General features: G+C 45.6%; 98 protein-coding genes and 1 other annotated feature (2 of these 99 running past the window's edge). Of the genes, 44 read left to right on the forward strand and 54 right to left on the reverse strand.

Translation table 11 applies throughout. The annotated features are described in order from the left end of the window. On the reverse strand, positions 1-490 hold the 5' portion of the coding sequence (locus BM210_RS20080; protein ID WP_371263509.1) for an ABC transporter permease. Its footprint begins 476 nt before the window's first position; only the first 490 of its 966 coding nucleotides appear in the window; the start codon lies at positions 488-490; its stop codon lies beyond the left edge, outside the window. A 127-nt stretch (positions 491-617) separates the two neighbouring features. Next, positions 618-2,174 (reverse strand): extracellular solute-binding protein, encoded by a 1,557-nt coding sequence (locus tag BM210_RS20085; protein WP_091172674.1) that lies wholly within the window; start codon positions 2,172-2,174, stop codon positions 618-620. A gap of 273 nt (positions 2,175-2,447) precedes the next feature. Between BM210_RS20085 and BM210_RS20090 the strand changes: the two genes are divergently transcribed. Further along, on the forward strand, positions 2,448-4,727 hold the full coding sequence (locus tag BM210_RS20090) for a helix-turn-helix domain-containing protein (RefSeq protein ID WP_091172676.1): 2,280 nt from the start codon (positions 2,448-2,450) through the stop codon (positions 4,725-4,727). Between the two features lie 312 nt (positions 4,728-5,039). Here the strand turns inward: BM210_RS20090 and BM210_RS20095 are convergent, their stop codons facing one another. The 4 genes from BM210_RS20095 to BM210_RS20110 form a co-directional block, all read right to left on the reverse strand. Further along, positions 5,040-5,339: an NUDIX hydrolase gene (locus BM210_RS20095; RefSeq protein WP_177237914.1), complete on the reverse strand. Its 300-nt coding sequence runs from the start codon at positions 5,337-5,339 to the stop codon at positions 5,040-5,042. 22 nt (positions 5,340-5,361) lie between these two features. After that, the gene (locus BM210_RS20100) at positions 5,362-5,844 is read right to left on the reverse strand and encodes a GNAT family N-acetyltransferase (protein ID WP_091172679.1); all 483 of its coding nucleotides are present in this window, start codon (positions 5,842-5,844) and stop codon (positions 5,362-5,364) included. Between the two features lie 514 nt (positions 5,845-6,358). Continuing rightward, entirely contained in the window at positions 6,359-11,749 is a 5,391-nt protein-coding gene (locus BM210_RS20105; protein ID WP_091172682.1) for an alginate lyase family protein, read from the reverse strand. Positions 11,750-12,011: 262 nt separating this feature from the next. Continuing rightward, the gene (locus BM210_RS20110; RefSeq protein ID WP_091172685.1) at positions 12,012-13,088 is read right to left on the reverse strand and encodes an NAD(P)H-dependent flavin oxidoreductase; all 1,077 of its coding nucleotides are present in this window, start codon (positions 13,086-13,088) and stop codon (positions 12,012-12,014) included. Positions 13,089-13,579: 491 nt separating this feature from the next. On the opposite strand from BM210_RS20110, the gene BM210_RS20115 reads away from it, so the two are divergent. The 5 genes from BM210_RS20115 to BM210_RS20135 all read left to right on the forward strand — a co-directional run bounded on the left by BM210_RS20115 (position 13,580) and on the right by BM210_RS20135 (position 17,597). Beyond that, entirely contained in the window at positions 13,580-15,004 is a 1,425-nt protein-coding gene (locus BM210_RS20115; RefSeq protein WP_091172688.1) for an N-acetylmuramoyl-L-alanine amidase family protein, read from the forward strand. 37 nt (positions 15,005-15,041) lie between these two features. Beyond that, a complete protein-coding gene (locus BM210_RS20120; RefSeq protein WP_091172691.1) occupies positions 15,042-15,635 on the forward strand; it encodes a GerMN domain-containing protein in 594 nt (197 codons plus the stop codon). Positions 15,636-15,922: 287 nt separating this feature from the next. Next, positions 15,923-16,474, forward strand: coding sequence for a TasA family protein (locus BM210_RS20125; RefSeq protein WP_091172696.1), 552 nt, complete (start codon positions 15,923-15,925; stop codon positions 16,472-16,474). A gap of 27 nt (positions 16,475-16,501) precedes the next feature. After that, positions 16,502-17,053, forward strand: coding sequence for a signal peptidase I (locus BM210_RS20130; RefSeq protein WP_177237915.1), 552 nt, complete (start codon positions 16,502-16,504; stop codon positions 17,051-17,053). Next, positions 17,040-17,597 (forward strand): hypothetical protein, encoded by a 558-nt coding sequence (locus BM210_RS20135; RefSeq protein WP_091172701.1) that lies wholly within the window; start codon positions 17,040-17,042, stop codon positions 17,595-17,597. Before BM210_RS20130 ends, BM210_RS20135 begins: the two co-directional genes overlap by 14 nt. A gap of 30 nt (positions 17,598-17,627) precedes the next feature. On the opposite strand, the gene BM210_RS20140 is transcribed toward BM210_RS20135, so the two are convergent. Further along, positions 17,628-18,389 (reverse strand): SDR family oxidoreductase, encoded by a 762-nt coding sequence (locus tag BM210_RS20140; protein ID WP_091172703.1) that lies wholly within the window; start codon positions 18,387-18,389, stop codon positions 17,628-17,630. Positions 18,390-18,672: 283 nt separating this feature from the next. On the opposite strand from BM210_RS20140, the gene BM210_RS20145 reads away from it, so the two are divergent. The 6 genes from BM210_RS20145 to BM210_RS20170 all read left to right on the forward strand — a co-directional run bounded on the left by BM210_RS20145 (position 18,673) and on the right by BM210_RS20170 (position 23,685). Then, positions 18,673-18,900, forward strand: a complete 228-nt coding sequence (locus BM210_RS20145; RefSeq protein WP_091172706.1) for a hypothetical protein — start codon at positions 18,673-18,675, stop codon at positions 18,898-18,900. Between the two features lie 261 nt (positions 18,901-19,161). Further along, a complete protein-coding gene (locus BM210_RS20150) occupies positions 19,162-19,692 on the forward strand; it encodes a YceI family protein (RefSeq protein WP_091172709.1) in 531 nt (176 codons plus the stop codon). 93 nt (positions 19,693-19,785) lie between these two features. Beyond that, positions 19,786-20,047 (forward strand) — a binding site (T-box leader). A gap of 46 nt (positions 20,048-20,093) precedes the next feature. After that, positions 20,094-21,710, forward strand: a complete 1,617-nt coding sequence (metG, locus tag BM210_RS20155) for a methionine--tRNA ligase (protein ID WP_256223853.1) — start codon at positions 20,094-20,096, stop codon at positions 21,708-21,710. Positions 21,711-21,805: 95 nt separating this feature from the next. Next, complete coding sequence (locus tag BM210_RS20160; protein WP_256223878.1) at positions 21,806-22,591, forward strand: MBL fold metallo-hydrolase; 786 nt, start codon at positions 21,806-21,808, stop codon at positions 22,589-22,591. Between the two features lie 239 nt (positions 22,592-22,830). Further along, positions 22,831-23,214, forward strand: coding sequence for a hypothetical protein (locus tag BM210_RS36295; protein WP_218184952.1), 384 nt, complete (start codon positions 22,831-22,833; stop codon positions 23,212-23,214). A 168-nt stretch (positions 23,215-23,382) separates the two neighbouring features. Further along, a complete protein-coding gene (locus BM210_RS20170) occupies positions 23,383-23,685 on the forward strand; it encodes a hypothetical protein (protein WP_091172715.1) in 303 nt (100 codons plus the stop codon). Between the two features lie 29 nt (positions 23,686-23,714). On the opposite strand, the gene BM210_RS20175 is transcribed toward BM210_RS20170, so the two are convergent. The 3 genes from BM210_RS20175 to BM210_RS35770 form a co-directional block, all read right to left on the reverse strand. Next, the gene (locus BM210_RS20175; RefSeq protein WP_091172718.1) at positions 23,715-24,224 is read right to left on the reverse strand and encodes a metallophosphoesterase; all 510 of its coding nucleotides are present in this window, start codon (positions 24,222-24,224) and stop codon (positions 23,715-23,717) included. 150 nt (positions 24,225-24,374) lie between these two features. Next, entirely contained in the window at positions 24,375-24,755 is a 381-nt protein-coding gene (locus tag BM210_RS20180; protein WP_091172719.1) for a VOC family protein, read from the reverse strand. A gap of 26 nt (positions 24,756-24,781) precedes the next feature. Beyond that, complete coding sequence (locus BM210_RS35770) at positions 24,782-26,095, reverse strand: alpha/beta fold hydrolase (protein ID WP_256223857.1); 1,314 nt, start codon at positions 26,093-26,095, stop codon at positions 24,782-24,784. A gap of 387 nt (positions 26,096-26,482) precedes the next feature. On the opposite strand from BM210_RS35770, the gene katA reads away from it, so the two are divergent. Then, positions 26,483-27,940 (forward strand): catalase KatA, encoded by a 1,458-nt coding sequence (katA, locus tag BM210_RS20195; RefSeq protein ID WP_091172722.1) that lies wholly within the window; start codon positions 26,483-26,485, stop codon positions 27,938-27,940. Between the two features lie 111 nt (positions 27,941-28,051). After that, positions 28,052-28,549: a hypothetical protein gene (locus tag BM210_RS20200; RefSeq protein WP_091172723.1), complete on the forward strand. Its 498-nt coding sequence runs from the start codon at positions 28,052-28,054 to the stop codon at positions 28,547-28,549. Between the two features lie 166 nt (positions 28,550-28,715). Here the strand turns inward: BM210_RS20200 and BM210_RS20205 are convergent, their stop codons facing one another. The 3 genes from BM210_RS20205 to BM210_RS20215 form a co-directional block, all read right to left on the reverse strand. Continuing rightward, on the reverse strand, positions 28,716-29,444 hold the full coding sequence (locus BM210_RS20205) for a polysaccharide deacetylase family protein (RefSeq protein ID WP_143101073.1): 729 nt from the start codon (positions 29,442-29,444) through the stop codon (positions 28,716-28,718). A gap of 336 nt (positions 29,445-29,780) precedes the next feature. Next, positions 29,781-30,794 carry a zinc-binding alcohol dehydrogenase family protein gene (locus BM210_RS20210; RefSeq protein WP_091172729.1) on the reverse strand — a complete coding sequence of 338 codons (1,014 nt, stop codon included), beginning with the start codon at positions 30,792-30,794 and terminating at the stop codon, positions 29,781-29,783. A gap of 222 nt (positions 30,795-31,016) precedes the next feature. After that, positions 31,017-32,246, reverse strand: a complete 1,230-nt coding sequence (locus BM210_RS20215; protein ID WP_091172731.1) for an MFS transporter — start codon at positions 32,244-32,246, stop codon at positions 31,017-31,019. Between the two features lie 314 nt (positions 32,247-32,560). Between BM210_RS20215 and BM210_RS20220 the strand changes: the two genes are divergently transcribed. The 9 genes from BM210_RS20220 to BM210_RS20260 all read left to right on the forward strand — a co-directional run bounded on the left by BM210_RS20220 (position 32,561) and on the right by BM210_RS20260 (position 42,047). Beyond that, positions 32,561-33,442 (forward strand): SMP-30/gluconolactonase/LRE family protein, encoded by an 882-nt coding sequence (locus BM210_RS20220; protein WP_091172733.1) that lies wholly within the window; start codon positions 32,561-32,563, stop codon positions 33,440-33,442. A gap of 257 nt (positions 33,443-33,699) precedes the next feature. Then, positions 33,700-34,857 (forward strand): aminoglycoside phosphotransferase family protein, encoded by a 1,158-nt coding sequence (locus tag BM210_RS20225; protein WP_091172736.1) that lies wholly within the window; start codon positions 33,700-33,702, stop codon positions 34,855-34,857. A gap of 38 nt (positions 34,858-34,895) precedes the next feature. Continuing rightward, a complete protein-coding gene (locus BM210_RS20230) occupies positions 34,896-35,384 on the forward strand; it encodes a VOC family protein (RefSeq protein WP_091172738.1) in 489 nt (162 codons plus the stop codon). Positions 35,385-35,427: 43 nt separating this feature from the next. Further along, entirely contained in the window at positions 35,428-36,903 is a 1,476-nt protein-coding gene (locus BM210_RS20235) for an amidase family protein (protein ID WP_091172740.1), read from the forward strand. A 36-nt stretch (positions 36,904-36,939) separates the two neighbouring features. Next, positions 36,940-37,698, forward strand: coding sequence for a creatininase family protein (locus BM210_RS20240; protein WP_091172743.1), 759 nt, complete (start codon positions 36,940-36,942; stop codon positions 37,696-37,698). A 91-nt stretch (positions 37,699-37,789) separates the two neighbouring features. After that, on the forward strand, positions 37,790-38,302 hold the full coding sequence (locus BM210_RS20245; RefSeq protein ID WP_256223858.1) for a GNAT family N-acetyltransferase: 513 nt from the start codon (positions 37,790-37,792) through the stop codon (positions 38,300-38,302). 175 nt (positions 38,303-38,477) lie between these two features. After that, the gene (locus tag BM210_RS20250) at positions 38,478-39,026 is read left to right on the forward strand and encodes an RNA polymerase sigma factor (RefSeq protein ID WP_256223859.1); all 549 of its coding nucleotides are present in this window, start codon (positions 38,478-38,480) and stop codon (positions 39,024-39,026) included. A 2-nt stretch (positions 39,027-39,028) separates the two neighbouring features. Continuing rightward, positions 39,029-40,048 (forward strand): DUF4871 domain-containing protein, encoded by a 1,020-nt coding sequence (locus BM210_RS20255; RefSeq protein WP_091172744.1) that lies wholly within the window; start codon positions 39,029-39,031, stop codon positions 40,046-40,048. A gap of 253 nt (positions 40,049-40,301) precedes the next feature. Then, entirely contained in the window at positions 40,302-42,047 is a 1,746-nt protein-coding gene (locus BM210_RS20260) for a methyl-accepting chemotaxis protein (protein ID WP_091172745.1), read from the forward strand. Here BM210_RS20260 and BM210_RS35775 read toward each other — a convergent pair. Next, complete coding sequence (locus BM210_RS35775) at positions 42,037-42,171, reverse strand: hypothetical protein (protein ID WP_256223861.1); 135 nt, start codon at positions 42,169-42,171, stop codon at positions 42,037-42,039. The genes BM210_RS20260 and BM210_RS35775 overlap by 11 nt on opposite strands. Before the next feature lie 234 nt (positions 42,172-42,405). Between BM210_RS35775 and BM210_RS20265 the strand changes: the two genes are divergently transcribed. The 3 genes from BM210_RS20265 to BM210_RS20275 all read left to right on the forward strand — a co-directional run bounded on the left by BM210_RS20265 (position 42,406) and on the right by BM210_RS20275 (position 45,664). Then, a complete protein-coding gene (locus tag BM210_RS20265; protein ID WP_091172748.1) occupies positions 42,406-43,365 on the forward strand; it encodes a carbohydrate ABC transporter permease in 960 nt (319 codons plus the stop codon). Further along, positions 43,362-44,183: a carbohydrate ABC transporter permease gene (locus tag BM210_RS20270; protein ID WP_091172750.1), complete on the forward strand. Its 822-nt coding sequence runs from the start codon at positions 43,362-43,364 to the stop codon at positions 44,181-44,183. The genes BM210_RS20265 and BM210_RS20270 overlap by 4 nt, the downstream gene beginning before the upstream one ends. A gap of 98 nt (positions 44,184-44,281) precedes the next feature. Beyond that, a complete protein-coding gene (locus BM210_RS20275) occupies positions 44,282-45,664 on the forward strand; it encodes an ABC transporter substrate-binding protein (RefSeq protein WP_091172752.1) in 1,383 nt (460 codons plus the stop codon). Positions 45,665-45,820: 156 nt separating this feature from the next. On the opposite strand, the gene BM210_RS20280 is transcribed toward BM210_RS20275, so the two are convergent. The 6 genes from BM210_RS20280 to BM210_RS20305 form a co-directional block, all read right to left on the reverse strand. Next, positions 45,821-46,786 (reverse strand): Gfo/Idh/MocA family protein, encoded by a 966-nt coding sequence (locus BM210_RS20280; protein WP_091172754.1) that lies wholly within the window; start codon positions 46,784-46,786, stop codon positions 45,821-45,823. Positions 46,787-46,893: 107 nt separating this feature from the next. Continuing rightward, positions 46,894-47,799: an alpha/beta fold hydrolase gene (locus tag BM210_RS20285; RefSeq protein ID WP_177237916.1), complete on the reverse strand. Its 906-nt coding sequence runs from the start codon at positions 47,797-47,799 to the stop codon at positions 46,894-46,896. 139 nt (positions 47,800-47,938) lie between these two features. Continuing rightward, the gene (locus BM210_RS20290; protein ID WP_091172760.1) at positions 47,939-48,418 is read right to left on the reverse strand and encodes a NanQ anomerase/TabA/YiaL family protein; all 480 of its coding nucleotides are present in this window, start codon (positions 48,416-48,418) and stop codon (positions 47,939-47,941) included. A gap of 215 nt (positions 48,419-48,633) precedes the next feature. Beyond that, positions 48,634-49,500 (reverse strand): SDR family oxidoreductase, encoded by an 867-nt coding sequence (locus BM210_RS20295; protein WP_091172761.1) that lies wholly within the window; start codon positions 49,498-49,500, stop codon positions 48,634-48,636. A gap of 126 nt (positions 49,501-49,626) precedes the next feature. Continuing rightward, on the reverse strand, positions 49,627-50,070 hold the full coding sequence (locus BM210_RS20300; protein WP_091172764.1) for a DUF2188 domain-containing protein: 444 nt from the start codon (positions 50,068-50,070) through the stop codon (positions 49,627-49,629). A gap of 484 nt (positions 50,071-50,554) precedes the next feature. Continuing rightward, a complete protein-coding gene (locus tag BM210_RS20305; RefSeq protein WP_218184953.1) occupies positions 50,555-51,169 on the reverse strand; it encodes a nitroreductase family protein in 615 nt (204 codons plus the stop codon). Between the two features lie 358 nt (positions 51,170-51,527). On the opposite strand from BM210_RS20305, the gene BM210_RS20310 reads away from it, so the two are divergent. After that, the gene (locus BM210_RS20310; RefSeq protein WP_091172770.1) at positions 51,528-51,677 is read left to right on the forward strand and encodes an S-layer homology domain-containing protein; all 150 of its coding nucleotides are present in this window, start codon (positions 51,528-51,530) and stop codon (positions 51,675-51,677) included. Positions 51,678-52,051: 374 nt separating this feature from the next. On the opposite strand, the gene BM210_RS20315 is transcribed toward BM210_RS20310, so the two are convergent. The 5 genes from BM210_RS20315 to BM210_RS20335 all read right to left on the reverse strand — a co-directional run bounded on the left by BM210_RS20315 (position 52,052) and on the right by BM210_RS20335 (position 58,136). Then, entirely contained in the window at positions 52,052-54,001 is a 1,950-nt protein-coding gene (locus tag BM210_RS20315) for an ATP-dependent DNA helicase (protein WP_091172773.1), read from the reverse strand. A gap of 220 nt (positions 54,002-54,221) precedes the next feature. Further along, positions 54,222-55,028 carry a flagellar motor protein MotB gene (locus tag BM210_RS20320; RefSeq protein ID WP_091172777.1) on the reverse strand — a complete coding sequence of 269 codons (807 nt, stop codon included), beginning with the start codon at positions 55,026-55,028 and terminating at the stop codon, positions 54,222-54,224. Next, positions 55,025-55,810 (reverse strand): flagellar motor stator protein MotA, encoded by a 786-nt coding sequence (gene motA, locus BM210_RS20325; RefSeq protein WP_091172780.1) that lies wholly within the window; start codon positions 55,808-55,810, stop codon positions 55,025-55,027. The genes BM210_RS20320 and motA overlap by 4 nt, the downstream gene beginning before the upstream one ends. A 311-nt stretch (positions 55,811-56,121) precedes the next feature. Further along, positions 56,122-57,132, reverse strand: coding sequence for an inositol 2-dehydrogenase (iolG, locus tag BM210_RS20330; protein WP_091172782.1), 1,011 nt, complete (start codon positions 57,130-57,132; stop codon positions 56,122-56,124). A 230-nt stretch (positions 57,133-57,362) separates the two neighbouring features. Continuing rightward, on the reverse strand, positions 57,363-58,136 hold the full coding sequence (locus BM210_RS20335) for a hypothetical protein (RefSeq protein ID WP_091172784.1): 774 nt from the start codon (positions 58,134-58,136) through the stop codon (positions 57,363-57,365). Positions 58,137-58,476: 340 nt separating this feature from the next. Here BM210_RS20335 and BM210_RS20340 point away from each other — a divergent pair, with 340 nt between their 5' ends. Together BM210_RS20340 and BM210_RS20345 are read left to right on the forward strand one after the other, a co-directional pair. Continuing rightward, positions 58,477-59,361, forward strand: a complete 885-nt coding sequence (locus BM210_RS20340; RefSeq protein WP_091172787.1) for a M15 family metallopeptidase — start codon at positions 58,477-58,479, stop codon at positions 59,359-59,361. A gap of 34 nt (positions 59,362-59,395) precedes the next feature. Further along, the gene (locus tag BM210_RS20345) at positions 59,396-59,803 is read left to right on the forward strand and encodes a DUF6855 family protein (RefSeq protein ID WP_091172788.1); all 408 of its coding nucleotides are present in this window, start codon (positions 59,396-59,398) and stop codon (positions 59,801-59,803) included. A 115-nt stretch (positions 59,804-59,918) separates the two neighbouring features. On the opposite strand, the gene BM210_RS20350 is transcribed toward BM210_RS20345, so the two are convergent. Together BM210_RS20350 and BM210_RS20355 are read right to left on the reverse strand one after the other, a co-directional pair. Further along, positions 59,919-61,469, reverse strand: coding sequence for an FAD-dependent oxidoreductase (locus BM210_RS20350; protein ID WP_091172791.1), 1,551 nt, complete (start codon positions 61,467-61,469; stop codon positions 59,919-59,921). Positions 61,470-61,764: 295 nt separating this feature from the next. After that, positions 61,765-62,973 carry an MFS transporter gene (locus BM210_RS20355; protein WP_256223866.1) on the reverse strand — a complete coding sequence of 403 codons (1,209 nt, stop codon included), beginning with the start codon at positions 62,971-62,973 and terminating at the stop codon, positions 61,765-61,767. A 410-nt stretch (positions 62,974-63,383) separates the two neighbouring features. On the opposite strand from BM210_RS20355, the gene BM210_RS20365 reads away from it, so the two are divergent. Continuing rightward, complete coding sequence (locus BM210_RS20365) at positions 63,384-64,250, forward strand: phytanoyl-CoA dioxygenase family protein (protein WP_091172795.1); 867 nt, start codon at positions 63,384-63,386, stop codon at positions 64,248-64,250. 219 nt (positions 64,251-64,469) lie between these two features. Next, complete coding sequence (locus BM210_RS20370; RefSeq protein WP_177237917.1) at positions 64,470-65,315, forward strand: AraC family transcriptional regulator; 846 nt, start codon at positions 64,470-64,472, stop codon at positions 65,313-65,315. Between the two features lie 346 nt (positions 65,316-65,661). Here BM210_RS20370 and BM210_RS20375 read toward each other — a convergent pair whose 3' ends face one another. The 7 genes from BM210_RS20375 to BM210_RS20405 form a co-directional block, all read right to left on the reverse strand. Then, on the reverse strand, positions 65,662-66,381 hold the full coding sequence (locus BM210_RS20375; protein WP_371263510.1) for a metallophosphoesterase family protein: 720 nt from the start codon (positions 66,379-66,381) through the stop codon (positions 65,662-65,664). Between the two features lie 55 nt (positions 66,382-66,436). Continuing rightward, complete coding sequence (locus BM210_RS20380; RefSeq protein WP_091172799.1) at positions 66,437-67,423, reverse strand: FecCD family ABC transporter permease; 987 nt, start codon at positions 67,421-67,423, stop codon at positions 66,437-66,439. Next, entirely contained in the window at positions 67,424-68,443 is a 1,020-nt protein-coding gene (locus BM210_RS20385; protein WP_256223868.1) for a FecCD family ABC transporter permease, read from the reverse strand. Positions 68,444-68,462: 19 nt separating this feature from the next. Beyond that, positions 68,463-69,470, reverse strand: a complete 1,008-nt coding sequence (locus tag BM210_RS20390) for an ABC transporter substrate-binding protein (protein ID WP_256223879.1) — start codon at positions 69,468-69,470, stop codon at positions 68,463-68,465. Between the two features lie 173 nt (positions 69,471-69,643). Then, a complete protein-coding gene (locus tag BM210_RS20395; protein ID WP_218184954.1) occupies positions 69,644-71,311 on the reverse strand; it encodes an AraC family transcriptional regulator in 1,668 nt (555 codons plus the stop codon). Beyond that, positions 71,281-71,784 (reverse strand): nucleotidyltransferase family protein, encoded by a 504-nt coding sequence (locus BM210_RS20400; RefSeq protein WP_256223880.1) that lies wholly within the window; start codon positions 71,782-71,784, stop codon positions 71,281-71,283. Before BM210_RS20400 ends, BM210_RS20395 begins: the two co-directional genes overlap by 31 nt. 323 nt (positions 71,785-72,107) lie before the next feature. Beyond that, complete coding sequence (locus BM210_RS20405; RefSeq protein ID WP_091172808.1) at positions 72,108-72,422, reverse strand: antibiotic biosynthesis monooxygenase family protein; 315 nt, start codon at positions 72,420-72,422, stop codon at positions 72,108-72,110. 355 nt (positions 72,423-72,777) lie between these two features. Here BM210_RS20405 and BM210_RS20410 point away from each other — a divergent pair, with 355 nt between their 5' ends. Further along, on the forward strand, positions 72,778-73,035 hold the full coding sequence (locus tag BM210_RS20410; RefSeq protein ID WP_091172809.1) for a GlsB/YeaQ/YmgE family stress response membrane protein: 258 nt from the start codon (positions 72,778-72,780) through the stop codon (positions 73,033-73,035). Between the two features lie 128 nt (positions 73,036-73,163). On the opposite strand, the gene yicI is transcribed toward BM210_RS20410, so the two are convergent. Continuing rightward, positions 73,164-75,521 (reverse strand): alpha-xylosidase, encoded by a 2,358-nt coding sequence (gene yicI, locus BM210_RS20415; RefSeq protein ID WP_091172812.1) that lies wholly within the window; start codon positions 75,519-75,521, stop codon positions 73,164-73,166. Between the two features lie 135 nt (positions 75,522-75,656). Here yicI and BM210_RS20420 point away from each other — a divergent pair, with 135 nt between their 5' ends. The 4 genes from BM210_RS20420 to BM210_RS20435 all read left to right on the forward strand — a co-directional run bounded on the left by BM210_RS20420 (position 75,657) and on the right by BM210_RS20435 (position 78,382). After that, complete coding sequence (locus tag BM210_RS20420; protein ID WP_091172815.1) at positions 75,657-76,544, forward strand: AraC family transcriptional regulator; 888 nt, start codon at positions 75,657-75,659, stop codon at positions 76,542-76,544. A gap of 50 nt (positions 76,545-76,594) precedes the next feature. Beyond that, a complete protein-coding gene (locus BM210_RS20425; RefSeq protein WP_091172817.1) occupies positions 76,595-77,257 on the forward strand; it encodes a pentapeptide repeat-containing protein in 663 nt (220 codons plus the stop codon). Between the two features lie 163 nt (positions 77,258-77,420). Further along, a complete protein-coding gene (locus BM210_RS20430) occupies positions 77,421-77,900 on the forward strand; it encodes a DinB family protein (RefSeq protein WP_091172819.1) in 480 nt (159 codons plus the stop codon). A gap of 44 nt (positions 77,901-77,944) precedes the next feature. Continuing rightward, entirely contained in the window at positions 77,945-78,382 is a 438-nt protein-coding gene (locus BM210_RS20435; RefSeq protein ID WP_091172822.1) for an NUDIX domain-containing protein, read from the forward strand. A 203-nt stretch (positions 78,383-78,585) separates the two neighbouring features. Here the strand turns inward: BM210_RS20435 and BM210_RS20440 are convergent, their stop codons facing one another. The 6 genes from BM210_RS20440 to BM210_RS20465 all read right to left on the reverse strand — a co-directional run bounded on the left by BM210_RS20440 (position 78,586) and on the right by BM210_RS20465 (position 86,542). Beyond that, positions 78,586-80,580, reverse strand: a complete 1,995-nt coding sequence (locus BM210_RS20440) for a glycoside hydrolase family 125 protein (protein ID WP_091172824.1) — start codon at positions 80,578-80,580, stop codon at positions 78,586-78,588. 42 nt (positions 80,581-80,622) lie between these two features. Then, positions 80,623-81,465: a carbohydrate ABC transporter permease gene (locus BM210_RS20445; protein ID WP_091172827.1), complete on the reverse strand. Its 843-nt coding sequence runs from the start codon at positions 81,463-81,465 to the stop codon at positions 80,623-80,625. An 11-nt stretch (positions 81,466-81,476) separates the two neighbouring features. Beyond that, positions 81,477-82,421: a carbohydrate ABC transporter permease gene (locus BM210_RS20450; RefSeq protein WP_091172829.1), complete on the reverse strand. Its 945-nt coding sequence runs from the start codon at positions 82,419-82,421 to the stop codon at positions 81,477-81,479. A 14-nt stretch (positions 82,422-82,435) separates the two neighbouring features. Then, positions 82,436-83,764, reverse strand: a complete 1,329-nt coding sequence (locus tag BM210_RS20455; protein WP_091172831.1) for an extracellular solute-binding protein — start codon at positions 83,762-83,764, stop codon at positions 82,436-82,438. Positions 83,765-83,874: 110 nt separating this feature from the next. Continuing rightward, positions 83,875-84,903 (reverse strand): LacI family DNA-binding transcriptional regulator, encoded by a 1,029-nt coding sequence (locus tag BM210_RS20460; RefSeq protein WP_177237918.1) that lies wholly within the window; start codon positions 84,901-84,903, stop codon positions 83,875-83,877. 139 nt (positions 84,904-85,042) lie between these two features. Further along, positions 85,043-86,542: an IMP dehydrogenase gene (locus BM210_RS20465; RefSeq protein WP_091172836.1), complete on the reverse strand. Its 1,500-nt coding sequence runs from the start codon at positions 86,540-86,542 to the stop codon at positions 85,043-85,045. A 234-nt stretch (positions 86,543-86,776) separates the two neighbouring features. Between BM210_RS20465 and BM210_RS20470 the strand changes: the two genes are divergently transcribed. Next, positions 86,777-87,589, forward strand: a complete 813-nt coding sequence (locus BM210_RS20470) for a DUF2935 domain-containing protein (RefSeq protein WP_091172839.1) — start codon at positions 86,777-86,779, stop codon at positions 87,587-87,589. A gap of 115 nt (positions 87,590-87,704) precedes the next feature. Here BM210_RS20470 and tenA read toward each other — a convergent pair whose 3' ends face one another. From tenA to BM210_RS20490, 4 genes are all read right to left on the reverse strand, one after another. Next, positions 87,705-88,376 (reverse strand): thiaminase II, encoded by a 672-nt coding sequence (gene tenA / locus BM210_RS20475; RefSeq protein WP_091172842.1) that lies wholly within the window; start codon positions 88,374-88,376, stop codon positions 87,705-87,707. 115 nt (positions 88,377-88,491) lie between these two features. After that, positions 88,492-89,766: an acetylornithine deacetylase gene (locus BM210_RS20480; RefSeq protein WP_091172843.1), complete on the reverse strand. Its 1,275-nt coding sequence runs from the start codon at positions 89,764-89,766 to the stop codon at positions 88,492-88,494. Between the two features lie 207 nt (positions 89,767-89,973). Beyond that, a complete protein-coding gene (locus tag BM210_RS20485; protein WP_177237919.1) occupies positions 89,974-98,325 on the reverse strand; it encodes an S-layer homology domain-containing protein in 8,352 nt (2,783 codons plus the stop codon). Between the two features lie 375 nt (positions 98,326-98,700). Continuing rightward, positions 98,701-99,864 (reverse strand): response regulator, encoded by a 1,164-nt coding sequence (locus tag BM210_RS20490; RefSeq protein WP_091172847.1) that lies wholly within the window; start codon positions 99,862-99,864, stop codon positions 98,701-98,703. A gap of 116 nt (positions 99,865-99,980) precedes the next feature. Here BM210_RS20490 and BM210_RS20495 point away from each other — a divergent pair, with 116 nt between their 5' ends. After that, positions 99,981-100,547: a GNAT family N-acetyltransferase gene (locus tag BM210_RS20495; protein ID WP_177237920.1), complete on the forward strand. Its 567-nt coding sequence runs from the start codon at positions 99,981-99,983 to the stop codon at positions 100,545-100,547. A gap of 40 nt (positions 100,548-100,587) precedes the next feature. On the opposite strand, the gene BM210_RS20500 is transcribed toward BM210_RS20495, so the two are convergent. After that, the gene (locus BM210_RS20500) at positions 100,588-100,884 is read right to left on the reverse strand and encodes a DUF6509 family protein (protein ID WP_091172852.1); all 297 of its coding nucleotides are present in this window, start codon (positions 100,882-100,884) and stop codon (positions 100,588-100,590) included. A gap of 129 nt (positions 100,885-101,013) precedes the next feature. Here BM210_RS20500 and BM210_RS20505 point away from each other — a divergent pair, with 129 nt between their 5' ends. Further along, complete coding sequence (locus tag BM210_RS20505) at positions 101,014-102,051, forward strand: CapA family protein (RefSeq protein WP_091172854.1); 1,038 nt, start codon at positions 101,014-101,016, stop codon at positions 102,049-102,051. 146 nt (positions 102,052-102,197) lie between these two features. On the opposite strand, the gene BM210_RS20510 is transcribed toward BM210_RS20505, so the two are convergent. From BM210_RS20510 to BM210_RS20520, 3 genes are all read right to left on the reverse strand, one after another. Beyond that, positions 102,198-102,767 carry a 50S ribosomal protein L25 gene (locus tag BM210_RS20510; RefSeq protein ID WP_091172857.1) on the reverse strand — a complete coding sequence of 190 codons (570 nt, stop codon included), beginning with the start codon at positions 102,765-102,767 and terminating at the stop codon, positions 102,198-102,200. A gap of 86 nt (positions 102,768-102,853) precedes the next feature. Then, positions 102,854-103,798, reverse strand: coding sequence for a DUF1861 family protein (locus BM210_RS20515; RefSeq protein ID WP_256223869.1), 945 nt, complete (start codon positions 103,796-103,798; stop codon positions 102,854-102,856). Next, positions 103,764-104,063 (reverse strand): helix-turn-helix domain-containing protein, encoded by a 300-nt coding sequence (locus BM210_RS20520; protein WP_091172861.1) that lies wholly within the window; start codon positions 104,061-104,063, stop codon positions 103,764-103,766. Before BM210_RS20520 ends, BM210_RS20515 begins: the two co-directional genes overlap by 35 nt. 206 nt (positions 104,064-104,269) lie before the next feature. Here BM210_RS20520 and BM210_RS20525 point away from each other — a divergent pair, with 206 nt between their 5' ends. The 4 genes from BM210_RS20525 to BM210_RS20540 all read left to right on the forward strand — a co-directional run bounded on the left by BM210_RS20525 (position 104,270) and on the right by BM210_RS20540 (position 108,541). Beyond that, the gene (locus tag BM210_RS20525; RefSeq protein ID WP_256223870.1) at positions 104,270-105,451 is read left to right on the forward strand and encodes a glycosyltransferase family 4 protein; all 1,182 of its coding nucleotides are present in this window, start codon (positions 104,270-104,272) and stop codon (positions 105,449-105,451) included. Next, positions 105,451-106,557 (forward strand): glycosyltransferase, encoded by a 1,107-nt coding sequence (locus tag BM210_RS20530; RefSeq protein ID WP_091172865.1) that lies wholly within the window; start codon positions 105,451-105,453, stop codon positions 106,555-106,557. The genes BM210_RS20525 and BM210_RS20530 overlap by 1 nt, the downstream gene beginning before the upstream one ends. Continuing rightward, positions 106,550-107,629 (forward strand): mannose-1-phosphate guanylyltransferase, encoded by a 1,080-nt coding sequence (locus tag BM210_RS20535; protein ID WP_091172867.1) that lies wholly within the window; start codon positions 106,550-106,552, stop codon positions 107,627-107,629. Before BM210_RS20530 ends, BM210_RS20535 begins: the two co-directional genes overlap by 8 nt. A 174-nt stretch (positions 107,630-107,803) precedes the next feature. Continuing rightward, complete coding sequence (locus tag BM210_RS20540; protein ID WP_091172870.1) at positions 107,804-108,541, forward strand: metallophosphoesterase family protein; 738 nt, start codon at positions 107,804-107,806, stop codon at positions 108,539-108,541. Between the two features lie 85 nt (positions 108,542-108,626). Here the strand turns inward: BM210_RS20540 and BM210_RS20545 are convergent, their stop codons facing one another. The 3 genes from BM210_RS20545 to BM210_RS20555 all read right to left on the reverse strand — a co-directional run bounded on the left by BM210_RS20545 (position 108,627) and on the right by BM210_RS20555 (position 111,976). Beyond that, complete coding sequence (locus BM210_RS20545; protein WP_091172872.1) at positions 108,627-109,991, reverse strand: MATE family efflux transporter; 1,365 nt, start codon at positions 109,989-109,991, stop codon at positions 108,627-108,629. Between the two features lie 266 nt (positions 109,992-110,257). Beyond that, complete coding sequence (locus tag BM210_RS20550; protein ID WP_091172873.1) at positions 110,258-111,235, reverse strand: aldo/keto reductase; 978 nt, start codon at positions 111,233-111,235, stop codon at positions 110,258-110,260. Positions 111,236-111,361: 126 nt separating this feature from the next. Next, positions 111,362-111,976, reverse strand: coding sequence for a DJ-1/PfpI family protein (locus BM210_RS20555; RefSeq protein ID WP_091173050.1), 615 nt, complete (start codon positions 111,974-111,976; stop codon positions 111,362-111,364). A gap of 164 nt (positions 111,977-112,140) precedes the next feature. Here BM210_RS20555 and BM210_RS20560 point away from each other — a divergent pair, with 164 nt between their 5' ends. Then, positions 112,141-113,601, forward strand: a complete 1,461-nt coding sequence (locus BM210_RS20560) for an aminotransferase-like domain-containing protein (protein WP_091172876.1) — start codon at positions 112,141-112,143, stop codon at positions 113,599-113,601. Between the two features lie 152 nt (positions 113,602-113,753). On the opposite strand, the gene BM210_RS20565 is transcribed toward BM210_RS20560, so the two are convergent. After that, positions 113,754-114,632, reverse strand: coding sequence for a CHAD domain-containing protein (locus tag BM210_RS20565; protein WP_091172878.1), 879 nt, complete (start codon positions 114,630-114,632; stop codon positions 113,754-113,756). Positions 114,633-114,656: 24 nt separating this feature from the next. Beyond that, positions 114,657-115,343, reverse strand: partial view of a response regulator gene (locus BM210_RS20570; protein WP_091172880.1) — the 3' portion only. It continues 927 nt past the right edge of the window; 687 of the gene's 1,614 nt are visible here — the last part of the coding sequence; its start codon lies off the right edge, out of view; the stop codon is at positions 114,657-114,659.

Raw genomic sequence — 115,343 nt, forward strand, 5'->3', positions numbered from 1 at the left:
CCAGCTGGGTAACGAGTCCCTCCGAGTTCATCAGCGTTATCGTCAGTGAGCAGATCACGACCCATGATACAAAATGCGGTAAATACACAATCGTTTGCACCGTCCGTTGAAACCAACGGGAACGCACCTCATTCAGCAATAAGGCAAGCACGATCGGTGTAGGGAAAAACAGCACCAGATTGAGTAGGCTAATCACCAGCGTATTGCGCAGCACCAGCCAAAAATCGGGATGCTTAAACAATCTTGCAAAATGCGCAAATCCAACCCAATCACTATGAAGGATACCCCCGAATGGGTTATAATCCTGAAAAGCCAGTACAATCCCATACATCGGGACGTAGTCAAACAGTAAAATAAAGGCCATACCGGGCAAAGCCAGCAAATACATGTAGCGGTCCGACCATAATTTCTTCCTTAGCTTGCTGCCGGAACGGACTGCTGCTTGGGGGCTCCTGGCGGTATGAACCAATTCCGTTCTCATTGACATCATTCATCACTCCCTGTAGAAAGCTCGGGTACGTCCGATAATCCCGAACGTACCCGTTTGTCATCTTGCTATTTCAGTCCAACGAATTCTCTAAACGCTAACTTCTGGCGCGCAGACCCTGTGAATCTGTCTATTTGCCATCCGTCGCAGCAATTTCCTCAATCCACTTTGCACCTTCGAAACGGTCATACCACTGCTTCACGATTCCATCCCATTCCGATACGTTGATGTTGCCCATAATCACCTTGACAATGCTTGTGTTGATAAAAGCCTCTGCTTCCGCATTGTACTTCGCACCCGTCGGTGAGAAAGCAAAATCAAGCGGTTTAGGAATTTTCAAAAACTTCTCCAGCATTTTGTTGCCATCAGCAACAATTTTTTGTGCTTCTTCGGAGTTTTTCTTGCTCACGAACACTTCTTCTGTCGGCTGCAACGGCAGCGTCGCAATGAAAGTACCCGGCATATCCCGGGATAACAGATCACTCTTGACTTCAATCTTGCCGTCTTTCTTCACAGAGTGAATGCCATCGACACCGTATAAGTTGAAGTTTTGTCCTTCAGGGCTGGCTCCAAAATCAAACCATTCCATCAGCTTTTGCATTTTGGCTGGATCTTGACCCGCTTTTTTGGAAACGAACATTCCGCCATAATTCACACGACCTGTAGCTCCTTGCAGACCTGAAGCTCCTTTGACAGGTTCAAATGGCACCAGCTTTGCGGTAGGGTTCGCTTTTTTGAAGTTATCCTCAAAATCATTAACACGAGACATATAATGGAAGAAAATGCCCGCCTGTCCTTTGCCGACTACCTTCGATTCGGCTGTTCTGCCATCGGTTACGGCGAAGTCGGGATCAATCAAACCGTCTTTAAACGCTTTGTTCATCCATGTCAAATATTCCTTAAAAGCCGGTGTCGCAAAGTTCGGCACATATTTGCCATCAGGCTGCTTTACCCATTTATCCTGAATGCCAAAGGGCTTCTGCAAGCCGCCTATTCCGACAAAAGCATTGTTCGCATAGCCAAGCTGAATGCCGTAGGTATCTTTTTTACCGTTTTTATCAGGATCGTTTAACGAAAAAGCTTTGGCTACATTATAGAGATCATCCAGTGTTTTGGGAGCCTGCAAGCCCAGATTATCGAGCCAATCCTGACGAATCAACGGTGCATCCCCTGAAGCGACAGGGTTACGAACATTCGTAATGGCCCAGATCTTATTTTGATATCTCGTGATATCAAGCTCCTTTTGCTTTTTCAGGTTCGGGTATTTATCAATGTAATCATCCAAAGGTACAATTTCACCAGCTTTGATCATACCGACAATAAAATCATCCATCGTCCGCCAAGCAAACGCATCGGGAATATCACCTGAGGCGATTTGCACACGGATTTTTTCCTTATAAATCTCGTACGCATTGACGTTGAATTCAAACTGGACGCCCAACTTGTCTTGCAAATATTTCATTGCTTCATTGCTGTCCGCAGAGGTGCTTGGAATGGCATTGCCGACGTCATACGCAAGCTTCAGCTTTACAGGACCGCTTGGTGCTTTGGCCGCTGCATCTCCACTAGAAGCTGGAGTGGATGGATTGCTGCCGCAGGCTGCCGTTACCCCTACTAATGCCGTTACGAGCATTGTGCTTGCTGTACGTTTCCAAATACGATTATTCATTTTGATCCCTTTATTCATCGTGGTTATTCCCCTTTTCGTTAACTATTCGATTCGTTGTGTGCTTTGGTGCTGCTTCGTAAACAATGTACATCTGCGTGGATTCCGCAAGCAATGATCATTAACATCAAATCGACACATTTGAGGCAAATGACCATTACAACGCTGTTGCATCCGTGTTTTTCTGCTTATGCTTGGCGGGTATCTTTATGATCAAATCCGCTTTTTACGCGAAATGACACTTTCCATGCTCGTATTTTACGGTTATATTTTTAATAGAAAGGGGAGATCCCTATGCAGCTGCAACGCTCCAAGAAGGTACAAACGCTGATCATCATGCTGCTGTTGGCCTCCCTCTGCATCACCGCAATGGGTTACACGGTGTACCTTGTCGCCACTACCACGTTAACACAAGAGGTGCAGAGTGCCTATCACGTTTCTTTACAGCGCACGCAGGATCGGGTCGAAAGCTATTTTCGGCAGATTGATCAATCCGTACTCCAATTTGAAAAACAACCTGCTCTGGAATCGCTCATTACACCGGGGAAGGAAGAAAATAATCTTGAAATTTTAACCCTTCTCGAAACGATGCTCCGTATACAAACATCGATTGACGATGTCGATAATATTGCACTCTACCGTCTCAGCAATAAAAGGATGTACAGCACCAATCATCAGGTTACCGCCTTTCAAAATGATTACGAAGCCGTAATCGGCAAGTTTGAAGCGATGAAAAAGGACTCTGCCTTTTTCAATATAACGGTCAAGAAAGCACCTACGGCTATCTATATCCGCAAGCTCCCGATCTTTCAGGCCTCGAAGCCTCTTTATATGATCCTTCATCTGAATCAGCAGTTTTTTGATCATATTCTGGGTTCCACAGACGAAGTGAAGGGCAATTATTTTATTCTCGATGAATCGGGTCAGATGCTGCAAAACCGGGGCACGCTGGACAGCGCAAGTCTGATGATGAATGTGGTGCCGGAGATTACACAGGGCAAGTCCTCCTCCAGAGAGCTGTTCGTTGCTCATTTACCTCCCTCCTATAAGGGCTGGACCTTTGGCTTTGCGATCCCGAGTGATGAGCTGTTCACCAAAATCAATGGGATTCGTAATGTCGTGTTTATTATCGCAGGTATTTTGCTCGCCATGGCTGCCCTTGTGACTATTCTTTCTACCAATCGGCTGTGGCGGGGCTGGAGTGACATTGTGACTTTGCTCGATGATGCAACCGTTCAATCAGATAAAGAAGTCAAGGCGAGCAAGCGCGCACCTAGGGATGACGAATTCCAGTCTATTTATGATAAAATGCAGCACATTAAAGAAACACGCGATGAACTCAAAGAGCAGGTCAAGGTGCTGACACCGGAAATCCGCGAAGCCTTTATTCGCAATATGCTGCAGAAGGGACTTCGTTCCCAAGAAGATCTGGACAAATGTGAACGGTATCAAATTCCACTTCTGACGGGCGGCTATGGCTGCTTTTGCGTGGAGATTGATCAATATAAAAGTATGACCGGCCTCTATTCGGAGGTGGATCTGTACTACTTCGGCTACGGGCTATCCATGGTGATTCAGGAGGTTATTGACGGAAAAGGCAAAGGAGTTGTCAGCAGCGGCAGCGAGGGGCGGTTTCTTGCGTTAATTTCTTTGGAGGAGCAGGACGTTGAACCAAGTGAGATGAAAGCTGTCGTGCAGGAAGCTGCAGGTACGATACGAGATTTTATCGAACAATATTTCCCGTTCACGGTTTCTATCGGGGTCAGCCTCCTGCGTAAGGATTACGCATATTTGAGCTTGTCGTCGCAGGAAGCCGAGGACGCGCTCAAACATAAGCTCATCGCCGGCATGAATGAGGTCATCCCCATCGATGAGTTTCAACAGGTAGATAACGAGGGCCAAACTACCGTATTGCCCGTATCATTCCGCGAGCTGGAAAATGACGTCATCTACGCCATCCGATCACTCGATCCGCAGCTTGCCTACCGTTATATGGATCAGTTGAGCACACTTCAGGGCCTTCGAACCCTTAACTATCAATGGCTGCAAAGCCAGCTGACGGAGATGGTGTTCTCCATCTACAGGACGATAGGCAGCTCGCTGCGCAAACCGCCTGTCGAGCCGTTAATGGCTGAGCTGATGCAGCTCGCGACGTTGGAAGAATGGATCGGCTGGCTCAAGGCGAACGGCATCGACCTCCTCTGCGCCGATCTACAGCAGGAGCATATGGAGCATATGCATAAGGTGGCAAGGCAGCTCTCTGTCTACATTCACGAGCATAATGAAACGGATTTGCGGCTGGAAAGCTGCTGCAAATCGCTTAATATACCTACCTCTATTGGCAAGCAAGCATTGAAGGAGGTTCATGATACGACATTCTCGGATTACCTGCTGCATAGCCGCATTGTCAAAGCGCAGAATTGGCTGCTCCACAGCGACATGAGCGTGGATGAAATGGCTTCTCGGCTGCAGTACAGCAACGCGCAAAATTTTTCGCGTACCTTTAAGAAAACCGTTGGCGTCCCACCGGGACAGTATCGTAAGGATATTAGGGAGCAGTCAAACGAGGCTTAGAAGTTTTACAAGCGGTACGAATCATTCGAGTGGTAATGGGACTCATCTGGGAGCATCTGCTGACTGGCCTGTCCGCTGCCTTTAATCAAACTGATGACGAAAACAGCGCAAATGCGGCCGCATCGGTGCTTCAGTCTCAAATTTCCGCGCTCGTCAAATGGGTCCCTACTATTCGATAATAAGTAGACTCCGTGCATTTATTGCACGGAGAAGCACGTTATGATCCCGCGCTTTTCCTTTTTGAGTTTTCGTAAGTGATATCTTATCAAATGCTTCTGCTGTACTAAACCACTTTATTTCCTGGGTTTTTTATCAAAAATCTTTTGTCAGTTCAATTGGTTCCATGAGAAAATACCTCGTTACGCAAGTATCAGATGCAAATTCTCCAGAAATGGGAGCTACAATTCGGCATGAATAGCCCATTTCTTCGAACACCTCGCGAAGAGCTGTTGCTTCAGGATGAAGATCGGTTGGGTCGGCTCCACCTTTGGCAAATGTCCATTGATAGCCGCCGCAGTAACCACTTGGACTACGCATCAGTACTTTTCCTTTATGATCAAAAACAATACCGCCATAAGCAAATGAGCGCGGCCTGCTTGATTGTCTGCCCAATTGTTACTTGTATAGGGGTTATTCATGTTTCCACCGTAATTAAGTCACGCAGAGCATATTCAAACTCAATCTCGTGCCGAACAGGAATATGATCGTATCCGTGCAAGGGGATGGAAGGCTTAAGTTTTCTTGCTTCCGTTATAGCATCATAATGGATAGCTCTCAAATCGAAACCTCTCCTTTGATAAAACCGGATAGCTCGCGTATTGTCGTTGGAAGTTATGAGCCACACCCGCTTACTTCCTTGCCCTTCTGCCTTTTGAATGACCAGCTCGATTAATTTGCTGCCAATTCCTTGCCCTTTAGTTTTGCTGTCGAGAGATACAATCTCACACTCACTCTGACTGAAGCTATAGGTAATGACTCCCCGTATGTCGCCGTCGGCCATCGCCACGAACCCTGCACATCTTTCAATATGATGAACCCGACCTCTAGATACGATTATTGAGCCCACAATATCCGTGACTGCATCTTGAATATCCGGAGTGATTTCCCTATATTCCATCCTGCTCCCCCCCAATTCGTTAGTAATGGAGTCTTGCTGTTCCAGCTTATACTATAATTTCTTAGATCGTCTTTAAAAGGGTTATGGGATCATTCCGATAAATTGTTCAATGGCTCCATCAAACGGAAACTGCTTCTTGCGGATCCGTTCCTGGAGGCCTTCCAGCATATTTCAATGCTTGGATCGTTATTATTTTATTTTCCATAAGTTCATTAATCCTCATCTAGATTCGATTTTTCCGTACTCAATTATTGCGTTTAAACAGCCCATAAATCCACCACCTCATACCTCTTAAAATGGTTTATGCTAATGTTCCGTCTAATTCGGAATGTGTTGTGGGAAAAATAAAATGGATGCACCCATTCAGGCAGCATCCCTGCTCATATGTCTATAAAGATTATAGGACAAAATGTATAACATTGGAATATAATTACTTTTGGGTATCTGAAAGAGGCTATCCCGCTGTCATTTGGAATGACTTTGGAATAGCCTATCTTCAAGAGGATTTCATGATTTATTGATTATAGAGACGATACATGAACACTGCTGTTTCAGCTCGAGTGGCATTAGCCTCTGGATACAGTCGATTATCTGCTCCCTCCACCAAACCTTGTTTAATCATCGATGCAATGCTATCCACAGCAAATGATGCGATCTTACCGGTATCTTCAAATGGGATCAAATCTTTGGACGATCCACTGAGTTTCATTTTACCGCTAAGATTCATAGCTCTTGCCGTGAGCGTCATCATTTCCTGTCTTGTAATGTGGGCTTGCGGATTGAACTTGTTGTTCCCCACTCCGTCCGTTATTCCCATTTTCTTAGCTTTTGCAGCAGCATCATAGTAATAATCCGATGGAAGAACATCATCGAAATTTTCTAGCGCTGTTCCGTTTATTCCTAACGTATTAACAAGAAGGACAAGGAAGTCAGCTCTGGTGATATGTACACCCGGTTGAAATGCTGCATCTGAGGTCCCATTGATGATCCCTTTGGATGCGAGTACTTCTATCTGTTTCTTCGCCCAGCCATAAGATTGAATGTCACTAAACGTTTTTTGCACAAAACTAATGGCATATTTGCTGAAATGATTCGTTGTGAATGTAACTTTACCTGTTTCAGCGTTATAGCGTGAATTAGAAACAGGAGTCACTTCTCCAGAATTCGCAATATACCAAATGACAATATGCTCTGGATCTAACATTTCTTCTGTTGTCGGTTTGTAAGGTATGCTTACTGTCACCGGCGCATCTACATTGTTCCAATCCATTTCAGCGCCATTTACGATAAGCTTAAATTCATATACAGGTCTGTCACCAATACTTACTGCGTTCTTGTCTTGGATACTTGCCGGATCGGCTTTCCCGATTGACAATTGAATAACCGGAGCCACTTTCCAATCTGCCGGTTGCAGCATATTAGCCGGAATCATGATGCTGCCCAACTCCGTGACAATGGTTGTCCGATCGGTTGAGCGATTGTTGGATGCAATAAAGTCACTTGGAATTTGGACAGTATAGGTTTTAGCGTCCTTGACCTCAGGGATGTTCAATTCAACCGACTTCGTGCCATCCGAGTTTATCGTCGCCGCTGCAAATGCTTTTGTCATGCTGTTTTCATCGATTCGGGCGGATGCCGTATTGTTCCTGCTGTCCGCTTCGATAACAGCTGAAAGCTGCCCTTTGGTATCGGTATCTGAAGCCTTACCGTTGGTGCCGCTGCTTGAAGTATTGCTGGAGTTGCTATTGGTGCCGCCAGAACTGCTGTCACTGCTATCTGATGACGAATCTCCACTGTTGCCTGGTGTTTCCCCACCGTTGCCTGGTGCTTCTCCACCGTTGCCTGGTGCTTCTCCACCCTTGCCTGGTGCTTCTCCACCGTTGCCTGGTGTTTCTCCACCGTTGCCTGGCATTTCTCCACCGCTACCTGGTGCTTCCCCACCAGTGCCTGGCGTTTCTCCACCGCTACCTGGTGTTTCCCCACCGTTGCCTGGTGCTTCTCCACCGTTGCCTGGTGCTTCTCCACCGTTGCCTGGTGCTTCTCCACCGTTGCCTGGCGTTTCCCCGCCGTTGCCTGGCGTTTCTCCACCGCTACCTGGCGTTTCCCCGCCGTTGCCTGGCGTTTCCCCGCCATTACCTGGGGTTTCTCCACCATTACCTGGGGTTTCTTCACCGTTTCCTGGTGTTTCTCCACCACTACCTGGTGTTTCTCCACCAGTGCCAGGAATAGATACTGTAGTAACTTTGACTGTATAGTTCCTCCAGGAACCGTCAGCCGCTTCTACACTGTAAACAACCGGAGAAGTAAAATTGTTAGGCGTTACACCGCTTACTTGGCCCACCGCCCCAACTCTCACTTTGATGCCCGTAGTTTTGAAGGAGGCGATCACTGCAGATAAATCGATTCCCTCAGGTAAAGCAAAATCTATATTAGTTCCATTCACCGTTCCGGTCACAGGTGGATTGATTCCTTGAAATGCAAAAGAAAGCAGTTCTTTTGGTGTCAAATCGTAGAGTGGCTCGCCCATAATTTTGAAGTCATCCACATTGACATAACCTACGCTGGATTTGTCTAATCTCAGTCTGAACAAGAACGCAGAGCTGTTGTTAACCCTTTGATCGTTAATCGAAAAAGTAACCGGATTGTTGCCATAGGTTTCCGTGAATAACGAATTCAAGCTGTCCCTTTTCAACGAGTGTGCGACATTCCAGGTTGCTCCACCATCCACGGACCATTCGGAATATACCGTATAACCGACCGATGTATTTTGAGTTCTTGCCGCAAACGAAACCGAAATATTCTTAAAGTCTTTCGTGCTGCTTTTAAGCGTCACAACCGAACCGTTATTTGTATCCTTAAGTAAACGGAGAGCAGCCGGCATTGATCTTGTATGTGAAGAGTTTCCGTCCTTGGCGAAAATGTTTGCCGGAGCCTTCAGATTACCATTATCAAGGTATCCGTTATACCATTTCCCAAGCTCCATAAGGGCCGCATTGACCGGCATAGGTGTGATGACATCATACAAATTGTTGCTGCTGTTTAGTGCGAGACCTTCATCAACCACCGGGTTGTTTCGGTACTCCGTAAATGCAGTTTCATAAATGGCAACTGGAAGCCTATTCGACAGCACGTTCACCCTCACTATATAATTACGGGCTGCTCCATCCGGCGAAATGACCGTATACGTTACCGGATTTCTAAAATCGTTAGCCGTAACACCGTTAATCTGCGTTACCGAACCCACCTTTACACTAGAGCCGGTAGTTTTAAATCTGGCAACCAATGCAGTTAGATCGGTATCCTTCGGGACATTTACTTCGATCAGGCTGTTTTGAATCGTGCCCGAAACAGGAACATACAAGCCTTGGAATTGAAAATCGACAATTTCCTTACGTGGAGCTACCCCGTTAAGACCCGGTGCTATTAAGTTGGCACGGTGCGTGTTTACTTGATCGTCCAGCATCATATCAGCAGCACTCCACAACGAGTCATCTCCGAACCTGACGGCTGCTTCCCGCAAATATCTGGAGAATGCACGCTCATCTTCGTCTCGCAGCTCGTCATAGGGCCATTGCGAGAAATCAGCAATATAAGGCGTTATAAATTGATACGCTTTGCGTATGCCCCCTTCACCAGCATTCCAGAAATCAACGCCAACATGATCGCCTACCATCCCTATCATGGAAAAAGGGATCAAATTAAATAAGAAATAATGAAAGGGACGCGTTCTTCTCAGTTCCTCCGGCATCGTTCCGTCCGGGAGAATTTGTGAGTTGATACGTGCAATCGATGTATCCTGCAAATACTTCTTTGCCTCTTCTCGCTGCCCTAAGTACATGATATAAGCAGCGTACTGTGCGTCATACCAGGTGCCATGATTATTGATGGTTGCTTTTTCAGCCAACGCAAGTGGACTGGTCTTAAGCCAATTCGTATATTCAGATAGCCAGCTTTTGAAGCCACGCGTATCCTCGATGGACCAGCTGCCTGATTTGGATATCAGCTCGATGGAATCGATAATTTCAAATAGTTTATCCGATTCCAGAACACCCTCTTTACGTCCATCCTCTGCACCCGCTACCCCTTGAGCATAATTCATATTCGGATTCATACGAGTTTCGGTATCGATAAACCATGTTTTAAGCAGCAATGCAGCCCGCGCGGCATATTTCTCATCATCCGTATAATAGTAAGCAAGTGAAAGTGTGGAGACTGTCGTTCTAAGCAAAGTAAAATTCTGTTTATCATATTTGTCGGTCATGCCATCTGGATTCGTTTCGCCATCCCTGTTAATGTAAGGCAATCCGTTTGGCGATGTTGGATCCGGCCACCAGTAAGGCGCCGAGCTCCAGTAGTCGTGCTTATTCCCGCTTGGAGCCACGCCATTTTTATACATCACGGAGTAAGGACCATTTACAATAGCCAGCTCTGCTTCAGCCAAAAGTGTATTTAAAGCTGCCGCATATTGAGTATTTCCTCCTGTTTTCAGCTTGCTTTTAACATTGATTAGTTGATTCGAATCATACAGCAAAGTGTTCGGATAAGCAGAAGGCACAGCTGATACAACGATGCTTTTGCTTTTTTTATTATCCGCTGTTACCGTCTGGATCTCAAATTGGTAAGTCTGCCCATTCGTCAACGAAGAGAACTCCATCGATTGTTGACCTTTACCAACTATTTGAATGCTGCTTCCATTAGACACTATGACATGATCAAATGGCAAATAGGTTGCCGATGTAACAGGATCTGTCCAATAAATTGCCGCCTTGCCGTTAGCACTTATGGTAAAAGCAGAAGTGACTGGGGCAGGCTCCGTAATAACGGGAGCAGGCGGGATATAGTTAAACAGCTGAAATTCACTTAATTGGAAATTAGGAGATGCACTCGAAAAGGTAATTGTTATTTTCACGTATCGACCGCTAACCGTATCAAAGCTGATCGTCTCCGTCTTGGCTGAAGTACCCTTGTTTTGAACGACTCCTTCATAAGCCTTTGTCCAATTCGAACTATCGTTGGAATACTCAAGCTTGATCTTATCTACACCGTTGCTAAGCGGCATATTGAACACGGCTTTATTAAATGACTTGGTGGAACCCAGGTTAAGAACCGCCCATGCGCCACTGGTAAGCGCTCGGTCTGTTGAATTCGGCTGCCAAAACGTTTCATCTTTACCGTCCACCATATTTGCCGCAGAATTACCCGTTGTCTGGGAGCTGTATGGCGTTACGGATGCTCCTAAAGCGAGATTAATATCTGGGGCAGGACCCGGTGGCAAGGCAGGACCCTCGTCATACAGTCCCATTTCTGCGAGCTGGAAATTGTTCGTATATATGTAACAAGGCGTAGCACCGCCACAGGTTGGATCATTAGTTTTTGTGCTTCCATCTTTTGTCCAAACAGGTCCCCCTGATTCTACCAATTGACTGGATTGAAAACTAACTTTTACATATTGTCCCGTCACGGTTGGAAAAGTAACGGTATCTCGTTTGGGATTGTCTTTGTTGTTGTCCTTATTTTGTACCGATCCATTGTAGGCATCACTCCAGATTGTCCCATTCAGCGAATACTGAATCTTGTATGAGCTTAAGCTGTTGTTCACTATAAAATCGAAATCGACTTTGTTAAAGGCTTTTGCCGCTCCTAAATTTAGAGTAAAGGATGGACCTTGAGCCCGGTCTGGGGCGGTAGGCTGCCAATATGTGGAGGCTACTCCATCATATACATTGGCAACCACATTGCTTCCTGATTGCGTGCTGTAGCCAGCAACCGTCGCGCCGCTCAATAAATTGATTGAAGCCGCTTTTACTGTTTGCACAAACCCGCCTGCCTGTATCACAATGGAGGCCATCAAGAGAATGGCCAACAGACCGCTAATTTTTCTAAACATGGGCTGACTTGAATTCATTTGTTACACTTCCCCCTTTTTCTAATGCGATGTAAAGGCTTACATTTCGCATTATTATATAGGGATATGGCACTACGAACAATACGCTCCTTTTAGGTGTGCTTGTGTTTCTATTGGAAATTTCACAAAAAAAGAGACCCACATCAACGGGATGTGGATCTTCATTATATATATATATCAATAAGGGGGGATATATGTAGTATAAGCTTGGTTCCTTAATCCAAGATGAAAATTAGATTTCATTTTCATTACAGAACTAAAGTTAAGACAAGATGGACATCGCTTGTTGGATTGTCTCGGCCACAATGTCCTCAGCCCGTTGTCCGGAAGTCAGCAATCTTGTCCCTTGGCCTGCCCACAAGGACATATAGTCCGCATTGTTTTGCCGGGCAGAAGCATTACGAATATCTCGTGTCACCGTATTTTGCGTTGGAAAAGGAAGCGGTTCGATGCCGCTCGCATCCCACTGTCGAATAAACAGGTTACGGATTCCCCTTGCCGGACGGCCTGAGAAAGCCTTGGTGAGCACCGTGCTTTCTTCCGTACTTTCCATTAGCGCCTGCTTGTAAGCGTCATGTGCTCCGGATTCAAGCGCGGTCAAAAAACGCGTCCCCATCTGCACGCCCTGAGCACCAAGAGCAAGAGCAGCGACAAGCCCCCGCCCGTCCATGATCCCTCCAGCAGCAATAACCGGAATCTTAACACGGTCAACAATTTGCGGTAGTAATGCAAAGGTGCCGATATTGGCACCCATCGGATGCTCCTTCATGTCGAACGTACCCCGATGTCCGCCTGCTTCACTTCCTTGAGCAACGATACAATCACAGCCGGCCTGCTCAGCCAGAAGAGCTTCACTCACCGTCGTTACCATCGTGACAATCCGTATGCCAACGGACTTCGCTTGCTGAACGTAAGATTCTGCAAGCACACCGAATGCTGTACTGATGACCGGTACCTTTTCCTCCAACAAAACGGCAAGCTGCTCCTGATAAAAGTCCGATGTGCTCACAGGTTCTTTAGTGGCATGATGAACTCCAAGCACATTACGCAGTCGGTTGAGCTCTCCTTGAACCTCTCCAATTCTCTTATTGTCATCGGATACCTGTAACGCAAACAGATTAACGGCAAAAGGTGCATCCGTGAGCTGACGGATTTCCTGTATCGCTTTACGAATCGCTGTCGGCTCCATGTAAGCCGCCCCCAGCGTCCCCAATCCACCTGCATTAGACACAGCAGCCACCAATTTAACCGTTGTTGGACCTCCTGCCATGCCTGCCAGAAAGATCGGGTAACGAATATTAAACAGCTGACAAACCGCTGTGTTCAGTTGGATGCTCATTATGGTTCCCCCTCATAAACGGATTGTGGATCTTTGCTTGCGTGATAGGAATGAAACCAACCGTTTCATAAGAACTCACTCAACACCGTTAGTATAAAATTTATTGTACAAGAAGTAAAATCTAACCCCTTCCATGTTTGAATCCACATTTTTCACGCAGCGATCATTACCAAGAGGTTCATCAAAGCTGGATACGATCTAGCATATGGTAGCATTTGTAATAATAGGGTTGTGAATTAGCCCTTTTTCATCCTTCTCGGTTCTCCTTTCGACTCCATTTCGGAAAATCTTTCAAAAAAAATGCAACGTTTCTCACTTAGAGGAGTCTAATCTTATAATGCTTGCTGTCGAATAGGAGGTAATGCCGGCAAATAAACGTTTCAACACTCTCTTGAACCCTATGAATGCAATACTTGTAACTGTCGAATTGTCCGTATCCAATGATGGTATAGTGTTACAACCAACTATGAAAAGTTTTTTAGAGGTGAATAATGAAATTGAAGTGGATGTATACCCTTTTATTGCTGCTTATCGCATTTATGCTGCCTGCTATGGCCTCTGCTGCTCCTGTAAATTCCGCCGCTGGCGTGCCTTTATTTTTTAATGGAAAAGAACTGAAGCCCGAAGTGGCCCCCCGCATTATTAAAGATGTCACCATGGTCCCAGTCCGGATTATTGCTGAGGAGCTGGGCTCCAAGGTAACCTGGAATCAGGAAGCGCAAAAAGTAACGATCGTCAAAAATACACAAAAAATTGAAATGGTCATTAATCAGCTCTCGGCTACCGTTAATGGGGACAAGTACAAGCTGGATTCAGCCCCTTTGCTGATCGATGGAAACACACTGCTTCCCGTACGGTTCATCGCCGAAAATATGGGTATCGAAGTGGACTGGAACGATGTCAAGAAAGCCGTCTACTTGAAGGAAAAAACCGTACCACTTGAGTCCACTCCTGGAACTGCTCAGCCTGTACCGGGCCAGACCACCGAAGTGACGGATAAACCTGCTACGGACAAGCCTGTTTCCGTTGCCAATGGCAATTCCTTGTCCACGATCAAGAAGATCGATATGACGGCGTCCCAATTGCTGATCAATGCAGACACGGGAGAATTAAAGCCCAGTATATTTACGTTAAAAAATCCTGAACGAATTGTTCTGGATATACCCAATGCGACGCTCGATCCGGCCCTCTATAAAGATGAAGCCAACAAAAGCGGCTCTACGGTATCCAGTAACGTGTATGTCAGCAATATCCGCTACTCTCTATATGCGACCAGTCCTTCTACGGTACGGATCGTACTGGATATGAAGGACTCGATGGATTTGAATTGGGTTTCTGGACTGGGTACGTCAGCTTTAGTCGGCAGCATTCAGAAACCGGCCAAATATAGGGTTGTCATTGATCCCGGTCATGGAGATCAAGATCCCGGTGCGAAAGCCACCAATGGCAGCAATGAAAAAACTTTCAATCTTTCTATGGGGCTAAAGGTGTACAAGCTGCTCCAGCAGGAAGCGAATATTCAACCTTATATGACACGTAACGACGATACCTTCATTCCATTGGATGATCGTGCCAAGTTTGCGAATGATCTGAATGCCCACGTTTTTGTTTCCATTCACGGGAACAGCTATCTAGCGACATCTACAGGAACCGAAACGTATTATTACAAATCCGATAGTACCGAATTCGCCAAAATCATGCACAAGTATTTAGCAGCGGCAACGGGACTTGCTGATCGTGGTGTGCGTCAAGAGCCCTTCCGTGTGGTTAAAGTAACTAATATGCCAGCTGTACTGCTGGAAGTTGGTTATCTGTCCAATCCAAAGGATACCGCATTGATGTTCAATGAAGATTTCCAGAATAAGGTTGCTCAAGCGATTGTCGCAGGTATCAAGGAACAGCTTAACATCAAGTAAGTCAGAATCGTACGTGTAGAAAAAGGTGGTGGTCTTGATGAACAAACATATAATCATCGGTTTCGTAGTAACTGGAGCGATCGCTATGGCCTTATCCGGCTGCGGACAAAAGCCTGCGAGCAGTGGGACGACCTCTCAAGGCTCAGGAAGCCAGAATCCGGCAAACAACAGTGTAATATCTCCTGCTCCCAAGCAAGATGTGACTCCAGCAACTACACCGGCCCAAAGCAAATCCATCCAAGCTCAGATCAAAGCCTATTATGGTGACGAACAAGCAACCAAGCTGGTGGAGAAAGAGGTAACGATTAACTATCCAGAAGAAAAGGAAAAGTATACAACGGCGCTTTGGACATTGAAAAAAGCTCCGGCAGACAGCAAGCTGGTTCCTTTGGCTGATGCGCTTGGCTTTAAATCTGCAGTATTAAAAGATAAAAAGCTGACACTCGACATCACGTTATCTGGGGAAGGCCGTCTTGGTGCTCCCGGCGAGGCTATGCTGCTGCAAGCTATTCAAAAAACTTTGTTCCAATTCCCCGAAGTGGATGCCATTGATATTCTGGTGGATGGCAAGCCAGTCGAATCGCTGATGGGTCATATGGATCTGCCACATCCGATGAAGCGTGGTCAGTAATACTTACCGAAACCAAAAAAAGCTTCGCCGTCCCGAAAGGGATAGCGAGGCTTTTTCTGTATTTGAAGCTGTGACTCCGTTGAGATCATTTAACTCCAGACTATATGATTTCATGATCAGACCGTGTGCGATCTTCAGCAAAAACGCCGAATTTGCTTCCAAACACCATTTGGGAAGTTAATTCCTTTTGAATAATATCCTAAAACTTTCCTAACAGATTCATGTGATACTAAAAATGTAAAAACAATCCAAGAAAATAATAATCTTAAAGGGGTATCCACGTAACCATGATGAAGAAGTTTGCACAACCATTCCTTAAGCACAAAATGAACACGGCTTTAGTATTAAGCGCTACCTTAGTTCTTTCCTCGCTCTTCACGCAAGAAACGAGCGCCTTGTTCACTGCACAAACCAATCTGACCAGCAATACCGTCAGCACAGCTACATTGAATATTACCACTAATCCGGCAACAGCCTTGTTTCAGGTTTCCAATGTTGTGCCTGGGGATTCCATTACCCGTACTTTATCTGTCATTAACAGCGGTACTGCTGACTTTACATACAATATTAAGAACTCCGGTATGAACACCCTGCTCTTCACCGATGCAGCCAAAGGACTCCAGTTGGATATTAAAAAAGGTGCTGCCACTTACTATTCCGGTCCTATCTCGGGTTTGAATGCCAACAGTGCCTCCGCACTCACGATTGCTCACGGCGCTTCCGATACACTGACCTTTGTCATCTCCTTACCGATAGCAGCCGATAACCTCTTTCAATCCTTGAGCGAAACGATTGAATTCAGCTTTAACGCTACGCAAATTCCAGGTACGGCCCGATAATATCAACCTAACGAAGGGATGAGTCCATTGCAAACCCAGCTTAAAACCTTATATACGTACAGTGCTATTTTTCTCGCAATCTTTGTTCTGCTTTTTAACGTCATTGCTTTCGGTCCGGCCCTCTTTGGCTGGTCCTACAAAATTGTATTGTCTGATAGTATGAGTCCACTCATTTACAAAGGCGATCTGGTTCTAATTAAACCGATGCAAGCCGAGCAGGCGGTTAATGGCGACGTACTGCTGTATCAAACCGAGTCCAATGGGCAAGGCGTATTCGTGCTGCACCGTTTAATTCACAGCGTAAATCCGCAAGCAGGCTATGCGGAAGCGCTGTACTACTTGAAAGGGGACGCGAATGAATTACAGGATTTTCATCCGGTTCAGTCCTCACAAATTCAAGGTAAGCTCGTACTGAAAATTCCTTATGCGGGGATACTGGTTACTTTTGTGAAAAACAACGCAGTGGTCGTATTTACGGTACTGGCAGCATTGGTTATTTCGAGGTGGGCGATCAAGTTAATTCGTAAAACCGGTCAGGATATGCAGTCCGGCTACAAGGAAGCTCTTGAAACAGAGTAAGCTGGTCCTGTCCGTAATGGCCGCGCTCCTGTTCCTGTGCTCCTGCTTCTCACCTCAAGCTTATGCACAATTCAAGAGCGCAATACTCAACAAACCGAATACAGTGCAAACCGGTAGTGGGATTTTCTTCAAGCTCAATCTATTAGGCGGCACTACAGTTCGACCAGAGCAGACTGTTACCAAAGCCACCTATGGAGTCAATCGTTCACTGGCGATCGATTTTGGCAAAAAGAAAGCAGCTAGCGGCTCGATGGGCATATTGACGAATACAATCGACATCCAGAACAAAGGTGGATTGCTGCTGCTGGTGGTTACGGCAATCGATGATACCTCACCGACAGCAGGAAGCGGCATCACCAAATTTCTCTCCGTACTGAACCTGAATTTGTCCTTGGGCAGCGGGACGACCAGCAGTGTTGGATTGGGCTACAATCCGGTCTTGGCCGCTCTGATGCCCAAGGGTGTATACACTGGATTTGTCATCGTTACCGTAGTCCTCACAGGTGAATCCTTTAAAGTTCCGATCAGCATCGAGCTTTACTAGCGACCTTTTTAGAACATAAGAATGAAAAACTTATCGCCCAAGCCAGCCTCCATCGACAGCCAGAAGGTGACCATGCACATAGTTGGATGCCTCAGAAGCCAGATAGACAACAGCTCCTTTAAAATCATCTGGATTGCCCCAGCGTTCCGCTGGAATCCGATTCATAATTTGTGTACTGCGCACCGGATCATTTATTAATGCCACATTCATATCCGTGGCTATGTAACCAGGAACAATTGCATTCACATTCACATGATACTTGGCCCATTCATTGGCCAACGCTTTGGTCAGCTGGGCTACCCCACCTTTGGCTGCGGCATAGGCTGGAACTGTAATTCCCCCTTGGTACGAAAGCAGGGAGGCCGTATTGATAATTTTCCCTTTACCCCGCGGTAACATATGGCGACCTGCTTCCTGGCATAAGGTCCATACGACCTTCAAATTAATTTGCAGCACATCATCCCAATCCGATTCGAGGAAATCGACTGAAGGTGATCGTCGTTGAATGCCGGCATTGTTCACGAGGATATCAAGCTGACCGAATTGCAATACCACATTAGGTACTGCGGACTTTACCTGAACCGTATTTTCCAAATCACAAGGGATAATCAGACATTTTCTGCCCAGCTGCACGATTTGCTCCTGCAGCTCTGTCTGCTCAGGGGTTCTCTGGAGTAAAGCTATATCCGCACCAGCCTCTGCCAAAGCCAAGGCCATCGACCTTCCTATTCCCCTCGTTGCACCTGTTATGGCAGCAACCTTGCCTTCCAAACTAAATAACTGGGTTCCCATATTTTCTCTCCTCTTAACTTCAGATGAAACAGCATTTTTATCGAAGCAGAAAGATTATCCATCATTTCATTATTTTATCATACAGAAAATGTATTAGGCATGTAGCTTTATTGTGAACACTCATTTTTTGGATATCATAAATATTAACACTGTTAATGGAAGTCATCTTCCATTTCTTTAATTTCATTAATCATATATCCAAATAATGGTATACGCGTTTGATTTTAAGACCATAAGGTTAATATATAACACAAGCGATTACAAACATTGGAGGCGGATTAATATGTCGGACAACACCTATAACAATGAGGATTTGAAAACGACCGTAAAGGAACACGAAAAGTTCGATGAGCAAAAAGGGTCCGATACACCGATAAGTGAAGTTATGAACGGATCCATGGCTCCTAATATGGAGGAGATCAAACGTCTCGGCAAAGATATGAAAAACATGAAAACCGAAGCAGAGCTTAATGAAGAAGGCTTGGTCTCGGACCCGATCCAGAATGAATAACAATAGCTGCAGTTGAATAACCATAGAAATTTCAATAGAAATTTCAATTAAAAATGAAGTAAAGGAGCTGCCCATGTAGGCAGTTTTTTTGCTTTTTTATTACCTGTCGCTGCGGATGAAATCGACATCATGCTCGGTGATATTTTGCCGGCTGGAACGAAGTGGGGATTGACAAAAGGGAATTTATGGAATAATGTTTAATTGTTATATGTTTGTTAGTTAGTAACATTTAGTGAGTACAATTTCAGGGAGGTAATACTATTGGCTAAAGCGAAATGGACGGTAGACACTACTCACAGCAGCATCGATTTTACTATTCGGCACATGATGATTGCGAAGGTAAAAGGTACATTTCATACCTTTGAAGCAGACATTGACGCGGATACAGACGATCTTACAACCGCAGACCTTCAGTTCAGCATTGACCTAAGCAGCATTGATACCCGTAACACAGATCGTGATGCACACCTGCGTACAGCTGATTTTTTCGATGTTGAGCAGTATCCGAAGCTAACGTTCAAATCCAGCCAAATTGTGAACACAGGTGAAGGGGAATATAACGTGACGGGTGATGTCACTCTTCATGGTGTAACCCGCCCTGAAACCTTTGCAGTTACCTTCGAGGGTTCGGGTAAAGACCCGTGGGGCAACGAAAAAGCCGGTTTTAGCGCACAAGGTGCCTTTAAACGCAGCGACTATGGCTTAACGTACAATGCGGCGCTTGAAACAGGTGGCGTGCTTATCGCAGATGAGGTTAAAATATCCATAGAAATTGAAGCATCTAAAGCCTAATACACATCGTCTCCTCACTTGAATACCGTAATAAAGATTGCACTTAAAGGGCATCCTCTATATAATTGGATATTAAAGGTAATGATAAATACGTTAAAAGCGACGAAGAGAAAGAGTAGTTAGAACCATCTTGTACAGAGAGCTCCGGCAGCTGAAAAGGAGTCAAGAAACGTCTGATGAACATGGTCTCTGAGCTATACATTGAACCCTCATTAGGAAGTAGATGGTATCGGGTGCTCCCGTTATAGGGCTAGGGTATAAACACACAATACGTGTGCCGTACCCGAAGAGGTCAATATTGTGAGATGTTGATAAAATTGGGTGGTAACACGTGAGGTTAACTCTCGTCCTTTACAGGGCGGGAGTTTTTTGTGTTTTCAAAAACGAGGAGGCTGATATTGATGAGTATTTTTATAGGTGGTGCATGGCCATACGCAAACGGTTCATTGCATTTAGGACGCGTGGCAAGCTTGCTGCCGGGTGACATTATTGCTCGTTATTTCAGGTTAAAAGGTGAAGCTGTTCTCTACGTATCTGGTAGTGATTGTCACGGAACGCCGATTTCGATTCAGGCCAATCAGGAAGGAATCACACCAAAGGAAATTGCAGACCGCTATCACAACGAATTTGTCAGCTGCTTTCAGAAGTTGGGTTTTTCTTACGATTTATACACACGAACGGATGATGCCTTCCATCATGAGGTCGTTCAGCAATTGTTTCTCAAACTGCTGGCGAATGGATTCATCTATAAAAAAAGCGTCGAGCAAACCTATTGCGTAGATTGTGATCAGTTTTTACCCGATCGTTACGTAGAAGGCGTATGTCCGCATTGCGGTCAAGTTGCCCGCGGTGATCAATGCGATTATTGCTCTGCGCTGCTGGATCCCATAGAACTGCATCATAAAAAATGCAAATTGTGCCAAGGCAGTCCAACCACTCGTTACACCGAGCATTATTTCCTTGCACTGTCTAAATTTCAAGATAAGCTGGAGCAGTATGCTGAGCAAGCAGCGGGCTGGCGAGCGAATGCCGTTCATCTCACCCAAAGATACTTAAATGAAGGGCTTCATGATCGATCCGCGACTAGAGATCTGTCTTGGGGAGTGGATGTGCCTATTGAAGGATTTGAAGGTAAAAAAATATACGTTTGGATTGAAGCCGTCAGTGGGTATTTGTCCGCAAGTATGCATTGGGCAGAGATCAACGATACCGATTGGGAAACGTTTTGGTCAGCTGATACCACTGCTTACTACGTTCATGGCAAAGATAATATTCCATTCCATACGTTGATTCTTCCTGCCATCTTGCTTGGAACAGGAAATCTGCACTTGCCAGACCGCATCATTTCGAGTGAATATTTAACTTTAGAAGGAAGAAAATTTTCGACTAGCCGAAACTGGGCGGTATGGGCCCCCTATATGTTGGAACATTATCATCCTGATTCAATACGGTATTTCCTAACGATCAATGGTCCTGAAAACCGGGATACCGATTTTTCATGGAGAGAATTTATATACAGCCACAACGGTGAGCTTCTGGGTGCCTTCGGGAACTTCGTCAATAGAAATTTGATGTTTGTGGTGAAGTCATTTGAAAGTACGGTCCCCGAATCGCAAATGGACGACACGATTAGAATGAAAATCTTAGAACTCTATGCTCACGTGGGGGATCTAATTGAAGCGGGAAAACTAAAAGGCGCATTGGAAGCTATATTCGCTTTTATCCGCACCTCCAATAAGTTTTTTGATGAACGTAAACCATGGTTTCAAATTAAAGAGAATCCAACGGCATGCAGCGCTACTATCTATACCTGCATCCAGATTATTGCCAATTTATCGAATCTGCTGACTCCGTTTTTACCATATTCCTGTGACAAGATCAGAGCATTTTTAAATTTACCACAACCTGAATGGCGATATATCGAGGTGTCTCCTCAATCAATAATTCAAGCACCTGAAGTATTGTTTGAAAAGATGGATGTAAGCAGGATCCAGGAAGAGGAAAACAAGCTTGGTTAGAAATTATAGATTTGCAAAACAGTTTCTCTATGTGTACAAATCTCACCAAGTAGTTTATATTTATTTTACTTAAATTAGCTGGAAAGAATGTGGAAATAGTGACAGATACCTTGACCTTATGGGGTACAGGCGATTCAATGGGTGTTCCCAGAGTATACTGCTCCTGCGGGGTATGCACAGAGGCTAGAACGAGCGGCACGAATCGGCGATTCCGTTCATCAGCTCTGCTGCATACGTCCGTTGGCAAGTTATTGATTGACTGCGGTCCCGAGTGGCGCACACAAATGGAGCATTATGGACTCAGGACATTTGAGCATGTGCTCATTACTCATGCGCATTTTGACCATATTGCCGGACTTCCCGAATGGGCAGACGCCTGTCGTTACAGCCATATGAAGGGTCATGTGTATGCGCCAGCCGATGTGCTGACCCAGCTTCGCACGATGTTTCCTTGGCTGGAAAACCAGCTAAATTATCACGATTGCAGCAGCGGTATGCCGTGGGGGGAATGGGTTATTCGCCCTTGGAAGGTGTGCCATGGCAAGAATGGCTTTTCTTATGCCTATCGCTTTGACAAGCACACTGATCAGCCGTACCGCTTTGCTTACTGTTCCGATGCAATTCATCTAAACGCTGAGGAAAAAGCCCCCTTGTTCGGCTTACAGCTATTGATCATCGGTACCAATTTCTATAAAGAAGAATCTGCAATCCACACTCGATCCGTCTACGATATGACCGAAGCTCTCGATCTGCTGCAAGAAACGAAACCGAGGCAAACCGTGTTTACCCATATGTCGCATGGTGTTGATGTTCAGCAGCATTATGGACTTCCCGTAAGTGTCGTATTAGCCCGAACTGGAATGGTCCTGGAGCTGGAGTAGCACCTTGTATAGGAATCCAGTCAAGGATTGATCGTATAAGCTATGGAACGAAAAAGACTACTGGTTCCTTATTCAGGAGCCAATAGTCTTTTGGGGAGGGCTATGTACTTGCCTTGCGGTATGCACCTTACTGCTCACTCCAACTAAACCTATACAGCGGCCAGTAGGTAAATGTTCATGATAGCACTGCTCCCTGCTACAAGCTACTGATATAAGCTGCGGTTATAGGATTGCAGGTTATGGCCAGTCTGCGATTGAAAAGCCACATTCGTTACCTCCTGAACAGCCTGCTCCAGCTGCGAGCACAATTGAGCGCATTCTTGCATGCGTTGAAGCGCAACCTGATGGTTTTGCAGCGCATTTTGAATAGCCTGCACCGTTTGACGCTCACGCTGGGCGATCTGCTCCAGCTGTTGGGCGTTTTGCTGTTCCTGCTGAAGCATAATTTGGTAGGATTGATTCGAATGCTGAGTTTGCTGAATCAACTGCTGAACGATTTGCTGGCATTGACGTGCTTGCTGGACGATGTTATGGATGTGAATCTCCTCCTCAAAATGGTTAGGTTTGGTAGTGCACCCATACTATTTTGGTTTATAGGAAAGGAAATTATGCATGATTTCTAAACTAACAGGGCAAGGAAAATATTGAACTGAATGCGCGGCTTACATTTGGGGGACTGTCTGAAGTCTGCTCGAACAGAAATGGTGTATAATGAACATTCACCATATAACCCGATAATTCACCAGCTGTTACGGGTTGTCCAGATAACTAAGAAAAGAGGAGCATGCAGCATGGCATTCGGTATCAAACGAGCAGAGCTTCAGATATGGAAAGCGGCGGTCACAAGAGGCGAAATCGCTTTTCTTACGCATTATTGGCTGGATCCACGTTTTCCTAATATAAACACCGTAACGAAAGTAGGCTGCTCCGATCTGGTTAAGCTAACAGCTTGGTGCAAAGCCCATAACCTGAACCCGGACTATATTCATGACCGTCAGCCTTATCCCCATTATGACCTCATCGGTCCGAGACAGAAAGAAATATTAAAGCAAGAGCAGTTGTGGCACCATCTTGAGAGATTTAAGCTGCTGTAATGCTCGCACGGTATTTGGAGGATTTTCTTTTACTGCTCTTCATTGGGGACGACCATTGCCTTGATGTACTCGAACGAAACTGGCGTGTAGTCCCACTGCTCCACTGACACATTGATATACTGCTTTCCCTCGTATTTCTGTCCATGAATATGACCATGAATGTTAACATATGGCATATGTTTATTCATATACATCGGCTCATGCGACAGGAAATAGAAACCATTATATACAATAGCCTGCTCGCTCACCTCATCAAATCCGACATCCAACCACCAACGTCTCGATCGGCCGCGATCATGATTGCCGAGGATCAAATATTTATACCCGTTAAGCCTGGACACGATGCTTGCTGTCTTTTCCTTATTCAGAAACGAAAAGTCTCCGAGATGAAACACCTTATCGTCTTTGGCTACGACGGCATTCCACTTCTCAATCATCGTCTCGGTCATTTCATTCGCATCACTGAAAGGTCTCGATTCAAAGTCAATAATATTCGTATGGCCAAAATGATGATCGGAAATCACAAATACGTTAGTCATCAACGTCACTCCCTCAGGGTCACTAAGTTTATAGCTCTATTGTAAACTATAACCCGTCTATAGAATCATCACAATGTGCCCACGAGCCCATACATGTCTAAGAGAGGATACTCTGCTTATCCAGTTAACCAGACCTACATGCCATACCTGCTATAGCTTTCTTTTATCCTCACAGATCATTAATATGTTGCCATCGGGATCCTTGAAGGTGAAGAACGAGATGTTCTCATGCACTTCGATCTCCGTTACGATTTCAATTCCCTTTTCTTTTACAAATTGATAGGATTCTGATAAGCTTTTCGTTTCAAAAAATAATTGGGTCTTCGTCATGTAGCTTGTATGCTCTCTACGGTTGCTGTCTAGTAACAGATCTGACCCGCCCTCCATCTGTAGGCTATAAATGGTTCCTTCATGACTATCCGAGTGAATTGGCAATCCAAGCAGTTCACTGTACCATTGAATTGCTTTTGGCATATCCGTCACATGTATAAACACAGCACCTATTCGATTGGTTATCGGACTGTTGGTCATACCATCTCTCCTCACATTTTTTGGGTTTATAGGTCTGATACTACCTTTAAAATATCTTCGACTACAAACTCGGCGATACCATCACGGTTCTCTTCATTGAGCCTGATGATTTTCACCCCAGGAAGCCTTTTCAAGGTGTCGATTTCTGGATGGCTATCTAAAGGAACCGTACCTAAAATGATGGAACTATTTTCAGAAACGATGCTATACATCAATTGTTGAAATGGAATAGATAACATTTGCATAAAACCGACTTCATCAATAATCGTTATTTTCTTCGACTTCAATGAATCTTGAACCGATTTTAAAATAACGTTCTCAAAGTTACTTATGTCAATGCCATACCTTCCCATTCTAATAGAGCTGCTGCTATTCACATTAGCAAGTTCTTGCCTCTCTCCGTCAAGACTTACACATGTAAAACCGATTCGAATGTCTCCATCTCGTATTTCCTCTGTGTAAAATCCACCACAATTATCAGCACCTATTTCATTTATGATCTTTTTAATTAAAGTTGTTTTTCCCAATCCTGGCTTACCCGTAAGGAGAAATATTTTATCGTCCACTGTTCTAGACATTCCTGATATCTCAATCGGGTTGGAACCTACAAATTCAAGTATCGAATCATTCACTAAAATCGGACTTTCCCTTAACATATGAGGTCTATGACTGCCGCCTGGTACTACAAGATAACGGGATTGATTTACGAGCGAGCTCAATTGTTTGACCCTCTCTTCACCAGCGAATGGGTCATGCTCCCCTGTAATAAATAACGCTGGACAACGGATACTGCTGATCTGCTCTTCTGTAAGACTGGGGTACAGCCGCCAATCTATTGCACTTTGCCGCATATACGCTTGCCAGTTGCCTCTGTGCGCTTCCCCATGGCGTTCGATCATTTGATTAATGAAGTCGTGTTTTTCTGTTTGAATAAGCCATTCCGGTTCAAATTCTTCGACCCCTGTTGGATCGCAAAAACCACCAGTGCCTATCGTAGTGAGTGTAGCCACTCTCTCGGGATGATGAACAGCCATATAAAAACCAACATTTGACCCCAAGCTGTAACTAATCAAATGAGCTTTTGAGATATTCAGCTGATTCATAAATTCCACCATGTCATCTGCGAGTTGGGGGCTGCTCCATGCTAAGGACTCACATCTTGTTCTACCATGCCCTCTAAAATCCGGGAAATAACAGGTGAATTTTCGTTGGAAATCAAGCATTTGACTTGCAAAAGCCAAGATACCCCGCGAATAACCACTATGCAAAAAGATAACCGATTCCCCGTTACCCATTTTCTCATAAAACATCTCCAAGTCCTTAACCTGTATGTATGGCATATTTCCCTCCCTCTTAATTTCAGAACATTTGTTCTATGATTATACTCCCATTATATGTATAAGTCACTAAATTTATCTGAATTACCTGCAACCGCTGAGCTTGTTGTGACCGCTATCAGATGAATGATTTTCATCGTATTCCCCCTCTTAAACGAGCTTAAATCTCTATTCGCCCAAAAGGAGAACTATCCTCATAAAGATTTGTTTACATAGGAAGCATGAACAAGTTTTTTTTGAATAAATATAAATCAAGTAATTAAGGTTGGCCACATGGCCGAGCCTCATTCAACTTTCATAGTATCTTCATGTAACTCTTTTTTTTCTGCTCTATACTGATAACAGATTCAACGGTGTACTTACAAATCAAAAATACGAGGTGATTCTATTATGACAGCAGACCAAAACAAGCTTACGACGAGTTGGGGAGCGCCAGTTGGGGACAACCAGAACTCAATGACAGCCGGTTCGAGAGGACCAACACTTATTCAAGATGTACATCTATTAGAAAAGCTCGCGCATTTCAATAGAGAACGTGTTCCCGAACGTGTAGTTCATGCCAAAGGAGCAGGCGCACATGGTTATTTTGAGGTGACTCAAGATTTAACGAAATATACGAAAGCCGACTTTTTATCTGAGGTTGGGAAGCGTACGCCGATGTTCATTCGTTTTTCTACGGTTGCTGGGGAGAATGGTTCTTCGGATACGGTTCGTGATCCACGCGGCTTCGCTGTGAAATTTTATACGGAGGAAGGCAATTATGACTTGGTAGGGAATAACACCCCTGTGTTTTTCATCCGTGATGCGATCAAATTTCCTGACTTTATTCATACACAAAAACGTCATCCCCAAACACACTTGAAAAACCCGAATGCAGTCTGGGATTTCTGGTCCTTATCTCCTGAATCTTTGCATCAAGTAACCATCCTCATGTCCGATCGCGGTATTCCGGCAACCCTTCGACATATGCACGGTTTTGGAAGTCACACCTTCAAATGGGTGAATGCCGAAGGTCAAGGCGTATGGGTAAAATATCACTTTAAAACCGAACAAGGCGTTCAGAATTTGGCGCCGGATGTAGCTGCACAACTCGCAGGAGAGAATGCGGATTATCACACGGAAGATCTTTTCAATGCTATTGACCAAGGCGATTTCCCAGCATGGAGACTCTGTGTTCAGATCATGCCGTTGGAGGATGCAAACACGTATCGGTTTGATCCGTTCGATGTTACCAAGGTATGGTCGCAAAAGGACTACCCATTAATTGAAGTAGGTCGGATGGTGTTGGATAGAAATCCGGAAAATTATTTTGCCGAAGTGGAGCAAGCAACCTTCTCCCCTGGAACACTCGTACCTGGGATTGAGGTATCACCGGATAAAATGCTGCAGGGTCGTCTTTTCGCTTATGCAGATGCTCATCGTTACCGTGTGGGTGCAAACCATAATAGTCTGCCCATTAACCGTCCCAAGAATGAAGTAAACAACTACCAAAGGGATGGACAAATGCGTGCTGATAACAACGGGGGAAGCTCCGTTTACTACGAGCCTAACAGCTTCAGCGGACCGACAGAAACATCTGCTGATAAGCCAGCCCCCTACGAGGTTTCTGGTGCAGCAGATAGCGTTGCTTACGATCATAACGACCACTATACGCAAGCCGGAGACTTATATCGTCTGTTAAGTGTAGAAGAACGCGCGCGTCTGGTTCAAACGATTGTTGGTGCTATGAAGCCTGTTGAGAAGGATGAAATTAAGCTGAGACAAATCAGACATTTCTATAAAGCGGATCCTGAGTATGGAAAAGGCGTGGCAGCAGGTCTTGGTTTATCTATACCAGAAATTGAATAGCATGAGGCAGCTGCCTTTATCTAATTAAGGGCAGCTGCCCTTCTTTTTCAGAATTATTGAAAGCGCTGACATGGTATCTGTGAAATTCAAGAGAAAATGAGGTGAATCAACATGAGGACCCGTTTATTGTCAGAGCAATTAGTAAAGAAGCGTTTTCCACAATTGAGATACGTAAGAATCCATACGGATGGCAATTATTCAGCTAGTATCTATGCGTGGAATGAGGACTTGCAATTACCTCCCAAGGAAATACGCAGCTTGAAATTGTTTGCCTCCGATCATTTACATCCGTACATTTGCTTTAAAGTGAAATCGTACAACATGGTTCAATCCGACAAGGTCCCCCAAGTTCAAGTAAATGGACTACCCGATGCCCTAGTGAAAACGGCTCTAAACAGAAAGTTAGATCAAGATGGCATCATCACTCTATTCCACCAGCTATTCCCCTGCGGTCGGTTGACATTTAACCGATATGATTCCTCAAAGGGAATCATTCATTTTGATTTTCATTCAAATACATCTATAGATCAGTTGGATCAAGAGCTCATGTACAATTATCTTTACGAGTTGATTCCGTTGGGGTCTAACTGTGAAGTGACTTTTTATTAAGGATTTTAGCTCCCAGGGATACTGGATTTTATCCGGTGTCCTATTTGTATTTGGAGCGAAGATTCCAACAAAATGCTTAATCGTACTCTGGGTAACAGCATTTGGCAATACGAAAAAGGCCTCCTGGTGCTTATCGCACACCGAAAGGCCTATACACAGCTCTGAATTATGGCGTTTTCCGGACAACAACAACCTTTTGGGCAATCATCGCTTCCAAGCCTTGTGGGGACACTTGCGGAGCACCTGCGTTAATACGCGGAATCCTATACGGATCTACGCCTCGGGTCGCCATCAAAGGCTGGATCGTAAAGCCATATCGTATACCGGCCGCCTGAACGGCTGTAGTTGTATTTTTATCAGAAATGCCAAAAGGGTACGCCATCGTATCAACCGGGTGCGGTGCAGCCTGCTCCACATTCGCAATACAGGTCTGGGTATCGGAAATCATTCTATCTATGTATTGCTGATCCGTTTCGCCCGTTTCCTGTATTAGATATGCTTTTCCATCCTCACGTTTTCCGTGAAATGCATGCGTATGGCACTCAGCATCTATCAAATCAGAGTCCGTGCTCATGGCGGTTATCTGCTCCCGCGACATCTTCGGCGGAATATCCTCCTGCGGGTGATCCAACGTCTCTGTAATAATAAAATTGACTGCCGGTATCTGCAGCTGCTTCAATATGGGAACGCCCAGCGTGTAAAAGCTCTCGTAGCCATCATCAAATGTAACAAGTACGGCATTATCGGGAACCTTGGCACCGCCGAGAAACTTTTTGAATTGATCGAGGGTAATGAAGTGATGCCCCTTGCTTTGCAAATAAGTAAGCTGCTCCCTGAACAGCTCAGGCTTGATCGTACCTGAGCTCGTATCTTCATCATGAAGATGATGGTACATAAGAACAGCTACCTGATCGGTATAATGCGCATCGCGCTTGTCGAATTCTTGAACAATCGTAAGGCCTATTACGCATATAAGAAGGCCCGTCAACCAATAACGAATAATGACTTCCGCTCTCCCTTCGGGCGATACCGTTAACCGGTGAATATCTCGCTTCTCACCTGCGATGAAGTACCATTAGAGACTCGGTACCGGAGAAACTGCACAGTGTCGAAGCGCTATTGATTATACCATAACGGTAAGTGTTTTGGGAAAACGAGCCGCCTTCCCACAGCACAAAAAGCCGCTTCCCTAGGGGAGGACAGCTTATATAGAAGGACTATGAGTTATTCGTCACAGCTCCACCATCGCTTTAATTACTCCCGTTTCCGGCTTTAGCCATGAATCAAATTCCCCGATCATAGCATCAAACGGGCAGCGGTGGGTAATATAGGAATCGGTATCAATCAGACCGTCAGCCATCGCCTGCATCACCTTTTGAAAATCCACTCTTGCTGCGTTACGGCTGCTTAACAAGGTCATTTCGCGCTTGTGAAACTCGGGATCGTTAAAGGTCAGCTCCTGTTTAACCAGCCCTACAAAAACCAGCTTACCGCCGTGAGCCGTATATTGAAAAGCATCCATCATCGACTGCGCATTACCGGTCGCATCGAATACAACCGCTGGCAGCTCCCCTTCCGTCAAAGCCAGCAATCGCTCCAAAGGATTGTGCAGTGCGTTGATCGTATCATCCACCGGTGCCCAGTGTGAGCAATAGGCCAATCTCTCGTCGTTAATGTCCATAGCCATGACTCTGGCGCCAGCGAGCTTGGCAAATTTCATGACACCCAATCCGATCGGTCCCGAACCGATGACCAGTACGTTTTCCTGTGGTTTTAGCTCAGAGCGCCGGACAGCATGCGCACCAATGCTAAGACATTCGACGATTGCCGCCTGCTCCAGACTGATTCCGTCTGCCTTCATAAGCAGGGAAACCGGATGGGCAATCACCTCACACATGCCCCCATCACTATGTACACCTATTAAATCCAGCTTGGTACAGCAGTTGGTCTTACCGTTTCGGCAAGCAATGCAGGAGCCACAATGCATGTAGGGGATGATGACAACAGGGTCACCTGCTTGCAGACCCTCATCGTTGGGTCCAATTTCCATGATTTCTCCCGAAAGCTCATGCCCGAGCACCCGCGGATAAGAGAAAAAGGGCTGTCGTCCTTTGTAAGCATGCAGATCCGTTCCGCAAATGCCGATCCTGCGTATTCTCACCAGCGCTTGATCCGTTCCTGCTGTCGGCAGGTCCTTTTCCTTCAGTACGAATTGATCCGGTTGTTCACATACAATTGTTTTCATTTGTATCCATCCCTTCTTTCATGCGTCTGAAGGCTGTCCTGCCGATAGCACCAGTCCTCTTACTTCATAATAACGAATCTTCCCCTGATCCTTCAACCACTTTTAGAGGGAGAGGCTTTTCTAACTTCCGTGTCCAGATTCCCCTCTTCCACTTAAATAAGACTACTCAGCCATTAAAAGTGAACGTAGAGCCATAGACCTGTTGTTGCCACCCGTTGTGCCTTATGGATTATCCGTTTCGCTGTCCAGATCCGTCCCCTTTGTTTCTTTCCCCAAAAACAGCACAGTACCCGCCCCAATCACAATCGCAACAAAAAATATAGTGAAGATCGTAGTCATCGCTACGTGGCGGGCAACCAGCATACCCACAAGATACGGCCCAAGAACACCGCCAATACGACCGAAGGAAGCGGCAAGACCTACTCCAGTGGAACGAACAGCAGTTGGGTACAGCTCCGGCGTATAGGCATACATGGCCCCCCATGCCCCAAGGTTAAAAAAGGAAAGGCATATACCTGATGCTATCAGCATGCCAACCGTATCCGCATTTCCAAAACACACTGCGCTTACCGCTGTCAGCAGCAGATAAGTAACCAGCACAAACTTTCGTCCGAACTTCTCAATGAAATAGGCGGCAGTAAAATATCCGGGCAACTGTGCCAGCGTCATGATCAGCACGTATTGAAAGCTTTTTACAAGTCCGAAGCCTTTGAGCATCACTACTGTGGGCAGCCATAAAAACATGCCGTAATACGAAAATACGACCGTAAACCACAATATCCACAAGGTGACTGTCGATCTTCGGTACTTCGGCGACCAAGAGGCCGCTACACGTTCCCGGAACGACAATATGTGGCCGCGCTGCCCTGTAAAGCGAGGTGAATCCTGAATCGCCCGCCTCAAATACAAGGCGTATATCGCCGGAATCGCGCCGATTGCAAAGGCCATCCTCCATCCATAATCGGGGATGATGAAATAAGAGATAAGCGCCGCAACGATCCATCCGCAAGCCCAGAAGCTCTCCAGTAGCACAACCGCACGCCCCCTTTCTTGGACGGGCATCGATTCGGAAACCAGTGTCGAAGCAACTGGAAGCTCGCCTCCAAGTCCGAAGCCTGCTGTGAAGCGAAGCACGCAAAGTACCGTAAAACTAGCTGCCAGCGCTGACAATCCGCTCGATATCGAGAAGATAAGCAGCGTCCACAGCAGCACTGTCCTGCGACCGTACTTGTCTGCAAGCGATCCGGCAACGGCGGCTCCCACAGCCATCCCGATTGAATTGATAGCAGCCAACAGTCCAACCTGCTCGGCGCCCAGGCTCCATTCTACCGCCAGCGCAGCTGCAATAAACGATATAATGCCCACGTCCATCGCGTCAAACAGCCAGCTGAGACCAACGCCAAAAAGCAGTTTCTTTTGGTTCGATTTAGTGGCTAGAGCTGTTTTAACCATCGTTAGTTTCTCCTTTTCCAGTTTTATTACCGCTTTAAGAGTACGAAATCACGCTTACGTTGACCGTTTGCTCTCTTTCTCTCACTTTACCCAACTTTGATCCGGCTTATATCTTACCAACAGAGGCGGCATAAAATAATCCTGTTTCACGCAACATGGAATACCCCGTGCATTTCCTTAATCGATCTGAATGTATAACAAATAGGTCGTACAGCAGTAGAACATTTTACCCGACATTAATGCTATAATCTACACAAAAGAGCATTGCAAACAGCTTGAACATGCTCAAATCCATTATCGGGAGGATTACTTGAATGGTACAGCCGCAGGTAGAATTAATTGTTGATGCTCAAGCTACATTAGGAGAAGGCCCCTGCTGGGATCACCGCAGCGGTCTGCTCTATTGGGTGGATATTATGGGCAAAAGGGTACATATCTTGAACCCGCAATCGTTAGAGGATCGAACGATTCAGCTGGAGCAAATGGTAGGTGCTGTCGTCCCAAGACAATCTGGCGGTGTCGTGCTGGCACTCCAGCATGGACTCTACCTATTGGATTTGGAGACAGAGCAATTAACGTTGGTCAATGATCCCGAAAAGCAGTTGGAGGATAATCGGTTTAACGATGGAAAGTGTGATCCGGCAGGTCGCTTCTGGGCTGGCACGACAAGTCAATTAGAGGCGGAGCCTGTCGGCTCGTTATACTGCCTTGATGCCGAACATACTGTTCGCAAAATGATTGATGGAGTGACCGTTTCCAACGGACTTGCCTGGAGTCCTGATGGACGCACGATGTACTATATTGATTCGCCGACGAAACAAGTGGTCGCTTACGATTATGATATAGATACAGGCGCTATAAGTGGACAGCGTATCATAATTACGATTCCTGAGGGCGGAGGCTTTCCGGATGGCATGACGATTGATGCAGAGGGTATGCTGTGGATCGCGCAATGGGATGGATGGCAGGTATTGCGTTGGAACCCCCATACGGGTGAAATGCTGAGCGCCATACCGATCCCGGTGGCCCAGGTGTCATCCTGCACCTTCGGTGGACCAAATCTGGATGAGCTGTATATCACGACTGCCCGTGTCCGCCAATCCGACGAAGCCTTGGCGAAGCAGCCTAACGCAGGCGGTATATTTCGCGTGAAGCCTGGCGTTGTCGGCATGCCTGCGCATTTTTTTGCTGGTTAAGCGATTATACACAAGCGCTAAGCTTCCACAATGTTGGATACGTTTGATACGCAACCTTTATGATAAAATGGAATGAAACCACAGACTGTTGAGCATTCTCAGCAGTCTTTTCTTCGTCCCTTCACCTATCCTCGACTCACCCATAACCGGATATATTGGTTTTATTCATTCATAACCTTGATAGGTCCCCATGCGAGCGATATCCTTAAGTCAAATGCATAACAGACTGACAAACTAACCATGCAGGAGGATGATAAATGGGGTCTCTCGAGGAATTACCAACAATAAATAACCAAATGCTTACACAGGTAGTACAAAAAATGTTGAAGGATGAATCCGCCAATGTGACTGATTGGAAAACCAGTGAATTGCAAGGCGGAACCCTTGGTAAGGTTTATGCGCTAAGTGGTACCTACAGCCTTAATCGAATTGCCTCAAACACTGAGTCGGCTTCAGTTTACAATGAGCATACCACCCACTCAACGACGCATAAGGGATCAAAGCTGGAGAAAGCGGGCTGGTCAACCATCCTGAAAATCCAGAAAGCCTATGAACGATTTGGAGATCCAGACAGCTGGAGACGCGAGATGCTGCTGTACCAATCTGATTTATATTATCAATTACCTAAGACTTTAAAGGCTCCCGTTTGTTATAATATGGAAGATAAACAGCAAGGTGAGATTTGGTTATGGTTAGAACACATTTCAGGTCATCATGGGATTCATTTATCCGGGGATCATTATGCCTTGATCTCACGTCATTTGGCACATTTTCAAGGGACGTATTTAACGGGTAAGCCGCTTCCCTCCTATCCGTGGTTAAGTACACAATATTGGCTTGTACAAACCATGTCGCAATGGGGGACACGTGCCATTCCATGGATTCAGACGAATAAGGAAACAGGATTATCCATGGAGGTTGTTGAGGGTGTACAACAGCTTTGGGCTGAGCGTGATCAGCTGCTTGATGTATTTTACAGTCTGCCTCGTACTTTTTGTCACCGTGATTTTAGTGCAGGCAATGTATTTCTGACTCAGGATGCCACGGGAATGGATCAAACGGTAGTGATCGATTGGGATTGTGCTGGAATTGGCATTGCCGGTGAGGACATCGCTGATTTGGTTGGGGAAGCTCTTATATTTTATAAATTTGATCCTGCCAAGGCTGTAGAACTGCAAGAAAAGATCGTATCGCATTATATATTAGGGTTGCAGGAAGCAGGCTGGAACGGTGATGAGAAGCTGATTCGTCTCGGTTATTTAATAAGCTTAACTTTGCATTGGTGTTTTCGGATTATATGCCGTGCTCAGAAAAAAGACAACCCTGAAATCAATCGGTATGCTTCTGTGTTATCTTTTATTGTTCATCAGGCTGCTGAAGCGCGGAAGATTATTTCAACTTTGCCTATGAAGTGAGTCAAGTGTAATCATCATATAAGGACCAGGAGGCCCACATGAAAATAAATGCCCAAGGCGTGTCAGAGGTCGTTTTGGAAGTTAGCGATATGAAACGTGCTGTTGATTTTTGGTCTGGCCAATTAGGATTTCCTATTGTTCAACAATGGGGATATCAAGACGGTCAATTTACAGTGGAAGCGAATGACATTTGGGCTACATGGCTGTACGTTGGAGGACCCACAAATTTAGGTTTATGGCTGCCACGAAAGTTTAACGAACAAGAGCTTTTGCAAAAGGCCTCCTCCGTTTCCTTATGGAATGGGTTATTTGATGAAGGTGGCATTCACGTGCATTTGGCTTTATATGTAGGAATTGACCAGATTGAATCGGCGATTCAAGTGCTTGAGAACCATCATATCGACAGGAAGATCGTCATCAGAGGCATTCACAAAAGAGTTTATTTTAAAGACACTGAAAATAATGTAATCGAGTTCTATACCCAAAGTATGGAGGAAGATTATTTGTCGAGGTTCCATCCAATTTAAGTTCATATTCCACTACGTCATGGTAAAAAGGAGGACTGCCATAATGAATATAAATGTGCATGAATGGATTATAGAAGCAGATATAACAAAGCTGCAAACGGCCATGGAAGCAGGAACCGTAACCTCGGAAGAGCTTGTTCAAGAATATTTGGACCGTATACATAAGTACGATTCGAGCATCAATTCCATATTGGAAATCAATCCCGATGCTTTACACATCGCGCGGGCTTTGGACCAAGAACGTAAAGATACAGGAAGTCGGGGAAGCCTGCACGGCATACCCATTCTGTTGAAGGATAATATCGATACTCAGGATAACCTGCATACGAGTGCAGGATCAGTAGCATTGGCTGGATCATTTGCAGCAGCGGATGCATACATAGCTTCAAAGCTTCGTTCGGCAGGCGCCGTTCTTCTCGGAAAAGCGAATATGACGGAATGGTCCAATTTTATGTCCAGCCGGATGCCAGCGGGATACAGCTCACGAGGCGGGTATGTGTTAAACCCATATGGTCCCGGCGAGCTATTCGTTAGCGGCTCCAGTTCGGGATCAGCAGCGGCTGTTGCGGCAAATCTGGGCGCGGCCGCGATCGGAACGGAAACAGCAGGCTCTATTGTTGGCCCAGCAAGTCAAAGCTTTCTTGTAGGAATCAAGCCGACTGTCGGATTGATTAGTCGAGCTGGAATCATCCCGATATCCAGCAGTCAGGATACCCCTGGACCTATAGCCAAAACGGTTTCAGATGCTGCGATAATTTTGGGGGCATGTACCGGAATAGACGAGAAGGATTCGGCTACGCTAACGAGTGAAAATGGCGCTTTGACAGACTACACCCCCTTTTTGGATGCAAGCTTTTTAAGTCAGGCACGAATAGGGATTCCCCGACATTATTACAAGCATTTAGACGAGGAAAGACTTGCTATTATGGAAGCTGCCATTGTCACTTTGAAACAGGAAGGCGTCACCATCGTAGACCCTGTCACGCTTCACGTTGAACAAAATAGCTGGAATAATGATGTCATTATGTATGAATTTAAAAAGGGCTTGAATCATTACTTATCCCAATTAGCAGACTCCGCACCGATTCACTCTTTGAAAGAATTGATCGCCTATAATGAAAAGCATACCGAAATAGCTTTACAATATGGGCAGGACACGCTAATCCGATCCGAAGAAAACACACTGACTGAGCAAACCTATTTGCAAAAGAAACAAGCCTACTCCGAGCTGCCGCTGCTGCAAGGGATTGATTATGCCATAGACACTCATTCGTTAGATGCACTCTTGCTGCCTGGGGATGTGGATGGGATGTATATTGCCGCACGATTGGGCTACCCATTGATTACGGTTCCGGCAGGATACTCAGCGAATGGAGTGATCGATTCCGATGGTGATTCCACCAAAGGTCCTTTTGGCGTCATCTTCTCTGGCAAAGCATGGAGTGAACCTACTTTAATCAAATTAGCCTACGGATTTGAACAAGCCACACACCACCGTGCTCCACCTCAATTGGATTAAGCACAGATAGGATTAGATACTGGAAGAAGGTTAACTATGCTTAGTTATACAAACACAACAACAGAAGTTGCAAACAGCGGAACGGACTCGGCAATTATATCGGTAGGCGCGACGGAGCAGTTTGGTCCCTTCCTTCCGATGCATTTGGATACGTTAATTGCACAATTGTATGCTGAAGCATATGGCAGAGAGCTGCGCGCATATGTCCTGCCGACACTTCCATTTAACACTTCTGAGGAGCATGCCAGCTATAAGGGGACGGTAACGGTTAGTCCCAATGTGTTAACTGCTATGCTGGAAGAGATCGTTATCAATTTGGCAAGGCAAGGCTTCACCAAGTTTGTGATTTGCAGCGGGCATGGGGGCGCATATTGGGAGAGTGCTTTTATTAAGCATATGAATTATAAATACCCGCAAATACTTCTGATCGCACCTAACCACAATCAACATCATGCGTGGGAAGCAGCAGCACGAGCCTCAGGTCTCGAAGGGTTAGATGAGATGCACGGCGGGTTATTGTCTGTTTGCACCGCAATGTGGCTCTGCCCGGAGCACGTCAAACCAGGTTCTATGGGCTCAGATATTCCGCCGCAGCATCGTTTATATGCAGATTACATGGGATGGGATAAGCTCACCAAGGATGGCTGCTGGGGAAAGTTTGAAACGGGTATCTATACGGACGATGAATTAAGAGAAAAGGGCAAAATATTTTGGGAAACCTTTATTATGAAACGATCCGAGGGTCTACAAGCCATTGTTGATGAAGCTTATCGCAGAAAAATGTCGCCCGAATAACTACACGGGAATCTGTGTTGAGAAGTGCCTCCTTGCCCTTATGGTTAATAAGGTATTGGTCCCTTACCAAAAAATAAAATGAGGATTGTCTATGACGAATCTGATTGAAGTTCGACTCATGACGAAGGAAGACGTAGAACTCGTGTATCGTATTTTCACTGAACATAACATTAACAAACCTTTGGAATACATCCTGAAGTGTTGGGAGCAAAATTTAACGGGTGAACGGATAACCTTATTAGCCTTTTACAGCGGTCAGTTTGCCGGAAGCTTACACCTGCTTGCGACCTCTGACTACCCTTATTTCGAGGAAAATGGCATACCGGAAATCAACGATTTTAACGTCATCCCTCCATCACGTAAGCTCGGAATCGGTCATGCTCTCATGGAAGCCGTCGAGAACATAGCCTTGAACAAATATGCGATTGTCGGCATAGGCGTTGGAATGTATCAAAGCTATGGAAGTGCACAGCGCTTATACGCAAGAAGAGGATATATGCCAGACGGCAGGGGCTTGATGTATAAGCAGCAGCCCGTCATCCCCGGTACCCAGGTTTGCGCTGATGACGATTTAAATCTGTACTTCACCAAAGCCCTATCCTAAAGGAAAGATCCTGACATACATGGAGCTTCCCCGTAAGATAGACACTTTGCAAAAGGTCTCCCCCTTGCGGTGCGCTTTTCACATCCTATAAACGGTCTCTTTTTCACAAGAGGTCGTTTTTTTTATTTTCGGGAACTTTTCGCTGAGCAGTCGGTCTAATTGGGGAGGTGATTTCGTGGAACCACATTATTTGCAGCATCTGACAGGTGGGAGTGATAAAGACGCTATTCTTCGTGATCTGATGAACCAATATGGAAACGACGTTTGGAACTTCGCATTTTTTCTGACCCGTCGTTCTGACGCAGCCGATGATCTTTCCCAGGACGTGTTTTTATCCGTATATGACAAGCTATACAGCTTTCGAGGCGAATGTAGTGTGAAAAGCTGGTTATTAACCATCACGCGAAACAAGTCATTAAACTATTTAAAAAGCGCGTTTATAAGTAAAGTGACGTTAGTGGACTATGTCATTCGAAGAGGCAGCTCACGATCAGCAGAGGAAGAATTGTTTGATCGCTTGGAGACCCGCCATATTTGGGTAACGCTTATGCGGATTCCCCGCAAATTCAGAGAAATTCTGCTTTTGAATGCTCATTATGAGCTAACGAACAAAGAAATATCAGCACTGCTGGACATACCGGAAGCAACCGTCAAAACACGACTTCATCGAGCCCGGAATAAATTATCCGATATGCTGAAAAAAGAAAAACAAGAAGGAGAGTGACTATGAAAGAGCAACCGCCGCAATGGAGCGAAGCGTTCAGCTCGTCCCCTTTTATGAAACCGCGTTTTACAGAACAAATGAAGCAGGACATTATTCACAAAGCGAAGCAAAGGCCACAATCGAAAGTAAAAACGGCGACCCGATTCATTCCGGCAATGGCCATTCTTTTAGTTGTTGGTGCTATTATGGTATTTACACTTTTACCGAAGAGCGTTACGGAGCAAATGCAGAATCCCGCATCCGTAGGTAAAGTAGACCCTTGGAGCGTTCGAATGGAATATCAACAAAATGGGACAACATTGTTCAATATATTCCCGGACCCCAACCTGTCTGCGGGCAAACCTTTCGGATATATGATCCATTTTACAGCTCCTTTTGATACGTTTGCAGGAAACCAAATCACCATCAACGCTTTTCATAAGGAAACCGGTACACGTATAACCGCACTTCATCCACAAACCATAACGACACCAAGCTCGGGGTATCCCGGTTTGGAGCGTTTTACAACGACGTTTGCCCTTCCTCTCAGTGGAATATGGCGATACGAAGTGATGCTAAACGGTCAATTTTACGGGGATGCTGTTCTGTCTGTGGCAGAGCCCTCCTGGACGGTAAGTCCCACTTTTGAACTGCCTTATACTAGCGGCGATGGCAAGAAAAATGCGTACGTGCTAGTTGGTGAGCAAGGCAAAGCGGGTTTTATTGTTGGTCCTTATATTAATGAAAAGGGTGTAAGATTAGACCAGCAGCCCCTCATCGCAGGAAAGGGCAACAAATATATGTGGCATTTTTGGGGAGCAGATCAAGAGCTTGAAGGGGAATTCAAGGTATCGGCAGTTAAACAAGGTACGACCGCCTTGGTACAGGTATTCTCAGCGAGCCAGCTCGGCGGAGGTCTGAATGGTGCGGATCGCACTGCGGTTTCTTCGATGTCATTGCCTGAACCTGGACGGTGGAGAGTGATGGCCTACATCAACGATCGCTTGTACAGCAGCATCGTTGTAGATGTGATTTCGAATTAGAAGACGATTGGCTTTTATAGGACCATTCGTTTATTGACCTTTTCTGCCATATAGCGGATGAGGTCTTTTTGTTTATTGAATTCGTTTTGCCTAAAACTTTTTAATGCCATTAAATTGCATTCTTATATATCGCGTGCTAAAATCCCAATAAACGTATTCACGTATAGATAACAACGTTCTTATATGAAGAACGAAATAGTTCTTTATTTTAGTTCATACTTGTGCCCAGAAGATAAAAGGAGCTGTAGATTTTATGAAAAAAAGGATTCCATTACTTCAATTAACCGTAGGAAAGAAGCTGTATGCCAGCTTTATTCTCGTCCTTATCCTAATGTGCGTTCTAGCTTGGTTTACCACTTCTGAACTTAGAATAATCAACGATAAAACAAAGTCCATTACCAATAATAATATGCGTGGCGTAGAAGTTATTAATCGTATTAATTATTTGATTGAGCATGTATTCGCACTGGAGTTGCAAAGTATGATCCAATCGGATACTTCGACATTAAATTCGCTCAACGATGAAGTGAGTCAAACCATAAAAGAGATTGAACAGCAATTTGAAACTTATGAAAAAAGGATTATGACTGCTGAGGATTTGGACCTGATCGTGCGGGTTAAAACCAACTGGAGCGATTACAAAACACTACATACTCAATTCGTGCAATACTCAACGAAGGTGAATCTGATCAGTGGAGCTGGCAAAGATGGAGATCAAGTTATTAAACTGATACAAGAATCGCAGAACATATATGCAAGCATGAAGCTTGATATCGACAAATTGGTCAATCTTGACCATGAAGCGGCATTGAATGCAAGCAATGAAGCAGATGAACTTTACTCCAAGAGCATCGTTACATCTATTATACTGATATTAATCGCTGCAGCGTCCGCGATGGCTCTTGCATACATCCTATCCATATATATTTCCAGACCTGTCCGACTGGTTTCCAAAGCCATTGAACTGGTGGCTGCAGGCAATTTGAGCATTCAAGTACCGAATATTAAAAATCGCGATGAAATTGGTGATTTAGTCCATTCTCTTCAAGCCATGATTCAAAATTTCGGCAATATCATTCATAGCATTCAGGATGCGGTCGCGCAAGTGGCGGATTCTTCATTACAGCTAAATGTAGGATCGCAGGAAGCAGCTCAAGCGGCCAATCAAGTATCTTCTGCCATGCAGGAATCTGCTGTCCGAGCTGAAAATCAAATGAGAGGCTCAGAAGAAACGAGTAAAGCTATGGGGGATATATCCATTGGAATACAACGTATCGCAGAAACGACAGGACGTGTATCAGAGCTGGCAGTTCAAACCACTCACCAGGCAGAGCAAGGAAATGATAATATACAGCGAGTGATCGGGCAGATGAACTCTATTAACAAATCGGTAGAGCAAAGCGCTGACGAATTAAATAGGCTCAATAAACGTACGGTTGAGATCGGAGAAATCATCACCATCATTCGAGATATTTCTAATCAAACCAGTTTGCTGTCTCTTAATGCTTCCATTGAAGCTGCGCGCGCTGGTGAGTACGGAAAAGGCTTTGCTGTAGTAGCAAACGAAGTGAAAAAATTAGCCGAGCAGTCCAATCAATCTGCTACACGAATTGCCGAACTCATTCAAATTATCCAATCTGATTCCAGGCAAGCCGTACATGCTATGAATGTAGGAATTTCTGAAATCCAGATTGGCAGCCGCTCCATTCATGAAGCAGGTGTCAACTTTGGACAGATCGTGCTTGCGACTGAACGGTTGTCTGAACAAATCCAGGAGGTTGCCGCAGCTTCAGAGCAGATCTACGCGGGCGGCGAGGAGGTTGCAGCGTCTATTACAGAAATAGCATATATTGCAAAAAAAACGTTCGAAAGTACCCATCATGTCGCCTCTATCTCCGTAGATCAATTGAAGGATATGGAAGAAATAAATAGTTCGACTTCCGATCTTTCCCGAATTGCTGCTCAAATGCGGCAAGCTACAGCCAAGTTTACATTTTAATTAGACAAGCACTATGCAAACAGCCGCTGGCTGGCGGCATGTTCCGCTTGATGCCATTGCTACAAGGCAGCATGTAGCCTTTTGCGCTGGTTAATTGACCCCAATCAGGCAATATCGCCATCATCGAGTATGACTCCATTTACAGCTCATAACTTCCACCTTCGACCCACTCTGGCCAAAGTCAGGGTGGGTTGTTTATTGAGGTGGTCCCAATTTTCTACATAAAACCTTTATATGTAGTTGACCTCTGGTTAACAAATGAACTTTATACTGACAAAGGTGGTCATGGAAGGAATCAGCTTCCACATCAATAGCTAACCGCCTAACTAAGGCCGTTATCGTCAGGAGTGAATGATGTATGAGCCTCATGGAAAAACAACTCGGGAGCGTTTCCGCTAACAGACCCAAGCCAGCTGCTGTTGGCCGTATCCAGAGCCTTCATAAGCTGCGACTGCAGGAAAATTTGCTCGCCTATTTATTTATGGCCCCCTCTCTGCTGCTGTTTGGTGTATTTCTATTCTATCCGCTGCTGCAATCCATCTATCTGAGTCTGCATCTTACCGACCCACGGGGACGCATCGCAGAATTTGTAGGCATCGAGAACTTTCAGGAGCTGTTCCTGTCAGAGCGCTTCTACCAAAGCCTGAAGGTCACATTGTCCTTCACCCTGCTTACCGTCCCTACCTGTATCCTGCTGGCGCTGCTGCTAGCCGCATTAACGCAATCCAAGCTGCGCGGCATGCGAGTATTCCAGTTTATATTCTCACTGCCCATCGCGATCTCTGTCGGAACAGGCTCCGTCATCTGGATGATGCTGTTCCATCCAAGCGTGGGTACACTCAACTATTTTTTAAGCCTCGCAGGTATTTCACCTATCGGTTGGCTAACTGACCCTGCTTGGGCGCTCCTGTCTGTTTCGGTGATGACCGTCTGGATGACGCTTGGTTTTAATTACATCGTGCTGCTTAGCGGCCTGCAGGGTGTACCAGAGGAAATTTATGACAGCGCCAAAATCGACGGCTCCGGTCCGATTCGAACCTTTGTGCAGTTAACGCTGCCGCTCATATCGCCAACGCTTTTCTTCGTGGCTATCGTATCCGTTATAGGAGCTTTTCAATCGTTCGGACAAATGCACATTTTGACCAAGGGTGGACCCATGTACACGACAGATGTGGTCGTCTATAACATTTATCAGGATGCGTTTATTAATTTCCGGTTTGGTATCGGCAGCGCGCAGGCACTGGTCCTGTTCGCCATCATTCTCGTGTTGACCCTTCTGCAGTTTACCTTTTTTGAAAAGAAGGTGCACTATCAATGACCTCACGCTTCCAAAATACAGCTGTTTACATCTTGCTGGGCATATTCGCCGCTTTGATACTGTATCCCCTGCTGTTCACGTTCTCGGCAGCTCTCATGACTCCCGCCGAATCGTCGTCCTACCCGCCCAAGCTGCTGCCAGGCGGATTGTACTGGGATAACTTCATTACCGTTACGCACCTGGTGCCGATCTTCAAATTCATTATGAACAGTCTGCTGATTTCTACTGCTATCATGATCGGGCAGCTGTTGACCGCCAGTATGGCCGCTTACGCATTCTCCTTTTTGAGATTCACAGGCAAAGGCATTCTGTTCGCGCTGTTCCTTTCCACCATGATGATTCCCTGGGAGGTCACAATGATTCCCAATTTCTTAACCGTCAAAAGCTGGGGCTGGCTGGACAGCTACGAAGGGCTGATCGTTCCTTTTCTGGCTACGGCGTTCGGAACGTTTCTGCTGCGACAATTTTTCTTGCAGCTGCCTGCCGAGCTATTCGAAGCCGCGAAAATCGACGGCTGCGGTCACTTGCGAATCTTTGTTCAGATGGTGCTGCCTTTGGCCCGTCCTGCCCTAGCCACACTTGGTGTGTACTCGTTTCTGACGCACTGGAACATGTATCTGTGGCCTCTGCTGATCACGAACGGCGAGCAGATGCGCACCGTGCAGATCGGTATCAGCATGCTGCAATTCGAGGAAATGACCTCGTGGAATCTGGTACTAGCTGGTGTAACGTTAGTCATGCTGCCTTCGCTGCTACTGCTCGTTCTTGGAATCAAGCAGTTGGTTCGCGGTATTACGGCTGGGGCTGTGAAAGGCTAGCAGCTTCTGCCTGTCGATTCAAGCAGAAATATTAGAAATAGTGCGTCCCCAGGACGCTCTATATAAATAAAACATTTTTTAAGGGAGCGAAGACGACAATGATAAGCTGGAGTAGAAAAAGTTTAATGACGCTTTGTATGGCCATCGTGATGCTCTTCATGGCTGCATGCGGCGGTACCACAACACAACCGACAGCCGTAAAGGGAGCAGACAATAAAGAAATGGCCCCGAAACCTGCTGCAAGCAAAGAACCGGTTAAGGTCGTATGGTGGCATTCCATGAGCGGAGAGCTTGGCAAAGCGATTGATAAACTTGTTGCTGACTTCAATGCATCGCAAAAGGATGTTGTCGTAGAAGCGGTTTTCCAAGGTACTTATGATGAAAGCTTGAACAAAATGAAAACGTCCATGGATTCCAAAAGCGGTCCTGCTCTGATTCAGGTATTCGAAATCGGCAGTCGTTTTATGATTGATTCCAAGGCGATTACCCCTATGCAAAAATTTATTGATGCCGACAAATATGACTTATCCCAGCTTGAAGAGAACATTCTGAACTACTATCGGATTGACGGCAAGCTGAACTCCATGCCGTTCAATACATCGAACCCGATCCTTTACTACAACAAGGATATGTTCAAAGCAGCAGGTCTTGATCCTGAGAAACCGCCAGCTACCTACGAAGAAGTAGCGGCAGCTTCCAAAGCATTAACCAAAGACGGTAAATACGGTAATTCCTTCGCTATCTATGGTTGGTTTATGGAACAATTTTTTGCTAATCAAGGTGCTGAGCTGCTGAATAACAGCAATGGCCGTAAAGGTTTGGCAACCGAATCCATGTTGAACAGTGATGCAGGCGTGAAAACACTTGCCTGGTGGAAGCAAATGGTTGATGATAAATCCTCTTTAAATCTGGGTCGTAAAACGGATGATACCAAGAAAGCCTTTATCGCTGGACAAGTGGCTATGACTCTGGACTCCACTGGCTCTCTGCGCGGTATTGTTGACGGAGCACAAGGCAAGTTCGCAGTTGGAACGGGTACTCTTCCTAAACCATCCGACGCCAAAGAAGGCGGCGTAATCGTTGGAGGCGCAAGTGTTTATATTTTGAACAACCGTAGTGAAGCTGAGCAAAACGGCGCTTGGCAGTTTATCAAATTCCTGGCTGAGCCTAAGCAACAAGCTTTCTGGCACGTAAACACTGGCTACTTCCCTATTACCAAAAAAGCTTATGACGAGCAAATCGTGAAGGACAATCTGGTGAAATATCCGCAGTTGAAAACAGCTGTTGATCAGCTTCACGCAACCAAAGCCAATACAGCTACTCAAGGTGCAGTAATGGGCGTATTCCCTGAAGCTCGACAGCTTACAGAGGGAGCAATTGAAGAAGTGCTTAACGGCAAGAAACAACCGAAGGATGCACTCGACGGTGCTGCCAAGGAAATTACCGGAAAGCTCGGTACTTACAATAAAACGGTAAAGTAATTACAGATTTCTAATGATCAGCTGCCTCATAACCCTATAAACAGAAAGAACCTTCAGACCCCAGTTGATAAATGGGAATTTGAAGGTTTTTTCTGTTTATTGCGCACTCTGGGGATTGGAAATTCCGTTAATAACTTTTGCGCAGGACATGCAGGCTCAGGCTTTATGATAGTAAGCTTTAAGAATCTCATCCATAACTTTACTCGTCCTGATCGCGCTTATACCCGTGCTCAAGCAATCGCCCTGGCCCCGTATAGCGTCAACGACAGTTTGAATTAGGGGCTGCTGGATATGGAGCGGATGCTCGATCATGAACTGCTCCTCGCCGTCAGAGGTTGATACGAGAATGGGACTGTTCTGAAAGGTGGAAAATGTAATTTTTCCTTTGGATCCCACAATCTCGTTCGTGTCCATATCCTGGTAAGAGGAGAAACACCAATTTCCGGTACCGTATACACCGGATTCAAACTGATAAGCTCCTGTCACGATATCCTCCGCTTCGTAGTGGCGTCCTTGGTTATCTGCGAAGCCTTTGACATTTCCAATAGGGCCTAATAAATAATCTAGTAAATCGAGCGTATGGCTGGCAACATCAACAAACAGCCCACCCCCGGATATTTCCGGCTGGACTCTCCATGAACTTTTTTTAAATTGTCCCAGATGTGTGGTTGTGACAAAGCGAACCTCTCCGATGATGCCATTCTCAAGAAGCTCCTTCACCTTCAAAAACCTCGGCAATTGTCTCCGGTAATAAGCAACGAATAGAGGCATATTAGCTTGGCGGCTCGCCTCTAGCATTTCCTCGCATTCTGCTACATTCATCGCCAGCGGCTTTTCCACGTATACAGGTTTTCCAGCTTTCAGAGCTTTGATCGCATATTCTTTATGAAAAGCTGGCGGTGTCGCGATATATACCGCATCGACCTGCGGATCGCCAATTAGCTGATCGGCATCACTGTACCATGTTGGCACGTTGTGCCTGCGGGCATAATCCTCCGCTAAACTGGCATCTCTTCTCATTACCGCAACCAGCTCAGAATGAGCTGCTTTTTGAAAACCAGGGCCACTTTTGACTTCGGTTACGTCACCGCAGCCTATAATTCCCCAACGGATCGTTTGCATAAGGTAATAATCCCTCCTGATAAATAATGATTGCATTAACTTCAATGAGCGTTAAGTATGTACTCATCATACCATTAAAGTCGTTATTTATCCGAAGGGATTCATTGTTATTGATGTTCATCAAAACTTTGCTGTTCAAAGTGATCCCGCTGCTCAAGATGCGTATGCTGCTCTTTAAAGCTTTGCTGTTCTCCAACCTCTCGATCCCTGTGGTTGTTCTCATTCTGCTGCTTGGACAGCTTGGTCGTTTGACCGCCAATCCAAAGCCGTAACAGTCCATCCACATCAGCAGCATGCTTTGTCGGGATCTGATGCGGGGCACCGTTAATAAAATGCAGGGTACTATTAGGCAGTTTAGTCTGCAGCACTCTAGCATAACGATGGAACCTTGTATCTCTCTGCCCATAGAGCAGCAGGACTGGGGCTTGAATTTCATGCAGCCGATTCGTACAATTGAAGCCCAGCACCTGCTCATTATATTGAGCTAAGTTCAACACATTACCTAAATTACAACTCTCGTACAACGTTTTAAAAATGCGGAGATTATCTGCATTACCCCCCGCATCGATGGCCGATAACAGCCGTTTCCCCTTGAGTCCACAAAGCAGGTGCGCTATCCATACCAGGCTTCTTTGGATCGGATCGGTTAATTCTGACGTCCCGCCAATCAGAATCGCTCCCAAATAACGGTCCGGATCAGTCAGCAGCGCTTCCAAAGCAATTTGACCACCTACCGAGTATCCGCACAAATAGGCTTGGGCAATACCCAAAGTATCCAATAGCTGTCGAATATCCTCTGCGATCATGGAATAGGTAAGCGGCTGCTTAGAGAAGCGACTTTTACCGTGACCGCGAATATCGAAGGTAATAATTTGATAACGGTCGGACAAGGAAGCACGCTGATAGCTGAAGATTTCCCCGGTTAAAAGGATCGGGTGTATGCAAACAATCGGTATTCCTTGCCCCACGCTTTCATAATAGAGCGTCGTTCCATTCACATCACCATACGGCATGCGGGTGCCCATCCTTTCGTACTATGCGTTTGGTCTATTTTTTCTGTCCTGTTAGAATACCCGAATCAACCCTTTTCATACGACAAAAAGCCTCATGGTTAAGTCACCACGAGGCTCCGAGCGGTTGAAGGGGTTGGAACTATAGCTCGAGTAAAGATTTATGAATCTTGATAACGACCTTTTTAATTGGCTGATCCGCTGTAACGCTACAGACAGGACGATGAATATCACTTGGATAAAATACGGTAAAGTCTCCCGGCAGAAGCAGGATTGAGCTTTCAACACTTGTAGTTTCATAAAAAGCGATGTCCCGCGATGCGAAGTCCTCTTCGGAAATAACGGCATCAGATGTTAAACGTGCTACCTTGATCAGCTCTTCGCCTTCGATCAAGTATTGAATATCGATGTAGGTTTGGTGTGATTCCGGACGCTGTTTCTCCCAGCTTTGGGTTGTCGGCTCCTGAACCATGACAAACATGAGGTCGCCTTCAATCTCATACTTGCCAGGTGCCATTGTGCTGAAATCGGTGGTACGGATATACTCCAGTCCCTTATTAAGGGCTTGTGGATAAGTAGACTTCTCGCCGCGTTCCCAAGTTGCCAAATCACTGAAAATCATGAATGATGCCTCCTCAACGTATCGTTATTTTATTATTGACAGCCGCTATGTAGAACCTGCCCTATTCAGTATATGCTTCTTTGATAGCATTTAAAAGATCGAATTTGTGACGTAGTGGACGCACAAAAAGCTGAATTCCTTATCTTGGAATTCAGCCTTGATCTGTCGTTTAAAGTCGCAGCTGCGCTGCCTTATGGATGATTAAGTTAATCTTATCACCCATTAATGATATCGCCGCCGTTGACATGCAGGAATTGTCCTGACATGTAAGAGGAATCATCAGATGCCAGAAAAACATAGGAAGGTCCAAGCTCTTCTGGCTGACCCGGCCTTTTCATCGGCGTATCCCCACCAAACTGACTGACTTTGTTGGCATCAAAAGTAGAAGGAATCAGAGGCGTCCAGATTGGACCCGGTGCTACACCGTTAACCCGGATGCCCTTACTTGCCAAATTCATTGACAATGACCTGGTGAAAGCAACGATAGCGCCCTTGGTTGAGGAATAGTCAAGCAGCTGAGGGCTGCCCTTATAAGCGGTGATGGAAGCCGTATTAATAATCGCTGCACCTGATTTCAGATGAGGTAATGCCGCTTTCGTAAAATAAAAAAACGAGAAAATATTAGTGCGGAACGTTTTTTCCAGCTGCTCCTGTGTAATTTGTTCAATCGATTCCTGCGGGTGCTGTTCAGCAGCATTATTGACCAAAATGTCGAGTTTACCAAAGGTTTCAATACTTTTGCGTACAACCTCCTGACAAAAAGCTTCTTGGCCCACATCCCCCGCCATCAGCAAACAACGACGTCCTTCCTTTTCGATCAGTCTTTTGGTTTCCTCGGCATCACTGTGCTCATTCAGATAAACGATCACCACGTCTGCCCCTTCAATTGCGTAACATACAGCAGCAGCCTTGCCTATACCGCTGTCTCCGCCGGTAACAATGGCTACTTTCCCTTGCAGCTTACCGCTGCCTTTGTAATTGCGGTCTACAGAGTCCGGCTGCGGAGTCATCTGGCTCTCCAGCCCGGGCTGGCGATTTTGATGCTGGGGAGGCATCGTTTGCGTTGTTGAATTCGATGGCATTGGTATCTCTCCTATTCTTCATTAGAATGATGGCTGTAACAATTGATGATGAACATTAAACTAGCTTGTACAAAAGGTTGTACTTTTATGTGACTCATTGGTGGTTATGTTATGCGTGACTACAGGTTATGAGTAGTTATGTGAAGTTTCGACTGTACCGTCCTTACGGTGAATAATCGCGCTTGTATTCGTATCTGATGCCCACTGCTTAGCTTTCTCCACGGCTTTTGCCTTCGTTTCGGTATTTAAACGTGCATCTTGGACGCCCTCTTCCTTAACGGCCCATCCATCTCCGTCAGGTACAACATGCAGATTATGTCTGCTGTGCTCACTATGGGAAGCCGACTGGCGGGTTCTTTGCTTCGAGGATGATTCCTTCTCCTCGTGTTTTTGTCTGTGCAAGGGATGATCTTCGTTCCACTCTTCCGCCTTAGCAGTAGCAATAGCGATGGCTCTGCCTTCCTCATAGCCGTCCTCCAACAAAGCATTAGCGATCTCGACTGCCTTGCTGCGGACACGAGGCTCCAAATTTTTCATAGAAACAGGGTAATCATTCTTTTTCCATGGCATAGTAGTCCCTCCTGGAATTAGTCATTACCTTATTTACTTAGCCAATTGACCCTGAATCGAATCATACCTTGGGGACAACAAAAAAATACCCCAGCTGCCACCGCGGCACTGGGGTTCAAGTACTTATATTTTAAAAGGGGGTCATCTATAAGTATAGGCTAAGAACATTAAACCAAGATGAAGCGCATGTTTCAATTCGATTACAATATGGAGGCAAATTATATCGACATCTCCCAATATATGCCTATTTTATAGTGGTAACCTTTCTTGAAATATCAGAATGTTCAGCTTTGCTGAAAACTTATAAATTCTGATATTATAAGAAAAGCTTCTCATCGAAGTCTACTCGAGAAGATACATTCGTGTTATAGCGGTAGCCTTTCTTGAAATATCAGAATGAGTTCAGCTTCGCTGAAAACTTATTAATTCTGATATTATAAAAAAGCGCATCAGGCTTCTAATGCCCGATACGCTGCGATTTGCTCTATTTGAATATATGCAACCGCTCTTTGAGCGGCTTAAATTCTTTGTCTCCGGGAGGCGCTGTCGGTGTTCCGAAAGGCATTTGGGCTACAAGCTGCCAGTTTTCAGGCAATTTCCACTCCGTCTTAACCTTCTCGTCAATCAGCGGATTGTAATGCTGCAGATTGGCTCCAAGCCCTTCGCTTTCTAGCGCTGTCCAGATCACAAACTGATGCATGGCATTCGTATGCTGCGCCCACACGGGAAAGCGATCCTGATAAGTCACGAATGCTTCTTGCATCCCTGTAACCACATGCTGGTCTTCAAAAAACAGAATAGTTCCATATCCGTTGCGGAATCCATCCATACGCTGCTTGGTTGATGCGAACTGGTCTGCGGGAACGATGGCTTTCAAAATATCAGTCGTCAGATCCCACAGCTTGTCATGTTGGGCGGCGAATAGCACAACGACTCTCGTACTCTGGGAATTAAATGCAGAGGGCACATTCTTAACTGCTTCTTCGACAATTTCAACAATTCGGTCGTCGGAAATCGGGGATTTCTTGCTGATTGCATAAATGCTGCGTCTTTCGCGAACCGCTGTCATAAAATCTTTTGCCATAGTTAAGACCTCCATATCATATAAATGCCTGAATTCCTTAATATAGTTACCCATTTATCATTAATTTATAACTTTTCAGTTAAGCCTACGCTAGCAGCTTCGTAAAACAATTCGTGAACAAAACCTTACAAAATCCGAATATTTTCTTTAATTTGTAAGTTTTACATAAAAGAGGATGCTGTAATTCCCATATCACTAACTTGTAATTTTTAAGTCTTAAAAATAGTTCCATAGACTTGAAAAAGTAGGTCCAATATAAATCTGTATAAAGAAGACCACAGTAAAATCAGTGGATTCCTTATTTTTTTGCTGTTGTTTAGCATGTTGGTGCCCACTTGGGTATTCGGCACTACTGCTTCAGTAGAATTGAAGGATGAAGGATATTTCTGGTTCTTACGCACAAAAAGAAATAAGAAGTTTGGTAGATAACGGTATCATTAGCGACTATGAGGATGGGTCCTTCCAACCCGCTAAAGCAATGAGCCGTGCAGAGTTAGCCAAAATCATCGTGTTATCGTCGTAGAAGATACTGTCGGCCAAACAGCCGTACCCACTCTTCTTGATGATGGACTACATTCAGACTTCGTCAGAGGACAGGCGGTGCCAGTTGCTATTGTACTCTGAATAACGATTCGAGGCTGTACACCAGCTCAACAGTAACTGCTGCTTCAGACGGCACCTATTCGATATATTGGCCTGCTAGCTTTTATAAAGCTGGAGATCAATTATCTCTATGCGCAACACAGATTGGAAAAGAAACAAGCGATACGGTACACATTACGCTGCTGGTGTCCCCTTAATATTTCCACGGTAAAATAATACCAAAAAAGCGACTTATCGGTTTCAACCGAAAAGCCGCTTTTTGTGCTTTTGAAATTGCACTGTACACGCGCGCTGCTACAGCGACTCCTGCAAATGAACACCTATTGGCAGCAAACCCTCCACATGAGTCTTCAAATCCGGTTCCTCATACAGCTCCTCGCTGAGAATAGCAATAATACCATGATCCTCACGAGTACGAATCAAACGCCCCATACCCTGCTTAAGCCGCAGCAGCATATAAGGTAAATCAACCTCTTCGTATGGCATTTCGGTAGATTGGCGTTTAGCCATAAAGACCGGATCCTGCGGTGGAAAAGGCAGCGCCCATATGATTACATTGGATAAGGACGGCCCAGGAACATCAAGCCCCTCCCATAAAGTAACCGCACATAAGATACTAGTCTCCTCGCGCTGAAAAACGGAGATTAGATCACTAATTTCTCGATCCCCTTCAAAACCGAAATGCATCCTTGCAACTTCCGGATAATGAACGATTTCACGCTTAAATCGCTGAAGTGCATCTTTGGTCGGGAACAAAATCAAGGCCCTTCCCTGCGTTCGCACCAGCAGGCGGATGGCTGTCTTCATTTTTTCCGAAAATGTGCCTCTGAACGACCAACGAGGTGCAATAACCTCCATCTGTTGTGCGTAATCATACGAAGAATCCACACTAAAGGACAGGTAATGTTCAATCCCGAGACTTTTTGTTACATAATCGAAGGAGCCATTAACGGACAGTGTAGACGAAGTAAATATAATCGGCATATTGGCACTGAATACTCGTTTCTTCAGCACCTCCTTAACAGCCCGTGGCATAATCACCAAGGTCAGACCCGTAATACTTTCCGTTACCCAGCATACAAAGCTTTCTGATTGCAGGAACAAGCTCAGCGCCTTTTGCATCATGTCCAAATGCTCTTGAACAATACGCGAGTGGTATGGATTCAACGAGTACAGCTCACTTTCCAGCACCAGCTCTTCCTCGATGATCGCAAGTGATTCTCGGAACAGGCTGATCTCGTTCAGCAGCTGCTCATTCAAAAGAATCTGTCTACGGTCCGAGCCGGGGATTGCTCTGTTCTGCCGTTCTAGCAGATCAAACATCGCTTCACTGCGGTCGATCGCTTCATCAATCAGTACAGCCAACGAATGACGAATTTGTCCCTTCAGCAGCCGAACAATTAATTCTTCGAAGACGGTATGCTTGATTTTGTAGGTCAAAGCCTTTTGCGCCGCGGACTCCAGAAGATGGCCTTCATCGAACACAACGGTGCAGTGCTCTGGCAGCAGCGGCAGCTGTCCTCCGCGCTTTCTCCCCTCATAGGTCCACACATGCTCCATATAATAATCATGCGAGCAAATGATCAGATCACCAGAACGCCGAAAGTGATCGCGGGAAAGCGTTTGTCCACAGCGATGTCGCTGATCACAAACAAAGCAATCCTGAAAACTATCCCAGCTGATTTTTTCCCATTGATCGTCGTTCATCTCCGGATAATGCTTTCGATCTCCATAAGCGTGAAACGACTGCAGCGTTTCACGAAAACGGACGAACTCCGGCAAATGCTCGTACAGATCCCTGTACAACGCCACATCCTCGTGCCCAAGTCTGGCTTCATCTAGCTTCGTCAAGCACACATATTGATCAGGTGACTTGGCTAATCTGGCATCTATAGCAAGATTCAAGTAACGGGTAAGCTTAGCAATATCCCCCTCTGGCTTGACCAACTGCTCGATCAAGGATTCATCCGCACAAGCGATGATTGCCGGCTTGCGTGTATAACGCGCGTAACAAATCGCATACAACAAGTACACTAGTGTTTTGCCCGTCCCGACCCCTGCTTCTGCGAATATCGTTTGCTTTCCAGTAAAGGCACGTTCGAGCTGGAACGCCATAAAAATCTGTTCATCACGAACCTCAAAGCCGGATTCCGGCAATATATCGTATAATACATTAACTATCCATTCACAGGCCTGCTTAACGAAGGGCTGGGTGCGATCATATTGAAACGGATACATATCCATGCTGCATGTGCCTCCATCGGGACTGATTCCAGTTCACCCATAGCCCCTTTAATGAAGCTATAGTATCACATAAATGCTACAAACATTCAATAATGCCTACACGAGCTCATATAAGCATGGGCAGTATACAAAGAACCCCCCAGCTAACCGGAGGGCTGTTCCTATATGAGATGTTCTTAATAATTCCACAATCGGCCACACTACTTAGCACGTAAATAGTTTAAGGTATAAATGATTTAGTGCCAGCAGCATTAATCTGGCGAATAATGTTCACTTCCACGCGGCGGTTTTTGGCACGCCCCTCGGCCGTATTATTGGTATCGATCGGTTGATACTCTCCATATCCGATAGAACGGTAATGGGCAAGATCGATTTTGCCATTTTGCATGAGTAGCTTCATAAAATTCAATGAACGTTTGGCGCTCAAATCCCAGTTACTCTGGAAATCCTTAGTATTGATTGGAACGTTATCCGTAAAACCCGCCACTTCCACATTATATTGATTATAGCCGCTCAGCATACTCGTTATACTTTGTGCCAGTACCTGCGATTCCTGCTTGATATCGGCAGATCCAGATTGAAATAAGGCATTATCGCGGATTGTAATCTTTAACATATCCTCATTTAATTTGGTTTCCAGCTGTGAGAGAAGTCCGTTATCCTTAATATATCCGTCCAGCTTCTGTTGGAGCTCCTTCAAATCCTGCATTTCCTTATCATGCAGAGCCTTCAATTGCTGCTCTTGCTGGCTTTCCTGCTCATTCTTCTTCTTTTCGTCTTCCTTCTTCTGATCGATGTTGGGTGAAATACTCAAAGGCACAATATTCGATTGCTCAAACATGCCCGTTCCGCCGTTAAAGCCTGAGTTCAAGCCCTTCATAATTTGCTCAAACTTTTTGGAATCAATCTGACTCGAAGCGAACAAAATGATAAATAAAGCCAGCAAAAGTGTCAACAAATCGGCATAGGGGATTAGCCAAGTTTCATCGATATGCTCCTCATGATGCTCATGCCGCTTTTTTTTCATTCCGCGCCACTTCCCTCATCAAGCAGATGACGTTCACTAGTCGGAATATAGACGGACAATTTTTGCTTCATTGCAATCGTCGAAATACCTGATTGAATGGACAGCAAGCCTTCAACCATAATCAGCTTGATTTCGATTTCCTTCTTGGAAATTTGCTTCAGCTTGTTGGCCATTGGGTGATAGAGCACATATCCGGAAAAAATACCGAGCAGTGTAGCAACAAAAGCCGCGGAAATCAGATGACCCAGCTTCTCAACCTCATTCAGATTACTAAGGGCTGCAATTAGACCTACAACCGCACCAAGTACCCCGAGAGTAGGCGCATAGGTTCCTGCTTGTGTGAAGATCAGAGCACCATTACGATGACGTTCTTCCGTAGATGAGATTTCCTCCAGCAGTACATCCCTGACAAACTCGCTATCGTTACCGTCAATAATCATTCGCATACCGTTACGCAGAAACGTATCTTCAATTTGATCTACTTGTGTTTCCAATGCAAGTAAACCTTCACGACGAGTAATGGAAACCCAGTCCATAAAACGACGGATCAATTCTTTTTTTTCAATTAGTTGTTGTTGTTTGAACAAAATTTTCATAAGTTTGGGAAACTTCTTAAGCTCACTCATCTGAAAGCCAACGAATAAAGTCGCTGCTGTACCTACGAAAATGATAAGAAGTGCCGCCGGATTCAGTAGTGACATGACGCTTGCACCCTTCAGCGTCATCCCGACACCGACGGCAATGACCGCCAATACTAACCCAATAACTGTTGCTTTTTCCATATCCGATGAGCACCCCGCTGTAAATGATTTAAACTTTCTTTTCGTGCTTGTTACCTATTTTTCTACATTCCATACATTTATTCGACATCCTATGACGCGAAGCCTGCTTAAAATAATTAAATTTTATACAAATTTAAGTAAAATAAGTATTCAATTTATCCATTTTTTCAAAACACAAAAAACAGGACCACTAGGAGTGACCCCATTCATTTTGGATTGATGCATTGCGATTCCAGACTTCTCTACAATTTCCTTTTAGACACGGCTAGAATCTTACTCATAAACCTCATTAATGACATGGTTATGCTTATTTATAAGTCTGCGAGCTTGACCTCCATACCAGTTTTGAAAGCCTGTGCAGCTGCTAAGGCAATTTGAAGCGCCGATTTGCCATCTTCAACCGTGACTGACGGTGACTCACCACGAAGGCAGCAATCGATAAAATGCAGCATTTCAAGCTGATACGCATCCTTGAATCGTTCCGGAAAGGAAGGCACAATATCATGGGTACTGCCTTTGAGCGTCAAAATGCGAAGATCATGGTGCTGTAGCGATCCGATCTGAATGGTGCCTTCCGTACCAACAACCTCACCTCGGATATCATATCCGTATAAGGCATTACGACTAGCCTCTACATCACCAGCCGCACCCGATGCAAAACGTAAATAGGTAAGTGATTGATCCGAATCTTGAAGCTCCTTCATGAACGGATGCACCAGGACGGCACCATGAGCAGAGACAGCTTCTACTTCTGAGGCCATAAGAAACCTGGCTAGATCATAATCATGAATGGCCATATCGATATAGATGCCACCGCTATTGCGTATAAACTCCGCAGGCGGAGAAGACGGATCACGGGATACTGCCTTGAAATATATCGGCTTGCCAATATCTCCAGCAGCTATACGTTTCTTGGCCTCAGCATAAGCAGGATCGAAACGGCGCATAAAACCGACCTGGCATTTAACGCCATACTTCTCCACGGCATGGATCACTTCATCGGCTTCTTCCAGCTGTAGCGTCAGCGGTTTTTCCACAAAAATGGATTTACCATATTGGGCAGCTCTCTTGATCAGCTCTGCATGAGTACCTGTCGGTGTTGCAATCACTATGGCGTCAATATTCGCGTCCATCATTACCTCATCAGGATTGCTCGTCCATCTTTGGGCACCCAGCTCTCCAGCCACTTTCTCAGCCCGCTGCGAATCAGCATCCACGACACATACCAGCTCCGCGTGTTTGATTCGTCCTGCTAAATTTTCCGCATGCCAATATCCTAATCGACCTAATCCAATAACCGCACAGCGCACAGGATGCTTCATATTCAAGTTTCCTCCTCAATTCAAGTAGCTCCAGTCTTGGATGTACGATTGAAACATGATCCATTCAAATGATGAGAATGCTCCGTTTTTAGCTTTATTTTAAATGATGTCTTCTGACACGATACCCAAATTGTAGGATATTTTTGATGTTTGTCAATCTATTTTTAAGCGCTTACAATTTACTCTAGAAAGAAGGTTAATACCTCCCCTTCTCTACTTTGAAAAGCCAATCAGCTCGTATACATGTTCATCAGCAGTATATATACAATTGCGGCGATCGCGGCAGCAGCTGCTATGCTAATCAAGCCTGCCCCCATGCGCAGTCCCCTTTTCTTTCCAGTCCGCCTCACAACAAAATCGATTTTGGACGATTGCTCTCCGTGTCTCAGCCTTTGATTAATATCCTGCAGACCGTGAATATACTTTCGAGTAAGGTAAAGACCATATCCGATCTGAATTCCCCAAAAGCAAAGCATGAAAGCAAGTACAAAAGCCATCGCCATAGACACGAGAATAAAAAGTGGAATTCCCCCTACAGGCTTCAACGAATAAGACTGGGCTATTGGCTTATTCCCTGAACCAAGCACGGCCAGGTCGTCAGCCGATCCACTTAGCAGCTTTGTGCCATCGCACAGCATCGTTGTATGTTTACCGCTGCCATCACTGCTGGCATAAACAAGATACTCCCGATTCATCTCAAAGCTGTAGCCGCAGCTGGAATCACTCATAGGTGTAGACACATTCAACTCGGCTCGCGTCTCTCCCTTCCAAACGGTAGACACTGCGAAGGTCACGGTCAAAGGATCAGCCGATGAGTTAAAAAAGCCTAGGCGTGGTCCTGAGAGCTTTATAACCTTGCCAGCGAATATGGCAGACTTCCGCTCCAGCTCCTCCTGAACAGATGGCTTCTTGGCACAGGAGCATGCCTGAGAAGGCTGCGGTACGGCTATGAACGTCGCGAACACAAATAAAAGCGTGTATAAACCAATAAGTCCTCTTTTCACTGTTCTTTTCCTCCTAAGAGCTTCCTAAGGAAGCTAACATCGTAAGCATAGTCCTGGCTTCCGTAGGAAACTTGCATCGTTAGCATCATCTTGGCTTCCCGTAGAAAGCTTGAATCACGGGCTTTCGCAGATAGATTGCTTCAGAAGCTGACATGTACATCATATAGACGAGACAACATTCCATTTTGTTCCAGAAAAATCATTAATCTGTGTCAGATTAGTTACATTTTTAGACTAATGCCACAAGTTAATATACAATAGACTGAAACCTTTTCGTTCTAACTGGAGTTTAATTAATGATAGAAGTTGCTTTCCATTTTTATTCAGCAAGGAGATCCCTATGATAATTAAGCCTTTACTCACAGTATTATGCCTGACGGTAGCTTTATCTGTATTCAGTGGATGTGGCGAAGAACCCAAGACTCCGGCGGTTCAATCATCACCTGCTGCTAATACAGCCAATCAGCCTAATACGCAGAATGGTGCTCAAGCGGGTAACCTAACAGGTAATCAGACCGCTGCACAAAATGCTAACCAAACAGGCTCTCCGTCCAGCAATGCAGGTACGAGTACAAGCAGTACCGGTAAAGCCACGGACCCTGCTCCGTCCAAACCCGGTATAAAACCGGTTGCGACCAATCCGGAAAGCATCACAGTGCTCGTCAATAAACAGCAGGCACTGCCAGACAGCTACGAGCCGAAGGATTTGGTTTATCCGAATGTACCTTTTACGTTCAAAGAACAAATCGATAAACGCAAAATGCGGAAGGAAGCCGCTGCAGCTTTGGAAAACTTGTTTGAGGGCGCCAAAAAAAGCGGAATCAATTTAGCTGGCGTTTCCGCTTACAGATCCTATGCAACACAAAAAACGTTATATAACAACTATGTGAAGCAGGACGGAGAAGAAAAAGCTAAAACCTACAGCGCCGTACCCGGCCACAGCGAGCATGAGACCGGGCTTGCGATTGACGTATCGGGCAGCGATGGCAAGTGCGCCGCGCAAAATTGCTTTGCCGTTACCAAAGAAGCGAAATGGCTCGATAGCCATGCCGCTGAGTATGGATTCATCATTCGTTATCCCGACGGTAAAGAAGCCATTACTGGCTACCAATATGAACCCTGGCATTTGCGTTACGTAGGAATCCAGCTGTCTAAGGAGCTGACACAGAAAAATTTAACTTTGGAGGAGTACTTTAACGCCGTTCCTGTGCAAGCACGCAAATAGAGATTTGTACGCACCAGACCAAAGGAGAAAAGAAATGTCGATAGAAAAGGGAACCAAAGAAAATCCTTGGCAATTAAAAACGCCTCCCCAAACATCTGAATATGAAATGTACAAGGATGACAAGGATGGTAAAGCCATTTTAGTTTGCACTGTAGGTAAAACGGTTTTGCATTATGACTATCGCTGTGTTGATGACTTATATGCCATGCTCCAACAGCATGGTGACTGGATGGAACTAGGCAGTGCTGATGAGCAGAAACCAGCAAAAGAAGGAACAATTGAAGCTTGGGGTCGTTCACCAGAAAATCCAGTCGGTGGGTGGTACGGCTTAAAAAAAGGGTTACGTGGTCGATTTGGCATGTACATACCTCCTCTGTTGGAACAATTGGGACTTGCAGAGGTTGAACACCATCCAAGGAACAATCGTGTACGAGCCATATAAGGCCACGACAAATAAAATGGAGAACCGACTCAAAGTGGGCTCTCCATTTTTATTTCATCGCTTTTCTGTCAATGTTCAGTTCGTTCTTAAATTCATTCCCGTTGCTTCCTCTTCCTTATTCATCATGATTTATGGTTAGCAGAGATTGTAAGGCTGGGCCTTCAATCACCTTGCCGTTATAATCAAAACGTGAGCCATGGCAGGGACAATCCCAGGTCCTCTCCCCGTTGTTCCATTCAACCTCGCAGCCCATATGGGTACAGGTCGTATCTACCAGATGTAGCTCACCACTTGCGTCTCTATAGGCACCGGCACGTTTTCCGTTGAAGAGAACAACTGAGCCTTCATCCAGACCGAGCGTATCCACCTTCCTCGACACCGATTCCAGCTTGCCTCCGATCAAATGCTTGGCCACATCAAAATTTTCTACGATCAAGTTTTTAATTCCGGGATCTGCTTTGAACCGAGAAGGCGTATACAGCTCAGTGTATGGATTCTCTTCTCCTAAGAGCTGGTCTTTCAGCAGCAACGCAGCCGCTATGCCCGTTGTCATGCCCCATTTTTTATAGCCGGTAGCTACCCATACGTTGGAATGATTTGCTGTGATGGGACCGATATAAGGAACCTTGTCCAGCGTCAGCCAATCCTGTGCAGACCATCGGTACGGAATTTCTTGAATTCCCAAAGTCTTCTCTGCAAACTGTTCGAGTTTCTTGTAATACTCGTATGTAGCATCCCCTTGTCCGGTTTTATGCGTTTCCCCACCGATCAAAACCATCTTCTCTCCATTGATGATTACCGATCTTAAGGAGCGCTTTGGCTCGTCTACACTCAGATACATTCCACCCAGATAATCGGTAACCGGCTTCACGGCAATAATATAAGAGCGCTCGGCGTGGAGACGTGTAAAATAGAACCCGCTGCCGTCATAGAACGGATAGTGGGAGCTGGCAATGACATGCCGGCATGTAATCTGCTTGCCATCCATCGTCCATATTTTCAAACGATCTCCTTGCTCTACTTTCCCATCAATTCTGGTATGTTCGTATACTTTGCCCCCTGCTTTAACAAAACGGTCGAGCAACCCATTCACAAATTTCACGGGATGAAATTGCGCTTGTCCAGACAGCTTGAGGGCAGCACGGACCTCGATTGGAAGCGGAATGCTCTGGATCATTTCTCCAGGTATCCCCAGCTTCTCGTAAGCCTTACGCTCCAGCTCCAGTTTATTTGCCGATTCGGTGCTCTGGGCATATAGATAAGTATCCTCTTCCGACCATTCACAATCGATATGCAGCTCGGCCGCCGTACGCTGAATGAACTTCATCGCCTCGTTATTGGCTTTGTAGTATAGACGAGCTTGATCCTCACCGAAATTTGTAATTAATTCATCGTAGATAAGATCATGCTGCACGGTAATTTTGGCTGTCGTATTACCTGTTGTCCCGTGGATAATCTGATTAGCTTCGAATAAACCCACACGATGTCCTTTTTCGGCTAACAGATAGGCAAGCGTAATACCCGTTATTCCGGCGCCTACTATGGCATAATCCACATCCATATTCTCGTCAAGTGGCGGGAATGAGCTCGGAGTAGCAGAATCGATCCAATACGATTGAGAAGAATCCGGGATTTTGCTTCCGGCGGTTGGGTGATCAGCATTCATTTGATTTCACTCCTTCATTCTGCGGTTTAGGTTCTCTTTGTTCATGATTACCACGATTGACCTGACCTAAACCAGCATGTTCCTTTCTATAGAAGTGAAGTTCAATAGAAAAAGTCGCAATCTGGCATTCAGCTTGGGAAGCTGGTGGTTGAGTTCATGCAGTACACGTTACAGTAGCAAAAACCTTGATTTTAACAAAAAAAGGACAGGTCGAATGTGATAATTCGTCTGTCCTCTGATTCTAAATTCCAATATTTTAGTACATGTCGTCACAAACAGTACTAAGCAGCTGCGTTTATTTTGCTGATTCCGGCTTAATCGCAAGCAGCGCGCACAACCCACCCACTCCTGCAATAGCGGCAAAGGTATAAAACAACAAGGACTCTTTACCCAGAAGCAGAGAGGTGACCGGGGGACCAGCCGCAACGCCAATAAATCGCATGCTGCTATACAGAGAGGTAATCGTGCCGCGCTGCTTTTTGTCAATGCCCTCCGTAATTAAGGCATCCAGGCAGGGCAAAGCCGCCCCAATACCAAGTCCAGCGGCGAACAGCAAGGAGAGCAGCAGCAGCAATGCTTTGGTGGGTACGAGCCCGCAAACGATCATAGACGCAGCCACAATAACGAGACCTATGAACGTAAACCATTTCATCCGCGGCTTGTCCTCACCGACTAACTTACCGGTCACATAGGAAAATAAGCAGACGGCTGTCAGCGGAATTGCGAGCAGCAGTCCTTTTCGTATTCCATCAATCTGGTATTGCTCTTCAAGTATGGTGGACAGGTAAAAAAAAAAGCCAAACAAAAAAAACATACCGATCCCGCCAATGCCAAATATGGCATACAACCAACGACCCTTTTGCTGCAGAATTTGCTTGATTGAAGAGACAAAGCTTTTTAGAGTGACCTTCTCACTTTGTTTATTGGCGGGTACCTTAATCAGAAAAGCTACAGCCAAAATGGAGATCAGACAGAAGAAGGGAATAATCAGAAAAGGCAGAAACCACACTAGCAGAGCCAGCGCAGAGCCAAGTATGGGACTAAGCACCTTCCCGAATGTATTAGAGGTCTCTACGATCCCGAGTCCGCTTGTAACCTCCTCCTCACTTTTGAACATGTCCCCCACGAGCGGAATCACGATAGGAAAAGCGCCCGCGGCTCCAATCCCCTGCACGAATCTTCCCGCCAATATGACTGTGTAAGCTCCCATGCCACTCATTAACCAAGCACCTAGTCCGGATATACCTCCTCCGATCGCTGCGAGAATCAGGCTCGGTATTATAATTTTTTTACGCCCGAAGCGATCGGACAAATAACCGGCAATAGGAATGCATATTATCGCAATTGCTGCATACACGGTAATAATTAAACTCGATTGGACGGAGGAAATACCGAGTTTCTTCTCCATGATGGGCAGCAGGGGGATTAGCATGGAATTGGCCAGTGTCATAATAATCGGAATGGAGGCAACGGCAGCAAGTTCGAGTTTTTTCGAATGGTTCAAATGGATTCCGCCTTTTCGATTGATCTCATGTTTCCGATAGGGTCAATCGGCTTTGCTTATCTTCAAGCAAATCATCCGGAAATATACATAACCATAGGATCCGTCTGCACGTTCTTCATACTAAATAACCTTTTGATTATTTCCTATAAGAAAATCATTCAAAAGGTTACAGGTTATACAGGATTAGGGCTGTTTATCATTTGGATCGTTAATCGTTTCATTCATTCAGTATCGCCCAGAGGATGATAGCGGAGTGGTTTCGGTGCCCATCGACCATTTCCTTGTTGACTTTCGAACTGGTTTTTACATTTGTCCGTTTCAGTATAAAGATTAACAGCTTCAATGCATTCAAAGCGGACATGCGCAGGTGGTAAGATACAACTATCAAAACCAAACAAGAGGTGATCGACATGGAAACTGTACCCGCGCTTTATAATTACGCAACAGAGGACGAAGTCGCGCTCGCTGAACGCATCAATGCCACCATGTACCGCTATGACAATCCAGCCACGAATCATATTGATTCGCTTGCTAATGTAACCGAGGCCGACATTGCCGATTTCTGGCGACAAGGTTATATGGTTGTTGATAACGTTTTCACACAGGAAGAAGTCAATACGTCGCTCGAAGCGATCATGGACATTATTATGGAGCGTGTTAAGGGACCCCAGCTGCAGTTCGTCAAGCCGCGTGATCAACTGAAAAATGATTTTGAGAAGGAACTGGCGATTCGCAAAATCGAACGTTTTGTCGAGCATGATCCACGGCTGCATTACCTTGCCTATCATGAAGGCATGTTGCAACTGCTGGGTAGTTTGTTCACTGACACCCCTAAGCTTGTGCAGCAGCAGGGGATATTGAAACCGCCGTATGGAGGTGCCGAGAAGCCATGGCATCAAGATATGGCCTATGGCAATCTGACCTATGAGAAACCGGTCATTGGCGTATGGATTGCGCTAGACCCTGCCGAAGCAGACAACGGCTGTATGCACGTGATCCCGCGCTCTCATATGGAAGGTCCGGTACCCCATTATGCCGTCCGTGATTGGCAGGTGTGCGACACCAGCGTTCGAGTCGAGCAGGATGTCATTGTTCCACTTGCACCAGGAGGCGTTCTTATATTCCATGGGATGACGCTTCACGGTACTCCGCCTAACTTCTCGGAGAAACGCAGACGCTCCGTGCAATTTCATTATGCGCCTGAAGCAGCCGTTAAGATGTCTCCGAAGGAATACAAGCGCTGGTTTACGAATGAGATGACAAAAGCCGAGTGTTAAGTAGATTCTACTTCAAAGCCTCCAAAATCACACTATAGACGTGGTTTTGAAGGCTTTTTTTGATGTAATCTTAAATCGTCGCCATCTCCCTGCAGCTCGGCATTTCGTCCGGAAAGACTTGTGACGCGACCTGCTATAAGCAGCCATTTCCCCATCAATTTTGCTATAATAGATATAGAGTGATTAACAATGAACCTTGGACGGGATGGCGGAGCTTCCATGGATATCCATAAACTTCAAGCACAAATTATTTTCACCCCATCTGGCAATAGCGGTAAAGCTCGCTGTGAGGAAGGCTGGAACTGGAACCCGCCGCCTTTGCCTGATTTCGATTTATGGTATGCGCTCTCAGGAAGAGGCGAAATGCACATACAAGGACAAGCGTATCCAATTCGCAAAGGCAGCTGCTTTCTCGTTCGTCCCGGCGACAGTCCCCAGGCGACGCAGCTATCCGAAGATCGGCTGCAGGTGATTTTTATTCATTTTCAAGCTGAATACTCTAATGTGGGTGATGCGAGCCATGCATATATACCAGAACGGCATACCGTTATAACGGAAACGTATGCTTTTGAAACGATGCTGAATCGGATTATGGAGCTGGAAGAACGTCAATTCGCGTGGAAAGAATTAGAGTTTGATCTGATTATGAAACAGCTATGGTTTCAACTGCTCCGTCAACAAGCGAATGTACCGGAAACACGAATAAGGGAGGATAAACATGGACAACTGATTTCGCGAGTCGTTGCCCTTATCAAGGATGTGCCCGGTTACCGGATCACTCATCAAGAGCTGGCTGACCAAGTCAGCATGTCCCCTGAATATTTGAACAAGTTGTTTAAGCGAAATATGGGGATGTCCTTGAAGCATTACATGACCGAGGCACGGTTGGAGCGGGCGCTCCACCTGCTGCAGGAAACGTCGATGAATGTGTCTCAGGTCGCGGAGGCGCTCGGCTACGGCAACATTTATTTGTTCAGCCGACAGTTTAAAGAGCAGTTTGGCCGTCCTCCCTCCGACTTCAAGTTTAAAGGAGTCGCCTCGAAGCCGCACGGAGGAAAGGAATAATGAAGGGCTATTCATGTTTCTTCAGCTTCCAGTCCTTGTAGGCTTGAATCAAAAAACCTGACAACGACAGCACACCACCAACACCTAGAAACACGAACGTGCGGATAGAGGCAAAATGAAACTGGCCGTCACCAACCGGTCCAACCCGATTCGTTGTAAAGTAATAGTACCCTGCAATACTCGATATGACCGAACCTACTATGAGCAGCGAAGACAGAATTAGCCGAACAGCACACTTTTTCTCATTATCATCTACCTGCTTTTACTAGTATGATAGTATCGATCTTGTCCATCGTTCCCCTCTTGAACTCGTTCTCGCACAGGCAGAGACTTATTAACCGAAATTTCAGGCGAGAGCCTTGAATGTGCGGTATGTGTCGGTATCGGTAATCTCCAACCCATTCAGCTGCATGCCGAACGCACAGCCGCCGTCTACACCAATCTTGTCGCCGCCAAACCATATATCCGGCGTTCCTTGCAGATCGACCGTTTTCGTATGTCCAAATACAACAACTTGATTGACAACCGTTTTGTTTTTGTAAAAGGGTTCCTTGATATACATAAATTCTCTAGTTGGCTGCTCCCGCCAATCCACATATTTGGGGTCAAGTCCGGCATGAACAAAAATATGAGCAGCAGTCTCGTGATAATAAGGCAAGCTGTTAAGGAATGCAATATGAGCTGCATACTCATTGCGAACAAGCTGCTTGAACGCTTCGAGCTCTTCATGAATCATGGCATACTCGATGGTGTCTATATTCAAATAGCTCATCATCGTCTGTTTGCCGCCATGGTCAATAAATTTGGAGCTGATCAGATGATCGTCAGTACGGACGATATCGATGAAACGCTGATCGTGGTTTCCCCGCAAGGCGATAACCCCATCTTCCTGTACCATCTTCCTAATCTGTTCCACTACCTCTTTGCTGTGAGGACCCCGATCCACATAGTCCCCAAGCAAAATTAATTGGTCCACCTTGGGCTGGTAGTTCATCAGATCCAAAAGCTGATTAAATGGCTCGTAGCATCCATGAATATCGCTGATCACCAGTGTTCGTTGCATCATGGGTTCGCTCCTCTCATCCGACCGTCAATGTAGCCCCTGCAGGCAGCTTATATCGCTAAACCCTCTTCTTCCTGCGAAGCAGCAAATACAGGAAATACGGTGCTCCAATCAAAGATATCATAATCCCGACCGGAATTTCTACAGGAGGCATAATAATGCGTCCGACCGTATCGGCCGCGCTCACCAATACAGCCCCAAGCACGGCAGAGACCGGCAAGACGTACCGAAAATTCGAACCTACCAATAGCCGAGCCAGATGAGGGATAATCAATCCGATAAAGCCGATAGCCCCAGCGACGGCAACTACACTTGCCGCCAAAGCTACAGCAACGGCTATCAAGAACAGCCGTGCAGTTTCGATACGCATACCTAAACCGCGAACAGTCTCTTCACTTAGCAGCAAAGTGTTCAAATGGCGGCTGCTTAACAGCGCCAATATCACGCCAATGACCGTCCACGGCCATATTATTTCCACGTGCTCCCAGGAACGAGCATACAGACTTCCTTTTAGCCAGATCAGCGCCTGAGCCGCTGACGGGGCAAATTTGACGACAAGCAGCGTTATCAAAGCATGCAGACCGCCGCTAACGGCTACTCCGCAGAGGATGAGGCGTTCTGGACGAATCCCCTTTTTATAAGCTAAGCCGTACACTAACAAACTGGCACAGACAGCCCCCGTAAAAGCGAACAGCGGCAAGGAAGCAGCCGAATAATTCGGAACAGCTAAAATCATCAGCACGGTTACAAGACCACCACCCGCTGTAATCCCCATTAAATCCGGTGCTGCCAACGGATTCCGTGCGACTCCTTGCAGGATTGACCCGGACAATGACATATTGATACCGATCAGCATCGCAATGAGCAGTCGGGGCATCCGATAATCGTATACAATCCCAGTATGTGCTACAAGTTCCTCCACTAACTGCTCGAATGGAATTTCTACCGCACCAAGACGTAAAGATAATACAGCAAAGATCAGCAGGAGCAAGCAGCCCACGATCATTGTGATTATAAATCTCCGCATAGGATTCAGCTTCAGCATTTAACCCTCCTCCCTTTTGCGGCGCATCAAATACAGAAAAAACGGGGTACCCAGCAGCGCCGTAATAATGCCAACCGGTGTATCGGTAGGGTACAGTATCCACTGCCCAGCGGTGTCAGCCACCAGCAGCAGATAAGCGCCTGTTAGCGCCGAGATCGGGATTAATATGCGATAATCCGTTCCTACCCACGCCCTGACGATATGAGGTATCATCAAACCGACGAATCCTATCGGCCCGCACAAGGCTACCGCTCCCCCGACAAGCACAATAACAAGAATAAATGCCGCACGGCGCACCCAGACAATATGCTGTCCAAGCCCTCGGGCAGCATCCTCCCCGAGCACGAATATATTAAATTGATTGGCCAGAAATAGACTGGCGATCATAGCCGGAATGATGCTAATACCGCTTAACTGTACATCCGTCCAGTTCGTCCCCGACAGCTTGCCCGCCATCCAATACAAAATTTCCGACAAGCGGTCATCATGCAAAATAATAAGTCCTGTCGTTAACGCGCCCATGAACAACGAGACGGACACTCCTGCCAGCAGCAGACGTATAGCCGTGTAGCCGGAAACCTGTGACAAGCCATATACGATGCTGCCACCTACGGCTGCACCCAAGAAGGCCGCTATCAGAATCGTAATGGTTACATCCTTCAAGCCAAACCAGGCTAGGGACGCCACGACAAAAAACACAGCCCCCTGATTAATCCCCATAATCTCAGGGTCTGACAATGGATTTCGGGTTATGCCTTGCAGCAGACACCCGGCAACAGCAAGCCCGCCCCCCACAATGACTGCCAGCACGGCACGCGGCAGTCTGACATACCAAACCTTATATACCAGCAGATTGGTCGGCTCCAGACTCATCAATTCTGAGAGATTATGCCAACCCAATCCTTTGACACCTGCTGTGAGCGCAATCACGCCAACAGCCAGCATCAGGGTCATTAATCCGATACACAGAAAAGGGACAGACATTGTCCGTCCCTTCATGCTAGATTGCAGCCGATTCACAGTGAACTACCCCCTGATCTTATTTTCCACCTGCCATGGTTTGTACGGCTTGATCAAGAATAAGCTCAGCAGCTAGTGGTCCGCGTCCTTTGGACCATAGATCGCGGCTCACCTCGAGTGCTTTTTTCTCTTTAACGGCTTTTAAGTTTTTAAACAGTGGATTGTTGTCCCATTTCTTCGGCTCTCCGTATAGAAACAAGTAGTCCGGATTGTATTCGTTCAACCGCTCCAGATTGATCTTGGCAATATCCGTTTTGCTTTCTGCAGCAGACAAATCCTTTTTGCCCTCAAACAAATAATTAGTGCCTACCTCACTCAGCAGCGAACCGATGAAGGAGGTTTTGAGCCAAACGGTCGAATCATCCTCAAACGCGCCTACAACGAGCACACTTGGCTTATTCGTCAATTTTTCCTTACCGGTTTTAATTTTGCCTTCAATGCTTTTCACAACCTTGTCCGCTTGCTCCTTCTTACCCAGCACATCAGCTAGAGAAGTAAAGTTGGACAGAATCGACTGATAGCTGCCGTCGTCCAATGCAACGGTCGGAGCAATCTCTGCAAGCTGTTTTTTGATCATCTCATGACGATTCGGGCTTGCAATAATTAGATCAGGTTTTACGGATTTAATGATTTCCAGGTTGGGCTGCTTCGCCTGACCAGCATTCGCTACATTTTGCTGACTGAATTTTCCATTCAGATATTCAGGAAAACCGGAGTCGCCAATACCTACTGAAGCCACTGGCTTCACTTCAAGTGCGGTCACCATATCGATATAGGCAAAATCGAGAACGACTATTTTTTGGGGAACCTCTTTAAATTTTGTTTCTCCCCATACATGCTTGATTGTTTTTTCCGCTGAAGACGGACTCACTGCCGGGCTTGCTGCTTGATTCGTATTGGCAGAGCTGCCTGCTGCTGCTCCTGTATTCTCTTTATTTGTACCTGCTGCTGGAGTCGAACCACATCCAGACAGCGCGAATGCGCTCATAACTCCAACAATACCTACAACCAATAATGACTTTCTCATAGTAAACAAGTAGTACTCCCCCTATATAAATATCATCTGTAACAAACAAAGCTTATGCAGATAATGAATATCATTATCAACAGCATTCCGCATTGGCTCGCTATAAAATTATATCTGGGGTGCCGCAAATAATCTATGAACTATTTTGCTCAATAGCTTGGACAATTCTGACATCAAGACTTCACAAATAATCCGATTGTCGCATCAATGATCAGTTTATGACTTTGCGCCGAGTAATCGATCCACGGATAGAGATCGATCTCATAACATTGCTTTCGCTGTACCGCGGACAAATGATTCCATTCCTGACTCGCTCGCAGCTTGCTCAGCAGCTTCTGATCGGCTTTATGGGAGGATACCATCAACAATATATAGTCAGCGTTTAATTGGCTCAGCAACTCTAGCGATATCGTCCGTCTCCACTTGATCTCTTTCACTTCTGCTGGGGCATTGAGTTTCAGATCCTGATAGAGTACACTGCCGATATTCCTTTCAACTCCATATAGTCTCAGCTTCCCACATACAATTCTGAGAATGATGACCGTTGCTTCCCCTATGAGGCTTTTGAGCGTTCGGCTGACTAGAGCTGCTTGTCTGTCGTAATCTTGAAGCCACTCCTTCGCTTCCTTCCGCTTGCCCACCAGCTCCGCAATCCGATACAGCCGCTCTCGCCATGGAATATCCCAATAAGGTATAACTGCGGTCGGTGCTATCTGGAATGCATCTTTATTGTACTTGGCCCACTGGGAGTCGCACACAATGATATCCGGCTGCAGATCAATTAAGGCATCCTTGCATGCCTTTCCATCCGCAGATATTCGAGTTACCTCATCCAGCTTTCCTTCAAAAGAAGGTCCTCCCTTGGTTCCTACCCGCACCGATGCATAAGGGATCACACCGAGTGCTACCAAATCACCATTAAAGGTCCCCTTCATATTCACAATTTTCTGGCGGTGCAGCCTTACAAAATAGGCAGGTGAATAACCAGTCTCTTTCTTGAATACACGACTAAAATATGCTTCCTCACTGTACCCCAAATGCTTTGAAATCTCGGTAAGCGAGCCCTGAGAAAGCATCAGCAGCTCCTTCGCCCGTTTCATGCGCAGCTTTGTCATATAAGCGAATGGACTGATTCCCTTGAGCTTCTTGAACAAACGGGAATAATAGCTGGAACTGAAGCCTGCAAGCCGCGATAGATCATCCAGCTGTATAGACAGCATATAATTATGATTCAAGTACTCAACTGTCCGTTCCACAGCCGTCAGCTGCTGTTCATCTCCGGCTTCAATTTCAGATGCAGCCAGGTACAGCAGCTCGTGCAAAAGACAAGTTTGGCGATACTGCCTGCGGCCCTGCTCTGACTCGCTCATGCTGTCGAGAAGCTGCTCGCATAAATGGAGCAGCTTGGGCTGGCTATGAATATAGAAGTCACCATTCAATGGAAAAACCATGCCTTCCTTTCGATACAGGTGACCCTTCTCTGTCTTTCGGATGGGGGATTGGTAGCTGAAAGAGATCGTGTACATAACCAAGGGTTCTCCGGAAACAGATGCAGCCTGCACCTTCTGTCCTTTTGCCAAAAACAACAAATGCCCCGGACCCAGCCGGCTGCTATTCCCATCCCTATCGAAAATAGCAGATCCTCTATGCATAAAAACGACCTGATGCATGGAAAGGATCTCCGGTTGAAGACACCATGGTTCGGAACTGCGAAAGTGATCAACATCGGTGACACGAACGACCAGCTCATTTAATCGGGAAAAGATATCATTGGGTTCGATCATCGTGCCCTCCTTATGCAGCTTCTCCGTCATAGCCCGATAAGCGTAAGCTTCGGCCATAAGTCTTCCCATTGTTTGCTGCGCACTCTCTTTTGATAATAAGCTTCATCCTTGAACAATGGGCTTTGCCTTACTCTGCATTCAAACATATCGTCCAAGCCATGCGGGCACACGTAGGTAAGACAATTGTCTGCCGCAAGCGAAATGGCAACAGCCGTTGCCGTTTCAGGCCAATAGCTAATTGCATCCTCAACCGATTGATAGGGCTTGTCTCCATTCTGAATATGCATGCGGGCCTGATTCTTGACTGACCAGAGCTGATTTCCTGTTGCTTGTCTAAGCTGCTGCTCCAGCTTTTTCTCGATCTCTTCATCCAACTCGTCCTTATTGTAATAAATCACATCGATATCATTCAGCGGCGTTCGCGCAGAGTAACCATGTAAGTAATCCCAAATATAATTACGAACATATCCCGCGGCTATGTGCCCATGAGGCAGCTCAAGCGACCGGACGATTGATAAATCATTCATCATTTCAACATTATTAGATATTAGTTCAATAAAGATCTCATGATACTTCGACAACCAGCCTCGCTCCATTCATTTTCAAATTCATCAGCTCAATCAAAATCAATATAAAATGAACCGAAGAAACCTACAGCCCATGCGGAGAAAGTTGAACCTTCTGAAGAAACGAAGTGTTCGCCTTTGCAGACGGATTCTTACCCCCTATAGAGGTAAAAATACAAAGAAGCTGACTGCAACAGCGATTAGAAGAAGGGTCTGCTTTTGCAGTGTATTCCTACTGTCCGGATATCTGGTTCATCTTATATAATTCAATTATCAATTATTTAGGGTCAATTCGGTTCTTCATTCAAGCCGAGCGGAATATCAATATAATGCTCAACCACTGGGAATGGATCGTAGAAGTGATGCAGCAATGCCTTCCATTCTAAGTACTCCGGCGAGCTTCGAAAGCCGACGGTATGATCCTTCAGTGTTTCCCACTTGACCAGCAATATATATTTATTGTCCGTTTCCACACATTTTTGCAATTCATGGCTGATGTAGCCTCTCATTCTGGAGATAATTCGGGATGCCTTTCTAAACTCACTTTCAAATTCGTTGCTTAGACCCGGTTTTACTTGCAATATGGCCACTTCCAGAATCATGCAATCCGCTCCCTTTGTTGGATACTACCAGATGAGCCTTTTCAGGCAAACTATTTCTTAGAACTTTGGATACTCCAAAGCCGCACCACATCAACCTATTTTTTTAAATTTGTCAGCCTGTGTACTACTGTTTTATAGCCTACGTTAAGGTTCATGCTTATCCCTATAATCATATCACATTTGTGAAAATTATCGTGTGAACTACCCACAATTCCATCATATTAAACCGATTTTATGTCTCATACGATAAAATTTGCCTGACAGCTTATAGTTTCAGACCAATCTGGATAGGTTAATAAAAAACAAGCAAGTAAACAAGCAAGTCAAGCTTCACACACTAAAGGAGGAATACAATATGAGCTTCTTATGGTCATTAATTGTTGGTGGTATTATCGGTTGGTTAGCAGGTCTCATCATGGGTAGAGATATTCCAGGTGGTATCATTGGAAATATTATTGCAGGTTTCGTTGGCGCATGGCTGGGTGGTTTGCTGCTGGGAAGCTGGGGACCTGTCATGGGTGGTTTTGCTCTATTACCCGCGCTTATTGGTGCGATCGTGCTCGTATTCATTGTTAGCTTGATCATGCGTTCCATGGGACGTAAGCAGGCTTAACCTCAGTGAGTACGGTATAAACATATAACCATCGTGTTAGTAAACAGCGCCGTTAGCCAGGAATCATTTCCTGATTAACGGCGCTGTTGTTATCCTACATACAAATACATATTCGACTGGCTGCTTGTTTATGCTTTTAACTGTACAGTAATAGCTGATGCTTCACCTGAAGCCATATTTAAGCGAATGCCTTGTTCTGCAGCTTCCCAGTCCGCACCCTGCACGCTTGCAGCCTCAGTAATTCCCCGCAAGATGAGACTCCATGGCTTAGCAGAATCAGTCGTCGTCATAGTTGCCTTGTCACTGCTTGTAGCCTGCACATGAATCGTTAAGCCCTTACGTTCCACCCTAACGGTCAGCTCTAATTCACCCTTCGTGCTGTAAATGGCTGCTTCTGCCGCGTTCTGATCCTGAAGCTCGAATGCATGCACAACGACATGATCGGCATAATCATAATCAGGACGTAAATGGTTGCTTCCGACCGCGATCAGACTGTTTGGTCTGACCAACAAAGGCAAACTGAAATAATCATGTTGATCTCGGATCCATCTGCCGCCTTCCACCTTCTCTCCAGTCCAATAATTCGTCCAAGTTCCCTGCGGCACATAATAGGATGCAGCACCCGTTTCATTAAAAATCGGCGCGACCAACAAGGATTCTCCCAGCATGTATTGCAGATCGAGTGGATGCGCTGAAGGGTCCTCGGGAAATTCGAGCACCATCGCACGCATTACAGGTAGTCCATTAACTGTCGCTTCCACTGATGCACTATATAAATACGGCATTAAGCTGCATTTGAGCTGGGTAAAATGGCGCAGCACATCCACCGCCTCATCCCCAAACAGCCAAGGCACCCGATACGATTCATTACCGTGAAGACGGCTGTGTGAAGACAGCAGCCCGAATGCAACCCAGCGTTTGTACACATCAGGTGCCGCTGTTTTTTCAAAGCCGCTGATGTCATGACTCCAAAAGCCGAAGCCGCATAACCCCAAAGAAAGACCGCCGCGTAATGTCTCCGCCATCGATGCATAATTTGCAGAGCAATCACCGCCCCAATGAACTGGGAACTGCTGACCGCCCGCTGTAGCTGAACGGGCAAATACTGCTGCTTCATGCTTACCCAATGTCTCCTCCAGCAGCTCGAAGGTTGCTTTGTTGTACAGCTGCGTATAATAATTATGCATTTTCATCGGATCAGAACCGTCATAATAAACAACATCCGTCGGAATCCGCTCGCCAAAATCAGTTTTGAAGCTGTCTACGCCCATATCCACAAGCCTTTTCAGCTTGCCTTGATACCATTTCACCGCAGCAGGATTCGTAAAATCAACCAGTCCCATGCCCGCCTGCCATTTATCCCACTGCCAGACGTCTCCTTCCTTCGTCTTCACCAGATAGCCGTGCTCCATCCCTTCATCGAACAGAACCGATTTTTGCGCGATATACGGATTGATCCATGCACAGATTTTGAGACCCTTGCTTTTCAAACGCTTCAGCATTCCCTCTGGATCAGGAAATACGTCCGGGTCCCATTCAAAATCGCACCATTGGTACTCCTTCATCCAGAAGCAGTCAAAATGGAACACATGCAGAGGAACCTCTCGCTCCATCATCCCATCGATAAAATGATTCACCGTCTCCTCGTCATAGCTAGTCGTAAAAGAAGTCGTCAGCCATAGCCCAAATGTCCAGGCTGGCGGTAACGCAGGTTTGCCAGTCAAGGTCGTATATTTGTTCAGCACATCTTTGAGTGAATCGCCGCCGATAATAAAATAGTCAAGCGACTCTCCCTCCACACTGAACTGCACCTTGGACACATTTTCCGATGCCACCTCGAATGACACCTTTTCGGGATGGTTGACGAATACGCCGTAGCCTCGATTGGACAAATAGAAAGGGATATTTTTATATGCCTGCTCGCTGCTTGTGCCTCCATCCTCGTTCCAGATATCGACCGTCTGGCCATTTTTAACAAATGGAGTGAACCTCTCACCCAATCCATAAATATATTCCCCAATGCCCAAATCAAGCTGCTCACGCACATAAGCGCGTTTATCCGGTGTCCGTATGTAAGCGGAAGTTCGGTTTCCGCTTCCTGTTAAGCGTTTGCCCGCATAATCGAAATCGATTTTCCATGTGTCGGTACGGGAAATATTCACTTTGAGTTTGCCGCTGGTCAGGCTGGCTCCCTGCTCATTATGCTCCAGCAGCACGTTCGCCTCCCCAGTTTGCAGTTCAAATGCAGGTCCCTTAGCGGCCTTGCCTTTGTGGTGCACCATTTGTACACGAATGACGTCCGGGATCGGTGAGCTGTAACGCAGCGTCAATAAAGGGCTATTCAGAGTGTCCCCCTTGCGTTGAACCTTTTTATCCGCCGCATATACGGTAACCGAATCTGCATCTGTACGTATATCGCGAACCTCTACCGCGTAATGCGCTTCCACGCCTTCTCTGATTTGCCAATAACCATCCGTAAACTTCATAATTTTACCCTCCAGACAATGAATGCTAAGTTTTGAAGCTTTCTATAATACTATAATATTGATATTATGGAAGGAATTCTTCTACTATTATGATGAATACTAACAGTATCCTGATATTCGATGGAGGTCGCCTACATGAACCGCGATACCTTGAAAGAAAACCGGATTCACGGACATCCGAAATATCCTGTTAGCGTATATAAGCTGCATTACGAGGCTGGAGAGCCGATTCTGGATTGCCATTGGCATGAAGAATTGGAGTTCCTTATTGTGACCTCCGGCAAAGCGTACTTTCAGGTGGGCGCAGAGATGATGGAGGTGAGCGCGGGGCAGGCTCTATTCATCCAAAGTGGTGAGATTCATGCCGGGTATCCGATCGAGGGGAACGCTTGCAGCTTTGATGCTTTTGTATTTCACAGCGATTTTGTGACCAGTTCCACCTATGATTCCGTTCAAGAAAAATTCATCGCTCCTCTGCTCCGTCGTCAATACGCACTACCAATTCATTTGAAGGGCGAGCTGGATTGGGAAAAGACCGTACTGGCACTGCTGCTGGAGATGATTCGTTCCAATGTAGAAAGCGCTCCTTTACACGAATTGACGACCAAAGCGCAGCTGTATCTGATTGTTGCCGAGCTGTTCTCACATGCCGCAGAGCGTTCACCTTATACGGAGGCCTACACCCATCGTGAAAAGACGGAGCGTCTGAAAAGCGTGCTGCATTACATTCACGAGCATTATCAGGAGCCGATCCGACTCAAGGAGCTGGCGGTTCAAGCGAATATGAGCGAGGGCCACTTCTGCCGATTTTTCCGTGAAATGATGCGTACAAGCCCTATCGACTACGTCAATCGCTTCCGCACACGGCAGGCAGCCATGAAGCTGGAGCAGAGCGACCATCAAATAGCCGCTATCGCTCTTGACACAGGCTTTGATAATATCAGTTATTTTGTTCGAGTGTTCAAACAGCATACCGGATATACACCGTCTCATTACCGTAAAAAAAGACAAATCCAGTTGTGACAACCATACAACAAACCTACGCAGCCCTAATCAGACCCTAAGGAGATCCCATGAACAAACCTTTGAATAAGAAAAAACCGCCTGCGCTGATCGAAGCGCCCAAGCTGCCGTCCGAGCTCCCAGAGCTTGTGCTCAGCAATATGCAATCCCATGATCAATTCGAGCTTGGGAGGGTACAAGATAGCTTTATTGAACATTGCAGCGCTCACAAAATATCATTTGACAAAATCGTTTTAAACAACGTCACTTTCACCGAGACTTCTCTGACCGACCTTGAGCTTACCGATGTTGTTTTTGAGCGCTGTGATCTGTCTAATGTCAATTTTCAGGATGCGACCATTCATAGAACAGAATTTAGAAACTGCAAGCTCATCGGCTTGGACCTAACCGGTGCTACGATTAGAAATGTGCGATTCCACCAATGTCTCGGAGATTATGCAACGTTTCGTTTTGCCAATTTCAAGCAGGTGTTGTTCGATGACTGCTCCTTGCGTAGTGCTGATTTTTACAATTCCACCTTACTTAAGACTTTGTTTCAGAGCTGCCATATCGACCTGGCACAATATTCAGGTACCAAGCTTGATGGCATCGATCTCAGTGATTGTCAATTTTCCTCTTTAGGCGTTGGCATTGAGGATTTACCAGGCTGTGTCATATCCCGCGAGCAAGCAGCCGTGTTTGCCAATCTGATGGGGCTTGTTATCAAAGATTAAACCGAACAGTCCACGCAGCGCGGAGTCTTTCAATCAATCATTTATGCTGTATATGGAGCTGATTACGAAATTCATCTTATTTCATAATAATAAGAACATATGTTTTATTTCTGGAGTTGTTATGGTAATATATGTATAGATTGATAATGGGGTGGTGTCTGATATGACTGTACATAGAGAAGCTATTGTCACTTATAAGCAGTTTGCCGAATGGGTCCCAACTTTGCTGGTTTTCGATGAGCGTGATTGGCTGCGGCCAATTGCCGTCGGCAAGGCTTCCGTTGGTGAAATCATTTCGCATCTGATGAACTGGGACCGGTATCTAATTGAAACAATCCTTCCAGCCGTAAAGCGGGGTGAGGGAATGGTATTTCCCGACTTTGATTCTTTTAACAAATCCGCCTATGTGTACGCGAACTCTGGGGTATCTCGGTACCAGCTGCTAGATGAGTTCACGAATACTCGCCTGGAGCTTGTTGAGCTTCTGTTAGCCATGTCCAGCGAAGATCTGGATAAACCTGTTACCGCCAATGGTATATCCATATGCCCGCATACAGGAGCACCCTATTGCTTAGGTCTTATCATTCAAGAATTCAATGAGCATGATCGTCATCATCAAAAACAAATTTTACATAGAACATAGTCGTGAAGCATTAAATCAACCAAATTCGAACTGGCGGTGCTTAGATGAAAAGAATCGATGTCGCTTCTGCTTTAATTTACGATGATCAGGGCCATCTGTTGGTGGTCAACAATATCAAAGGAAACTCTTCCTATTGGAGTCCACCAGGAGGTGCGGTTGAACAAGGAGAAACTTTGGAGCAAGCCGTGATACGTGAGGTGAAAGAGGAAACAGGATATGATGTTGCCATTACAGGCTTAAGCTCTATTCGGGAAGTATTTTTCTCAGAGGCTGGACACCATGCCCTGATCGTTAGCTTCTTTGCCAAGATTACAGGTGGCGAAATCTGTATCCAGGACCCTGATCAGGATATTACCGAAGTACGCTGGGTTGACCTCTTAACGGCAAAGCAGCTCATGCCGACTTTATTTGAGCAGCTCCAAATCGATATGGATGATCCACATGCATCTTCTGCTTTTTATGCATTCGAAGGAACACGTTAACGTGAAGTAAGGTAGGCCGCATAAGAAAAGCTTCTTATCGAAGTCTACTCGACGATGATACATTCGTGTTATAGCGGTAGCCTTTCTTGAAATATCACAATGTTCAGCTTCGCTGAAAACTTATTAATTCTGATATTAGTATAAAAACCTGGCCGTAGGCCAGGTCCTTGTCTTAACTCAATGTTTGGTTGTTTAAAACGCCTTTATTTTCGAAACATTCCATTTCCTTGAGCCATTATTAACACCTGAGCTATGAATGCGCCAGGCCACGAAAACCAATGTCGGGACTCGACGGTCCCCGTCTCTTCGTCGACCGCCTCTGAAAATAATCCGTCCCATTGGCAAATGGTTCTCAACTTTGTTAGTACTCGATCATATTGTTCCCGATCATTCGTTGAGGCACGGTAAATCAATTCCTGTGCATCTCCAAGCGGCCAAGGATGAGGAGTATGAACAGAGCCAAGCCCCCCGAAAGCACCCTGATAAAATCCACCAACATTGTTAGGGGAAAAGGCAAATTTCAACGTGTTCAGCCAGCGAGAATCGTCAAACTCACAAAATTCCCAAAATGGAGCAAGGATGGTAGGCAAATCATTGGCGTCATGATAGACTTTGTAATTTCCTTTTAAGTCGGATAAATAGGCAAACTGCACTTTCTCATCACAGTTTACGGTAAAATGCTTCATACAATCGTCATGGACGCTCTGGGCCCACTGCCCGATGTTTTCATCCATAAACTTAAACTCGCGATTCAACTGCTCCAGCTTCTTCAAAGTGCGCCACATCAGAATCTGACTGGAAAAGTGATACGGGTAGTCTACCTTATCATCTGCAGGCGTTTCTCCGGTTTGGAACAGCCAGCATTCCGAATGCTTATACTCCAACAGGGTGGCCCACAAATCCGCTATTTTTGGCAGTATTCGTTGTATGGTATCTCGGTCATGAGTCCATTCGTAATATTCGCAAAGCTCCAGTAGCGGGTAGCACTGCTGATCCAGTTGAAACACATTATCCTTGCACCTGCCGCCAGCCAGATAAGCTCTCCCCCAATAACCATGAGTCCTCTCTGCGGCTTCGAACATCCAAAGCAAGTGACCTTTAACCGTATTAACAATATGCTGCCGGTCCCATCCTTTTAAATATTCTGTTTTAGTGTCGGCTTCCATCAAAAGCTTTATCATATAGTAAGCATCTCGATTCCATGCTAACGGCAACAGCTGATGATCGGTAATGACGCAGACCCACTCATCGGAAACAGGAACCGAGCAATTCGTTAAGATGTAGTCCGCATTGCGTCGGATTATCCATTCACTCCATGAGTTATCATTAAATTCCACGGGAGTAGCAGTATGATTGGTACCTATCAGAAGCGGCTCCTGCAGATGACTGATGCTCTGAATCGAGCTTATAATTGCCTTAGCCTGGCTGAAGGAATCATCTAACGGCTGAGCCTGCGCCTGTAACGTATACAGAAGATGTATCCGCTTCGTTTCTCTGGATTTCATCACCAATTGTTGCTCCGACGTATATCGGATTGGTAAAGTCGACTCCCCTCGACCCTCTTGAAGCTGCAGGGGACGACCATCTTCATAAATGAATAGCTCCGCACAAGCCGCTAAATTAGGATTACTTAATACAATACGATGTCCTTCGGCCTGCCAATCATTGACTGGCTCCGGAAGTAAGATCGGGCCACCTTCTGTTAGCTGTCCATAGCTGCAGCGATTCAGATTCAAGTTCCCTTCAATCCGAAATGGAAATACTTGTTCATTGTCGCTTTCATTCAATAATTCAATGCTTTGCAGCAAATACGAGCGTTCAGCATCTTGAATGGTCTCGAAAGAGATCGTTAGTTGAAATCCATTCAACTGATAACGAAGGTTAAGCTTTCCTTTCTGGTCGTAACCTCCTTCCCAGTCTTTAACATCCACATCATGGACGAATCCGATTCCCCTCTGGTGATGGCTTACATCTAATCCGGCTATTTTCCTGCGGTAGCTCCTGACAAATTCACTATCAAACCACTTGCCATTCGGAAACGATGCTAAAGAAGATAATGTCATATACCCCTGAATAGGATGATAGGCATTCATTGTATGGACAGTGCCGTCTTCCCAAACGCTTGCCGTCAAGGAGCCGCAACCTATGTCCAATGTTTTTTTGTTCAACTGACCTTTTTGTATGCGATATGTTTCCATTAATAATACCTTCCAACTCTTATCGAATTTGTGCTGCTCTCTCTACCCTTTTACTGCTCCATTGGTTAGCGCACCCACGATAAACCGTTGTAGCAGAATAAAAATAATCATTACCGGAATAATGCCCATAAAGCTTGCTGCCGCCAAATAGTGTGTTGTAATGGCATCTGAGCTGTTTTTCAGATTGACCAGTCCTACTGATACAGGGAACATGTCTTTAGCATCCAATAAAATAAAAGGAATAACGAATTGCGACCAGCTGGCCACAGCAATCAGAATCGTAACCGAGGCGACTCCTGGCATAGCAACCGGCAGCAGCACCTTCCATAACATGGACCAACGCGTACAGCCATCCACAATCGCAGCTTCATCCAGCTCAATCGGCAGCGTGTCCAAATATCCTTTCATAAACCAGGTGCACAGCGGAATTTCGACAGCGACATATACGGCGACCAGTCCTGCAAAATTATTGATCATCCCGAACTCGACAAACAGCCGATATAAAGGAATCGCGATAATGACTGGCGAGATCATTTGAAAAATGAGAATCGATAACATCGCATACTTTTTACCGCGAAATTGAAATCGGGACAGCCCATAGGCCGCCGGAAGTGAAATCAATAGCGTAAGTACGATCGTCAAGATTACGATTTTCAATGAGTTTCCGATGTATTGGGGAATGCTCATTTGGTTCATCACAAATTGATAATTTTCAAAATGCGGATTACTTGAAAACCAGAGCGGCGGCGTTGCAAACAGCTCGGGCACTGACTTCAGGGAAAGCGAAAATACCCAGAAGATCGGAAAAGCAAAAAACACGAATACAATCAAATAACCGATGTACAGCCCTGCATTACCCAGATTGTATTTCAATCGCTTGCTCACGGCGGTACCTCCTAATTCTTTTCAATAAAGCGGAAATAAACGAACGTCAATATGAGGTTGATCAGCAACAGAATAACCGCAGTTGCAGAGCCTTTTCCTAACTCAAACAAGTGGAAAATATTTGAGTATACACCAAGCGCCATCACTTCTGTACTTTGCCCGGGACCGCCTGCCGTTAATGACATCACCATATCGAATGTATTAAAAGTGGCGACGATACTCGTAATCATGTTAATAAACAAAATTGGCGCCAGAATAGGCACGATTATTTTAGTCAATGTCTGCCAAGGTGTCGTCCCATCAATCTGAGCCGCTTCCAACACATCTCCTGGAACTGTCTGAAAGCCGGCATATATCATAATCATGCAAAATGCCGTTCCACGCCAAATATTTGCGATAGTTACAGAGGCTAGAACTACCTGAGGGTCTGACAAAAACTCTATTTTGGAAAAACCCATCATTTGAACTAAGTAATTGAGAATGCCTGCATCGGACTCGTTGTACAGCATGCTCCATATAATCCCTATAACAACCCCGGGAATGGCCCAAGCCGACAAAACTGTTGTTCGAATGACAACCGTGCCTATCAGCTTACGTTTATTTCCCAAATCGACCATCAAGGCGATGATAAAGCCAAGCAGCATCTGAAAAAACACACTGAATGCAACAAAGGACAATGTGATTCCCACCATATGACCGAAACCTGGCTTGGTAAACAGTGATGTATAGGAATTTAATGTATACATATATCGTTGATCTACCAAGCTCGCATTGGTAAAGCTGAACCGGACTACCTCAATGACAGGATAAATAAATACAAGAAGCAAAATAACCACTACTGGAAACAGCCAAGGTACCGGGGAGTCAGTCCCCAGTACCTTCGGCCAATTCAATTTCACATTAGTCTGCACCTGAGTGGATTCTCCACTCGGCACAGTCTTTTGTTTTTTTAGCATAGGTGTTCACGCCTTTACTTTTGAGTAGCCGTTTTCCAGGCATTGTCCAGTGCTTGCTCAGGAGTTAAGCTGCCGGAAACCACACTAGAGACAGCAATTTGCAGTTGTTCGGAAATTTTGGCGTAATCATCGGAGGCAGGACGAGACTTACCGTTCTTCTCCATGATTTCACGGAACGTTGTAGTGAACTCGTTGCCCGTATACTCTTTCTTATCGTACACCGATTTACGGGTAGGCAGGTAGCCGCCGATGTTACTCCAGTTAGTCATCCCTTTATCCCCAATATAAGTATCCATCAGGAAATCAAATGCCGCTTGCTGCTTTGCCTTGTCTTTAGTAAATATTCCCCATGCCCAGCCACCGGACATCGATACGGGATTTTCCCCATTCATCGTTGGCATCGGTGCTACGCCCCATTTCGCAAAGCGTTCAGGTCCGAGTACATCCTTCAACTGATTGACTTGAAAATTCCCGCCGATGAACATAGCCACTTTATCTGTAGCGATATCTCCATTTTGATCGGCTTCGTTTTTAATGTTGGAAGACCGCTTCGGAGTAACTCCGGTGTCAACAGCACTTTGCAAGAAGTTAAGTACGTTCAATGACTTGGCACGATTAGCACCATCACCGAAAGCGGCTTGCCCATCCTTGTTAACCAGTTCTCCGCCTTGAGACATCAGCAAAGGAAGGAACACAGAAATGGTCGAAGCCTCAGCGCGCCCAGCAGGCATCAGAAGGGCATCATAACCTTTTTCTTTGAGCTTTTTCCCTGTTTCCAGCACCTCATTCCATGTTTTTGGTGGTGTCGGAACTAGATCCTTGCGATAATAAAGCACCCTTGTATCCGTGGTGAATTGAATCCCGTATATTTTACCATCCGGACCCTTCATGACATTCTGGGCAAACGGGAAGAAGTCATCCATTTTAAGTCCGGCTTTCTCAAAATAACTGTCAAGCGGCTGAAGATATTGGTAAAATTTGGGCAGCATATACGCGTCGATCATTGCCGTGTCTGGAGCCCTGTTCTGGGAAGCCAAAATCATCAGGTTTGCTACCGCACCATCATAGGACCGCGAAGTCACATCCACATTAGGGTGTGATTTGAGATACGTGTCTAGTGAGGATTTAATATATTCCACACGCTTGGGGTCCGAACCTTGAGCAGAGTATGCGGTATGAGCCATCCATTCAAAGCTTACTTTTTCCTTGGAAGCATCTGCCTCCTTCACCGGAGCAGCAGTTGGCTTTGCCCCATCCGTACTTCCGCCGCCTCCACACGCGCTTACTACCGTTGTTAATGCCGCCATCATCACTAAAGCTTTAGTTGATTTCCATGTTTTCACTATCAAACACCCCTAAATTAAATTTATATTTTTCGAAAACGTTTTCGAAACAATCAAACGCTTTCGTCAAAATAAAAACGTTCTCGTGAAGTAGAACAACAGACTCTTGTTTAATTAGCTACTTCACAACAGCTCTTTCTTTCAACCAGCACGGTAGGAACTCGTACATGATGGGTCATTCCATCATTATTCTTAATAAGCTCCAGCAAAATCTTCGAGGCCGTCTCACCCATCTGAAAACGTTGTTGATGCACCGTCGTTAAGGGAGGGTGAAAATATTGGGCTGAATCAATGTCATCGAATCCGATGACGGACACCTCTTCAGGAACCTTTTTGCCAAGCTCCTTCAGGGCATCAATAACACCGTAAGCCATCAAATCACTGGATGCGAATACGGCCGTAAAGTCATTCTCTTTTGAAAATGCTTCTTTCGTAAGCAGCGCAGCCTGTTCCCTAGAATAGTTGCCATATACAATCCAATCCTCATTGAACGGCAAACCGTTAGCCAGACAAGCTCTCCGGAATCCCTCAATACGATCATAGGAACCCTTTGCAACTGTATCTCCGGCTATTTTCAATATGTGACGGTGACCCAGATGGATAAGATGCTCCGTAGCTTCCCAAGCGCCCATTTCATTGTCGGATTCCACAAAATTGACTCTTAGCTTTGCATTAGGCAAGCTATCGATATAAACCGTTGGAAAAGCTTTGTGAAGCTCATGGATCTTCTCATCTGTACGTTTATTACCAGTCAAGATCAAGATGACCCCGTCGACGCCTTTTTCGTAGCAGATCGTCTTGTAGCTTGATGTATCTCTCATCTGATTCGAAAAAATGAGCAAATCATAACCGGCAGCGCCGACTTCGTCTTTTATGGAACGGAAATAGTCGATCAAGAAGGGGCTATCAAAACCTGAATTAGTCTGATCCCCGAAAAAAACACCAATAGTCTGGGTCGATTTTGTAACCAAGCCTCGAGCCATCACATTCGGAACATAATCCATTTCTTTAACGATCTGAAGGATTTTCTTACGCGTTTCTTCATTGATATCCTCATAATTATTCAACGCTTTGGAAACCGTGGATACAGAAACACCGGCCATTTTTGCAATATTTCTTATATTTGTTATGTCCTTCACCCCGTTTACGAAAACGTTTTCTGTAATTAATGTAACATGCTGAAATAAACTTGACAAGCTTTTTTTTCATAAATTATACAGTAAAAAAGGACGTGCCTGCCACAATCGCAGAAGCCACGTCCCTTCTATAAACATTCAATTATTCACCTGACAAGCCGCTTTCCTTTAAAATCACATCATGCGCTCCGCCTTCAACAAGGCTTGTTGCCGACACAATCGTGATTCGTGCTTCCTTCTGAAGCTGGGCAATGGTCTTGGAACCGCAGTTGCACATCGTCGACTTTATTTTATGCGTCGTCTTCTCCAGGTTCTCCTGCAGGCTTCCCGCATACGGTACGTACGAATCTACACCCTCTTCGAACATGAGGCCGCTTTTGCCGCCTGAATCGTACCGCTCCCAGTTACGTGCCCGGTTGGAGCCTTCACCCCAGAATTCCTTTACAAAATTGTTATTGACTTTCAGCTTACGGGTCGGACTCTCGTCGAATCTGGCAAAGTATCTGCCCATCATGACAAAATCCGCACCCATCGCTAAAGCTAAGGTGATATGGTAGTCGTGCACAATTCCACCATCAGAGCAAATCGGGATATAAATTCCGGTTTCTTCATAATATTGGTTTCGCGCTTCTGTAACCTCAATTAATGCAGAAGCCTGACCGCGTCCGATTCCTTTTTGTTCACGCGTAATACAAATGGACCCGCCGCCAATTCCGATCTTCACGAAGTCGGCACCCGACTCGACCAGATAGAGAAAGCCTTCGCGATCCACAACATTGCCGGCGCCGATTTTCACATCAAAGTTGGCTTTGACATATTGGATCGTGTCCCGCTGCCATTCGCTATACCCATCCGAGGAATCAATGACCAGTACATCAGCTCCTGCATCGACGAGCGCCGGTACTCTTTCCATGTAATCCTTCGTATTAATGCCTGCACCCACAATATAGCTTTTATTGGCATCCAAAAGCTCATTCGGATGATCCTTATGCGCTTCGTAGTCTTTGCGGAAAACCAAATATTCCAGACGCTGGTCTTCGCCCACAATCGGCAAACAGTTGATTTTATGCTCCCATATCAAATCATTAGCTTCCGACAGTGTGATCCCAAGCTTTCCGTAGATCAATGAAGAGAATGGCGTCATAAATTGACTGATCGGCTTGTCCAGAGCGTCGCGGCTGATCCGGTAATCGCTGCCCTTTACAATACCCAGCAGCTTGCCCCTTGCTGTTCCGTCATCCGTGACGGCCAGAGTGGAATGGCCTGTTTTTTCTTTTAAATCCAGAACGTCCGCAAGTGTATGCTCCGGAGTCAGGTTCGAGCGGCTAACGACAAAGCCAGCTTTGTAACCTTTAACCTTACGAATCATTTCCGCTTCCTCTTCAATCGGCTGAGACCCAAAAATGAACGAAATCCCGCCGCTCCGCGCCAACGCTACTGCCATATGATGATCTGATACTGCCTGCATCACGGCTGATGAAAATGGAATATTCAGCGAAATTGCCGGCTTCTCCCCACGTTTGAATTTAACGAGTGGTGTACGTAAGCTTACATTTGCAGGTGTACAGTCCTTGGTCGACAAGTTTGGTATCAACAGATACTCGGTAAACGTTCGTGAAGGCTCATTGTAATACTTGGCCACTTTTTCTCACTCCTCTTCATGTTTTGTTGGCAACAGCTGCATTCGTATGCACCAGCTCATAACAGTTGAAAATTCACTTCATACGTGCGTTTATTCTCAGATAAATTTTTACAATCTTATCATTCAACCTTATGTTCGGTCAACTTAATTTTTCATTTGACACCTTCCTAGCATTTAAAGAGTATATCTCTAATCGTCATGCATAACGTATTAATAACATTTACTTAGGGGGTTATGCACTTGCCTGATGCTTTTGTTGTACGTTCTATTGAAGAGATTCGTTTTTGGTCCCGTATTATGAAAGAGCATTCTTTTTTTTTAAGGCTTGGCTTTCGTTGCGAAGATACACAGCTTATTAATGAAGCGAATTATTTTTACAAATTGTTTGAAGGGATCGAGCAGAGGTCCCACGCTTTCGGAATGGATACAGACCCTTCAACTATTCGACAATTCAACACGGAAGTGTACACAGCTGTTTCACATATATGGATGTTCAAAAGAAAAGTGTTAGGGCTGATTCTGACCTGTAAGCTCCCCGGGCAAAACAACTTCCCCTTACTGGTGGATCATGTAAGTCGGGAAGCCAATTATTTCAGAAACCGTTTGGAGCAACTTAATCAAGGAAAACTGGAACCTATGCAGGATGCCATTCTTGATGAAAACGTATTTTTCTTGAAAATCATGGCGGACCACGCCAAATTTATTGGACATCTCCTTGATCCATCCGAACGCAAGCTGGTGGAACAGGCCCGCGAGTTCAGCCAGGATTTTGATCAATTATTGTTCCAGGCTCAGGATCTAAGCTCCATGCGACCACAATCGCAAACGCAGCCTCTATTAAATCAATTTCTAGATCAGAACCGAGTCTCTGTAAAATCATTACGCGATTTCAAGCAAACGGCGAGAGACTTAATCTATCAATGCAAAATCAAAAGTATTATTCATCCTTTATTAGCGGATCATGTTTTTCGGGAAGCCGAGCATTTTTTGGAAATTATCGATATGTTTGAAGCCGCGTTGACTGGGGCAAATAAAAGCAGGGAATAACTCCGCATTTTTACTATAAGACCGAATAGGTAAAAGGGTGTTTCAAGCAAAGCAAGCCAGACGGAGAACCTATTTCTCTTCTGTCTTGTTTATGGCCTTAACAATCACCCATCATTTAATGAACTGGCCAGGTTTCCATGTTATAAGCCATATCCCAAAATAACGTTTCATAGCGTGTCGTATTCAAGAAAATCGTTTCCAGCCGATCCAGCTCTGCCTGCGGCTTGCCCTCTGTCAATTGATCGAATAAGTCCAGACACCAGCGGGTCAAATCGCCGAACTCCTCCGAGCTGTACATCCGTACCCACTCTCCATACCATTCATGCTCAGACGCTCCAGGAATTTGACTCAACTCTACCCCGATCTCCCAGTAGCTCCACATACATGGAAGCAGCGCCGCGACCAGATCAGCCAACGAACCATTTTGCGCAGCATGCAGCATATAGTGCGTGTAAGCCAGTGTGATGGGGGTAGGCTCGGCCTGCTCCAGTTCCTCAAGCGAAATGCCAAAACGAGCTGCATAATTCCGATGCAGAGACATTTCCTCATTCATCGTAGAGTTTAACAGTGCGGCGAACTTGCCCATTGTCTCGATATTGCTTGCTTTCACAGCGCCGAGAGCAAACAACTTTGCATAATCAATTAAATACAAATAGTCCTGGACCATGTAGTAACGAAATTTCTCGATGTGAAGCGTACCCTGACCAAGCTCCTGGACAAAAGGGTGTGTATGATTTTGGCGCCAGACGTTCTGGAGCTTTTCATGTAAATAGGTTGAAAATGACATCGTAAGTGACCTCTTTTCTTCGCTGATTCTTTTTATAGGTGCGTGTTCAAAAAAATATATGGCTATAGAGAAGCTGTTTGCCTCCACTACCCTTATGGAACATGCCTTACAGGAGTTATTTCCTCGTATGTCCCCACTCGTATATAAATTGAAGCATGACCTTTGTAAAATCTACCACTTGTTTGATCGACACCTGTTCATTCACCGCATGGGCATTGCCCAAATCGCCTGGTCCATATATAGCTGCAGGAATGCCTGCATCCCCAAACCAGCCCCCATCAGTGACGGTTGGTGACACATCGATAATAGCCTGTCTGTTCATAATGTGCTCGTGTGCACTTATTAACGTCCGAACAGCTGCATGCTGCGGGTCGACCTCCAGTGAAGGGAAAATCTCGCCGCGGTCTTCAATCATTGAGGATCCACCCCACGTAAACTCGGGAGGATTGTCTCTCAGCCATACATCTCCTTCAGCCACCAGCCTGATATGCTCTTCTACTTCCTTGGCTACCTGTTCATGCGTCTCGTTCGGATAAAAGTGTACGGTGATCCACAATCGGCACTCATCAGCTATAAACGCAGCATGTCGGCCGCCTTCAATGACGGCAGGATTGATCGTACTCGCTCCTGGTGGACAATCAGGGTAGCTTTTCATCACCGACCAATGACGCTCCAAATCCTGCAGACCTGAAATGATTTTCATCATTTTCTCAATGGCGCCTGCCCCAAACAGCTTGCCACCGGCATGAATCATGCTTCTTCTTGTCGCATCGTGAAAGGTTTGCTTGCTTTTTACCGTGATCCAGCCAGTTATGACGCCACCCTGCCCTTGAATATGCAAATCACTCGTATCAACAACAACGGCAAAATCCGCGCTATATCCGCGTTTGCAGCATTCCAACGTTCCCGCTTCTCCCACTTCCTCACCGATTACGGATTGGAATGTAAGATCGCCAGGGAGCCGAATGCCTGCTTCATGAAGCAGCTGAATAGCAAAAAGTGAACCCGCGAGCCCCGCCTTCATATCGGCGGCACCTCGGCCTATGATCGCCCCATCTCTGACAATTGGGGTGAAGGGTGTTGTTTCCCAAGCTTCGTCAGGACTTACCTCAGCCACATCCATGTGACCGTTAATAATCAGACTTTTATAGGCACCCGATTCGCTGCCTTTAAGCACACCCACAACATTGGGATCTCCGGGGTATATGTCCCATTTATCAATAGCAAAGCCCTTTTCCTGCAGAAATGCTGCAATATACTGCTGAGCTTCTTCCGTATTCCGCGCTGGTGGTGCAGGTGTCTGAAACCGGATCAGATGCTCGATCAGTTCAATCAATTCTCCCTGCCTATTCTCTACTTGCTGGAGCAAGGACTCCAAATCAATCCGCATGACTAACTATCCTTTCTGTCTGAGATCGTTAACTTCTCCGCTCTTGTAAGCCGATCCAATGAGGATGTTCAAATAGTAGCATACATGATCTGGATAACTCAACCAGTCCTGTATGAACGATGTCTGCGAACAAGAACAAGACGCGTCATGGCTATAGTCACCCTGCGCGTCTTTATTCTCTTAACTCCATTTAGTTCAGTATGACTTCTACCAAAGCGGCTCAGGAATGAGCTCTTTCAATGATTCCGTACCGTCTGGATCACGCGTATACTTATGCGTCACGGCACTTTCTTCTACTTGCTCGAAGGCCCAATGTACCGATGTCATATCCGGGAAGGACACCTTCGATGCATGCAGCGGTCCTCTATACAACAAACGATTGATCATGGTAACAGCTTCCGAGCGGATCATTGGAGCACTTGGCTTGAAGGTGCCGTCCGGATAGCCATCGATAATATGATGACGGTAAATCTCTGCAATGGCATTACTTCCCCAATGTGATGCTGTGTCAGTGAAATGCTCATTCATGTGCGGGCGATCCGCCAGTTTCAAGAAGCGGGAGATTACCGTGCTAAGCTCAGCGCGTGAAATCGGTTGATCCGGCAGGAATGTTTTATCCTCATATCCTCCGAACAAGCCAGCACGCGTTGCCGCTTCAATGTATTCAGCCGCCCAGAAGGAGGTTTCAACATCGCTGTAGAGCTTTTCACCCTTGACTGTCTTTTGCAAATCTAGAATCCGAGCGAAGATAGCTGCGATTTCGGCACGCGTAATGGAACGATCTGCTTTAAACAGACCATCCGGATACCCGGCAATATATCTTTTGTGCAGCTGCTCGCCGAATTTAGTGCTGAACAGCAGCCCTTGAATGGTCGACAGGTCATCCTGTAAATTGACCAGTGTTCCTGCTGCTAAAATTTTGGCTTCATTGTACATGGTCGTCTCGGCTGCAGCCAAGCTATCGCTGACTTGTACCTTGTATACAATTTTGCCGCTTGCCTTGCCAGCAAGGTCACCCACGTTCCAACGAATCGTTGACTTATCGACGATTCCGCCTGCCGCATCTACAACAGAGGTATAATCTGGGATCTTCGCTTCGATTACCACTCCGGAGGCAGAAACAGCCGTTTTATTCATAAACTCGATCGTATACGTAATCAGACTGCCTTCCACATATGTCGCACGGTCGGTAAAGATCTCTACAGCCAGATCCACTTGGTCCCCGCTTGGTATTTGACTACCAGCATTCGGTGCACCTGCCCCGGTAGATCCTGAAACTCCAGTACCTGTGCCAACACTCACAGAATCATTGCCCGGCAGAGGAATAGGTGTCATTTGCAAGTCATGACGTACAATGGCTTCCTCAACACTGATAATAGGGCTTCGATACGTAAAATACCTCGGCTTGTTAACAACTACGATATAATCGGTAAATCCATATACCATGTAAGCGTAGAATCCTTCTGCATTGGTATCCTGAGGGTTTCTATTATTATTGGGATCGAATCCAACCAATTCAGGTAATGCAACAAGAGTACCCGGTGTACGCCCGTTCGTGCGGTTACGCTCTGTATCCGCATAATACAACTCCACATGAGCTCCTTCAATGACCAAACCTGTTCTTGCATCGGTTACAGTACCAAATGGATCGATCAGCTCAGTAGTGATATTCATTTCACCATTTTGTTGAATCTCAAGCTTCGACAATTTTCCGTCTGCACTACGATTGACAATAATTTCTTGACCTGGTTCGATTTCAATCGCAATAGCCAGCTGGTAAGTGCCTGCGCTCATGTTCTGAACATTGAACTCACCGGACTCACCAATACTGAATTCTTTACGGGAACCGTCCGGGTTTTTAACTACATTACCTTGGCTATCGATTAGGTAGCCTTTCATCTTACTGTATACTTCCTTGGACATCAGCGATACCTGTTTGCTTGGTGTTTGTCCCAGAAGCACACCACCGGCCGCTTTATTGGCTGGGAATATTTCCCTACCATTATCCGTTATCGTTCCTACGGAAGCCGTCAGAGGGAAGGTAATCTGCTTCGTTTCCGACCCCACTGTAATAGGTTTCGTGATCGTCATATCATACAGCGTATTAGCGCGTGGAATGGCGATTAAGTAAGTACCGTCTGCTTTCGTAACAGCCCGGGCTGTAAAGTCGGTCACACCGTCATTATTAAAATCCTTGCTGACAATCACAATTGCTCCAGCCACAGGCTTTGGTGTATCTCCATCCATTTCCGTAACGATTCCAGCAATAGCCCCCGGATCGAACGTAAGAATAATTTGAGCCGTTGCCGATAAATGACGCACCTGATCGTGGACATCCACGTTCACAGGCACACGTACAGATATGGAACCTGTGACAACTTCGGAAAGGAAAGGAACCTTGGCTTCACCCTTGGTATCCGTTACGGCTGTAGTACCACTTGGGAATGATCCCTTACCGCTTGGCGACGAGAAGTTGACTGTCACACCAATTACCGGTTGTCCTGCGGTATCCTTAATGATCGCTGTCAGCTCCGTTTGTGATTTACCGTCACCTAGAAGGGTTGAAGGATTCGCCGACAATGTTATCTGGAACGGCGACAATGCTGCATCCACAACGACATTATTCGTAGTACCATCCTTCGGAATAGCATAGAAATCGATCTCGGAACCCGCATAGCCCTCACGTGTCACAACCAGGTGATACCTGTTGACTGTCACATCCGCAAAGTTGTATTGACCACCTGCATCTGTTGTTTGTTCGGCAATCAGCTTGCCTGTGGAAGCATCGATCAGCTGCACCTTGGCATTCGCTATAGGCAGCGTCGTCCATGCATCCGTAATTTGACCTTGCACATTGATCTTGTATTTAACCATCATCGGGTTGTTGGCTCCTACCAACCCGCTTGTTGTGTCAATCTCTAGCTGAGCAAGCTCGGCATCTTTAGCTATAAAAGTAATATCGTATAGACCGCTAGCAATGCTATCTGGAAGCTGGCTATAACCATACCATTCCTTAAAGCCATCTTGTACATAAGTCTTGTCGTTGACCAGCTTCATGCTGATTTCTTGACTTGGTGTTCCATTGGTATAAAAAGCAGTGACTGCTGATACATTCACAGCACTGACCGCCCTCAAGAGAAGTGGATCGCCATGACCATATACAGGAAGTTTCCAATCTGCGCGTTCCTGATTGCCACTCCAGCCATCCAAAACAACTCCTGTTACCGTGATCGTATCCTGCACAGAGCTTATGTTAGTGCTCTTCGTACCTGTCGCTGTTAAAGCGTAAATATGTCCAGCCACGTTATCGTAGGCTGCTTGCTCCGGTACGTGAACAATCAGCTTAATTGACTTGCTAGCGCCCGCGTTCACAGGTATACCTGGTACGCCCGCTGTCACATAAGCAGCATCAATGTGATCCCATACCCAAACGCCGTTAACCCGTTTGCCGCTGGCGATTTTTTGATTGTCTACGTATAAGTCCGTCGGATAAGGTCCGATCAGCGACATCATGAAGACATCACTACCTGCACCGATATTCACCAACGTATGATTGAACGTAGCATCCTTACCCGCTGTCACGCTGAGATTACTTGACAGGTTGAGCACATGCTGGCCATATACAGCCACATTAACCCCATTACCAAGTAAAGGAACGTATTTCTTTCCACCTTCATTCGGAAGTGAGAAGTATTGATCCAGCTTGGATTGGAAGTAAACCAAAGTTGTGACTGAAGTGGTTTCCCGTGAGCCCACACGGAACGTTAATTCCCGCTGTGCTCCAGCTGGTATAGCACCAATGTTCCATTTGAACTGTGTATCGTCTTTAGTCAAAGACTCGTTGTTAGCCGCCGGCCCCACACTAGTCAAGAAAAGTCCGCTTGTAACTGCCAAGCTCAACATGGATGAGTAAGCCGTACTTTTGCCTTGGGTATTATTCACCCTTAACACGAAGGTACTGTTATCGCCAGTCGATGTCAGCTTTTCATTATCTACTCGGATGTCCACGCCCTGATTAGGCTCGATGACATCTTGCATCAGATCGGTTGCCGAGGCCGTCTTGGGAATGGAATCCGTCGGTGCAGACAAGTACGTAATCGTCGGTTCGAATGAAGTCTTATAAGGGTTTTGCGAGTGATCGCCAACCGTAATCACTTTGGTAACTACTGTTACCGTTGTATCTCCCGAGATATCCCCAATAAGGTAACCATTATCTATAGTAGAGAAGAGTACCGGTGTGCTGCCCAGCCATACGCCGGTAATTTCTTGCTCAATCAAACCGGTTTTCCGCAGAACAACATGATAAGCAGAGCTTGTCCCCGGAGGGTTAACGATAAGCGAATACGTCACATCATCACCCGGTCGGGTGGTGGTTGTTACTCCGCTGCCGTATGTATTACCGGTAACGGTTGAAGTCAGTATAGCCGGAGCTACAGAAAGCGATTGATTAGCTACAGCATTTAAGTTATATACTTTAGCCTTTTGATTGGTTACTTTTGGCGTTGGCGTCGATTCATATTCACCAGTAGCCGTCACAAGATTAAGTCCAATTCGACCTGCTCCTACACTTGGGCTCACACCAGCCTTGAACGTAATCGACTTCGTACCGTTGCTGCCAGCTACTATCAATCCTGTCCAGGTTACTTTACCGCCACTGAACGTACCCCCATCGCTAATGTCAGCAGCTGTAATCCCTGTTGGCAATGTTACTTCCACGCTTGGAACATAGGCTGTGCCTGTTCCCGCATTCGTCAGCGTATAGCCAACAGCAATCGTCGGGTTGCTGTCAGAAAACTGAGAATTCGTAATCGCATGAGGTGCTATGGTGACATTCGGTTGTATGACATTCACAGTTGTTGCGACTGCTGCAGATTGCTGCACAGTGCCTGCAGAAGTCGGTTTCCACTTCACAATTGCCGAGGTTCCAAAGCTTTCTGAATTCAGTGTGAAGGCGCCTGTGCTTGGAGTGTTACCCGTTTCAATGGCACGCAAGCGGACCGTGTTTGTATAAACATTAGCCGCGTTTGACGGTGCAGGACTGTTCTTCAAGTCAATCGTCAGTTTTCCATTGGAATAGGAAGAAGTACTTCCTGTTGGAGCTTGTGGATCAAGTGTTACAGAGACCACTTCAAATTTAGTACGCAATGAATCAATCGTATCCTCAATCAACAGATCAAACGTCTGCGTTCCTGCTGGTATTGTCGCAGTCAACTTGTAATCGACTACGTCACCTGGACGAATCTTTGCATTGGAACGAGGAAATGCAGTGCTCGTATCTTCCGTGTTAGTCGTGCTTTGAATGATGTTATCCAAGATAACACCCGGCACGAGTAATGCCCCTTGCGCTGTTACCTGTTCAAACTTTTCAATACCTATTGGGTTGGAACCGCCCGAATCATTAGTATATGCTTCGTGGCTTGGGTAGTACCTTCCCGACTTTCCTAAAGCTTGAAAGCTGGAGCCGGAGCCTTGATATTGTTTCAATTGGACCGTAAAAGCATAATCAGTTTTAGCTGATCCCGCCAAATCCTGCCGTGGATATGTAACGCTCAAGTTGTCACCAGCAATCGTTCCACCGACAGCTGTTACAATCTCGTATCCTGCAGGTACTGTGATAACGGGTATGAAATCGAAGGCTGTACCTTTTCCTGTATTCGTAATGCTATAAGTCAGTGATTTAGGTGCTTCATCCTTACTTAACGTAACTGATACAGGATTCATGGATGAAGTCAGGTTTGGCGTCTTAACGATAATCGGATCATCACCGGACGTTATTGACTTATCGACCGTTCCACCTGAAGTAACCGCCCATTTAAAGTCGGCAGTAGATTTCTGGGTTTCCAAAAAGGCCGATCCTGCCTGCTCAATCTTCGTTTTAATGAAGTAAGTATACGTCGTTCCAGCAGTTTCAACCAGCAATGCAGCGGGTAAGGTGACCAGCTTAGGTGTACTTCCTGAACCGTCCGTATATTTGCTAGTGTCAACTAACACACCCGGATTCGAAGCACTTACATATCCTGTGAACACACTGAGCAATGATTGGTGATCAGGCAATCTGTCAATGATTTGCGGTAAATAGGCGATATCTTTTGTAGGCAATTTAACTTCAATTTTGTACACGGCCCAATCGCCGGCACGGACATTGTTTTTATCGCCTATTGTGTTTGTGGAGCCAGTCGTAGAGCCGACTTCCACTAAGGTTTTGGTGATTGTAGGGCTATTAACCTTCATCCTAACATTTAGTGTTTCATTATAAGGATAAGAACGATTAACCGTTGTTGCTCCAGCATTCTGGCTGTTGTAGGTTGCTTTCGAGCTTTGACTAATTTCTTTCTCAGCGCCAATGGGATCGATGACATCAGCCTTATATACAACCTCAACTGTAGCTCCTGGTTGGATAACCGTAATCTGGCCAAAAAACTCCAAATCAGTAAGTATAGTCGCGTTCCGAACAAATGTTTTTTCTCCTGCGATCATTTGCGGGTTTGTAAGTTCTGCAGGGAGATGCTCGGTAAAATTAACATTATACACGGGAACCGAGCTGTCGTTCTTCAAGTAAACAGAAACCGTTACCGTTTGACCCCCATTGACATTGACAACGGTGGACGAGTTATTGACCTTGCGGGTTAGCGCAATGTTTGGCTCCGCATAGTTGAGCTTCACGGTGTCCCGTTTACTCTCAATCCGAAGTGGAGAATTCTGATACGAGAGCGTGACCAGATTCTCCGCACCTTTGGTTGCTTTAACATAATCAGTATTGTTTTGTACAACTGCCTTTACTTGAACCTGCGCACTCTTAGCAACAGGCAGGTCGCCGAGCGCCCAATACAGCATGTTGGAGGCTGTATCATAGGTAGGCGTCACCCCATTCAACTGCATTTGGGTTAAATCTGCCGCATCGACAAGGCCATCTCCATTAAGATCCGGTGTGGATCCGAGCGGTAAATAATCCATCACGCCAACGTTGTGCTGCTGCGCATTCACTGCGCTTGCGTCATAGCTTACTGTAAATGTCAGTGTATCGCCAACGGTAGCCGTTGCAGTCCGTTCATTAATAGTAGTTGTAGCTACGCCATTGATTGCAGTGATCTTTTCACTGATTGCTGGCACATTAATCGGGACCGTTGTGCTCTCACTGTCGGTAACAGGGCCGGAGGTTAAGGTTGTTCCCGTTACAACCGCTTCGTTATCAATATTATCCCCTGCATAAACCGGATTCGTTCCGTACAAGCCTCCAGACCAGGTTGGATCCACTTTTGTTTTGTAGGTGAACGTCCTTGTCTGTTCCTTGGCCAAATCACCGATATTCCATTCCAGTGTTGTCACACCGGCTGCTTTGACCGGACTCGTATTGCTAAGTCCAGAAGTGCCAGAAGAAGGCACATAGGTTTGCCCATCTCCGATTGTATCGGTAACTACTACATCTTTGACCTCATAATATTCATTCGTCTTTACTGTTAAAGTATAGGTAAGTTCTGTATTGTAACCGATTGAAGCGGTTGGTGTTACACTCTTGGTGATGATGATATCCTTGGCATCAGCATAAGCATAGGGAAGTGTATCCGTGATCGTTTGCCCATTAACAACCGCTGTGTAGCTAAGTGTGTTCTTTGCTTGATCACCGTGCTTTACACTAACTCCAAGATTATCTGCCTCTGCTTCATTAGCAGCTCCTGACAATAAGCCTTTGTCTAGAAAAGCCCCTTTAAAGGTGAGCTTCTTGGTTCCTTCAGCGGCGTTCATTGTAAAGTCATTCCATTTGAAAGAACGCTCATTGCTGTTAATGTCCGCAAGCGTCAGTGTATTGACGACAGCGGTAGGGCTAAAACCATAAAGCTCCAGTCCGCCTGAATAAGAGTTGACCAGATTGCTGAAAGCTGTTGGATATACGGTGTTATTTACAATATCCAACGTAAATTCGAACTCTCCATACTCGCTTCCGGAGACTGCCGAATTGGGGCCAGCCCCTTTGACCTGCTTGACCACAGGAGCAGGGATAATCGTAAAAGGTACAATTTTCAAGTTCTTGGACGCTGTTTGGGTAGGAGCGCCTGGAGGTTCGTACAATTGTCTGGCAACAGTTGCCCCATATACATTGAACTTCATCGCTATTCCGCTGCTGCCAGCCGCGCTGAATGGAACATTTGTCTGACCGTTCGGCAGTCGGTATTTAGCAAGTGAGTTGACAGTTACCGGAAACGTATAGGATTCACCCGGAGCGAGGTTTTTAACGTCCTTCCAGTAGGAGGTTTGTTGCCCGGTTGCTCCGTTTGTCGTTTTCTCAGTAGGCTCTGGGTTCTGGCTCGGGCTCACCTGTAGTCCATCGTCCAGCACCAGTTGAAAACCTACGTTATAAGCCCATTGGGCTGCATCCTTATTTTTAATAACAACCTTAACCTCGGTATCTTTACCGAGTACAGCTTTATCTGCGGATTCAATGGTTACCTCAAGCACACCAGCACCCACACTCAATCCCTGCGCACCAACACTAATGGCACCAGCGATAAGCTGAAACAACAGCATAGCTGTCATCAAACTAGATATGATCTTCTTACTCATTGCCTCATTAACCTCCATGAACATATTATCACTTGCACTTCCTGTTTCTTCTTCGGAACGCCGCTTCAGTTAATCGAGTCATGAACAAAAGTATGCCGCGCATTCGTTCCGTATAAATGCCATGTCGTCCCCTACTATAGCTCTCATCCCCCTACACCCTTAATTCCTCTCATTTCTGCATAATGCTTTATCTAACATACACCACCAAAATGAACAAAAACTGAACAAAAACTGAACAAACCTCCTTTTTCGTCAAAATTCACGATTGTGTGCATACAAAAAAAGACAGGATTACGCATCATTCTTGACATATTCCGTCAAGACGTTACGTAATCCTGTCCGCTACACCCTATGTACACGGTCGCTGAGCTTTCATTAAATTGCACGAACTCCCATATCGCTAACCTGCTGCTTCCAATTCTCAAACCAAAGGATGATTTCCCTCTTAGGCTCCAGATTAAGCTCCTGATCCAGCATCTTCAGAAGCAGCTGATACTGCTCCTCAACAGAGGCTCGCTGCCCCATATGATCATACAGCTTCATTAACGAAAAAAAACTGTCCTCGGACAACGGCTGCTCCTGTTGAATTCGAAGATAAACCTGCACAGCTTCGTTCCACATTCGGTTCTGCGCATAGCAATCCGCCACCTGCTGTGCATGAAGAAGCCAGCGCATTGCCATCCGCTGACGATCACCCTCTGCCCATAAATAATCATGCTTGCCCAAATATTCCCCTCGATACATATCTAGCACCCTTTGGTGATCGGTTAGATTGTTCACCGTCACGTGCTCCAGCATTCGAAGGTTTTCTTCCCATTCATCAGACTCCAGACGCACTCGCCCGGCATCCAGCACATAACCTTCCTCGGCACTATAGCTTTGAATGGGAATATCGATTCCACAGCTCTTAAGGTTTTGACGAATTTGATATATGGTCGTATACAGCAAGGTGATCGCTTTTTTGGGATCTATATCCGGCCACAGTAAATCGAGCAGCATACTCTTGCGTACTAATTGTCCACGATTATGAAGTAAATAAGCGAATAGCTCCTGACCCTTGGAGGTCCTCCACTTCATGAATTCATCGGCTTGATCTTCTTTATATTCAATTTGAAGGGAGGGAAAGCATCGAATCCATACAGGATCTCCAAGGTGGGGGTCGTTCTTTGGGTTAGTCTCAGGCTGCTTTAACCGCTGCAGCGTATTCAACAATCGTTTGCGCTGCAGCGGCTTCAACACATAATCAAGAGCATGCAGTTCAAACGCCTGAATGGCATACTCATCAAATGCAGTGACAAAAACGATCTCGGCTGATGGACAAATCTCTTGCAGCTGTTCAGCTGCCTGCAGCCCTGATAATCCCGGCATCTGAATATCCAGAAAAATAACGTCTGGCTTCAAATTCGCAGCCATCTCAATCGCTTGCAGCGGATTCATACTTGTACCTACAATATGGATGTCTGCCAGTTCTTTTAACATCTTTTCCAGCTGCAACAGTGCAAGTCGTTCGTCATCAACCAACAAAGCTTTCAACGTCATTGTCACTCTCCACTTAAAAAAAAGTTTTCATATTAATTTCATAAAGACAGGCTATAATTTCATTACGTTAACTTTTCATTATATGAACCTTCTAACGAAAGTGTGGATACATGGATATGTATAATAATTCAGAATTTCCCAGATTGTCGACAGATCGCTTGTTATTAAGGCAAATGACGCAGGACGATGCCGATGAGCTTTACAGCTTCTACGCGGAAGGCTCCCCCATAATCAAATATCTGGATTGGCACGGACCTTCCTCGACGGAGCAGGCCCGTGAACTGATTATCGCCTGGAATCAGCAGTTTCAGGAAAACCGGCTCCTGCCTTGGGGGATAACCCAGCTTACTGACAATAAATTAATCGGAACCATCATGTGCATGCCTGTTCGCGGTACGTTCGATTATAATCCGCTTTCCCCTGTTTCCATCGGTTTTGAGCTCACTGACACTCATTGGAACAAAGGGTTTATGTCCGAAGCCTTGGAAGCCGTGATCCGTTTTGGTTTTGAACGTATAGGCGTACATCGCATTCAAGCGGAAGTTCTCCCCCAAAATAAAAGCTCATTAAAACTCCTGGAGAAGTTTGGCTTCAAACAGGAAGGTTTATTAAAGCAATATTTGATGCATGATGTGACCAAAGTATTTTTGGATGTGATCATGCTGGCGCTGCTGGAAGTATAAGCCGTAGATAAGCCACATTCTGTGCGGCTCCATACACCTTTTATTCCTCAGCGTCTGCCAGATGCTCTTTACAAAAGGCTTCTATAACTGCCAGTTCATCTTCTTCAAGCTCAAAATCCACGTAATTTTCATTGGATTTCTCATGAATTTCATATCTCACCATACCGGTGCGACTTTCTTCTACCACATAAATAACTCTTACATACAACCCATTCTCCGAGTAAAGCTCGTCATCCTCTTCAACCTCAATATCCAGTAGAAGTTCATAACGTTTACCTGTTAAAATCCCGAAGGGGTCCTTGATCAATTCCACACTATAACCAGTAATGGTTAACATGCTATCATCCTTTCCAAATCTCTGCATCCTACCATTATACGTCCTCAACCGCATAAACGGAAGCAACTCGAACCCTTGCCCACACTCTCCCGTAAAGTCACGAATATCTTGCTATCAAGAGGTGATCCGATGCAAGAAATAACGATTGCTGCGGTTGGTGATATTTTGATCAATGGGGCCATATCGATGTCCGTCAAGCAGATCGACACCAACCTGTATGATTTTGATTCCATTTTTGAAGACGTTGCACCTATTTTACGGGATGCTGATCTTACTATCGGCAATTTAGAGGTTCCTTTGAAGGGGAACATGCCTTTTATTAAAAAAAAGAACCCTCGAACAGGGTTTCCTATGTTTAATGGTCCCGAGCCATTAGCTGCGGCGCTGAAGCGTAGCGGCTTCGATGTTATGATAACGGCCAACAATCATTGTCTCGACAATGGAATTGAAGGGCTGCGGCGAACACTGCAGGTTCTCGATGCCAATCAATTAGCCCACACGGGTACTTTTGCCGTTCCCGAGCAGCCTCGGCAGCCGCTGATCATGGACGTTAAAGGGATCAAGATAGGTATTCTCGCCTACACCAAAACGACCAACCAGATCCCCCTACTGACCGCCATGCGTGGGTCCGTCAATCTGATCAACGAAGCTCAAATTTTAAGGGACCTACGCGAAATCAAGCGCAAAACCGATTTGAATATCATTAGTCTCCACTTGGGACAAGAGTATCGGGCCGTACCTACCCAGGAGCAGCGGACTCTTGTTCGTAAGCTTTTGCAGCATGGAGCGGACATTATCCTCGGTTCACACCCACATGTGCTGCAGCCCATCCTCAGGACGAGTTCCAATCAACTTGCTATGTACTCGCTTGGTAATTTTGTATCGATTCGATTAAACGATAACCCGTATACCAATAATGGGTTGATTCTACAATTGACTATACGTAAGGATACAGATCGTACCACTATCAGCGGCGTGGATTGGATATCTACCTGGACCTATCGAAATTTCAGAGGTAAGCGTCCCATTTACCGTGTTATTCCCAATACAGCAAAAGCCAATATACAAAGCAGAGAAACCCGAATTTCACCGCAGCAGAGAAAACTAATGGAGCATATGCGGACATATACCTCGAAATTACTGCGATCTCGTGATCATAAACCATAGCGATAAGCGCTGTGTTGGGGTTGAGGGACAACAACTAAAAATCCCCCTCCAAGCAGAAGTGTCCATGTTCATGAAATCATGAAGCTCACATTTTCTGTTGGAAGGGGATATCATCTATTTGACTATTTATGTTGTGTCGAGATCTGCTATGCGGACGCTTCTACTTCCTCGTGCACCGTTTTGATCTGAATCATGACCGTGTTTGGATCCGTTAATACTTCAATTCCATCTTGGAAAATCAGGTCGGAAACGAGAAGCTGGTCGCCAGCATCTAGGCCGCTAATATCCACTTCCATTGAAGTTGGCAAGTTACCAGGCATACAGCGAACTTCTACTTCATACTTTTCAATCTGCAGGACGCCACCGGACTTCAACCCGATTGCCTCGCCCAAAAAATGGATCGTAACTTTACTATCCATGCTTTCCGTCATGTTCACATGATGAAAATCAATGTGCAGCAGCTTGCCTGACAAGGTTTCTCTTTGGATATTCTGAACAACGATCGGCAGCACTTTATCATCTGAGGTTTTACCCTGCAAAATCGCACGCGGATTTTTTTTCAAAATGTTCAGCATTTCTTTTTCATTCACTTCCAGTGACAAAGTATCTTTACCAATCCCATACAACACAGCGGGGATGCGTCCCTGTTTTCTTGCTTGATTCAAGTGGGACCTTGTTTCACCAGTGCGCTTGTTTAGTTGAATAAATGTACTCATTTGATGGTTCCTGCTCTCTTTTGACCATAAATTCTTGTCAATTTGATTATAACATGACCATAGAATCTAGTCAAATAAGTCATTTCTCAAGATTCGTATTCGATAAAAGGATCTGGAATCTCAATCTGATAAGCCTCAGCATCACTGACGCCAACGGAGAGTACCGCCCGACCATGGCCTGACCGTATAAGTCCTCCGCTAAAAATCACATCCTCCAGATCTGGGCGCTTGCCAGGTCCTCTTGGAAAATCGCTTCTTGCCGCAATAATTTTTAACGGCGTTTTCTCGCAGGTTTCAGGGTCTATCGAAAACACCATCGAATAATAGTGCTTGTTGCCTGATAGATCAAAGCAAGCGATATGCCCAAGAACGCCTACATGACCGTTGCTCAATAAATGTGCTTCGTTCGCGCCTCCCCACTCCTCAGGAACAAATTGATCTCCAAGCATGTCTGCATTAATAAACGTTTGCTCGTCAAGCTCATCCAGCGAGTCGATGATGGTAAACCCGATTTGCCCTCTTCCGCCTTTTGCTCCTTGCGGCCTTGTGAATATGCCAATCCTGCCATCCTTAAGCTCAATCAGTCGAATATCCTTCATCGTGCCAGGGCCAGATGAAAAGTGGCATAATGAATCTATTTGGAATCCGCGATAAAATTGAGTAACCCACGACACGATTTTACCCGGATCATCAGCTGCAGTGAAGACCTCTACTCCCCCAACAATTAATTCACCCTTGATGATGGTTGTACAGGGGTCCTGCAAATTATACGTATGCGTATGCATACGGGGACTCCACACTTGATTGTCGCATGTAAAAAAGAAGACTTGAGAGAACTCGCTATCCCGTTCCTCAACTCTTCCCAAGAGTACTTCCTCCCCATCATATTGAAACGGGGCCGTTATATTATACACATCTCGATTTCCAACCCCAGCGAACGTAAGCTTCTCTACCTTCGTTATGCGAGGATTCGCATAAAATGTATCCAGGAGCTGTTTACAGGTTTCCATTTGTATCGGTTTCCTTGTCATTGCTGTCCTCCTGATGCTCAATCGATTCATCTATAGGCTGATCTTTTTCCTCATCTTCTACGATTCTTATGAGCTGCCCAGGCTGAACTTTAAAATACAGACAAAGCTTTAGCAGCAAATCCCTCGGATACTGCACCATCTCATCCTTATACATACGGCGTACGGAGTCAAAATGGTAATCTATATCTTTGGCAAGCTTACGTATCGATAATTTGGGATCATGATTTTCCATAACCGCTTTTAAATTACTACGTATGACTGACATACTTACACCTCCAACATTAATATATATGGAGAAGAGTAGAGAGTCAATAAAATTGACAAGAAAAAATGGTCATGTTATAGTGACTAAACAGGAGATAATTTAGAATTTTCAGAAAATTTAATACCACTTCCCCTAATTAGAAATAAAGATCTCTTTATTTTCTTTTTTTTACCCAAAAATCGTGAACGCATATGGAGGCTAATGATTTGAGAAATACAAGCAGTAATCGGAATATCGTTTTTCTTGGAACCAGCCTGCCGAGAGAATGCGGCATCGCTACCTTTACGCAGGATTTATTAGATCAATTTGAACACATACAAGGCTTCAATAAACCTCGTATCATTGCCATCAATAACAACGAGACATACTCGTATCAGGAGCAGGTGATGAGGGAAATTGACCAGCACAATCTGTCAGCATATATAGAAACGGCCGATTTTCTTAACTCATCAGATGTCGATCTTCTCGTTATTCAGCATGAATTCGGTATTTATGGCGGAGAAAGCGGAGAATATTTGATTCCGTTCGTCGAGAGATTAAGGATTCCTTATATCGTCATTTTCCATACTGTGTTAACGAAACCTTCGGCCAAGCAGCGACATATCATGAATCGTATTGCCAAGCTAAGCGTTAAAGTCGTCACGATGGCGCAGTCTACCGTCAAGGATTTGATCTCTATTTATGGCATTGATGCCACTAAGGTCACTTTCATACACCATGGGGTGCCTGATGTCGCAACGGATTCAAGAGCAGCGCTCAAAGAACAATATGGGTATGCGGACCGTAAAATTTTGTCCACGTTTGGCTTTCTAAGCCCTGGAAAAGGGATTGAATACAGCATTGAGGCCATGCGTGGAGTCGTTAAGCAGCATCCGGAGTGTCTCTATATCATTTCAGGGAAAACCCATCCGGTAGTTAAGCAGGAAACAGGCGAGGTCTATAGACATATGCTGCTGGATCTTGTGGAGAAATACGATTTACAGCATAACGTTCTCTTCATCGACAAACTACTCACTCAGAAGGAAATTATTCAATCGCTTGTGATATCCGATATTTACTTGACTCCGTATTTAGGCAAGGATCAGGCCGTTAGCGGCACTTTGGCATACGGAGTCGGTTATGGAAGGGTCATTGTTTCTACTCCATACCGATATGCTGAGGAAATGCTTGCAGAGGGCAGAGGATTACTAGCAAACTTCCGTGATTCGGCATCGCTGGAAGCTTGCATCCTCCAGTTATTGAATAGCCCTGCTAAAGTAATAGAGATGGAAAATCGTACACTTGAACTGGGCATCACCATGCTGTGGAGCGAAGTTGCCAAAATCTACGCCACCCTTTTTCAGGAGAACATAACGATTTCACAGTTAACGAATAGGAGTGTAATTTAATGGAGGCACCCACGATCGTACAGTTGAAGAACGATTATATGCGCAGGATCACAGATGATACTGGGATCTTTCAGCATACGAAGTTCGGAGTCCCAGATCGCTCAAAAGGATATACGACAGATGATAACGCACGGGCATTGATCGCAGCCGTTTTATCTTACAACAGTAGCAAAGATTCCGTTATGCTGGACCTGATTCATACTTATATTTCCTTCATTCATCACGCACAAAATGCAGCTGGAAACTTTAGAAACTTTATGGATTATAACCGTTCATTCGTAGAGGATAGCGGCTCGGAGGATTGTCAAGGACGCACGATATGGGCACTTGGATTCGCGCTCTCCCATTCTTCGTCCCTGCCTGATAATCTATTAAACACATGCCGTTATCTCATCAATCAAGCATTACCGCATATTCATTCAATCGGTTCTCCGCGTGCCGCGGCCTATGCCATAATCGGTCTCAGTTACCTGATAGAAACTCCTGATGCTTTAACTTACTCCTTCCCCTATCTCCATATGGCAAACACCGCGGAAGATCAAGCATTTTTGCCTGAAGCCTTGATCAACAATCTGATCGAAAATATGGCAGTCCGACTACACACTCAATATACGCGCAATAAAGGAAACGGTTGGAATTGGTTCGAAGACAGCCTCACCTACGGAAACTCCATGCTGCCATGGGCACTTTTACAAGCATTCCGTATTTCGGGTAAAGGGTATTTAAAAGAAACAGCCAAGGAAAGCCTGGATTTTCTCATATCGAAAACCTTCTCTAAGGAAGGCTATTATAAGCCAATTGGCAGCCACGGCTGGCTGCTGCGAGACGGACAGTCCGCTCCCTACGACGAACAGCCGATTGAAGCATGTGAAATGCTGCTGGCCTGCAAGGAAGCTGCGGTCGTGCTCCATGACTCTGCTTATCTAAAACAAGCAGCCTTATGCTATGAATGGTATGTAGGACATAACTCCATTAACACTTCCCTCATAGATCCTCAAACCGGTGCTTGTTACGACGGTATCCACTCGACAGGCTTAAATCTGAATCAAGGCTCCGAGAGCATCATTTCCTTCTCTATTGCCCGTTTGGTGATGCATCATGAATAAATTTGCCACTATTCTTGCAGGCGGGGGCGGAACCCGTTTTTGGCCGCTGTCTCGGCAAGAAATCCCAAAGCAATTACTCAATATTAGCGGAAACGATATTATGTTAAATGATACCATCGAACGATTTAAAGGCATTATCCCTCAGGAAAACACTGTCATCGTCACCAATCGTTCTCAAGCTGTATTAATGGAGAGCATCATGCACAGCAGTGTATCTAAAAGTAACATTTTGATAGAGCCTGTTGCGCGAAACACAGCTGCCAGCATCCTTTTTGCGGCCTTATCCATTGAAAAAAACCACGGCAACTCGCTCATGGTCGTATTGCCTTCCGATCATTATATCACCGATGAAGACCAATTCCGGCTTACGCTCGACGAAGCCTGTACGGTCGCGATGGAATCGGACAAAATCATAACTATCGGCATTAAGCCGACCTTCCCTTCTACCGGCTATGGCTATATCGCTTTTAATAAAGATCCGATTTCCTCCAACCCTGTAGCTGTATACGAAGTAGCTGAATTTGTAGAAAAACCGAATTTCCAGAAAGCTCAAGGCTATCTGTCATCGGGTAATTATTTATGGAATAGCGGTATCTTTATTTGGAAAACATCTGTTATTATAGATAATTTCAAACGTTACCTGCCTCGGCTGTACAAAATGATGCTGCCCATCAGCGATTATCTCGGGACGGAGCAGGAAGAGGACATCATGAATCGAATTTATCCAACGCTGCAAAATATTTCAATTGATTATGGCATCCTTGAACGCTCTGATGATGTCGTTGTTTTATCTGGTCAATTTGGCTGGAATGATATCGGCAGCTGGGATGCGCTTGGCTCGATCTTCCCGCCGGATGAATCGGGCAACATTATAAAAGCGAATCACTTAAGTATAGACACGCGCAATTCAATCATCTATGGAACCGACAGGCTTATCGCGACAATAGGCGTCGATGGATTCATTATTGCCGACACCGGAGATGCCCTATTAATCTGTCCTAAGGACAAAGCCCAGTCTGTCAAAGAAATCGTCGAGCTGCTGAAGGAAAAGGGAATGACCGAATATATGTAGCAATCACAATTAAAAACCGGATCACGGCAGTGGATGTTCCGCTGCGTGAATCCGGTTTTTCTCATTTTAATTATCGTGTAGTCCTACGAAATAAAATCTTGTTTACCGAACGTATATTCGTTACAATGATAAAGGAAATTATTTACTAATCCTAACGTGCAAAGGAAGTCTACTATGCGTCTTGCTGTTATCTCGGATACTCATGGAAATGCAGTTGCCTTCGAGGCAGTAATTAGAGATTTACATCAACAAAGTCCGGATGCCATTATTTTTTTAGGAGACCTGGTTATGCGGGGCCCCCAACCGGTTGAATGTGTTGAATTATTAAATTCCTTGGATCCCCTTATTTCGATAAGAGGAAACCACGATGACTATTTTTCACGCAACCGTGATGCCTCCGATTGGAAACCTAAAAGTGCTAAGGAAGAAATGAATTTAAGGCATTTTATTTATAATAAACGGCTGCTCTCTGTCGATGAACATCAATGGATTGGTGCATTTCCGACTGAATACATATTTAATTATGAGGATTTTCAAGCTGAATTATATCATGCTTCACCCACATCACTTGGGAAAATTACGTGGCCATGGTCAACTATAGATGAGCTTGATTTATTACACAAAGAAGAATCCACCCATATGGTACTTTATGGACATATTCATCATGCGTTTACACGTCATGCAAATGGCAGGCTAATTGTAAATTCCGGAAGCGTAGGTCTCCCCTTTGATGGAGATAACCGTGCAAGCTACTGTATTATTGATATTGAAAAACAAAATATTTCTGTTCAACATCGCAGAATTTCTTATGATATTGAGAAAGTAATTGGCATTGCAAAAGACCGTTCAATGCCGGACATTGAGCTTTTTGAGAAGGCTATTCGTAAGGCTGTTTTTACGTATTCATTCTAATCATGAGCGTAATAAGAAACATGAACCTAGTCATTATGAAAGTTGGGATTTGAAAAATTTGTTGGTAGGCGATGCCCAAAAGCTATTACACCGTGGCCTGAGCTTCCTTCGACTCCGCTTGAACCAGCACCTTTTTCTCCCAGGCCCGACTCCGCCAACGGTGCAAAATGATAATTCCCCGTACCCATTCGTCAAGGATAAACACGATCCATATTCCCATCAGGCCGTAGGCAAAGTGAATGCCCAGCAGATACGTTAAAGGAATACACATTCCCCATACCACCGTGACACCCGTTATGACCAAAAATCTCGCATCACCCGAAGCACGCAGCGCTTCCCCGATCACGATATTCAAGCACCTGCCTGGCTCCAGCACAAAACCCAGCAGCAGCAGCGCGGCACCCAATGTAATAATATGAGGATCACTCGTAAATAAACCAAGCAGCTGCTTCCTGAATATGGCGATCACAATGACAGCCCCCATCGACAGCATCAGGCTTAAAGCGAGGCTGCGGAACAGCTGCTTGTAGGCTTCTTCTTTTTCCCCGCCGCCGATAAGTCTTCCTATAATAATTTGTGTCCCACGGCCAAGTGAAATGGAGAGCACCATAATGAAATACATAATATTTTGTGTATAGATGCGGGTCGACAGCATTTCCGCACCGAGAGACGTAATGAAATACGTAGTCACGATTTGACTTGCCGCATACGACAGTTGGTTCCCCGCCGTGGGAATGCCGATAGACAAAATCTTTTTCATGTCCTCCAGCTTGCATCTCACAAGCTCTTTCAAGCCGAGATCCAGCTTTACGACCTTACGCAATATTAGAATATAAACACCAAGCCCTAAGCATTGGCTGATGACCGCAGAGATGGCAACACCTGGAACACCCAGCTTTGGAAATCCCCACGGACCAAAAATAAATAAATAATTGCCGGTTAAATTAATCAGATTCATCCCTATGGCCACCATCATCGTATATCGGGTGAATCCATGGACCTGAACAATCGCCGAAATCGTCAGATTGAGCGCCTGAATGAATAAAGCCCCTCCGACAATAGATAGGAAAGTTTGCGCCGTTCCGAGCAGGTCCTGCTGCAGTCCGAACAGGCTGAGCAGCGGCCTGCTGAAAATGACCATGACCAGGCTAATAACCACGCCTGATATAAAATTGAGCAAAATCGCACCGGCGGCAAACCTGCGAACAGCGTCCAATTTGTTAGCACCCAAATATTGCGAAATGACGATAGCCGAGCCTGCAGAGATCACCTGCAGTAATAGAAACGTAAAGATAATGAGTTGATTGGATACACCTACTGCAGCCACCGCTCCATCCGATACGTTACTTACCATAAAGGTATCCGCAGCACGCATCGCCATTTGCAGAGAGGATTCAATAAATAACGGCCATGTAATCGTAAATAAGGCCAGTTTCTTCGTATTGGTCATGGGCTCATCCAGCTTCTGTATAATTTATTTTGGATCCTGGTAGCTCCCTCATGCATGAGAGCGCTTTAATAACAGAGTACCATACTTACTTTATTTATAGAACAGTTACTGCAAATTCCTCACAGATCTAGACAAAAAAACATCTTGATCGGCTCAAGATGTTACGATGCTGCTTATCACAGCTAATTTATCTATGCTCTTAACGTTATTTTCAAAGTCACCGTTAATCGTTTCCCAAGCAGCAATCTTCAATCGTGTTCAAGTTCCTATGGTACCTTAATACCTCTGGAGGTCACGTATAGATCGTACCATTCTTCGCGCGAGAGCATGATTCGAGTTGATTCCGCACAAGCACGTATCCGATCCGGGCTTGTTGTGCCAAGCACAGGCTGAATCCCTGATGGATGGCGCATGAGCCAGGCAAGAACGATTGCTTCCAGCGATGCGCCCTTCTGCTCCGCTAATTGCTGGACTAGTGCAGCTGTTTTACGTATTGTTTCCGGTTTGTCCGATAAATCCTTTCCACTGAACAGCCCCTTGGCCAGCGGCCCCCACGATTGAACCTGAATATGCTCCATCTGGCAAAACTCAAGCAGCCCTTCCGGGAATGACAGCTGTGTGCCCGCTTTTTGATTCACCGATATCCCTGCATCAATCCAATCCAGCTTGGCAAGATTCAATTCAAGCTGATTCACGATCAACGGCTCATCTAGGCAAGATTGAAGCCATCGGATTTGCGTAGGACTCATATTGGAAACACCAAAGCTCTTGACCTTCCCCTGCTTCTTTACCTTGTCAAAAGCACTCGCCACCTCTTCCGGTTCCATTAACGGATCTGGACGATGAAGCAGCAAAATATCGATAGATTCCAAACCGAGCCGTTCCAAAATACCGTCTACACTGGAAATAATGTGTTCCTCGGAAAAATCATACCGCGCCGGAAGTCCTGGTCCCTCCTCCATACGAATGCCGCATTTGGATTGGATGATCATCTGCTCACGCAGCTCTGGACGCTCCTTCAGTACTTGCCCGAAAGCAGTCTCCGCCTTGCCGTAAGCATAAATATTCGCATGATCGAACATATTGATCGACACGGAGAGTGCCGCATCTACTGCCGCATGTGCTTTTTTTATATCATCAGCCGTTATCGATTCTCGTGTCCAGCCTCCACCTAAGCCCATACATCCCATAACGAGACGACTGGCCTGATAGCCATGTTTATGCAATGCTAGTTTGTTGCCCATGTTTGCTGTCTTCCTCCTTTGTTTATAATCATTTGCTTATCCTAACCATTATAAACCAAAAGGAGAATCGTACATAGAAGCCGTCCCGCCTTAAACTTAAGCTATTAAGCTGCGATGAGCCGCCTTTCAATTCCTGTCCGACTGAAAGTTGATGACATAATCGCCATCTGTCTGTCCAGATACGTAGTAAGGGTAGTCCATCGACCTTTGTATCTGCTCAGCAGTATCACGATCTGTCAGCATTTCCACTACATACAAGCCCAGATCGATCGAAGCCGCCACTCCGCCCGCTGTAATGGTCATTCCGTCCCTAACAATACGAGCGTGGACCACTTCTTCACAGTAAGGCACAAGCAGCTTGTATGCGGATGGATTAGTCGTTGCTCTTTTGCCGCTTAAGAATCCCGCTGCTCCTAACAATAGGGCTCCGGTGCACACCGAAATTTTGTATGCAGCCTCCTCCGCGGTCTGCAGCCACGAGATAAAATCCGAATCATCCTTTAATTGCCGCGTCGCTCCGCCTCCAGGAACAAATACCAGATCGTAATCGCTCAAATCCGGACGCACCTGATGGGATCTCATTATCAACCCGCGATCATCCTTCACTTCATCCGTCATTGCGCACAAGTCCCAGCTTAATGCTAATGACGGCTGGAACCTCTTGATTTGGGTAACCGCATCATACCATCCAATCAAATCCAAAACCGTCATGCCATCAAATATGACCAACGCCATTTTCATCTTCAACACCTGCCCTTTCCCTCCAGCTTAGTAACTAACAACAAGCTTAATAGCAGATTACGCGACTTCGGGAGGCAAGTCTCCAACCAATTGGAAGTAATTTGACCAGCCAATTCTGTTGTGCGCTATACTACAGTTAAGAGAGATATAAGGAGTGTTGCCAGATGAGCTGGATGCCGGATACTCAAAGTGAAGAACCTGTTTTCATGCAAATTGTTCATTATTTGGAAGAGCTGATTATTAATAATAAGCTGTTACCCGGTGCCTTGCTTCCGACAGAACGCGAGCTTGCTCAGCGATTCGCTGTTAATCGGAGCACGGTCACGGCGGCTTATGACCAATTGAAAAGCAGCGGCTTCATCTGTTCGGTTCAGGGAAGCGGCACTCGTGTAAGTGATAGTTTGTGGGGAGTTCAACCGACGCGCTCCCCAAACTGGCAATATTTTAACAATGAAGGCTACTTTTTTCCTGCTTTGCCTTTATTGGAGCGTATCCGAGAAGCAGCCCGCTTACCGGACATGGTCGACTTATCGCTCGGCGTATTGTCGGAGGACTTGCTGCCTACAGAGCGGTATCAAGCTATTCTCGACACCTTGCAGCTGAAGGGTATGCTGAATCATACCGGACCCCGCGGCTTACTAAGCTTACGGGATGCCATTACCGACCATCTGGAAGCTCATTACGCCATCCGAACGACACCCGAGCACATATTGGTTACCGCTGGAGCGGAGCATGCGATGTATTTAATTACGCACCGTCTGTTGAATCCAGGTGATGCCATCGCTATTGAGCAGCCTTCCTATATATATTCGAGAGCTTTGTTTCGCACCGCTGGCTTGCGATTGTATCCGATTCCCATGGACCATGATGGGCTCATTCCCGAGGAGCTGCATAAGCAATGCCTTAAACATCGAATTCGTATGGTCATCATGAACCCTACCCACCACAATCCAACGGGGACTTCATTAAGCCTATTGCGAAGAAAACAAGCTTTAAGCATCTGCGATAAGCTCCGAATACCAATCGTGGAGGATGATCCTTACGGCGCTCTGCGTCATCCTCATGCTAACCAAGCTCCATTACCGCTGATGTCTCTGTCTTCTGACAATCCCAACACGATTTACATTGGAACGTTAACCAAATCAGCCGCTCCAGGCTTCCAGACGGGATGGATCGCAGCGCCACGAGTCGTTATTCATAAACTCGCTGATGCAAAAGCCAAGATGGGCTTTCAAACACACGCGGTCGGCGAGCAGATTGCTGCCCAATACTTAAGCTCTGGCTCGTGGGCACAGCATGTGGCTTTTCTTAACGCAGCATTGGAAAGCCGCTGTCAGATGATGATTCATGCACTCAACCGTTACTGCGGCGAATTTATTACCTTTACGCAACCCGACGGCGGCTATTATATATGGTGTCGCATGAAATTTGTCATTCCTGATAAGGAGTTTCTGGAGCACGGAATCAAGCGCGGTATCTTAATAATGCCAAGCTCGATTTTTGGTGCAGAGAAAGGCTCATTCCGGCTTACATTTGCTTCCCAGAATGAAGACCGCATTGAAGAGGGCATCAAACGGCTTGGAGCCATGCTCGCAGAAATTAGCACACGCGTTAGCACATGTTGAAGCTTATCTTGAGTGATTTATGTATGAATCCAATAATACTGTCGTATTCTTCGCATGCCGAATAGTCTGCATAAGCAGAAGTAAACTGCTCAGGCAAACATTTCGGCTTCATGGCAGGCACTAAGCTAATTTTATTCATCCTGCTGTATGACCTACTTCCCTGCAAGGCGGCTAGCTTGAAGCAACTCGCGGATTTCGCCCATTAAATCGGCCTTAAAGGACTTCCAGGTTTTCTTCCCCATATCAAGCTTGTCCTGGTCTATCTCTTGAACAGTTTCCAACCAAATCCGCCGATCATTAATTTGACCAAGTTGTTCTTGAATGTCTTTATATAGGCGTTCATGGGAATGAAACTTCGGATCCAACGCAAATGATGCAGCAGAGGCCGTATACCTCAGCTCCTTGGCTGCGATTCTTAAATCATGAAGTGCGTCGAACGCTTCCTTCGTTTCAGCACCGTATTGCCTGCAAAGCTGACGATAGGTTTGCTTTTTCTGTTCATAGGAAACTTCGAGCTCCCGCATCACCTGATTGACGTCGATGTCGGCACCTTGTGAATCCAGCTCAGGCAGGCTCTGCAGAAAAGCCCTCCATTTAAGGTTCAGTTCAGGACTCATCAGCTTCGGCAGCTTATCGGCCAGCTTCACACGGCTGCGCTTTCGCCGTTTCCTTTGAATCTGGATTACAAACTTTAAGAAGTCGGCCTCTTTGCCCTTGCCGCTTCGTTTAGCGCTTTTTCGCCTTGCTTGAAAAGACTCGATTAATACATCCGCATCCCTGACTTTACCAAGGTATTTTTGCGCTTGCTTGATGAATGGATACAATCCCGAATGATCATTCTTGTCGAGTATGCGCAGCAGAGTCAGCAGCTTCCGGCTGTTCACCCTCGCCTGATGGATATCCTCACTATCGAAGTCTCGGCTTGCCCTGCTGCCATAGTCGCAAAAACGTCCATACAACTGGTCCAAGGCTCGTTTCCATGTATCGATATGGATAATTTTACCATTATTTGATACGCCTGTGATTTCCATACAGCATCTCTCCTCTACTAATTATTACGAAGACTTTCCTATCGTATAATCCGTTGGGCTGATTCCCGTCATATTTTTAAACACTCTGCTAAAATAAGCCGGATCCGAATAGCCCACCATTTCACTTACTTCATATATCATATAGCGATGTGTCTTCATTAAATCCTTGGCTCTTTCTATTCGATAGAAGGTTAAATAGTTCGAAAAGCTGTCGCCCGTAACGCTTTTAAAAATGCTGCTCAAATAATTTCTTGTCAAATGCAGATCATCAGCTAGCTGACTAAATGAAATATTGGTTTGGTAATTTTCAGCGACAGCCTTTTTTACAAATTGTACATAAGAATTTTGTTTACCAGCGTAATATTTTTGTTCAAGCAGCTCAAGCAGCTTTAGTAATATGTCCAAAATTTGTTTCATTAATGAATGATGATTTGGAGCAGCTTGAATGCTTTGCAGAAACTGAGCCAACTGACTGAGTTCAAGCTTTGTGGGATCTTTTTCTATAATATATAATACGAGACTGTTGACGATACTTATACATACTGTCTTTATATATTTCAGGGAAGAGCCTCGTTCATTCAGCAGTGTCAACTCGATATGGGCCCATTGCGCCATCACACTTTCATGATCAATCCGCATTAAAGCTTCGGACAATTGTCGAATTTGTTCGAGCGGATAAGCAGTCCATGTTTCTCTTGGATACTCGCTGGA

Source organism: Paenibacillus sp. 1_12 (assembly GCF_900114475.1).
In the GTDB taxonomy this organism is placed as follows: Bacteria; Bacillota; Bacilli; order Paenibacillales; family NBRC-103111; genus Paenibacillus_S.

Bases quoted from the DNA above. Each gene is read 5' to 3' on its own strand.
- BM210_RS20210 (WP_091172729.1), bottom strand. From the start codon at position 30,794: ATGAAAACAATTGTATGTGAACAACCGGATCAATTCGTACTGAAGGAA.
- BM210_RS20505 (WP_091172854.1), top strand. From the start codon at position 101,014: ATGCAAGAAATAACGATTGCTGCGGTTGGTGATATTTTGATCAATGGG.
- BM210_RS20450 (WP_091172829.1), bottom strand. From the start codon at position 82,421: ATGCTAAAAAAACAAAAGACTGTGCCGAGTGGAGAATCCACTCAGGTG.
- BM210_RS20500 (WP_091172852.1), bottom strand. From the start codon at position 100,884: ATGTTAACCATTACTGGTTATAGTGTGGAATTGATCAAGGACCCCTTC.
- BM210_RS20305 (WP_218184953.1), bottom strand. From the start codon at position 51,169: ATGGAGGTCTTAACTATGGCAAAAGATTTTATGACAGCGGTTCGCGAA.
- metG (WP_256223853.1), top strand. From the start codon at position 20,094: ATGAGTATTTTTATAGGTGGTGCATGGCCATACGCAAACGGTTCATTG.
- BM210_RS20345 (WP_091172788.1), top strand. From the start codon at position 59,396: ATGTCGATAGAAAAGGGAACCAAAGAAAATCCTTGGCAATTAAAAACG.
- BM210_RS20365 (WP_091172795.1), top strand. From the start codon at position 63,384: ATGGAAACTGTACCCGCGCTTTATAATTACGCAACAGAGGACGAAGTC.
- iolG (WP_091172782.1), bottom strand. From the start codon at position 57,132: ATGAAGCATCCTGTGCGCTGTGCGGTTATTGGATTAGGTCGATTAGGA.
- BM210_RS20490 (WP_091172847.1), bottom strand. From the start codon at position 99,864: ATGACGTTGAAAGCTTTGTTGGTTGATGACGAACGACTTGCACTGTTG.
- BM210_RS20235 (WP_091172740.1), top strand. From the start codon at position 35,428: ATGAATATAAATGTGCATGAATGGATTATAGAAGCAGATATAACAAAG.
- BM210_RS20410 (WP_091172809.1), top strand. From the start codon at position 72,778: ATGAGCTTCTTATGGTCATTAATTGTTGGTGGTATTATCGGTTGGTTA.
- BM210_RS20115 (WP_091172688.1), top strand. From the start codon at position 13,580: ATGAAATTGAAGTGGATGTATACCCTTTTATTGCTGCTTATCGCATTT.
- BM210_RS20515 (WP_256223869.1), bottom strand. From the start codon at position 103,798: ATGACAAGGAAACCGATACAAATGGAAACCTGTAAACAGCTCCTGGAT.
- BM210_RS20260 (WP_091172745.1), top strand. From the start codon at position 40,302: ATGAAAAAAAGGATTCCATTACTTCAATTAACCGTAGGAAAGAAGCTG.
- BM210_RS20495 (WP_177237920.1), top strand. From the start codon at position 99,981: ATGTATAATAATTCAGAATTTCCCAGATTGTCGACAGATCGCTTGTTA.
- BM210_RS20255 (WP_091172744.1), top strand. From the start codon at position 39,029: ATGAAAGAGCAACCGCCGCAATGGAGCGAAGCGTTCAGCTCGTCCCCT.
- BM210_RS20395 (WP_218184954.1), bottom strand. From the start codon at position 71,311: ATGGCCGAAGCTTACGCTTATCGGGCTATGACGGAGAAGCTGCATAAG.
- BM210_RS20315 (WP_091172773.1), bottom strand. From the start codon at position 54,001: ATGGATATGTATCCGTTTCAATATGATCGCACCCAGCCCTTCGTTAAG.
- BM210_RS20240 (WP_091172743.1), top strand. From the start codon at position 36,940: ATGCTTAGTTATACAAACACAACAACAGAAGTTGCAAACAGCGGAACG.
- BM210_RS35775 (WP_256223861.1), bottom strand. From the start codon at position 42,171: ATGATGGCGATATTGCCTGATTGGGGTCAATTAACCAGCGCAAAAGGC.
- BM210_RS20425 (WP_091172817.1), top strand. From the start codon at position 76,595: ATGAACAAACCTTTGAATAAGAAAAAACCGCCTGCGCTGATCGAAGCG.
- BM210_RS20560 (WP_091172876.1), top strand. From the start codon at position 112,141: ATGAGCTGGATGCCGGATACTCAAAGTGAAGAACCTGTTTTCATGCAA.
- BM210_RS20225 (WP_091172736.1), top strand. From the start codon at position 33,700: ATGGGGTCTCTCGAGGAATTACCAACAATAAATAACCAAATGCTTACA.
- BM210_RS36295 (WP_218184952.1), top strand. From the start codon at position 22,831: ATGGCCAGTCTGCGATTGAAAAGCCACATTCGTTACCTCCTGAACAGC.
- BM210_RS20230 (WP_091172738.1), top strand. From the start codon at position 34,896: ATGAAAATAAATGCCCAAGGCGTGTCAGAGGTCGTTTTGGAAGTTAGC.
- BM210_RS20200 (WP_091172723.1), top strand. From the start codon at position 28,052: ATGAGGACCCGTTTATTGTCAGAGCAATTAGTAAAGAAGCGTTTTCCA.
- BM210_RS20145 (WP_091172706.1), top strand. From the start codon at position 18,673: ATGTCGGACAACACCTATAACAATGAGGATTTGAAAACGACCGTAAAG.
- BM210_RS20215 (WP_091172731.1), bottom strand. From the start codon at position 32,246: ATGGTTAAAACAGCTCTAGCCACTAAATCGAACCAAAAGAAACTGCTT.
- BM210_RS20110 (WP_091172685.1), bottom strand. From the start codon at position 13,088: ATGAGCATCCAACTGAACACAGCGGTTTGTCAGCTGTTTAATATTCGT.
- BM210_RS20370 (WP_177237917.1), top strand. From the start codon at position 64,470: ATGGATATCCATAAACTTCAAGCACAAATTATTTTCACCCCATCTGGC.
- BM210_RS20485 (WP_177237919.1), bottom strand. From the start codon at position 98,325: ATGAGTAAGAAGATCATATCTAGTTTGATGACAGCTATGCTGTTGTTT.
- BM210_RS20170 (WP_091172715.1), top strand. From the start codon at position 23,383: ATGGCATTCGGTATCAAACGAGCAGAGCTTCAGATATGGAAAGCGGCG.
- motA (WP_091172780.1), bottom strand. From the start codon at position 55,810: ATGGAAAAAGCAACAGTTATTGGGTTAGTATTGGCGGTCATTGCCGTC.
- BM210_RS20530 (WP_091172865.1), top strand. From the start codon at position 105,451: ATGGAGGCACCCACGATCGTACAGTTGAAGAACGATTATATGCGCAGG.
- BM210_RS20430 (WP_091172819.1), top strand. From the start codon at position 77,421: ATGACTGTACATAGAGAAGCTATTGTCACTTATAAGCAGTTTGCCGAA.
- BM210_RS20550 (WP_091172873.1), bottom strand. From the start codon at position 111,235: ATGGGCAACAAACTAGCATTGCATAAACATGGCTATCAGGCCAGTCGT.
- BM210_RS20275 (WP_091172752.1), top strand. From the start codon at position 44,282: ATGATAAGCTGGAGTAGAAAAAGTTTAATGACGCTTTGTATGGCCATC.
- yicI (WP_091172812.1), bottom strand. From the start codon at position 75,521: ATGAAGTTTACGGATGGTTATTGGCAAATCAGAGAAGGCGTGGAAGCG.
- BM210_RS20285 (WP_177237916.1), bottom strand. From the start codon at position 47,799: ATGCCGTATGGTGATGTGAATGGAACGACGCTCTATTATGAAAGCGTG.
- BM210_RS20265 (WP_091172748.1), top strand. From the start codon at position 42,406: ATGAGCCTCATGGAAAAACAACTCGGGAGCGTTTCCGCTAACAGACCC.
- BM210_RS20175 (WP_091172718.1), bottom strand. From the start codon at position 24,224: ATGACTAACGTATTTGTGATTTCCGATCATCATTTTGGCCATACGAAT.
- BM210_RS20295 (WP_091172761.1), bottom strand. From the start codon at position 49,500: ATGCCATCGAATTCAACAACGCAAACGATGCCTCCCCAGCATCAAAAT.
- BM210_RS20480 (WP_091172843.1), bottom strand. From the start codon at position 89,766: ATGCGGATTGATTTGGAGTCCTTGCTCCAGCAAGTAGAGAATAGGCAG.
- BM210_RS20520 (WP_091172861.1), bottom strand. From the start codon at position 104,063: ATGTCAGTCATACGTAGTAATTTAAAAGCGGTTATGGAAAATCATGAT.
- BM210_RS20440 (WP_091172824.1), bottom strand. From the start codon at position 80,580: ATGGAAACATATCGCATACAAAAAGGTCAGTTGAACAAAAAAACATTG.
- BM210_RS20405 (WP_091172808.1), bottom strand. From the start codon at position 72,422: ATGATTCTGGAAGTGGCCATATTGCAAGTAAAACCGGGTCTAAGCAAC.
- BM210_RS20320 (WP_091172777.1), bottom strand. From the start codon at position 55,028: ATGAAAAAAAAGCGGCATGAGCATCATGAGGAGCATATCGATGAAACT.
- BM210_RS20140 (WP_091172703.1), bottom strand. From the start codon at position 18,389: ATGGGAACCCAGTTATTTAGTTTGGAAGGCAAGGTTGCTGCCATAACA.
- BM210_RS20350 (WP_091172791.1), bottom strand. From the start codon at position 61,469: ATGAATGCTGATCACCCAACCGCCGGAAGCAAAATCCCGGATTCTTCT.
- BM210_RS20290 (WP_091172760.1), bottom strand. From the start codon at position 48,418: ATGATTTTCAGTGATTTGGCAACTTGGGAACGCGGCGAGAAGTCTACT.
- BM210_RS20545 (WP_091172872.1), bottom strand. From the start codon at position 109,991: ATGACCAATACGAAGAAACTGGCCTTATTTACGATTACATGGCCGTTA.
- BM210_RS20375 (WP_371263510.1), bottom strand. From the start codon at position 66,381: ATGATGCAACGAACACTGGTGATCAGCGATATTCATGGATGCTACGAG.
- tenA (WP_091172842.1), bottom strand. From the start codon at position 88,376: ATGTCATTTTCAACCTATTTACATGAAAAGCTCCAGAACGTCTGGCGC.
- BM210_RS20380 (WP_091172799.1), bottom strand. From the start codon at position 67,423: ATGCTGAAGCTGAATCCTATGCGGAGATTTATAATCACAATGATCGTG.
- BM210_RS20090 (WP_091172676.1), top strand. From the start codon at position 2,448: ATGCAGCTGCAACGCTCCAAGAAGGTACAAACGCTGATCATCATGCTG.
- BM210_RS20535 (WP_091172867.1), top strand. From the start codon at position 106,550: ATGAATAAATTTGCCACTATTCTTGCAGGCGGGGGCGGAACCCGTTTT.
- BM210_RS20420 (WP_091172815.1), top strand. From the start codon at position 75,657: ATGAACCGCGATACCTTGAAAGAAAACCGGATTCACGGACATCCGAAA.
- BM210_RS20100 (WP_091172679.1), bottom strand. From the start codon at position 5,844: ATGGAATATAGGGAAATCACTCCGGATATTCAAGATGCAGTCACGGAT.
- BM210_RS20205 (WP_143101073.1), bottom strand. From the start codon at position 29,444: ATGTACCATCATCTTCATGATGAAGATACGAGCTCAGGTACGATCAAG.
- BM210_RS20280 (WP_091172754.1), bottom strand. From the start codon at position 46,786: ATGCAAACGATCCGTTGGGGAATTATAGGCTGCGGTGACGTAACCGAA.
- katA (WP_091172722.1), top strand. From the start codon at position 26,483: ATGACAGCAGACCAAAACAAGCTTACGACGAGTTGGGGAGCGCCAGTT.
- BM210_RS35770 (WP_256223857.1), bottom strand. From the start codon at position 26,095: ATGCCATACATACAGGTTAAGGACTTGGAGATGTTTTATGAGAAAATG.
- BM210_RS20245 (WP_256223858.1), top strand. From the start codon at position 37,790: ATGACGAATCTGATTGAAGTTCGACTCATGACGAAGGAAGACGTAGAA.
- BM210_RS20565 (WP_091172878.1), bottom strand. From the start codon at position 114,632: ATGGAAATCACAGGCGTATCAAATAATGGTAAAATTATCCATATCGAT.
- BM210_RS20340 (WP_091172787.1), top strand. From the start codon at position 58,477: ATGATAATTAAGCCTTTACTCACAGTATTATGCCTGACGGTAGCTTTA.
- BM210_RS20470 (WP_091172839.1), top strand. From the start codon at position 86,777: ATGCACTTGCCTGATGCTTTTGTTGTACGTTCTATTGAAGAGATTCGT.
- BM210_RS20300 (WP_091172764.1), bottom strand. From the start codon at position 50,070: ATGCCATGGAAAAAGAATGATTACCCTGTTTCTATGAAAAATTTGGAG.
- BM210_RS20220 (WP_091172733.1), top strand. From the start codon at position 32,561: ATGGTACAGCCGCAGGTAGAATTAATTGTTGATGCTCAAGCTACATTA.
- BM210_RS20105 (WP_091172682.1), bottom strand. From the start codon at position 11,749: ATGAATTCAAGTCAGCCCATGTTTAGAAAAATTAGCGGTCTGTTGGCC.
- BM210_RS20270 (WP_091172750.1), top strand. From the start codon at position 43,362: ATGACCTCACGCTTCCAAAATACAGCTGTTTACATCTTGCTGGGCATA.
- BM210_RS20125 (WP_091172696.1), top strand. From the start codon at position 15,923: ATGATGAAGAAGTTTGCACAACCATTCCTTAAGCACAAAATGAACACG.
- BM210_RS20540 (WP_091172870.1), top strand. From the start codon at position 107,804: ATGCGTCTTGCTGTTATCTCGGATACTCATGGAAATGCAGTTGCCTTC.
- BM210_RS20310 (WP_091172770.1), top strand. From the start codon at position 51,528: ATGAAGGATATTTCTGGTTCTTACGCACAAAAAGAAATAAGAAGTTTG.
- BM210_RS20400 (WP_256223880.1), bottom strand. From the start codon at position 71,784: ATGATGAATGATTTATCAATCGTCCGGTCGCTTGAGCTGCCTCATGGG.
- BM210_RS20085 (WP_091172674.1), bottom strand. From the start codon at position 2,174: ATGAATAAAGGGATCAAAATGAATAATCGTATTTGGAAACGTACAGCA.
- BM210_RS20120 (WP_091172691.1), top strand. From the start codon at position 15,042: ATGAACAAACATATAATCATCGGTTTCGTAGTAACTGGAGCGATCGCT.
- BM210_RS20390 (WP_256223879.1), bottom strand. From the start codon at position 69,470: ATGAGAAAGTCATTATTGGTTGTAGGTATTGTTGGAGTTATGAGCGCA.
- BM210_RS20510 (WP_091172857.1), bottom strand. From the start codon at position 102,767: ATGAGTACATTTATTCAACTAAACAAGCGCACTGGTGAAACAAGGTCC.
- BM210_RS20180 (WP_091172719.1), bottom strand. From the start codon at position 24,755: ATGACCAACAGTCCGATAACCAATCGAATAGGTGCTGTGTTTATACAT.
- BM210_RS20555 (WP_091173050.1), bottom strand. From the start codon at position 111,976: ATGAAAATGGCGTTGGTCATATTTGATGGCATGACGGTTTTGGATTTG.
- BM210_RS20435 (WP_091172822.1), top strand. From the start codon at position 77,945: ATGAAAAGAATCGATGTCGCTTCTGCTTTAATTTACGATGATCAGGGC.